The sequence below is a fragment of the Paenibacillus sp. FSL H8-0457 genome (genome assembly GCF_038051935.1).
Lineage (GTDB): Bacteria > Bacillota > Bacilli > Paenibacillales > Paenibacillaceae > Paenibacillus_AQ > Paenibacillus_AQ lautus_A.
On sequence record NZ_CP150293.1, the window covers coordinates 2,965,933 to 3,081,275 of the forward strand.

Sequence of the window (115,343 nt, forward strand, 5' to 3'; positions counted from 1 at the left end):
AGGATACCTTTGCAGCTGACGATCGCATCTATGAGCTTTCCGATTGGCGCGATCCCTTCGTGTTCTGGAATGAAGAGGAAGGCCAATATTGGATGCTGCTTTCGGCGATGGCGAAAGGGCCGACCAATCGAAAAGGGTGCACCGCGCTGCTGTCATCCAAGGATCTGAAAGCCTGGGAGTACCGTGAACCTTTGTACGCGCCGAATCTGCACGTGGGGGCTCACGAATGCCCCGATTTGTTCCGAATCGGGGATTGGTGGTATTTGATTTATTCCTCTTACACGGGAAGATTTGCGACATTTTACCGGATGAGCCGCAGCCTGAATGGCCCTTGGATTACCCCAAAGGAGGATACTTTTGACGGGAGGGCCTTCTATGCGGCCAAATCCGTGGCTGACGGACAGAAACGTTACCTGTTCGGGTGGAATCCAACGAAGAATGACGATTTATTCGGCTGGAATCCTCCGAAGTCCCAGGGCAAGGATTACGACACTTGGGACTGGGGCGGGAATTTGGTTGTACATGAAATCATACAGCGTCCGGATGGCACCCTCGGCGTCAAAGTGCCAGATACGGTCGATGCTGCATTTAAAGAACTGATGCCCGTGCGCTTTAACCGTGTTGAGGGAGCGTGGCTCGATTCGGATTGCTCGCTCTCCTGCGAGTCGCCGTATGGGTTTGCTGGCTGCACGACCCGGGAGGATCTCCCAGATCAGTGCAAAATATCCGCGAGTGTTTCATTCTCCGGACAAACACAAGGACTTGGGTTCATGCTCCGAACAGAAGACACCCTGGATGCGGCCTATTATATTACATTTGAACCGCAACGAAACCGCCTTACTTTCCGGGGATATATTATGCAGTCGGAAGAGGGCGGAAAGACATTCCCTTATGAGGTAGAGCTGGAGCGTCCGATTGAGCTTATTCCCGAACGTCCTTACGAAATCAAAGTGTTTATAGACGGCTCGATTTGTGAGATTTACGTGGATGAGAACATAGCGATGAGTGCCAGAATGTACGATATCCAGCATGGGAAGCTCGGTTTGTTTGTCAGTCAGGGCAGTGCTCAATTCAGCGATGTGCGAATCGAGGGTAGAGGATAAAGGGAAAACAAAAAAAAGCATAAGTCTAAGTAAAGATAATGTGATCATCTCAATCACCTCACATTCCATTCCTTGGCTAAGAAAAAAGCCTAAACCGTATACACTTTGTACCAGCTTGAGGGCTCAGAAATCAAGAAAGTTTACAATACTGTAAGCGCGGTTACGTGTAAGGTATTTGGGGAAATCGTTACTTTCCAGCTTAGAAAGCAAGAGGGCAAGCTGCAGGTTCGGCTTGCCTTCTAACTAAGCAAAGATACATGACTCGGGGCGGGGTGAGTTCTCGTGAAGATGAAAGTGGATGACATTATCCGTGGGATTCCAGAGCTAGAGCACAAAATTCTGGGCTTTGAAAATCTTGGCGGAGGCTTGTGCAACGAAACTTATAGGGTGCAAACCAAGCATAAAGCCTATGTTCTTCGCATCAATAGCAGGCAAAATGAATATTTAAATCTGACACGGCGCTCAGAAATCGAAGTGATGAAGAAGGCGCATCGGGAAGGATTTTCCCCTCAAGTCATTGCCGATGATCATCCTGAACATTATGTGGTCACGGAGTTTATCGATGGTCGAATGCTAGAGAAAGATGACCTGGCAGACGAGAACATCAAAACCATGATTATGAATCGCCTCAAAGTTATACATGGCATGGAAAGTCAGGGTCGAAAATGTACGCCTTACGACTTGATTCATGGCTATTTGAGGGGGGCGGATTCGTTTCAAGTCAAGCGCCCGTATGGCTTAAATCGACTATTGGACCGCATAGAAAAAATCGCGCATCAACGGAGTAATGATAAAACTTATAACAATAGGTTCTGTCACAATGACTCTTTCCTGTGCAACATGATCTATACGGGCGACCAGTTGCAGATCATCGATTGGGAGCTTTCGGGAATTGGAGACGTGTTCTTCGAATTGACGCTTATTCCGTTTACCAACCAGTTCAGCGAAGCAGAAGAACGGGAGTGGTTGAGGCTATATTTCGGGCATTTCGAAGAAGATACATTCCACATTTTTCAAGATATGAAATATGTATCGATGGTTCGCGAGGTAGCGTGGGGATTATTCTACAGCGGCCTTACGGAGGACAACAAACATCATGATTTCGATTACTACAAATTTGCCGAGTACTGCATGGAACGAATTGAGCAAGGAATTTATCAGTTGTAGGGTCCTCGTAAGTCAGGCCGATTACGTGGAATGCGGCGTCTTATGTGGGCACGTCAAGCTATATCAAGATTGTCGATAGTGCAGCGGAAGACTTCGGGCATCTCAATGTGGATGATGTGAACGTTCCGACATTGAAGTAGTGAAATTAATAGGAGCACATTCGCGCAGCATGCGGACGTGTATAAAATACCATGAAAGCGTGACTTCATACAACTTCAAGAATCGTCTGGATGAAGTGGAAAGCGTGCAGTGGACTTATGTGTTCCCTTTTCCAGCACGGTGAATGGTTGGATTCTAGAAGGTAAAAGTAGAAAATAATCGGGCAGGGGCCCATTTGCCCTTGCCCGATATTTTGCTTGGTCTATTCCCATAGCATGTTCGAGATCAGCTGGTTCGCCGAACCATCAGTTCTGTCGGAAATACTTCTTCGACAGGTTCGATGCGCTGACCGTCAGACTCGATCGATTTGATCATCAGTTTGGCAGCGGTCTCGGCTAAATCGTTGATGGGATGCCGTATGGTCGATAAGCTAAGCAGTTCGGAGACGGTTGGCATGTCGTCGACGCCCAACACGGCGAGTTTATCCGGAATGGAAATGTTCAAATCTTTGCACGCTTTTAAGGCTCCGATGGCGGATATGTCATTTAAGCAAAACAACGCTTGCGGCAGCTGGTTGTTTTGGACCAAGTTAACTACGGTATCGTATCCGAAAGTTTCCGTCATATCCCCTGTAATAACCGTCGTTAGTTTGCCGTTCTGCCGCAAAGCCTCGCTGGCTCCGTTCAGCCGATCGTCGAATCCGGGAACGTGACCGTGCGGATAAGTCAATATGACCAAATTCTGATAGCCTCGGGATAATAAGTGATTCACGCCGGTCTGACCGCTTAGGTAGTCGTCGACGCGGAGCATATGCGCGCCGTAAGATAAATTGTGGCGTCCGATTGTAATGACCGGTACGTTAAGGTTCATTAACCGGGGCATGAATTTTTCCGTATCCATGGTCGCTTTGACGATGATTCCATCGACCATCTGGATATTCATGAAGATTTCTTCAAAGTCCAGCAAGATAATCTTATATCCCAACGCTTTTAATTGATGTTTGATGACTTGGGCAAAATGCAGGAAATATAAGTCTTCAAAATAACCGTCGTCCGTACTGTCTGATAAAACGAGTCCAATTGTGTGCATTCTGCCAGTGATGAGACTTTTGGCAACAGGGTTCACTTGGTAACCTAGCTTGGTTATCGAGAGACTGATTTTTTCTTTCGTCTCCGAGCCCATTTTCTGAAAGTTTCCGTTCAGGAAATGGGAAACCGTTGCGGGAGAAACACCTGCATCTTTTGCGACTTGAACTAAAGTAACCCTTTTATTAGCCATTTCTATACCTCTACTTATATGATTGCGATTTTATCGTCGGTTAGCGCGGACGTCTTTCCAGAACACCTGGTAGTGTAGGAAACGCTTGATGCGGTTCGGTCTGATACCAATAGCAAACGGAGCTCACGTCGTCACTTCTTTCAAATAAGGCCTTCCCGTCATGTCCGATCTGTTGGACGGTGACACGTAAATCCTCTTCAAACAAAATGGGGTCAAGAATATGCCAACGATAGAAGCCGCGCATCGGGCAAGCAGCTCCATCGTAAATATGCGATCTCGTATTGTCTGTTACTTGGAAGTGCGGGAAACCCATAAAGGGAGTGGAGTAGGTTTGTTCATGCACCGGATTACCGTTATCGTATTTCACGAAGCCCCATGCACCACCGAAGTAATCCTCCGCACCCGTCCCGCAGATGGTAGGCCATTCTTGGTCGCCGTCGAGATAAAATTTCACTTCCCCTTCACCATACCAGTAACGCGATAAGGAAGTCCAGGCCATGTAAGTGCCGACATACTTCCCTCTTCCTTTAATTCCATCAATAATTGTATAATCCTGCCCGAGCTGGGTTGGATTTTCTCTGCGAAATTGGGCATGGAAATATTCCGTATCCTCCGGGAGTTCGTCGACAAGCACATAATCAAACTGGTAGAAAAACGCCTCGATCTCTTGGGGATGTTCATTCGTTATAGTTACTCTGGCGGCTTTTTTGAAAGGCATCGCGAAGTAACTGTTCATGCCACCAACCGGATTCACGACAATCGGCAAAGAATTGACGATTGCTCTGGCGCCGAAGCCGTTGCAAAAGAAATCGCCCAGCGGAACTTCCACAGAGGGGGTTTCTTCATTGTCCCAATACATCCGCAATACCAAGTCACGCAATACAAACCAACCGGTCTCGGTTTGGTCCGTCACGGTCATCCAGATGTGTTGGATGATGCCGGTGCCTTCAATGTCGACGAGTGTGGCGGTTTCGCCTTTGGCTAACGAGATAAAAGCCTTACCTTTGCGAGCAACGCCAAGCGGGCCGGCTGCTTTTCCTCCTTGGCCTTTTAAGCCATGCGGATTTTCCGCTGTAATCGCTCTGCTTTTTCCTTTCATTCTACCAAAAAGTTGATTCATCGATTGCATGGTTAATCTCTCCTTATTCGTTATCCTTTAACAGCACCGTCGGAAACGCCAGCCATTACATATCTATTCAGTAACAAGTAGGTGACGATGATCGGGATGATACTGATGCAGATGGCCGCAAACGTCTGTCCCCAATCCGTTGCTCCGAAAGCACCGATGAACTCTTGAAGGCCGACGGCAATGGTTTTATATTGTTTGTCGTTCGTAAACGTGTTAGAAAAAATAAAATCGTTCCAAATGAAAATGAAATTGATGGAAGCAACCGTGATTGTGGTGTTGATCGTCAGTGGAGAAATGACTTTCAAGAAGACCTGATAAATGTTACATCCGTCGATGACGGCAGCTTCAATCAATTCATTGGGTACATATCGGTAAAAGCTGGTGAAGATCAAAATCGATAGAGGCAGGGCAAATCCGACCTGGGGAAGGATCAGTGCCAGATACGAGTTCAGCAGACCAGATTCTTTGTACATAATAAAAAGCGGGATTAAGGTAACCTGAATCGGAATCATGATTCCGATCGTAAAGAATAGCAGCAACTTTGAATTCAGCCTTGACTGCATTTTAACGAGAGCAAAGCCAGCCGTTGCACTTAAGAAGACGATGAGCAGCAGGCAACTGAACGTAACGATGGCCGTGTTTTTGATATAGAGCAGCAGGCTGCTATCTCGAAATACAGCGGCATAGTTGTCGAATGACCATAACGTCGGAAGCGAAAACGGTTTTGTCGTTAATTCGATGCTCGATTTGAAGCTGGACAACATCAGCCAGACCACCGGGTAGATTTGGACGACCAGGATTGCTATAACGATAAAGTACAATAGGAAGGATAAAGCTTTTTTTCTGGATAGCATGTTATGCTTCTCCTTTCCTGGAATTGAATATAGCTCGGATAATGAGTACAGCCAGTAGGCTTTCGATGACGATAAATACGGCGATCGCACTTCCGTAGCCATATTGAATACTAGTGAACGCTTTTTTGTACATATAAGTCGTAACCAACTCAGTTGTTGACCCTTGTACACCGATGATATAAGGGATATCGAATCCTCTTAGCGCCCCGGTGGTGCACATAATGAGGGCTAAACTGAGCACATGCTTGATGCTCGGTAATTTGATATGGCGGATCAACTGCCATCCGTTTACGCCGTCAATCGTTGCGGCTTCCTCTATTTCTTTCGGGATCGCGATGAGAGCCGCATAGAAAATAACCATGTACATCCCGGTAAAACGCCATCCTTCAGGAATGGAGACTGCGATCAATGCGGTGTGCGGATCCGATAACCACGCGCTTTGCAAATGACCTAATCCGATCCATTCTAGAAACATGTTGAGTAGGCCTAGTGGCTGTAGTGAATAAAAGTTACGAAACATCTGAGCGATGGCAACCGTGACCACAACTGCCGGCAAGTAATACAAGGTTCTAAATAGGCTGGCTCCTTTTTTGACGTACGAGAGTAATAGGGCAAAAAACAGCCCGATAAATACCTGCATGAGTACGACGATTGCAACATAGACCAAGTTATTCTTAACGGCATTCCAGAAATAGGGGTCTTGAAACATTTTAATATAGTTGCCTAGTCCGATATAACTGGCGTCCTTGATTCCGTTCCAATCCTGAAATCCGTAATTCAGTGATTGAATGATCGGAACAAATACAGTTACTAAATAAAACAGCAAAGCAGGCGCGATGAAAATTAACCATGCCTTCTTATCCTTGAGCACATTCATGTGAATCTCCCCATTTGTTTTTATTGAGAGGTATCCACCCGAGTCAATGATGGCCCGGGTGGATGACAGTACGTTTAGAGCAAAGATTAGTTGCTGGCGTTTTGGGCAATAGCGTCGTCAATCTGTTTGGCAAAGTCTTCCGGCGTCATTGTTCCCATTGCCAGCTTGATGATCAAATCACTCATGACAGAGTTGGTATCGGCGTCCAGCAAGGTATCCCATGGTTTGGCGAACTCCGAACCGTAATGATCCATATCCTTTTTGATTCGAAGGAATAGCTCGGAGTACTTGGACTCATCTTCAATCGTGAATTTAAGCGGAGACATCTGCTGCTTAGCAACGTAGACATCGCTGTAGTTTTTTAAGACATAGCTTAGGAAATCCTTAGTTGTTTCGTCGAAATTGTTGGTCGTGGCGGCCAGTCCGATCCCGCTGTTTCCGAAAAATTCGTTATCCGGTGTCTTGGCATCGTTGATGGTCGGTAGATAGAAATAATCCACTTGGCCTTTGAGTTGTTCCGGCAGATTTTCGTCTACGAAGGATGGGATTTCCCAAGTACCCATACGATACATGGCCGCTTCGCCGTTAAGGAACATATTCTTGGCCGTCGTATAATCTGTCGAGGCAAATCCTTTCTGGAAATACTGTCCGATCTCGGATACAAAATTTGCCGCTTGCATGCCGACGTCGTCGGCCATTTTAGCTTTACCTTGGCTCAGATTCCGTGCAAATTCATTTCCTGTGGTACGGAAAGGGATCATAGCTGCATAGCGCAGTACAGGCCAGACGTCAACACCATCCACCGCAATCGGAGTAATGCCCTTGTCCTTTAGCGCCTTGCTGATGGTAAGCATGTCATCGATCGTTTTCGGAACCGTTAGATTATTTTCCTCAAATATCTTCTTATTGTACCAGGTCATTTCCAGATGATACTCCAGAGGGAGAAGGTACAGGCTGCCATCGGGCAGCTCCTGATATTTCAGTGCAGGTTCGTAGAACTGATCATACAAACCTTGCTCTTCCAGGAATTGCTTCATGTCAACGAGCATTCCGGCATCCGCCAGTTCCTGGGCGTACGGATCGGCGTCCGTATCGATAAAATCAGGCAGTTCCCCAGAAGCAACTAGCGTTCTTAATTTGGTTAGGTAGGAAGGTCTGTCAGCGGTCACTTGAATATCCAGTTTGAATTCGGGATGATCCTCCGAATAGCGGTCCGCCAGTTCTCGAACCGTTTGTATGATTGCTCCGTTTTCCGGCCGGGCCGTTAACCACGTAATCGTATTATCTCCCTTAGTTCCAGCACTACTGTTTTCCGAGCCGCCGCAACCTGCGAGAGCGGTTGCAACTAATGAAAAGATTGCGATAAGCGAGAGAACCTTAGACATTTTTCTCTTTTTTGTCGTCATGTGAATACCCCTTCATTTTTTATTTTTCCAATTAAAGTCTCCTTAAAGGAGACTTTAATTGTTTTGAAACAGGTTATTATAGTGATCCTGTCTTGAGCTTGACCTTATTGACTTTAACGGAGCCCTCGTTAGCAAAAAAACCGAGGTGGCCAGTTTTGAAGTTATAGACACGCGTGGTCATCGCGATCTTGTCGTTGACATACAGACATAAGATATCATCTTCCAAAATCACTTTAACCGTGATCTTGTTATGTTCAGAGAACGAAAACGGCCTTTCCAGCTCGATCATCTGAGGTTTGTCGCCGGCAATTTGCCATTGAAAGAATCCAGGTTCGGTTCTAGGCCACATATCGAAAGCGATGCGGTTGTGAAACGGATCGAATTTAATGAAATATCCGGTATCGAGAACTTTGTCGGTTCGCAGCGCGATCCCAAAGTCCTTTGTATCTTTCCAATCCGTAAATGCTGCTTCGACTAGAACCTGGGAAGGCACTTCATTAAATACACGGTAAGCCAATCCATCGGGAGACTCCAGTTCGAATCCGCTTTCATCGTTGTGGCGGCAATTTTTCTCTGATTCTGGAATGACGTCTGCTTCCGTATTAAAATGCTCATAAACCGATTGAGGCATCCGAACAAGTAGATCACCGTCATTATTTTGATAAATCTCATGCACGACAAGTGTTCCAGCCCATTCCCAATCCCCAAAATCACTTGCTCCCTGCTTGGAAGGAACCCAGCCGAAAGCATATCTTTGCTGGCCATCCGAGGCCGTCTTCGCCGCGTAAAAGCCTCTGCCGTCAAAGGTGTCAAGAATCGGTGAAGAGTATACGCCTTCGATACTTTTGCTTTTTTTGTAATGTGTCACGAACTTTTCGCTAAACGTCGAGTAGACCAGGTAGTGCCAGTCTCCCATTTTGAAATAATCCGGGCATTCCATGGTGATGTATTTGTCCGGACTGTAAAACGGTTCCCGATAACGCCAGCTCTTAAGATCATCGGAAGTAAGAAGGGCAACGCACCCACCTCTTCTTTCGGAGGAATTCATTTGCCTTGAGGTGACGAGCATCCAGTACTCTTGCCGTTCTTCGTTGAAAAACACAAATGGATCACGCCAATCGAATTGCTCATAAATGACTCCATCTCCATAAAGCTTAAAATCTTCATCTTTCGTCCAATGGATTCCATCGGTACCGGTAGCCTTCAACACGACCTGTAAGGGCTTTCCGTCAACGCAAAATTCAGGGTTGGGATTATGACCGGTGTAGAAAAGGTGATAGTTACCGTTTCGATCCTTAATCACTGAACCGGTATATGCGTTACGGTCCGGCTCGGTTTCGCTACCGTTTGGCAAAGCTACGCCATAATCTTCAAAATCCAAGCCGTTTTTGGTGGTGATCAGGTTCCATGTCGTATGATTCCCATAATCTCCACCAACTCTTTGATCATGGAGATAGTAGAGCTTGTACTCTCCATGGTCATAGAACGGGATCACATCTCCGACCCATCCGTCTTTCGGTTTGTAAAATACTTTTTTCATCTCGTCATCTCCATTTAGTAAAACGTTTTACAAAAACATATTAACACAATTATTATAGTTGTCAACGGTTACAATAGCTTTGTGATATAGGGTTATAAAAAATATTACCAGATATTGAAAACTAAATAGTAAAACGTTTGCCAAACGTGTAGAATGATATCGAAACCATTTACAATTCAGGAGGAACAAACATGAGGATTGGTGCAATTGAAGCGGGAGGAACGAAATTCATTTGCGGGATTGGCAATGAGAAAGGAGAAATTTTGGACCGGATCAGTTTTCCAACGGATATACCCGAACCGACACTTGAGCAAGTAGTAGCGTACTTTAGAGACAAAGACATTGAGGCAATTGGAGTGGGTTCCTTCGGACCGATTGACCTGGATCGTTCCAGTCTCACTTATGGGCAAGTTACCACGACCCCCAAGCCGGGATGGAGCGGGTTTGACTTCGTGGGGTTTATGAAACGAAATTTCCCTGTTCCGATCGGTTTCGATACCGACGTGAATGCTGCGGTGTTCGGTGAGGCAATGTGGGGAGCCGCCAAGGGATTGGATAGCTGTGTATACTATACGATTGGGACGGGTGTTGGTGTAGGTGTGTTTGCGGAAGGCAATCTGATTCATGGTCTTGTCCATCCGGAGGGTGGACATGTATTGACCCGTCGGCATCCAGAGGATCCATTCAAAGGCTTCTGTCCTTATCATGGCGATTGCCTGGAAGGCATGGCCAGCGGACCTGCGATTGAGAAACGCTGGGGATTGAAGGGAAGCGAGCTGCCTGAAGACCATCTGGCTTGGGAGATGGAAGGATTTTATTTGGCTCAGGCCATTTCGGGGGTAATTCTGTTGCTGTCGCCTAAAAAAGTGATTCTCGGCGGGGGGGTTATGCATCAGAAACAGCTTTATCCGCTCATTCGTAAGAAAGTGGCTAAATTTTTAAACGGATATGTTGCATCCCCAGCTATTCTTGACGATCTGGAGAATTATATCGTTTCACCAGGCTTGGGTGATAATGCCGGATTGTGCGGTGCTCTTGCACTAGGTATTGAAGCTAGTAGCAGGAAAGCAGGAATTCATTATGGCGGGGTTAAAGTTTGACGACTGACATTGCATCAATAATATGTACAGGGGGCTTTCAATAATAGAATTTTTGGAGACCCCTATTTTATTCACAATGAGATAAAGCTGGTGGTTCTTTAATGGACTCTGGCCATGGAAGGGGGAATAATGATGTATCACGTGCTTATAGTAGACGATGAGCCGCGTCATCGCCGTGGTATTGCTGAAATGATCAAAACGCTCCGACCGGACTATCGTTTATTTATGGCCAAGGATGGGGCAGAAGCTCTGCGTATTGCTATAGCCAATCGGATTGATATAACATTTACGGATATTCGTATGCCAAATATGGACGGTTTTGCGTTGATCGAGCAATTAGTGGAACGTAGCGAATCGATGAAAATCGTAATTCTGAGCGTGTATGGGCATTTTGATTATGCCAGGAAGGCGCTCAAGTTTGGCGCGTTCGATTATTTACTTAAACCATTAGAATCGAGAGATATGTCGGATATGCTGAACAAACTAGACACCGCGATTGAAAAAGAGCGGATGCGCCTTCAAGACGGAGCGAATCTTCAGGAAAAACTGAATTCAACTATCCCCGTCTACGAGCAGCACTTGCTCAGTCGCTGGGTACGGTCGGTGGCGAATGAAGACGAGCTTCGGGAAATCGAAGGGTTGGTCCCGCAGGGCCAGGTCGGTTTTGTCATCGTCGCCAAGCTTTCCAAGTCCGAGATCGATGAGAAATATCATGGCGAGGAATTCACGGAAGTCAAAGCAAGCCTCAAGGACTGGATGGGTCAGGTCGCCGAATCGATCGGTCCGACCCTATCCTTTTACCTGGACGGAGACGAGCCTATGCTTATCTCCGTCATTACGCCTGCACATTCCTTGGAGTGGCTGATGAAGAGGGAGGCTGAGCGGTTAACCGAATTTATCGACCGGGTTCGCCTGGAATTCGGACTTACCTTGTCGATAGGCGTAGGCGACGGCGTAGTCGATCTCTACCGGGAAGCGCCGCGCTCCTTCAAGCAAGCCTTGCATGCGCTGGACTATACCTTTTATTGCGGCAGCGGGAAAGTTGTCGTTAATGATGGAATCGCTTACAACCCGTACAAGCCGTCATTGGAATTAGTTCCCGCCGATACCGGAATCGCAGCCGCCGTGGCGAACAGGGAACGGGAGAAGGCGATAGAGTCTTTGAGCTTGTTGATCCGGCAGCTGTTGGATGGCGACTATCCTTCTCCTTCCCACTTGAAGCACAGCATTTTGTATGTGCTGGTGAACCTGGTCAAAGCAAACGAAGCGTCTATACGGAGCGAGGAAGCCAACAATTTCGCTTCCGAGATGGAATTTCAGATTCCCGCTTGCGCGACGCTTGATGAAGTCGAGGAGAAAGCAGGCCATTATTTGAACCGGATCATCGACAGCATCGAGAACCGGAGAAACAACAAAAACGAGCGGATCATTGCGATGTGCAAAGCGTATCTCGCGGAGCATTACATGGAGGATCTTTCGCTGGAGCTTGTCGCGAAACGGTTCTTTTTCAGCCCTGCCTACTTCAGCAGTTTTTTCAGGTCGCATACTTCGATGACGTTTACCGAATATTTACTGAAGCTCAGGATGGATAAAGCCAAGCAAATGCTGGAGGGCGGGAACCGGAAAATTTCGGAGATTGCCTTAAGCGTGGGATTCAGGGATGCGGGTTATTTTACCCGGATTTTCAAGCGGGAGACCGGCCTTTCGCCGGAGGAATTTCGCAAGAAAGACCTGCTGTAGGTGACGCCATGAGACTGAAAAACAAGCTGATTTTATCTTATATCATCTTGATCACGCTGCCCCTTGTCACCTTAGGGACGGGATCCTTCTATGCCAGTAAAAATATGATGCTTAAGCTGGCACGGGATAACGTGACGGAAATCGTGCAAAAAAACAACCAAATCATCGACGAACGGTTGAAAATCATTCAGGACAACAGTCTTTCCCTGATGGTTGAATGCGACCTATTTCAAATTTTCGACGGTGCCGCCCCTGCTCAAAGCAAACTGTTGGCGACAAATAAACAGGTTACGGAAATTTTAAACCGTTACTTCTCGCAATCCCGGGATCTGTATTCGGTGGAGCTCGTGACCCGGGCATTCGTTTACGGAAGCAAAGCGCGCAATACGTATCCGCCGGATCATTTTTACGACTCCGAACTGTACCGTCAGGCCTCCGAACAGAAGGGGCGTTTGGCTTGGGTGCCGACTTATGATTATAGCCTGATGCATCAATTGCCGGATTTGGCCGGTGCCGATATCGAATACCGTTATTTATTTTCCGCCGTTCGGCAAATGAATCATTCCTGCGTCCGCAATGACGCGATCGTGCGGGCTAGAGCAGGTTCGGAAAAACCCGTTCTTGTCATGAACTTCCGGGACGGCCTCTATGCCGATCTTTTCCGGAACAGCATCCCGATCGAAGGTTCGGTATTTTTGGTGGCCGGCGCAGACGGCACGATCATTTCCCATGCGAATGCGGAATTCGTCGGCCGGAAACCGTCTTTCCCCTGGCTGGCCGAAGTGCAAAACCGCGGTAGCGGAGCATCCTTCGTTATGGTGGACGGAAAACGGACGATCGCCTGTTACACGACATCCGCGATCACGGGCTGGACGTCGGTTGTGTTGATTCCCCCTGGCGCGTTGACCAAAGATATCGGACAAACGATCACCTTTTTTATCCTTACCCTGGGCGCCTCGCTGCTGCTGCTTTCCCTATTTTTCGCCTACCTGATTTCCATGCGGATTACCTCGCCGGTCAGAAAATTGCTGCTCGCTATCAAACGTGTCGGAGGCGGCGACTTCAACGCCAAAATCAAGGTGGAAGGGAAGGACGAGCTGGGGCATGTGCTGATGAAGTTCAACAGCATGAACGAGAAGGTGAGGCAGCTGATCGAAGAAAATTATGTGGCCAAACTCAGGGAACGCGAAACGGAAATTCTGGCGCTGGGCATCCAGCTTAATCCCCATTTTCTTTACAATACGCTGAATATCATCAACTGGATGGCTGTTTACGGCGAGAAGGAGCAGGTCAGCCGAATGTTGGTCAGCTTGTCTCGCATGCTGCATTATACGACGGACAACCGCAAAGATTCGATGCCACTCTCCGAGGACATGGGTTGGCTGCAGGATTACATCGTCATCATGTCCAACCGGTTTGAGCATCGTTTCCGGGTTGATTTCGACATCGAGCCGGAACTGATGAAAGCCCGGGTACCCAAGCTTTTTCTTCAACCCCTGGTAGAGAATGCGATCATCCATGGCTTCAGGGATATGGAAAGCGGCGGACTGATTACGATCTACGGGCGCAGTTTGGGGGACGATATCGAGTTTTGTGTGGAAGACAACGGTTGTGGGTTCGAGCCGGAACGCCTAAAGGAGGCGCTGGGGGAAAACGCCTCCCACATCGGTATCCATAACGTCGACAAGCGGATCAAGCTGCTTTACGGCGACCGTTACGGTATCGGTATTGAATCTGTTCCGGAGCTCGGTACGCGAGTCAAACTGGTGATCCCCCACCATAAAGCCGTAAGGAAAGCGGATTGAGCGAAAAATCGTACAGGAAACGAAAAATCGTCCCATAGGCTTTCACGCGCGGCGATTTTACAATGAAAACAAGCGGCTGCAGCGCTTACATTTAAAAACGGGGGGGAGCATTACATGACAAAAAGAACGGGGAAATGGAAGGTTGCATTTATTTTCCTAACGATCATGGCGCTGTTTGTAACCGCTTGCGGAACGGGAGGCGGGGGCTCGCAAACGAACGCGGGTCAAAACGGCGGCGAAAACGTTGGAACCGACAATGGAGAAAAAGTAACGCTGAAATTCACGTTCTGGGGCAGCCCGGAGGAAAAGAAAGCGGTGGAATCGGCGATTAAAGCTTTCGAGGAGAAGAATCCGAACATCACCATAGACCCGGTGCACATTCCGGGCACGGATTTTCTGCAGAAGCTGAATGCCATGATCGCTGGCAACGAAGCGCCGGACATCAGTTATTCGGCCGCCTGGAAATTGAACATGGGCGAAGAAGGACTGATCTATAACTTCTTCGATTTGATGAAAGACGATCCGAGCATCAAGAAAGAGGATTATCTGGAGTATGCCTGGTGGAACTGGGAGCAGGACAAAAGCGCGGGTCCGTATCAGGCTTCCGTTGTCCCCTCCTTAATGTACAATGCGGACATGTTCCAAGAAGGGGGAGTGGCGCTGCCGCCTACGAAGGCGGAGGAAGCGTGGACCTGGGAGCAATTCGTGGACGCGGCCAAGAAGCTGACGCTGGACCGTAACGGCAAACATCCGGACGATCCGGGATTCGATCCGAAGAACATCAAGCAATACGGCGTTAAACTCAACCTCGGCTGGTCGTCCTATATGCCGATGGTCCTCTCAAACGGCGGGGATTATCTGTCGGCGGACGGCAAGGAATTCGGGCTGTCCAAACCGGAAGCGACCGAGGCATTGCAAAGAATAGCCGATCTGATTAATGTGCACCATGTCTCGCCGTCGCCGGTCCAGGCTAGCAGCATTCCCGCTCCGGCTACCGCCTTGCAGTCCAAAAAAGTGGCGATGATCATCGACGGCAGCTGGAATCACCTTGATTTGAGCAAAACCAACATCAACTGGGGCGTCGGCGTACTTCCGGTCATCAAGGATTACAAAACGTTTTTCCTCGGCGGGTCATTGATTATTTTCAAAAGTTCGAAGCACCCGAAGGAAACATGGGAGTTCTCCAAATTCCTCACCGATCCGCAGAACGTGCTCGATTTGCACCAAGGTTTGTGGATGCCGCAGCTCAATAAATGGTACGAGGATCCGGAATTGATCGATGAGTGGGCTAATGAGGAGTTGCCCGGAAGACCGGCCGGCTTCCAGGATGCCGTGATGCGCTCAACCTATGAACATGCAGAGCCGTCACCGGAAAACAACGTCAAAAACTTTGTTGAAATCGACGCTGCGGTAGCCGCGGCTTTGGACCAGGTGTGGCTCGGCGAGAAAACGGCCGAACAGGCTATGAAAGAAGTAGAAACGAAAGTGAAGCCGCTAATACAGGGTACCTATTTGAAATAACGAGCGTTTGTCCGAAGGCGGCGCCGCGACACCGCTTGAAGCGGAACCGTCTTCGGCAGCGTTTCGACGAAGGGAAACTTGCTTATGGAGGCCATCTCTTCCCATACCGGGAACCGTATGCGAAAAAAACGCCGCACACTAAGAGAGCTTTACGGTTGGCTGTTTGCTTTGCCGGCTATTCTGGGCTTGCTGATCTTTACGCTCGGCCCGATGATGTACAGCCTGTACATGAGCTTCACCAATTACACCGGGTCGAATACGCCGAGCTTCATCGGGCTCGATAACTATAAGCGAATATTCGGCGGCGAAGACCAATATTTTTACAAGTCGCTGTCCGTTACTTTTTATTTCGTCATCCTTAGCGTACCGACCGGCATCGTCTATTCCTTTTTGCTGGCGATTCTCCTGAATCAGAATGTCAAAGGGAAGTCGATCTTCCGAACGGTTTTTTATCTGCCATCGATCGTGCCGATCATCGCCATTTCATTTATTTGGCTGTGGCTGCTCAATCCCGATCTCGGCCTTGCCAACGAGCTGCTCCGCTCCCTGGGCCTTCCTGGAAGCCAGTGGATTTTCGGAGAGAAATCGGTCGTTCCTTCCCTGGCTTTAATGAATCTGTGGACGACGGGCGGAACGATGATTATTTTTCTGGCGGGCTTGCAGGATATTCCCCGTTCGCTGTACGAAGCGATTGAGATGGACGGCGGATCGCGGCTCAATAAACTGCGGCATATTACGATTCCGATGATGACGCCGACAATCTTCTTCAACCTGATCATGGGCATCATCAACGGTTTTCAGGTGTTCTCGCAGGCTTATGTCATGACGAACGGCGGCCCTAATAACGCCAGCTTGTTTTATGTATTTTATTTGTACAGGGAAGCCTTTCAGTTCTCGCGAATGGGGAGCGCCAGCGCGATTGCCTGGGTGCTGTTCGCGATCATTATGGTGTTGACGTACGTGGTGTTCAGAACATCGAATAAATGGGTTTACTATGAGGGGGATGGCGCGCGATGAAAGCCAAGGCTTGGTTTGAAAAAGGACTGATTTACCTGGTGCTTGCGGCCGGGGGAATCTTTAGCCTGCTGCCGCTGGTTTGGCTCATCCGCAGTTCCTTGATGAATATGGGGCAAATTTTCGAGCTGCCGCCCGTGTGGATTCCTTCGCCCGTCCAATTATCCAATTACAGTGAAGCGCTGACCATTCTCCCTTTCGGCCAATATTTCATGAATACTGCGATCATCGTTGTCTTTTCGGTGCTGGGCGTCATCGTGACCAGTTCGATCAGTGCCTACAGCTTCGCCCGAATGAAATGGAGAGGCAGGAACATGGTGTTCGGCTTGCTGCTGTCCAGCATGATGCTGCCGTACGCGGTTACGCTGATCCCGACGTTTATCGGCTGGAGCAAAGTGGGCTTAACCAATTCCTTTATCCCGCTCATTGCGCCGGCCTGGTTTGGGGGAGGCGCGTTCAACATCTTCCTGCTGCGGCAGTTTTATCTCAGCATCCCCCGGGATCTGGATGAGGCGGCTTACGTGGACGGCGCCGGACACTTAAGAATCTTCCGGTCGATCATCCTTCCGCTGACCAAACCCGCGCTGATCGTTGTCGGTTTGTTTTCCTTTTTGGCCGCGTGGAACGATTTTCTCGGACCGCTCGTTTATTTGAACGACGAAACCAAATATACGCTTGCCCTTGGTTTGCAGCAGTTCAAAGGCATGTATTCGGCCGAATGGCATTTGATGATGGCAGCGGCCACCGTGGTGCTGCTTCCGGCCATTATCGTATTTTTCATCGGGCAGCGTTATTTTATCGAAGGCATTACATTAACGGGCATTAAAGCTTGATTTCGAATGCGAGGGAGGAGCTGAGTTAGCATGAACCAGTTATATTTGCGTAAAGAAGGAACGTCCCGTCGGCAATCCAGCTGGGATCAAACCGGAGGCAACCGTGACTTTATCGCGATCGAAGCGGGCCAAACCGCGGATATTGCGAAAATTGCCGGGTCGGGCGTGATCCAGCATATCTGGATGACCATCGCGGCCAGGAACAAATACGCGTTCCGCAAAGTGTTGATCCGCATGTTTTGGGATGACGAACGGGAACCCAGCGTGGACTCACCGGTCGGCGACTTTTTCGGCGTCGGGCATGGCGTTGCCAGCCATTATGTCTCCATGCCGCTTAACATGATTACGACCCAGGGCTTGATCGAAGACAAGGCCGCCATGAACTGTTTTTTCGAAATGCCGTTCCGCCAAGGGGCCCGCATCGAAATCGTCAATGAGTGTGAAGACGAAATCGTTTTGTACTATTACGTGGACTATGTGGAAAAAGCGGTACCGGATGACAGCTTTTACTTCCACGCTTCCTGGCGCAGGGAGAATCCGACCAAGGGGCTTGTGGACCTCTCTTTGCTGAAAGTGGAGCAGGACAAGCAGGATAAGGCCAATTATGCCGACCAGAAGGTGTATGAGCTAAAAAATCTGACCGGCGACGATAATTACGTCCTGCTCGATGCAGTGGGCGAAGGCCATTATGTGGGCTGCAACCTGAGCATTGACCACTTGAATCCGATGCCGGGTTTTAGTTGGCCGGGCGAAGGGGACGACATGTTCTTCATCGATGGCGAACCATGGCCACCCCGCCTGCACGGGACGGGGACGGAAGATTATTTCTGCGCCGCCTGGGGATATCCGGCTGGGAAATATGATGCGCCCTACCACGGCTTGTCACTGTACGCCCCGATCCGGGAAAACGGCGATGCGTGGAAAGAGAGCCATACCATCTCGTTTAACGATTATTCCGGGAAAATGACACAATACCGGTTTCATATCGTCGATCCCATCATCTTTAGAAAGTCGATCCGCTTCAGCATCGAGCACGGGCACGGAAATAGCCAATCGAACGACTACTCGTCGGTCGCATACTGGTATCAGCGCGAGCCGCATAAGGCTTTTCCGCAGATGCTGCCCGTCTCGCAGCGCTTGCCGATTCCGGAGAAGGAAAGTGCAAGGCTGTTCTACCGGACGTTCTAAAATAAATGCAGCGGCAAGCCGGAGGATTCCGGACTTGCCGCTGTTTTTTCGCTAGGGTCAAATCGCTTTCCTTCATTATTCGGAGTGTCACCGCTGGTCGGGATTAACGAATCCACCGCCGTGCCGATGGGTGCCATCCTGTTCGTCACCTCCGTGCTGGGTGCGGGTTCGTTCTTCAAACTGACGAAAACGCAGGGGACGGCAGCGGATGATTGATACAGACCATGGGAGAGAGGGCGATAAGCGACCTCTCTTTTTTAAGTTTGAACATGCTGTGAATATGCAAAATATTCCTTGCATGACATTCCCATCTCTGTGACAAAATGTACGAAGGTGGTGAATGGAAATGCGGATACAAAAAATCTTATTCGGCATGCTGTCTCTTGTATTGATCACGGTAATGGGATGCCAGCACCGACAACCTGCCGAGCAGGATTTGCTGCGGGTAAAATCCGAACAAGGAGCGACGCATAAGAAAGTCATATTCTTGATGATCGACTCCCTAATGGCTCAGGCCATCGATAAGGGCATATCCCAAAAGCAGCTGCCCACCTTTCAAACCTTGATTGAACATGGGCAATACTACAAGGATCTGGTCAGCTCTTTTCCTACGATGTCCGTTACGATCGACAGCACGATGTTAACGGGAGCCTATCCGAACGTACATGGCGTTCCGGGTCTGTTATGGTATTCGACCGACGATAAAAAATTGATCAATTATGGCACCGGACCGATGGAAATCTTAAGGCAGGGGATCAATCCGGTCCTGAACGATGCGTTAATCCATCTGAACGGGGAGCATTTACATGCGGATTCGCGTACGATCTACGAAGATTTAGCCCGCAGGGGCTTGAAATCGGGGTCGATCAACGGCTTGGTATATCGCGGAACGACCGAGCATACGCTGACGATCCCGGATTGGATACAGGGGCCGACGTCGCTGCAGAAAAAAATAAAAGTTAAAGGCCCGGATTTTTTAACCTTGGGAGCTCTGTCCAATCCCTTCGACGGTAACGAGAAATTGCCTGACGATCTCACCGAACGGATGGGGATGAACAATAAGTTCGCGATAGGGGCCGTAAACCATCTGATCCAAGCTGATAAGCTGCCGGATTTTTTGTATGTATATTTGCCTGACTTGGACCAGAAGCTTCATAAAAAGGGGCCGTCGGAGCTCGAAGGCGTCAAAAAGGTGGATCAGCAGCTTCAATCCTTACTGCAGTCGTTCGGATCGCCGGAAAAAGCGTTCGAAGAGGCTATATTCGTCATCGCCGGGGATAGCGGCATGACGCAGCTTCTTCCACGTGAGCAGCGTTCGGAGATTGATTTGCCTGCTATGCTGAAAGGCATCCGCATATTAAAGCCGGGTGAGGATCTCAAGGATGAAACCGAGATTGCGCTGGCGGTGAATGAAACGATGGCTTACGTATATAAGTTCAAGCCGGATCGTACGTTGCGAAGCTTGGCCGAAATCATAAGCAAGGATGACCGCATTGATTTTGTTGCATGGAAAGAAGACGAATGGATTCACGCCATGCAGGGATCCACGTATAAGGAGCTCCAATATAAAGAGAAGGGCAGCCTGATCGACCGTTATAAACAAGCTTGGACCGTGAAGTTGGATGCCGAAGTGCTGGACCTTCAATTGAACGCCAAGACTCGCACTTTGGACTACGGGCAATATCCGGATGTGCTGGCGAGATTGTCAGGGGCGCTGAACTCCCATAAAGGGCAATTCTTGGTGGTCACGGCTAAACCGGGATACGAATTGGCGGACCGAAGCTCTCCGACCCATGAAGGGGGCGGGGGCCACGGATCGATTCGCCACATGGAATCGCTTGTTCCGCTGATCATTGTCGGAACAAACGAGAAGCCTCCGCATTTACGTATGGTTGACTTGAAAGCCTATTTGCTTGATTTGCTGGCGAATCACAATCAAAAGGCAAAATAGTGCTGCCGATGAACCTTGTGCTAGGCACCCTGTTCCAATTTTTTTGGAAAAGGGTGCCTTTTTAATAGCGATTTTTTTGGCCTTTGCCGTTATAATATGATGTAATTCTTGCCCAGAAAAAGAGAAGGAGTTGGACTAATATGTCATCAAACCGCTTGATTCATTCCGTTATTTTTTCGCTTAAGCACGAGAAAGGCTCGGAGGAGGAGCATCGTTTCCTGGAGGACGGACGAGCTGCCCTCAGCACGATTCCAACGGTCCAGGAGTTTAGGGTATTCAAGCAAATCAGTCCCAAAAATACATACGATTTCGGCTTCTCCATGAAGTTTGCGAGCGAAGCCGATTATGAAGCCTACAATGTGCATCCTCAGCATGTTGATTTTGTCGAGAATCGCTGGGAGAAGGAAGTCGAGCAGTTTCTGGAGATCGATTACAGCGAGATATAGAAGAGGCCCATAAATAGTGGCGCCATAAATCATGTTAGGGGGAGAAAACATTGACTAGAGCAGGGGAAAGGTCGGAGCTTCAAATAACGCCGCGGCCGGCGCTAGGACGTCTGAAGCCTTACACGGCGGGTAAACCCATCTGGGAAGTGCAGCAAGAATACGGACTGGATCGCGTCATTAAGCTGGCTTCCAATGAAAATTCGCTCGGTCCTTCGCCAAAAGCATTGCAAGCCATTCAGAATCAGCTGCCTGACCTGCACCGTTATCCCGATGAACGCTCGGCCGTTCTTGCGCAAGCGCTTGGCCGACACCTGGGATTGGCAGCGAATCAATTCATCGTGACGAACGGCGGAGATGAGCTGATCATGCTGATTTCACGGGCGTATCTGGAGCCTGGCGACGAGATTGTGGTGCCCGATCCGACATTTAGCGAATACGAATTTGGCGCATTTCTCATGTCGGGCACGGTCATTAAGGTGCCGCTGCGCGAGCCATATGCTTTCTCTGCTGAAGATATGCTGGCCGTCATTACGGAACGTACCAAAATCGTTTATCTGTGCACGCCGAATAATCCTACAGGCACCTACATGCCAGAGACCGAAATGAGAAAGCTGCTCGACAGCCTTCCGGATCGTGTGCTGGTTGTCATTGATACCGCATACCGCCATTATGCCACGGCCTCCGATTATTCGGACGGCATCGGCTTCATCAAGTCGGGATATCCGGTCATCACCCTCAACACCTTCTCTAAAATTTACGGGCTTGCGGGCATTCGGGTCGGGTACGGCGCTGCTTCCGAAGGGATCATCCGCACGCTGCTGCAGGTTAAGGAGCCCTTTAACGTGAATGCATTGGCACAGGCAGCGGCAGCGGCTGCGCTCGGGGATGAAGAACATGTCGATGCATCCCGCCGGATGAATGAACAAGGGAGGCACCAAATCTATGAGGGCCTGAGCCGATTATCGATTCCTTATGTCGAGAGCATGAGCAATTTCATTCTGGCAGAGCTTGGCGAACATGCAGACAACATATACCATCAGCTGCTGGAACGGGGGATCATCGTACGGTCAGCCAAAGGGTGGGGGCTTCCGCGTCATATTCGGATTTCGGTAGGAACCGCGGAAGAAAATCAAGGTTTGCTGGACGCTCTACGCGAGATCCTGGTCCATTCAACATAAACCGATGAAGAAGGATACATGTAGCATAACCGTGGAGGCAAGGATCACATCAAAAATCTTACAGCAACCAGCTCATCCAAAACAAAAAAAGGGCCGCAGGCGCGGCTCTTTTTGTTTTGAGTTCCATCTGTTTTTGATCCATTTTTCCGGGACCTACAGGTTTTTAAGATTGCCGCGATTCTCAATGACGGTCGTAACGCTCAGCTTGAAATCCAGATCGGGATAATACGTCGTTCTCCAATCCTGCAGTTGTTCGCGGGTCAGGTGGTTTCTGAAATGTTGTCCCAGGGCCAGTATATCCGCTTGTTCTTTTTGCGTTTGCTTAAACATCTGATTCAGCCTGGTGGTGAGCAGTTCTTCCAGCTTCCCGTTGATCTGCTCTTCCGTCGGGTGTCCCCTGGAATCCAGGATGGTGACTTTCAGCCTGAGATGGCTTCGAAGGTAAGGTCTTCCATCCTTCATCCAGCTGCGATGAGTCAGCCTGTTGCTAATGATTTGAACGGTGGCGCTATTCATAACCTCGACCTTCCCGAATGCGCTTTTTCCGTAAAAGGCATTGGCAACAAGGGTTTCGTCAGGCCCGATTCGACCTGTCATCCTGCCATTCTTGATGATGGCTGAGCCTACGCATTCGATACTGGTGGATCTGCCTGAACGGATGATCGGGACGATCACGTCGTGCGTATAGGAATGAATGCTTCGAAACATTTGCCATATGCGCGTGTCTGCCAACTGGGGGTTCCATCCGGCGTTTTTTTCAAAAAAATCATATACGATGCTGCCGCTGTGCTCCGATTTCTCCTGCATCTTTGAAAAGAATTGATCCAGCTCTTCATCGCAAATTGCTAGAAGCGTTTTGGATGAAATGTCCCTGGACCGATTAAACGCGGAAATAATATCTTCCATGCCCTTGCTTGCAAAGTTCTTATCCACGATGACGATTTTCAAATGAAGCAGATCCACTTGAGTCTCCATGTTCATGCTCATATGATCGATGATTTCATTGATGGTGTTGCCCGTATCCGAAACGATATTGACGGTACTGGTTTCATTTGTGACCGGAATGTCCAGAAACACCTTGTATTGATTCTCCTCGGTTAACGAAATGCCCATGATCACCGGAAGCGAGCGATGGTTAATGTCTTTGTTATCCCAGCAGCCTGCAAGCAAGGGGACCAGGGCAGCCAGCATGAGAAAGCACTTCAAAGGATGGCCGATGTTGACCGGGTTGTCCATTTCAGGTTACCTCCGTTGCACGGTTTGCTTTGTGCTTCTGCCGCCATCCGATAAGGAACGTGATCAGCGGAAGCACCAGGAAAATATACATTCGCAAAGGAATAATCCACACCTGTAGATTCTTGAGGGAATTCCAGTTGGGGATGGCCAAGGATATGGCAAACAGACCAGCGGTCAAAGCAATCAACAGATAGACGCTGGGGACGTTCGGGACGGCCTTCTGGGCTAGCGTCGCAAGAACCCATAAGGTAACTCCCAAGTACAGCAGCGCAAATGCCATCAGACTTAACAAGAAGAAAATCGTGATCCGATCAAACAACAGCCAGGTGATATTCACGGTGTCTATGGTCATCAGCATAGGAAATTGGTATAACTCGGCGGTGGATTGACCAAAGGTCAGAAGCGGCAAATAGACCGATAAGAAGAACATGGGCAGCAGCAGAAGGCAGCCCAGCATCATTTTCTTGAGACTGATATGTATGGAAGGCGGCAGCAATCCCAGGAAAAAGGAGCCGCCTGCGTAAACGAATAAACTGACCAGAAAATCGGGCTTGGCGATGAAATGCAAGGATTGCTCGCGGTCAATGAGCGGCAGCAAGTAGTACCAATCCACATTTTGAAAGCCTAGGCAGAGAACAAACAAAATGGGGAACATGAACAAAACAACCAACAGGACGCTGGTTCGCGCCATGCTGGGCATTCCTTGCCACGCCATGAGTAAACCAATGGCAATCAATAGCAGCTGGACCGCCCACAGCGGCGTGCTCGATAAAAAGACCAAGGTTAACATCTCTGAATAGGCCCTTAGTGTTACGATGATAGCGATACCGAAATAAAAGAAAGCAGGAAGCAATAAAATCCACGCGAGATATTTGCCGGTGCTGCGGAACATATCCACGACGTTCCTCTGTGCGGCCCATTTCAGACCTTTAATGTACATATAAAGGGCAGCCGCATGCAGCGCATAGCTGATCGAGATTCCGATCCAGTGCCCCATGTCCATGCCGGAGAACATATCGGAGGGATAGAGAAAAAAAATAAGCCCCATATGACAAACCACGTACAGGATGGTTGCTTGATAACCGTTCTTATCCATTTCGCTCATCCTTCTGATTCAATGTAGGTAAAGACAGGTAGGGAATCCCCATACTTTTCTGATGACCCATATACGCACAGATGACAACGATTCCAGCAAGCAATCCCAGCATGCCGTAGATGGCGGACAGTATGATCAGCATATACTTGAACACTCGCACGGATACGGAGTTTTGGAATCCCACCACCGTAGAAGAAGCAATGGTTGTACCCGCCAGCACAATAATCAACAGGTTGCTGACGAGTTTGGCGGATACGGCAGCTTGGCCAAGTATGATACCGCCTACCATCGTAATGGTAGGACCCACGCTTTTAGGCAGACGGACGCTAGCTTCCAGGATAAGCTCCAGAACGATAAGGAGCAGCAGCGTCTCGACAAAGGCGGGATAAGGGACTTCTTGCCGGCTATTAGCTATCGAGAGGGCCAGTTGAAGCCGAAGAACCTCGGGATTGACGGATACCAGAGCAACATAGAGTCCGGGAATTATCGTCGCGATCAAGACGCCGACGACTCTCAAGATTCGGATCAGGTACATGAAGGGGAGGGGGGAATTATGATCGTCCTTCATGCAGAACATATCCATGACAAGGCTGGGGATAATGATTGCGAACGGATAACGGTCAAGCATTAACACGGCCTTGCCCTGCTGAAGGGAGTGGGCTGCGTTCTGCGGAAGTTCCGTCATGTTGAAGTTGGTTACGAGCGACCACGTGTTTACGCCCAGCATCTTTTCGAGCTGCTGGATATGATGAACATCCTGATCCATTTCCGCTTTGATTTTTGCTTGAATGGATTGTAATAAACGTGGTTTGATCTTGTCTTTCTGATAAATTAACAATAAGGATTTGGGATGACTCTTCCCGACGGTGTACGTTTCCACCTGCAAGGAGGATCCGGTGCAATGTTTTCGAAGAATGCCGATGTTCGTATTGATATCTTCCAGAAAGGCGCTGCTGGAGCCGTAAAGTGTATTCTCGGTTTCGGGAGATGTGACGGATCGGGTGACAGTTTTCGATATCGGAAGAACGGCGCTGCAGGCTCCGGACGCGGGTTCCAGAATGATCAGGTGGCCCTTCATGATGTCGGGTACAACCACTTCCAATTTCGGTTCAACAAGCTCGCCCACGATTTTAAGCAGATCAGCGGGCGCCAGGGCAATTTCGGTTAGATTCGAGGTTTGGGTTTGAAGCGATGCGATGCTCTGGGGAATATCCACTAATGAATCCAACCCGATCACCTGGACACGATATTGCAGCAATCGAATTTCAACATTGAAATAATCGGCATTCGCTTTGAAATATTCAGCCAGGCTTTCATTGAGGTTCATATCTGCATCCGCTCCCCGCCATACTTAATGTTAGATATCATTTCCATTGCAGCCCCTGCTTTATGCATGAAAAGTACGGCCGGCTGATGTCACAATCGCATTGCCTTATTTGTCTATATGTTGGAATAGACGAAAAAGGAGAGAAATTGAATGGAAAAAATGCTCATTATTAATGCTCATCCGAAGGTGGAAGCAGCCGCCTCTGTCAGTTTACAGGTGCTTCAGCATTTTGTAGGGGCGTACACGAAATGGAATCCAGCAGGGATAATCGAACAGGTGGATTTATACCGCGATCCTATACCTGCGATTGACTACAGGGTTCTTGAGGCATGGAGCAAACAGGGAAGAGAGGAGCCGCTTAACGAAGAGGAGCAGCAGATCACGGATCGGATGTCCGTCATCCTGAAGCAGTTTAAGGATGCAAGGAAGTATGTCATAGCCATGCCATTGCACAATTTCAACGTTCCGTCCAAGCTTAAGGATTATATCGACAACATCCTCATCGCGCGGGAGACATTTCGGTACACGGAGAACGGTTCGGAAGGCTTGCTAACCGATGGCCGCCGTTTGCTGGTCATTCAGGCAAGTGACGCCATCTACACGAATAATGACTGGTATGCCGAGGTGGAATATTCACATAAGTACCTTAAATCCATGTTTAATTTCATGGGGATCATGGATTATCAGATCATCCGGGCACAAGGGAATGCCATTCTGGATCGAAGTCAAATTCTGGAGAAGGCTTTTCAGGAAGCCGAAACAGCTGCGAAGGCCTTGGCTATGGCGGAGACTTCAAATAAAGAGCCTATGCGAAGTGGATTAGCGGAATAGGAATGTATCATGAACAAGGCTGCCTGATGGCAGCCTTTTTTATAAGTATCCGTGATCCTCTAAATAAGCATGCAGGAGCATAATTCCTTCACGGATCTCGCCAGGCTCAAGATGGCCGTAACCAAACAGCAGCTTGTTGGTGTGGAGACCTTTTTGAATGCTGTGATAATCCAGCGGCGTGATGCGTATTCGATCTTGCCTGATCCTCTGCCTGAAAGCCTCGTCAAAGACAGCCCCGGGAAACTCTACAGCAAGATGCAAACCGGCTGCATCTCCCCAAGAACGCCACTCATCTCCAAAGTGTTCATGTAATGAAGACAAGAGGACCTGCCTGCGTTCGCCGTAGATCTTACGCATTTTCCCGATATGCCTGTCAAATTTCCGGGTATGTAAAAATTCGGCCAAAGCAGCCTGTTCAAAAGGGGGATTCTGCACATCGGTATGGGTACGTAACCGGCCCCAGCTTTGTTGAAGCTGACGGGGAACCACCGCGTAACCGATGCGAAGCGCAGGGAATAGAACCTTGCTGAATGTGCCGACATAGACCACCCTATCGGGATCCATGGCATATAAAGGCGAGACGGAATCCCCGTAATATCTGAACTCGCTGTCATAATCGTCCTCAATGATATAGCTGTCGTTCTTTCTGGCGTAACGAATAAGGGCAGCGCGCCGATCGGCCGGCAGGATACCGCCAAGCGGAAATTGGTGGGAGGGGGTGACATACACGGGACCACTTGATTTGCCGCCCAGCAGATCTGTTTGCATGCCGCATTCGTCCACGGGAACTGGATGTATGCGATACCCTTTATTGATAAACGTCTGCAGCATCTCGATATTGCAAGGATCTTCAAACCATATCTCCTGACGGTCCCGAAAGAGCAAATCGGCAAGGATGCTGAGCGCATGCGTCGCGCCTGCCGTTATGTATATATCCTGGGCATCCACGCTGAGTCCTTTGCTGCGATATAGCCATAAAGCGATTTCATTGCGCAGCGCCGGCAGGCCCTGGGGACCCGTATAACCCAGCAGGGCGGAGCTCATGCCGCCAAGGGTTTTCGATGAAATCTGCTGCCATGCGTACCGCGGGAATAACCTCAGTTCAGGTTGGCCCGTGCGAAAATCCGCTGCAAAGTCAGGAGGACCTTTTTTCTGCGACCGTGGTGCGGCGTCAGTCGGAGGATCCAGCACGATGCCTTGGGCGACGCGCGTCTGCGCTCCTTGCCTGCTGACCACATAGCCCTCGACGTTCAGCATGTCCAGAGCTTCGTTGACCGTGGCACGAGATACGTTCAGATCCCTGGCCAATTGACGGGAAGAGGGGACGGCTTCTCCTGACGGCAGGTTTCCTTGAACGATCTTATCCCTTATGGCCAAATAAATTTGGCGTTTGAGCGAAACTTCGCTATTCCGATCTACTTTGATTCCCCACATGTTGGCTGGACCTCCAACTGGTATGCTTATATTTGTGTTCAACTGGCTATTTCATCATACCAGTTAATTTCCTATGATTATAGCATAGATTAGCGGCCATCGATTGGAGATTTCAAGGGGATGTGATCATGTTGGAACGATGGAAAGGGATGCTTTATTTAATGGGGGCTTTCACGCTGGCAGGAACCTCTGTCATCACGGCGTGGCAGTTGAACGGAAAGTTAGGAACTTTTACCATAACGGCGGCCAGCTTATTGCTGGCTCTGTTATGCATGCTTCCTCTTTGCATGATGGATTTGAGGAGAACGGTTGGCAGGCTTTCATGGGGTGAATGGGGGTATCTGTTTTTTCAGGCGCTCTTGGGTATGTTTCTGTTCCGGATGCTTCTACTGCATGGCCTTCTTCATACTAGCACGGCAGAAGCCGGAATACTCACGGGGACTACGCCCGCTTTTACCGTGATGTTGGCATTCATGCTCCTGAAGGAATCGGTTAGCGGCAGCAAGCTGGCAGGCATTCTCAGCACGGTAGGAGGCATCCTCGTATTACAAGGAATGCTCACGCCCGGCCTTTCTTTCAAGGTGCAGCACATATACGGGAACTTGCTGGTGCTCTGCGCGGCTCTAAGCGAATCCGGCTTTAACCTGCTATCACGTATCGGTTCGGTGAAGCAAACGGCTTCCCCAAACCATGCCATGCATCCTGTTGTCCAAACGACGCTCGTCTCGGCGATCGCCTTCCTATTATGCTTGATTCCCGCAGGTTTCGAGGATCCTGTCAATTCTTTGGCCGCCATCGGGTTACGAGAATGGCTGGCACTGATATGGTATGGTCCGATCGTGACGGCCGTGGCGTTCATCATGTGGTATGCCGGCATCAAGCGCTGCCATGTTTCAACAGCTGCCGCTTTTTCCGGCTTGATGCCTTTCACGGCTCTATTGTTATCTGTCATCGTACTAAAAGAACCCGCAGGATGGGAGCAATGGGGAGGAGGGATCCTGGTCGTTCTCGGTATGTTCCTCATTGGCAGGCAGCAGGCCAAAAGCCCTTCTTCGGCCAAACCGCTTCAAGGAAAAGTTTGAAAGGATAAAATTGGGTTATAGATTATACATGTGGTCGCTATCGTTGCGGATGCAGGGCCGGTACTTGTCATGCTCTGGCTTATTGGCGAATTGGCGAACTGGACACTGGAATTCCCGGTGATTCTACTCATCGTGGCGTTAGCGGGAATCTTTGAATATTTCTTCCACATCTGGCTCCTGCGTGATCATCAGCCCGTCAAGAAGCAGCAGGCTTAGCAATGATCCGATAATTTGCAAAAAAACAGTGAAAGCACTCTGAGCTTTATCAGCTCAGAGTGCTTTTGTGTCTAAACGCTATTTTTACTCGGGTCTCTTGATTTGAAGTGGTGGCGGAATAAGCCAGCCTTTTTCCTTATTCATCTGAAGGATTCGCACACCCTGCGCCGTCTTGGCGAGATGATATTTAGCGAATAATGCACCGATATCCTCCCGGATCGATTGTCCCATGATTTGGCTGCATGATACCAGTCCGAGTGAGGTATCCGCTGCGATTTTGGCCGCGATTTCCGGATCCGTGAATCTTGCGCCAGCCGGAATATCCTCAAGTTTGACAGAGGGTCTTTCGGGAAGCCCCGGTGCAGGCGGGATTCCGTTGTCGGTAAGCAGCTCATCGCATTCTTTAATCTCGAGTTTCGCCTGATCCAGCAGATCATGAAGAATTTTTTTAAGGTCTTTATCTCCCGCGTGATTCAAATAAGCCTCGTAGCAGGATACCATGCCTTTTGCCAGCATCGAAGCTGACCATACGCTAAATATTTCCCCATAATGCATGGGCTCATTTTTAGGATTACCGCTTAAAATTCCCAATCTTATTCGCTCCTTTAATATTTATCCAAACAGAGTCATTATGTACAGGAGATTATTTTTTCATTCTTTTCTAAAAAACAAAACGGGAGTCTCGGGCGTTTGCAGGAAATCATTGTATCGGGTGCAGGCGCATGGAACAAGAGAGGCCAACGCAAACTGGATGCGTGACAATATAGAAGAAGCGGAGGATATCCACATGTATTTTTACAAAGAGGATCTGATTAACCTTATCGTTCCGGATAAACCAGATCCCGCAGCTGCCAAAGTCCTGCAAGAAACGTTAGGCGGCCGGTTCGGCGAAATGCGGACGATGATGCAGTTTTTCTTTCAGAGCAGCAATTTTCGAGGAAAGGCAACGCAGTACCGAGACTTGATCCGCGGCGTTTTTTTGGAAGAAATCAGCCATGTCGAATTGGTTCAACATACAATCAACCAGCTGCTTACCGGTGCTGGAGCAGAAGGAGCGGGTAATTCCGGCACGGATGCGGCCCCGCTGAATGAAGCGATCCAACATGCCAATCCGCATCATTTTATTATGGGAGCCCAAAGTTCTTTGCCTGTGGACGCCGCCGGAAATCCGTGGACGGGAAACTACGTGTACGATCACGGCAATCTGGTAGGTAATTTGCTCGATAATGTCGTACTCGAATCTACGGGAGTGCTTCAAAAAACACGGATTTATGAGATGAGCACGAACAAGGCCTTCCGCGAAACGTTGGCTTTCCTCATCGTGCGGGATAATGCACATCAAAATGCTTTTGCGAAAGCTTTGGAGACGCTTGGCGTGGAATGGGGTAAAATATTTCCTGTACCGAATTATGACATCCATAAATACCCGGAATGTCAGAAATACGTTGATATGGGCTTCCACAATGCTCAGTTCAATTTCAGGCTGGATGACACACGCATCGGCGAAATATTTAGCGGTCAAACACCTAGCAGAAACGGCGGGGAATTACAAGTGGTTCAACCGCCGGAGGGTTTTCCGTTACCTGAGATGCCGGAGCTGGCCAACGAGCATGCACCCGGTTTATACGATTTGAAGCAGTAAGTCTGCATCCGTTCGGATATGCAGGTTATTGAACAAAAAGAGGCAGTCATCGGGCTGCTTCTTTTTTGCGTAGTTCTGATGCGTCTGAAGTCATGAGAGTTATTGTCTTTTTGTGATTATGACCTACCTAGGTTTATATAAAAAATAATTATAATCATACGGTTTATATATAAGAGTTTGTCGAGGATGATACCCTTGAGTACAAGGAGGGATTTGGATTGAGTTTATTTCCTGTCACTTACTCGCTTCTGTCTAAACAAGCGGTAGGGTTACATATCCAACACCATTATGAGATCGGTTCCGTTGTGAAAATTCAGTATTTCTTGCGGGGGATGAACGATACGTACGCAGTAGAAACAGATGTTGATAAGTATATCTTCCGTATCTATAGGGCTGATCGAAGAAGACGGCCTGACATCGAGTTTGAATTGGATTTGCTGCGGTTTCTCAGTGCGAACGGGATCAGCGTGTCAGAGCCCATTCCGGGAAAAGACGGCGCGTACCTTAGCGGGTTTAACGTCATGGAGGGAACCCGGTACGGGGTTCTATTTCAATATGCGGAAGGGCAAGAGATGCCGATTCACGCCGCAGCGGACAGTTACCGGTTCGGTGAATCCATCGGCTATATGCATAAGGCGGCGGATCAATTTGAAAGTCGGTTTGCAAGGGAACGGCTGGATATGGAGTTTCTTATAGATCAGCCTTTATCCATCATCAGATCCTATATGGAGCATCGGTTAACCGATTGTAACTACCTTAGTGACATGGCAACGGAACTTAAGAAACGAATCTCGGAACTCGAAGTTCAAGGTTTAGATTGGGGCGTTTGCCATGGAGATTTGCACGGCAATACGAATGCTGCATGGACACAGGACGGAAAGCTGACCCATTATGATTTTGATTTATGCGGTTACGGCTGGAGAGCTTACGATATTGCGGAGTTTAGGCTGGCCAGAGAAATACATAGCAGACATGACCCGGAGGAAGTGGAAAGATTATGGGACGCTTTTCTGAGAGGGTATTGTAGCGTCAGATCTCTCAGCGAAAATGATCTTGCTGCTGTCCCAGTATTTGTTGCCATTCGGCAGCTTTGGCTCTTTGGTCTATGTTTTCGTGATTCGGAATTTGAGGGCATTGCCGACTTTGATGAAGGTTTTATAAATAGCAAAATGCAGTATTTCAAGAGTTTGGAATATGTCTAGGATGGAGGAAACTATATGAAAGTTACCGTGGAGTTAACCGATGCTTCCACCAAATTTATGATTAACAATCTATATCCGCTATATTTGCACGATCTATCGGAGATATGGGGCTGGAAGCCGAATCGATACGGCGTCTTTGAGGATAACGATACTAGAACCTTATATGATCAGAATCAAGTGTTTGATATATGGTGGGAGAAGCCCTCGGTTTTGTTTCCCTATCTGATTCGAGTGGAAGGTATCCCGGCAGGGTTCGCCCTCGTAGCAACCCCGCCATACACTTTTGGCAGTGAATTTTACATGAATGAGTTTTTTGTTATGAAACCCTTCCGGGGCAAACATGTTGCTGAGAATGCTGCATCGCAAGTGTTCGGTAAGCATGCCGGCAGCTGGGAGGTCCAGACGAATGCCACCGATCGCAATAAGCGGGCGCAGGCATTCTGGAGAAAGACGATGCACAACTATGTTTCGCCCTCTTGCGTGCAGGAATTTGTTGCAACGAGGGACGACAATGAGATGCTAATCTTTCAGTTTGTATCATTGCGGGAGTAAAGTCTGACACACATATATGTTTTCTAAACAAAAGAATGATCGACATGGCGGAAAAACAATTCATACTTGAGGTATGAGTTGTTTTTTTATTTATGTTTCGGGTGTCCCTTTTTTGGAAGAAGAGGGGTTATATAAACGTAAAATAAGATTTTCACGGAGGTGCGTCTTCGAATTGGATTCGATCGAGGAGTACGTGAGACGCGTTAAGGCTGGTGAGGTGGATTGTTTCGAGCCTATCGTCGAAGCGTACAAAAAACAGATTTACATATACTGCTGCCGCATGCTCGGCTGCAAGCAGGATGCGCAGGATGCCGTCCAGGATATCTTCATCAAAGCGTTTACCAAGCTTAATACCTATGAAGCCAAGGTTTCATTCTCATCATGGTTATACAAGATTGCATACCACCATTGTCTCAATATTCTTCGTAAGCGACGGGTTCGCATGCGAGTAAGCCGGCTGGTCAAACCGGCAGGTTATGCCGATAGCGTGGAAGAGACGCTGGAGCGCAAATGGTTTAGCGAACCGCTGGAATATGCCATGACCAAGCTCTCGGTAGAGGAGCGTAATCTGCTCGTGTTGAGGGTTTTTGAAGATAAACCATTTACGGAGATTGCGCAGATTCTGGATAAGAATCTAAGCGCGGTTAAGAAAAAATATGCTCGGATGAAACTTAAAGTCATCCAACTGATCCAGGAGAAGGAGGGGACGGGGTTATGCGAGATTCGGGACAGCCGGAGCAAGATCGAATTCTGAGAAGCATGGAATTGCACACTGTGGATGAAGAAGTAGACGTGACCCCCGCCATCATGCAAAAGGTGCGTCTAATTCACCGGAAGAAACACGGAAGAAATGACGGCAATCGGAAGAAAACCTTAATGATTGCAATGCTTACTGCGATTTTGATTCTTTCGTCGCTTAGTGTTTACGCAAGTCATTACTTGATACAGATCAAGAACAAGGAAGGTGAAGTCATTCTGTCGACCATCAAGCCATGGAAATATTCCGAATCGGAATATAACGCCGAACGTGTAAAAGAGACGGAAGAAGAGCTGAGAAAGAGGTTAAAGCCGGGAGAACAGGCGGTATTTTATATCAAGGACCTGCATATGACGCCACTCATCAAAGAACAACCACTGAAATATTTTTATATGTTGACTAAGCATTCGAATTATCAGGAACTCGCAAAAGAAATCGAGGAAAAAAACGCTCCAGTGCTTCTAGAGCCAGATTATGTACCGGAAGGGTATCGATTTGATTATGGACAGATTCAAATTAGGAACGAGCCCGTATGGGGTACACCGGAGTATGAAACTCTTCTGAATGAACTCAAAGAGCAGGCGGAGCAGTCGGATGAAGAACAGGGACTGTTCTATAAGATTGTTCCTTGGTTCCAGATTGCATCTACAGGAATGGAATATCGTAAAGGCGAAAATCGGATCAAGATGGTAGCTTTTGCACGAGAGAAGGGCTCCAAGGCCGGGGTGCCCACAAACCAAGCCGTAAAAATAAAGGTGAAAGGGAAAGAAATGATTTTGTCAGCCAGTCCATCCAGCCCTTCACGCAGTTTGACTTGGTTAAGCGACAGCGAAGAGGTACTGTATATTATTACGGATGACCCAAAGGATCCGTTGTCCAAGGATGAGTTTGCGAAGATTGCGGCAGGGCTTATTCCGTAAAGGTATCCGATTTTTTACAAAATGTCCCTTTTGATGACGGCGAGGTGTTATATGAGATGTTAATAAAACTCAAAAGGCTTTGCCGCCGAAAGGAGCACGAATGGTAACATGATAAAAAACAAGATGAAAGTCGCATTATTTCTCGCAGCCACGATGATGGTCGGATCCGTCAACGCATACGCAGCCAGTACCGAAAGCGTATCGATATCGAAGACGATGTCTGCCAAACCGGAGAAGGGAATCGTTTCATATGACGATCAAATCACGGACTTGGTCAACAGACTTAAGCCAGGTCAGATGATTGCCTACTATGCTGCCGATCAGGAATATAACCGGGCAGATCAAATCTTCTTCACATCCAAAGGCTTTGCTTTCACCAAGTATACGGACTATCTGGCGAAATCGAAGGCAATGAAAGCACCGGCCCTGACCAAGCCTGCAGCCTTGCCGAAAGGGTACACTTTCAAGAACGCGGTTGTATACTTAAAGAGTCCTGAAAGAACGTCGAGCCTGTACAAGAAGCTGGACCAGGAATTGAAGGGGAAGGCCGCGAAAGGCGAGAAGTTCGTGTATTCCGACATCATAAAAGCGAATGAAGCGTCCGCTGCGATTCTAAACTATGAGAAAGGCAAAGTAAAGCTTCAAGTCGTAGCGAGTGATATCGTTCCCGAACAGCCAATAGGCGGAACGCCCGTACCGCAGGACAAACCCAACGAATCCAAGGAGACCATTGTCATTAACGGTGTCGAATGTGTCTACACCGCCGACTTGAAGGGAAGGGATCACCTGGATTGGGTAGATGAGGAGCAACAGATTCGTTACAGCATTTGGGCCGAAGACGTCAAGTCTGATATTCTTCGCTATGCTAAGAATATGCTTGCTCAAACATAGAGGCTTTGCCATAAAATCCAGGTCGATGCAAAAATCCATGTTTTTATTTTTGCTCTAACGTCTAAGCTCTTTCATATAACGAGCATAGGATATTGTGTTCCGAAAATAAAGGAGGTTAGAACCATGGGTGAAGTTGCCGGTTACAATGGCGGAGGATACGGATCGGTTGGAGCGGTGCTGGTTCTCTTTATTCTCTTGGTCATCATCTTGTCTGCTTTCGGATTTGGAGTTTAATAGGGTATGAAAAAAACCCGCACCGTTTGCCCGGTGTGGGTTACTTCCGTTCATTGCTATGCATGCCTCCCCATAGGCGAGACCGCATCGCCTTTCGGGGTGGATTCTATAAGCAGGGACAACCATTTGCTATATAACTCCCACGGTTTCCCTGAGTCCAGCAATGCTTTGCAAGTATAAATCCCTTCCTCGACCGACCTGACTTTGTCCGCCAATTGTAGACGTACCGCACCATTCAGCAGCACCTGGTAGATAAATGCGAGGTCCCCTTTGCCTAGCAGAACCTCCGCCGTAGCGTCAGCTTGTTCGGAAGGAGTCCAGCTGATCTCTGGAACCGGCACATCTAGCCCGTACGCTTCGGGATCGATGATCTGGAGACTGGCTTTACCGTTCTCGATCCGGTATGTCCGCGTGGGCCGGTGAATGAATAGTTCATCCGAGCCTTCACTGCCTTGAATAATGATCGCTTTGCGGTAATCGAGTTTCATGATCAGTCGGCTTAACCGGTCAAAGACCGTATTATGGTAAACACCAAAGGTTAAATATGGGGAATGAGAATAATCGACAAACTTTTCCGCCGTGTTGAGCACGGTCCGCATCCCCAGTTCCTCGCGAATCGGGCGAAGTTGCTTAAGCGGAGGGCACCATTCTTCCGCATCTACATATAATACGCCCGTCCGTTTGGCCGCCCGGATGCATGAGTCTTTGGCCAATGCCGGTCCGGTTATTCCTTTCGCCGCGAGTATATCCGACAAGGTAATCCCCCACTTTGGCGGGAGGGATGCAGTCCCGTGCAGCGTAACAGGGAGATCGGCAGCCGCGAGGACAAAAGCAGTGGCTAGCGTCGAGAAAAAAGATGACTTTCTGCCGTCATAAGGACCTGCGCAGTCGATACCCGCATGTAAAAACGAACGGTCCGCATATTCACGACTGACCTTCACGAATGCTTCCAATTCTTCCACGCTTTCCATCTTGATGCGTTCAGCGATGAAAAAGGCGCCGATCTGCGCAGGAGTAGCCTGTGCACCTAGAATCGATGCTGCAGCCTGAAGGGCTTCCTCGTAAGTCAGGTCCCGAGCGCCGCGTTTGCCGCGGCCGACTTCTTTCAATAAGTGGATCATGATTTTTTGGCACCTCCTGAACCGGTCTCTTGCAGCAATTGATACAGCTTAACGATCGAGGTGGCGACGTCCACCATTCTTTTTCTTTCATTCATCGCCTGTTTGCGCAGGACATCGTAAGCTTCGGATTCCGAAATTTGTTTCATTTCGCATAAAATGCCTTTGGCCATATCAATCCATTTTCGTTCTTCAATGCGGGCTAGGAGCTGCGTTTTTTCGTCATGCCACTGTTGACGTTCGTAAAAATGCTTTGAACTAAAATGAAGCGTCCAATGCAGCTCGTGCTCCTTCATGGAGGGGAATAAAAGTCCATCAATTGTAACATCATCTTCACATGCTTCGAGAGATTGCGAAGCGGCATGATCGCTGCACCACCACAGAACCGGCACGCGCTTTTGTTGTTCAAGGGTGCTGCACCATGGCTTGATCGAGGAAACCGGAAGATGGAGAACCGTTCCGTCAGCCTCCATGATTCCGGCCAACGCTTGCTTCTCATTGCGAGCAAGGTGGATCTTATAGCCGTATGAACGAAGGATAAATTCCGGAAGAAGCGCCTTGGCAGCTGTGTCACTTCGCTCTGAAGCAGGGACCGGATGGTGGATAACCAGCAATGAACGCATGGATTGACGCTCCCTTCATAAATGAAATCCTGTCAGAGGTTAAGCTTTAGCACAAAACAGAAACTATGTTAATTTATATAACATAAATCACAAGTAGATGTCGATAATTAATTAATTTTCTTAATTTCGTGTCAAATATATTGACAGAACTCAAATGCGTAGTGTATATTTCCCTCAAGAACTTTATACTTCCCGGATACAACGTTGTATCCCATTAGCGGCAAAGAAGCCTGTTTTCGTTCCCGGTAAGAGTGTGCCAACTCTACTGGATCGAATGCAGGCTATTTTGGTTTTTTAAGATTTGTTGATGGATGAGTATATCGAAGGTGTTAGACGGAGGGAGAGCGAACCATGACAAAAAAGAAGTTAGTGATGATCGGGAATGGCATGGCAGGAGTACGTGCTATCGAGCATTTAATCAAGCTTGCGCCCGAAGCGTATGAGATTACGATATTCGGGGCGGAGCCTCATCCGAACTACAATCGGATCATGCTGTCATCCGTCCTCGCAGGCGGAACCGATCTGAAGGAAATCATTATTAATGACTGGGATTGGTACAAGGAGAACCGGATCCAATTGCATGCAGGACATACGGTGAACCGGATCGACACGCTGCATCGCAAAGTATTCTCCGAGCAAGGAGCTGTCGCTCCATATGATGCTTTGATTATTGCGACCGGCTCCAATCCGTTTATGCTGCCTTTGCCGGGTGCCGACAAGGAAGGCGTGATCGCCTTTAGGGACATCCAGGATTGCGAAACGATGGTGAAGACGTCGCAGCAATATAAGAAAGCGGTGGTCATCGGGGGAGGCCTCTTGGGCCTGGAGGCCGCTCGAGGTCTTCTGCATCTGGGCATGGATGTATCCGTGGTTCACCTGAATCCCTATTTAATGGAACGGCAATTGGACGAGACGGCAGCCAAAATGCTGCAGCGTGAACTCGAAACACAAGGAATGACCTTTTTGCTGAATAAAAATTCGGAATCGATCTCGGGTCGGAAGCGGGTGAGGGCGCTCCATTTTACGGACGGGAGCAGCGTCGAGACCGATCTGATCGTGATGGCCGTCGGGATCAAGCCAAACGTCTCTTTGGCACAGTCCTCCGGGATCGAGGTTAATCGCGGGATCGTCGTTAACGACTATATGGCGACGAACGTCCCCGGCGTCTATGCGGTGGGCGAATGCGCCGAGCATCGGGGCATTGCTTATGGTCTTGTAGCCCCGCTGTACGAACAAGGAGCGGTACTCGCCAAGCATCTGGCAGGTGTGGAGACGAGTGGATATGCCGGTTCCGTCACGTCAACGAAATTAAAGGTATCCGGCGTGGATGTATTCTCCGCAGGTCATTTTGCAGACCCGGAAGGAGCCAGATCCATGCGATATCAAGATGAGGTCGAAGGGGTATACAAAAAAATCGTCGTCCGCGAAGACCGGCTCATCGGGGCTGTTATGTTCGGCGATACGGGGGATGGACCGAAGCTGTTTTCGCTCATGAAGAGCGGGGAATCCATCAAGGGCAGAGAGAAAGAGCTTCTGTTAGGCTTCGCGCCTAATGCAGGCGTTGTATCACCGGAGCAGCGGCTGGCTCAGCTGGCGGATGATGAGATCATTTGCGGCTGTAACGGCGTATCGAAAGATGCGATCAAAGATGCCATTCTTACGAAGAACTGCAATACCGTCGCATCCGTTAAAGCTTGTACTAAAGCTTCGGGATCCTGCGGCGGCTGCAAACCTCTTGTCGAGGGACTCGTTCAATTATACGCCGGGGATGCTGCCGGGGAGCCGGTAAAAGAAGGGATATGCGGATGTACTTCGCTGGGGAGAGATGAAATTATCACCGAGATCACCCGTCTTGGACTGGGTACCGTGAAAGAAGTGATGAATGTGCTGGGATGGGACAATCCGGAGGGGTGCTCCAAGTGCCGTCCATCGCTGAACTACTATCTCGGCATGCTGTTTCCGGAATCCTACGTGGACGAGAAGGAATCCCGTTTCACGAACGAGCGGTACCATGCCAACATTCAGAAGGATGGCACGTATTCCGTGGTGCCTCGGATATACGGTGGGGTGACGTCGCCTTCGGAGCTAAAGAAAATCGCCGAGATTGCAGAAAAATTCGATGTGCCGATGGTCAAGATTACGGGCGGACAGCGGATCGATCTACTCGGCGTCAAGAAGGAGGATCTGCCGAGGATGTGGGAGGAGCTGGATATGCCTTCCGGTTATGCTTACGGTAAAGCCCTCCGTACGGTTAAAACTTGCGTAGGGTCCACGTTTTGCAGATTCGGCACGCAGGACTCCATAGGTATGGGCGTGCGTTTGGAGAAAGAATTTGAGCGGCTGAGCACCCCGGCCAAAGTGAAACTGGCGGTTTCCGGATGTCCTCGGAACTGCGCGGAAGCCACCATTAAGGATTTTGGCGTTGTGGCAATTGATGGCGGCTGGGAATTGCACGTCGGCGGCAATGGAGGCGTTCATGTCCGGGCCACGGAATTGTTATGCGTCGTAAAGACCGAAGACGAGGTAGTCGAATGGGCCGGAGCCTTTATCCAATATTACCGCGAAAACGCACAATGGAATGAACGGACGTCGGTTTGGATCGAGCGAGTTGGCCTGGACCATGTGAAAAAAGCATTGGAGAAGAAAGAGGACCGCGCCGCTCTTGTTTCCAGAATAAAGCTGGCTTTAAGCAAGCAAAAGGATCCGTGGAAGGAGATTACGTCAGACAGCGGGCTTCGTAAAAATTTCGTGCCTTTGCCTGACGCCGAAGCTGTGACGAAATAGGGGGAGAACCAATATGGCGAAACTGCATGTAGGATATGTGAACGAAATCGATCCTAAGGGATCAAGAACCATTGAAATCGGGGGAACGGAAATTGCGCTGTTCCGCTTGTCGGACGGGAATATTCTGGCCGTCGAAAACAAGTGCCCGCATAAAGGAGGCAAGCTTTCGGAAGGTATGGTGTGCGGGAAGCAAGTGCACTGTCCACTGCATGATTGGAAAATCGATCTGTGCAGCGGACAGGTTCAAGAGCCGGACACGGGTCATGTAAACACTTTTCAGATAGAAGTGGATCCGGCAAGCGGCGCGATTTACTTGCTGGATCGTACAGCTTAACGCATTGTTAGTCATATTCCGCTGTTATGTTTGAGGCTGTCTTAAATGTTAAGGATTGATTTCATTAGAAGGAGTAGACCGACATGGATTATGTGAAACCGGATCAGGAGATGCATGACATGATCGAGGCTGAGGCCGCGAAGGCGCGGCTGAAGACTTCGCAGATGCTTATTCGCGGCATACTGTCCGGCGCTATCCTGGCATGCGCCACCACGCTAGCATTTACAGCTTCGACTCAAACGAATATCCCGATGGCGGGCGCGCTCCTATTTCCGGTTGGCTTTGTCATCATTGTAGTGCTGGGCTTAGAGTTGGTCACCGGAAGCTTTGCACTCTTACCGTTAGCCGTCCTGCAGAAGAAGGCGTGGCTCTGGAATCAAATCCCCGTGCTTATAGGTAACTTTATCGGCGGATCGTTATTTACCGGGGAGATGCTGTACTTTGCCCGATATGGATTCGGCAAGAGACGCGGGGTTGCGCGGATGACGACCGGCTATTCAGGCCGCAGAATAATGGAGGCGACGGCAGTTTCCGTCGAGAACAGACGATGAGGCCGGGCATGGTGTATATCGTCGGCGCAGGTCCGGGAGACCCGGAGCTGATCACACTGAAAGCCCTCCGGCGTATCCAGGAAGCGGACGTCATCATGTACGATCGGCTGGTGAACGATGAGCTGTTGAGTTACGCGAAGAAGGATGCTTTGCTTGTATACTGCGGCAAGGCACCCGGACGCCATTCTCTTCCGCAGGAAAGGATCAACGAGAACATGGTGGCCTTTGCCCTTGATGGTCATCATGTCGTCAGACTCAAGGGAGGCGACCCGCTGATTTTCGGTCGAGGGGGAGAGGAAGCATGCGAATTGGCTGCACGCGGCATTCCCTTCGAATTCGTACCAGGCGTTACCTCGGCGGTGGGCGCTTCCTCGTCCGCAGGAATTCCACTGACTCACCGCGGAGCCAGTACCTCGGTTGCTTTTGTCAGCGGAACGAGCTGCCATGGTAATGAGCAGAGCGTGAGGTGGGACTTGCTGGCGCACAGCGTGGATACGCTTGTGGTGTACATGGGTGTCAGCAGAATGGACGGCATCTGTAAAGAGATGATCGCTCATGGCAAGCAGCCGTGGACTCCCGCTGCCATCGTCGAGCAGGGAACCAGGGCGGAAGAGAGAATCTTCACGGGTACGCTCGGAACCATCTACAGGATTTCTCATCGGATGAACGTGAAAAATCCGGCCCTGCTGATCATTGGAGAAGTGGTGCGGGTCAGAGAGCAGCTCCTGAAACTGGCGGCGGAGGCGCAGGAGAAGACCGGTTAACCCTTGTGCAGATATGAGGAAATGTATGCACAGCCTACAATTACGCTAGTGCGATACGAAGATACTTTTAACCATGGAGTGAACCCTTCTTGATTTGGGGTTCACTTTATTTTGCTGTGGAACATGTTAGCGGGGATGGGAAGGCATACAATAATACGGACCTGGCATTCGAGAATAGCCGATTCTATGCCGTCGTGAGAGGAAAACGCTTACACAGCAAAGAATATCATGTTAACGCCATCTGTAACGATCAAGCTGGAGTGAAGTTGAAATTACTTGTTTTAGAAAAGGGAAAGAACGGGGGAGACGCATGAAATATGACGTCATCGTGGTAGGAGCCGGCTTATCGGGTCTCGTAGCTACCGCCGAAATGGCCGAGGCCGGCAAGTGGGTGCTGCTGCTTGACCAGGAACCGGAAAGCTCTATTGGCGGGCAGGCATGGTGGTCTTTTGGCGGTTTATTCCTTGTCGATTCGCCTGAGCAGAGAAGACTGGGGATCCGGGACTCCCGTGAACTGGCATGGCAGGATTGGCTGGGAGCCGCTGGTTTCGATCGGGAGGAGGACGAGGATCTGTGGGGGCGAAAATGGGCCGAGGCCTATGTCGACTTTGCCGCCGGCGAGAAGCGGGCATGGCTGCATTCGTTAGGAATTCGGTTCTTCCCAGTCGTTGGCTGGGCGGAACGCGGCGGATATCTCGCCGAGGGCCACGGCAATTCCGTGCCGCGTTTTCACATTGTGTGGGGAACAGGGCCAGGTGTCGTACAACCATTTGAGTCCAGGGTCAGAGACGCCATCCGTTCCGGCGTAGTTGATTATCGTCCGCGTCACCAAGTCGATGAGCTGATTACGCGCGAGAATGCCGTCACTGGAGTAAGGGGTTCGGTACTTGCACCGAGTTCGGCCCGCCGGGGCGAAGAAAGCTCCCGCGAGGTCGTTGGCGACTATGAATATTATGCGGAGGCTGTGGTTGTCTCCAGCGGAGGCATCGGCGCCAACCACGAGCTGATCAGGCAGCATTGGCCGTCCCGGTTAGGCGAGCCTCCACGAGCGATGCTCTCCGGCGTTCCCGCGCATGTGGACGGACGGATGCTGGGAATAACGGAGCAAGCCGGCGGGCGGGTCGTCAATCGAGACCGGATGTGGCACTACACGGAAGGGATTAAGAACTGGGACCCGGTATGGTCCAAGCACGGCATCCGGATACTGCCGGGTCCATCGTCAGTATGGCTTGATGCCAAAGGGCAACGGCTTCCTGCTCCGAATTTCCCGGGTTTCGATACGCTGGGAACCCTGAAAGCCATTCAGGATACGGGCTTTGACTATTCCTGGTTTCTTCTGACCAGAAAGGTCATTGAGAAGGAATTTGCCCTGTCCGGCTCGGAACAAAACCCGGATTTGACCGGCAAGAGCATCCGTAAAGTGCTGGGAAGAGCAGGCTCGGGCATTCCTGGCCCTGTGCAGGCATTTCTGGATCACGGCGAGGATTTTGTTGTCGCCGATTCACTGCCCGAGCTTGTGGACGGCATGAATAAGCTTGCAGGCAGCGACCTGGTCAAGCTGGACGATTTGAAGCGTCAGCTTGCCGCCAGAGACCGCGAGATGGACCAGGCTTTTACCAAGGATCTGCAGATTACGGCGCTCCGGGGAGCAAGGAATTATATAGGCGATCGCTTGGTGCGCGTAGCCAAGCCGCATAAATTTCTTGATCCGGCCCATGGTCCATTGATTGCGGTGCGCCTGCATATTCTTAGCCGGAAAACACTGGGCGGGCTTCAAACGGATCTATCGGGGAGGGTGCTGAGTGGATCCGGCGAACCGGTTCCCGGGCTCTACGCGGTTGGGGAAGCGGCCGGCTTTGGTGGTGGGGGCGTTCATGGTTACCGTGCATTGGAGGGAACGTTTTTGGGTGGCTGCCTGTTTACGGGAAGGCAGGCGGGGCGGTGCATTGCACAACTGTAAAGTTCAGGAGGTCGTCCATCCTTGGAAAATTGTGCAAGAGGCCCCTTATCGTTGTCATCCTCTTCCCAGCCATAATAATGAAACAGCCTCCCATCGAAGTCGAAAGGAGGCCGTTTTCAGTTATGGCTTAAGGAAGGATGTTGCCGGCCGCGCGGTAAATGGCGTACCATTCCTCGCGAGTCAGCGTGACCTCGCCTGCTTTGATGCAGTCTTTCAAACGGTTGATATTCATCGTTCCGATGATGGGCTGCATATGTGCAGGATGGCGAAGAAGCCAAGCAATGGCAATCGTCGTATTGGTGACGTTATATTTCTCAGCGATTTCATCGATCTTCTGGTTAAGCTCAGGGAACTTGTCGCTTCCAAGGAATACGCCTTCGAAGAACCCGTATTGGAAAGGCGACCAAGGCTGAATCGTAATGTCGTGCAGTCTGCAGAAATCCAGAACGCTGCCATCGCGGTTAACCGCGGCGTCGTTCTCCATATTCACGTTGATTCCGCTTTGAATCATGGTGGTATTCGTGATGCTAAGCTGCAGCTGGTTGGCTACGAGCGGCTGCTTCACTGCTTTTTTCAAGAGCTGGATCTGCATCGGATTCTGGTTGGATACGCCGAAATGACGCACTTTCCCGGAGCTTTCGAGCTGATCGAATGCTTCAGCCACCTCTTCAGGCTCAACCAAAGCATCCGGACGGTGGAGCAGGAGAACGTCGAGATATTCGGTACGAAGTCTTTTGAGGATGCCGTCGACGGAATTCAAGATATGCTCTTTGGAGAAATCGAACATGCCCTGACGGATACCGCATTTGGATTGAAGAATGATTTTCTCCCGGACTTCCGCATTCATATGTATCGCATCTGCAAAAATCTCCTCGCAAGCTCCGCCGCCATAGATGTCGGCATGGTCGAAGAAGTTGGCTCCTTCCTCCAGTGCGGATTGCACGAAACGTTCGGCTTCGGCTTTTTCCAGCGAATTTATGCGCATGCAACCAACGGCTACAACAGGTACTTCCAGTGAACTGCTTCCTAGTTTCATCGTTTTCATGATTGCGGTCCTCCCATTCAAAATAGGTTAATTGTACGGCCGCCGCGCTATAATGCAGGGGCAGCCGAGAACGTGTAAGCGAACGACTAGATGAATAGGTTCATGCTGACAGTCTCTAATGTATTGTGACATGCAGACGGCGCAATGTACAAGCTTTAATTTTCTCTCCCATGCAGCAATGTGGGTTCTGGATCCCACATGCGATTTCGGAAGCGTCCTTGGATTCACCGCATCCTAATGTAGGGCCTTTGCTTTTCGAATGACGATCCGGCTGTGAGGAAGAGAAGGCATCTCATGAAAGCTGAAGCTTACGTCCTGTACGGGCACTTCATAACTCATCCGGTTAGCCAGAAAGTCCAGACTCTCCTTCATGATTTCAAGCGTAATCCATTCCCCGGCACAGCGGTGTCCCGTATGATGATCTCCGCCGCCTTGAGGGATGAAGTTAAAGGGACTTCCGTTCCAATGTTCGAAGCGATCCGGCTTGAACAGCTCCGGCTGATCCCATAGGCCGGGATGATGGTTCGTTCCGTATAAATGGTCTCTTCCGATTTGAACAATTTCACACCGCTGTTCTCAACTATCATAATCCAAGCCAAAAGTTGAAACCGGGCTGCTCCCTTGCAGGATTCCCTTGCGTTGACGAGAATTCATTAGGTAATAATTCAAAAAGATGAACCCAGGAGGTTAAGAAAATGGCTGCAGAAGTAACCAGGGTGTACAAAGAACAGATCCCGTCAGCGCGCTTGATCGGCAAACGGTATACGGACGAGCATCGAAATGCGGCAGGAAGCTTCGCGGACCAGTGGGAAGAATGGTTCGCCAATGGCTGGTTCGAAAAGATCGAGCAGCTTGGTTGTTTGCCGGAATCGGAGGGTGCTACTTATGGTCTTATGCGAATGAACGGGATTCAGTTTGAATATTGGATCGGTATGCTTTTTCCGAAGCATATCGAAGTGCCGGAAGGATTTGACCATGCGGATCTGGAAGAAGGCGCTGCGGGGATATGTTGGTTATATGGCAAGGATAACGGGGAGCTATTCGGTATGGAGCCTCATAAACGATGCATGGCGAAAATCGCCGAACAAGGCTGGAGCTTGGACGAGAACCCGTGGTTCTTTGAACGTTATCATCCAGTCCGTTTCATGACGCCGGATGAGCAGGGGAATGTCATCTTGGATTATGGCGTTTATTTGAAATGAGACGTTCGATTCGCTAGGGATGAATGAGAGCCGCTCCAATGGAGTGGCTCTTAACCGTTCTTCTGATTCAGTTAAACAAACTACACGCCATATTCGAGCCCGCTGTTTCTGTGGAAATGCTCGAGTCGCCGGTTCATTCACTGCGATATACGGAACATTTAGATTCATGCAGGACTTAGCCTCTACTTACGAATTTCTTTGCATTGTCTACGTTCAGCTTTTTAACATGTTGAGTTAATAGATTCTTGTCACTGACGATCCAGGTGTGATTGGTGGAGTTGCGTCTTCGATTCGCTAAGAAATGATACGGACTTCCCGAGTATATTCTATAGTTACGAGCTATACAATCAGCACAAAATTTGACGCACTCGCTGCGATTTTGATTCGGGAACGCTACTTGATCGAATACATGCCGTTTAACCAGCAAGGTCGCCCCTTGAACAAGGGGAACCCATTGATTGGCCATGTTAGGGTAACGGTGCAGAAGAGCTTTTTGCCCGGCAAGCTGCATAAAGTGCGCTCTCTTTCCTACAATATCAGCGCGAGTCTTGATCATGAGACGGACGCTTTCGTTCAAATAATCAGGTGCGTAATAGTCATCATCGTCAAATTTAGCAATGAGGCCGTGTTGGGAGACCTTTACACCATAATTAAGGCAGCTGCCGAGTGATAATCGTTCCGGTTTGCTATATATTCTGACGTTGCGATATGACTTGGCTGCCATTTGATATTCCGGTAGCTTGAGACTGCCATGATTTAAGATGACGATTAACTCTTTGTTCCTGTAATTCTGTCTGGCGTAATTCTCCAACAGATTGTGCAGGCATTCCGGTCTTTTGGTGCAGGTGATGATCGATACGGCAGGCTGTGATGGGGATGATGACCGGTGCGTCATGCTCGACTGCCTCCGGTCGTCCGCTGTACGAATTTTTTGAAATCTCGCACATTCGGAACTTTAGGGTGCTTGGCCATGAGTTCCTGATCGCTAATGATCCATGTATGACCGGATGAATTTTTCCGCCGCACTGCCGTAAAATGATACTTGTTGCCGGAATAGACTTTGAAGCCCTTGCTTTTACTTCTTGTGCAAAAAAGATCGTCTTCACCGACGTTTTGATTCGGAAAGCGTACTTTGTTAAAGACGTTCTTCTTAAATATGAGCGTAGCCCCCGGCAGCATGGTTACGGTTCGATTTTCATCGTTGGGAAACCGTAGAATTAGAGTTTTGGAGCCTTGTAAATACATATAATGTGCACGTTTCCCTATAATATCGGCGTTCGATCTTCTTAACGACTTCAGGCTGTCCGACAAATAGTGGGGGGCGTAATAGTCGTCATCATCGAATTTGGCAACGATGCCGTATTTCGTTTTGCTTACGGCGTAATTTAGGCACGCACCCAAAGTGACATGCTCCGGCATGCGGTAGATTTGTATGTTTCGATGCTTGTTGGCTAATTGCTGGTAAGGAGAGAGGGCGATTGTACTATCGTTGACAACGATAATGAGCTCTTTCTTGGCATGGGATTGTCTAGCGAAATTATGGAACAAGTTTTTAATATAATTAGGGCGATTCGTACAGGTAATAATGGATACGCCTTGCGTTTTGGATGAATTGTTGAAGCTTGCTGCCATTCCATCACTCTCCTTATCTATGAGGATAATTTCTATATCACAATAGAGTATGTAAAGTATAAATAGAGGTAACGGCATTACGACTCGACCAACTTTTAAAATTTTTATAGCAGGAGGGCATTGTATTACAGATCTTGTTTGTCTATAATGGATGTCATAAGTCCATAATATGATTTGTCCTTGGCATTCTTCCTTAGGCAAAGAGGAAATAAACAAGAAGTCATGTCTTATTGCGTTTATATTATGGACATTAAAGATCCAGAAGGGTGATGGTATGCATGACGGAGCAATTGCATGATGTCGTTATTATCGGCGGAGGTCCGGCAGGATTGAATGCTGCGCTGGTATTGGGAAGAGCGAGGAAAGACGTGGTGTTGATTGACGAAGGAAAGCCGCGAAACAGGGTTACGCGGGAAACCCACGGTTTTCTTACGAGAGACGGCACAAGCCCATCGGAGTTTCGCCGCATAGCAAGAGAACAGATTACCGCCTATCCCTCCGTCCGCTTCGTAGAGAATACAGCTGCCGCCGCAGAGGGAGTCGACGGTGATTTCCGGATTACCACGGGAGAGGGAACGATATACCGGAGTAAAAAGCTGCTGTTCGCCGTTGGGAAGAAGGACAGCCCGCTGGATATTAACGGATTAGCTGATGTATACGGAAAGAGTGCCTTCGTCTGCCCATACTGCGATGGATGGGAATTGAGGGATCAACCGCTCGTCGTCATTGCCAAGGGGGCGGGGGCGCTGCATTTTGCCAAAGTGATCGCAGGGTGGAGCGACCGGTATACCATTTGTACGAACGGACCGGATGAACTGACGGATGAACAACGGCAGGAATTAAAGGATCATGACGTCCCTCTATTCAACTCCCCGATTCATCGCATTGAATCGAACGAGGGGATGGTGCGGCAAGTCGTATTGGAGGATGGAGCGGTCATTCCGTGCACGGGCATCTTTTTCGCGCCGAAGCTGGTCCCTGGTTCTGAATTGCCTGCGGCTGTAGGCTGCGATATCAATGAAGGTGGAAGTGTGGTCATTGATGCCTTCGGTAAAACGAGCGTGCCGGGCATCTACAGCGCCGGTGATGCAGCCACCGAGATGTATCAGGCCATTGCGGCCGCTTCGATGGGAGCCATGGCAGCGGCCTCCATCAACGGCGAGCTGCTTAACGAACGATGGAATCGTTAATCCGTGAGTATACGAGAGGCAGGCTTTGGTTAGCATCCAAGCCTGTTTTTTCGTTCCTAGGGGATTTTTTAATTCTAAATCATTCTTACACTCCGGATTGGGGTCATTTATCGGCTATGATGAAATTATCAAGTACAAGGAAGGGTGTTTACGATGAGAACAACAATGGAGTTTATCATGAATCAAGTTTGGAGGGATATGAATAATTAACCCTCCGGCATATTGGAGGAGAGCGAATTGAATTCTCGGACCAAGAAATTTTTATCCTATTATAAACCGTACCTGGGGTTATTATTTGCAGATTTGGCATGTGCTTTTGTTGTCTCGGCCATTACGCTGACGCTTCCGCTCTGTATACGATACATCACCATCAACGTGCTGGAAGGGAATTCTCAAAGCCCGCTGATTCAAATCTATGCGGTGGGTGCCGTCATGCTGGCCATGGTCATTATCCATACTCTGTGCGATATGTTCATTTCATACAAAGGACATATGATGGGGGCTTATATGGAAAGTGACATGAGACGGGAGCTGTTTGACCATTTTCAGAAGCTGTCCTTTGGATTCTACGATGAGCACAAAACCGGGCAGCTAATGACACGGACCACCAATGACATTCTGTCGCTGACCGAATTGTATCACCATGGTCCCGAAGATATCGTCATTTCCGTTCTGAAGTTCCTGGGTGCATTCATCATCTTAATGTATATCGACGTGAAGCTTACCCTGATCGTTTTTCTCTTTCTCCCGATTATGGCCGCGTTTGCTTTTTACTATAATAAGAAGATGAACGCGGCGTTGCGGGTAAGCAAGGACCGGATCGAGGATATCAACGCACAGGTAGAGGATTCTCTTTCGGGTATCCGCGTGGTGAAGTCTTTTACGAACGAGCATATAGAGAAGGGGAAATTCGCCTATGCCAACAAGCGGTTCATTGACAGCAGAAGGGAAGGGTATAAGAGCGAAACGTACTTTCACGAAGGGCTGGTCGGTTTTACCCAACTTATTACGATTACCGTTATTGTGTTCGGCGGAGCCGCAATCGTGGATACCTCGCTGGAACTGGCGGATTTGCTGACCTTTTTCTTATGCATCGGCATTCTGATCGAACCGATCCAGCGCATGGTTAACTTCGCCAGACTGTACCAGGAAGGCATTACGGGATTTGACAGGTTCATGGAGATCCTGGAGGTAGAACCCGATATCGAGGATGCCGATCGTGCCGAGACGATCACGCAGGTTCAGGGGAACATCGAGTTTCAGAATGTCAGCTTCAGATACAAGGACCGCTATGGATTCGTGCTGAACCAGGTATCGCTGAACATCAAGCCTGGCGAGTATGTTGCTCTGGTTGGTCCCTCAGGCGTAGGCAAGACCACGTTGTGTTCGCTGATTCCGCGTTTTTATGAAGTAAGTGAAGGACGCATACTGCTGGATGGGAGCGATATCCGGGAGATTACGCAGCACTCTTTAAGAAAAAATATCGGGATCGTGCAGCAGGATGTATATTTGTTTGCAGGCTCCGTCTTCGATAACATCCGGTATGGCAACATGGAGGCCAGCGAGGATGAGATCATCGCAGCAGCCAAAAGAGCGAATGCCCATGATTTCATCATGGCACTGCCGGACGGTTATGAAACGGATATCGGCCAGCGCGGCGTCAAGCTCTCCGGAGGACAGAAGCAGCGGCTCAGCATTGCGCGTGTGTTCCTGAAGAACCCGCCGATTCTCATATTTGACGAAGCGACCAGCTCCCTGGACAATGAAAGCGAGAGAGCGGTCCAAGATTCGCTGGAACGGTTAAGCGATAATCGAACAACGCTTGTCATCGCTCATCGGTTGACAACGGTACGGAATGCGCAGCGAATCGTCGTATTGTCCGAAGACGGGATCCAAGAACAGGGCACGCATGAAGAATTGCTTGCCCGTCAAGGCGCTTACGCGAATTTATATCGTATGCAATTGACAATATAAGCATGAAGAAAGGCGATTTGTGAACGGTTGAAGCACCGTCAGCAAATCGCCTTGTCTTGTTTGATGAATCATGTTATGAAGTTGCCTCATGCGTGGTATACATTGCACGCGGGAGGGGATTTAGCCTTGCAGCGTTTTGCCCGGCTGTTGTTCTTCCACTTCCTTGATGGCATTGTCTTCATCCTGCACTTTCTCTTTCGAAGAGCTAAACCATCCGATCACGGCAATCAGCACGAGAACGATGTAGAAGGAAGCCTTCCAGATCGAGCTCTCAGGGAAGTGATGGTCGATCAGGGCTACATCAGGGTGTGCAAGGGTAATCACTGCAAGCTTGACGCCTACCCAACCAACAATCAGAAATGCCGCCACTTCCAGTCCGGGACGCTGCTGCAGCAATTTTACGAAGTAGGATGCCGCGAAGCGCATGATGATCAAACCAATGAATCCGCCCAGGAAGATGACGATGAATTGACCTCCATCCAGGCCGCCGATGTTCGCCAATCCGCTTGGCGGCAATGCGACAGCCAACGCTACGGCTGCAAGTATCGAGTCTACGGCAAAGGCGATGTCCGCCACTTCGACTTTGAAGACGGTCATCCAGAAGCCGGATTGCTTCTTGGGCTTGTCCGCTTTCGGTTTTGCGTCTTCCGTCGGTTTCTTGCCTTTAATAAAGTGTTTCAACGTGTGATTGATCGAAATGTAAAGAAGATAGAGTGCGCCGATGGCTTGTACCTGCCATACATCCACCAGGAACGAGATTAAGAACAGCGATCCGATCCGGAACACAAAGGCTCCGAGCAGCCCGTAGAATAACGCCTTTTTGCGCTGGTTCTCCGGTAAATGTTTGACCATGATGGCAAGGACCAGCGCATTATCCGCCGCCAGCAATCCTTCCAGTGCGATGAGCACTAACAACACCCATCCATACTCCAATAAAAGCTCCATGCCATTTCCTCCTTGTAGTATTATTGAAGGCACAAAAAAGACCTCCACCGGCAGGTGAAGGCCTTTTGAAATCAAAAAGAGACCTTCACCACAGAGTGTGTGGTAAAGGTCTCGCAAACAACGTATCGTTGCCAACAAAGCCGGGGACATTTCCCGTAATGACGACTTTGCTGTGACAGCTACTCCCCTTTAATCACGTTCCTGCATAACTGATATCGCCCTCAGTTAAGCCGTGATATAAAGATATAAATTTTTTGGAGATAAGTCAAGCTTTTTTACTTGAATTCAGCAGAATAGGACTCCAACGCAACGGGTCTGTTTTTCATGGCCGACCGTTTCCTGAAGTTCACATCAACGCTGGATAGAACAACGCTAAGAAGGACAAGCGCAGCTCCTGCATACTGGTTGGAATCCATGACCTCGTTGGCAAACCAGTATCCGAACAGCGCAGCGAATACAGGTTCCAGCGAAAATACGAGACCCGTTCGGGTGGCGGTTGTATGCTTCTGGGCGATCGTCTGGAAGATGAACCCCAATCCGCTGCATACGACACTGAGGACCAGGACAGCCGTCCATGAGTCGGTGGAGCTTGGCCATGCCGGTGTTTCCAAGAGAAGTGACGAGAGGAACGCATACAATCCGGTAAATCCCAGCTGCAGGATGCCGAGGCTTAACGCGTCGACCTTCTGCGCAGCCGTGCTGACAATATTGATATGAAGCGCATAACATAATGCCGCCGCTATGCAGAACAGGTCCCCGATCTTAAATGCAAAGGGGAGCTGGATAGTCAGCAGCGCGATGCCCGTTAAGGCCAGCAAAATACTGACGATCCGTTTCTTCTCTATTTTTTTCTTAAAGAGGAACGTATGTATTAATGGGACAAACACCACCGTTAAGCTGATCAGAAACCCGGCATTGGATGCTGTCGTTGTTTTCAAGCCAAAGGTCAAGGCCGTGAACATGATAAACAAAATAAAGCCCAGGAGCATGGCGTAACGGATCGTCTTCAGGTTAGCCCGGCGCAAGCGCGGGAAAAAAATCGCTCCTGCAAGCATAAAGGCCAATCCAAATCGTAGGGCTATCAAATTGAACGCTCCCAGCGAATCCAGTCCCATTTTCATAAAAAGATAGGACGAGCCCCAGCACATGGTGATAAACAAAATCATAAGATCGGCCTTCAGCGGTTTCAAGTTCTTCTTCCTCCTTCAAGTGATTGAACAGAATCAGTATACTCACGTACAATAGACAAGTAAAACGAATGTTCTTAATAATAAACATGAGTAAAATTCATGTATAAAATAATGCCGGAGGATTCCCCATGAGTATGAATAAATTCAAAGTTCTATTAAAGGTCGTCGAGCTCGGAAGCTTGACCAAAGCCGCCGAAGTGATGGGATTTACGCAGTCCGGCGTCAGCCATATGATCAACAGCCTGGAAGATGAGTTCGGCTTCTCGCTGCTGATTCGAAACCGTTCAGGCGCGAAGCTGACGACCAATGGCGAGGAGATCGTGAAGACGATGCGGGAGATATTGAAATGGAACGAGCATTTGGAGCAGCAGGTGGCTTCCATTCATGGAATCGAGCTGGGAACCATTCACATCGGTACCTTCACCAGCGTCGGCGTTCACTGGCTGCCTGGGATTATCCAGGATTTCCAGCGGGATTATCCCCATATCGAGATTCGTTTGGTCGAAGGAGATTATCGGGAAATTGAGGATTGGATCGCGGAGGGCAAGATTGATTGCGGCTTTCTGTCACTTCCGACGTGGGATATTTTCGATGCGATTCCTCTGCATCAAGATCCGATGCTCGTACTGCTGCCAGTGGAACATCCGCTTAGCTCCGAGGACTCCATTGCCTTAGCCCAAATTGAGAATGAACCTTTTATTATGCCCAGCAAAGGCTCCGATTACGATGTGAACCGGGTGCTGGAGAAAGCCCTGACCAAGCCGGATATCAAATATACGCTTGGAGACGATTATGCCATTATGGCCATGGTGGAGAAGGGCCTGGGCATCAGCATTCTTCCCGAACTTGTGCTGCGGGGGCAGCGGCGGAATATACGGCAAATCGAATTGAAGGAGAAGAGCTTCAGATCGCTCGGCATTGCGGTAAGCTCCTTGCGGGAAGTATCTCCGGCAACGAAACGATTCTTGGATTACGTTAAAAGTTACCCGAAGCTGTAGCCGCCCGTAACGACACAGAATTATGCCCTTTTCAGAGCATCCGGACTCTATTAGCGGCAGGGTCTAATTCATGCGCATTCTCCACATCAAATAAATCGTGTCACAAAATCCCTTGTTCGGATTGTTATATAGGTAAACAAAGAAGGAGGTGAGCTCGCTTGCAGCCAACCATCCCCGGGGAAGCGGAAGGAAAAAGAAAGGCCATTGAAGAGGTTATCGAACAAGTCAAAGCAGGAGACAAACATGCATATCAAGCGATCATCGTCCAGTTTGAACGGCAGATGTACACCTACTGCTACTATATTCTGAAGAACCATGCGGAGACAGAAGATGCCGTGCAAGAGATCTTTATCCGTGCTTATGAGCATCTTCATCTGTATAAGAGACAAGTATCCTTCTCTGCCTGGTTGTATAAAATGGCCTATCATCATCTGATCAATATTAAGAGAAAGCAGAATCGTTTTCTTAACCTGATCGAGCATTGCAAGGAACAGCAGCCGGTTATGCAAATATCTCAACATGAGCCGGTTGTGTACGAGCTGTTAACCTACCTTACAGCAGAAGAACGCCATATATTGCTGCTCAAGGCCGTAGAACAGTATACCTTCGAGGAAATCAGCGGCATCATGGGACTCAAATCGGCGACGATCAGGAAAAAGTATGAACGCTTGCGTCATAAGTTAATGGACCGAATAAGCCAAAAAGGAGAGGTGGCACGTGGGACAATTGCCGGAACAAACGGAATACGCTGAGATGAATGCACTCGAACAAAGGATTCGCGAATCGTCTTTACCGATGAGAAGTATGAGTGATCAAATCATGAACCGAATTGGAGAGCGTGAAATGACAAGATTATCAACCAAACCTAAACCGAATGTTATTAAAAGAGCGATACTCGTTGCGTCCGCAGCAGCTGTGCTGGGAGGAACCGTGATCGGTTCGGGGTTTGTATCGCCGGTAATGGCAGCAACCCTGAAGCAAATTCCAGTGCTCGGTGTGCTATACGAAGGAACCAGCGAAGATGCAGTGAAAGCCGCCATAGAGCAAGGAATCCTATCCGAACCTAACTTGAGCTTAACTCACGATGGCGTGACGTTGAAGGTAGCTGACCTCCTATATGATGGAACCCGGTTGTCCTTTATCCTGGAGCGCGAGGGAGTGGATTTACCGGGTACAGCTTCTCCGTATATTAGCGAAGATGCTACGTTAATCGGTAATCAGGATAGTGAGTATGTTAAGTCGAGGAAAGTAGCTAAGGAAGATCAGGAAAAAGGCTATATCGAAATGCCGCGAATTCTGGTAGACGGACAAGAAGTGGCGATGGGCGAGGGGACCTTTGGAGATTATCCGCAACAGGACAATGCCTATATCGTTGAGCTTGCCAAGGGTCTGAAATTACCCGATCAATTCGAGCTGACCATTCAGGCCAACGTAACTCAAGTGAACGAAACCTTCGAATTCAAGATCCCTGTAAATGTCGCTAATCCATCGATTGTCGTGAAGCCGGACCAGGCCACGAAATCGGATGGGCCATTCAGTTATACCGTCAAGCAATTGGATATTTCACCGGTATCGACCCGCCTGGTTCTGGACAGTAAAGGCGAGGTGCCGGCTTCTGTAGAGCAAACAGGCGATTACAGCGCCAGCATGGTATATTACGAGCTAGTGGATGATCAAGGAAATGTCCTGAGTCCAAGAAAATTCGAATATTTCCATAGCGAACCCCAAACCGAATATCATATCGACCAATTGTACAGTCCTCTGAACGGAACGCCGAAATCCATTACGATAAAGCCGTTTACGCTGACCGTCAATCCAAAGGATTGGAGTGTTATAGGACAAGATCAGGATAGCGTAGGAGATAAAACCTATCTGAAGGATCTGGAAATGACCATTCCGGTCAAGCCGTAAACCACAAGCACGAACAGGATTGGCCCGCCATACATGGCGGGCCTCTTCCTTATGCTCCTCGAATATTAGGTTTCGGCTCGAAAGCTTTTGCCTACTGACGGGCCGAGCCCATAATAGTGCCGGAAATTGTAGATGAGCGGACTCCATTTGCCGGGGTCAATGTGTTGTTCATTCATAATGATGCTGCGATGGGCATGCACCTGAACAGCCTGTGTTTCGACAATGGCAAAAAAGGGCGAGTCGTCAGGCAGCCGAATGTGGTTCACCTTGGCTTCAATCTGGATCGGGCATTCCATTATACGAGACGGCCTGACGGTGACGGAATCCGCAGGCGTTAATCCGCTATGCGCATATTTATCTTTTTCATATGTGAATCCGCTCTTCAGCTTATAGTCCGGAACGGGGTGTTTCCCTGTCAACGGGGCTAATCGTTCGACATTCTCCCACAAGGAAGGGTCCGGAATATTGATGACGCATTCAGGATGCCGTTCCAGGTTCTCAATCGCCTTGCCCCCGAGCCCGATGCCAAGAATAATATGTTCTCCCAGCGCCCATGATGAGGAGATGGGGCTGATATTGACGGTGCCATCTTCATTCAGGGTGTTGAGCAAAATAACCGGGGTTCCATAGTATAGGATTTTTGGTTGAATTAGTTCGGTGTCGATCATTTGAGCGGTTTTTTTCATAAAACGTTCCTCCTATTAACTTTCTATCCTAAATCATTGTAAAATAGAAAATGTTCGATGCTCATCGAAATATGGATTACATCAGGAGGGATGGAGATGAATGCGAGTCCGAACATAGCACAGGTAGCCTCACTCGTAAGCGATGCATCGAGAGCGGCCATCATGACCGTCTTATTGGATGGGCGTTACCACCCGGCAGGAGAGCTGGCGTACATGGCAAATATCAAACCGCAAACGGCCAGCTTTCATTTATCCAAAATGGTTGCGGCGAATCTGGTGGCCGTCGAAAAACAGGGAAGGCACCGTTATTATGGAATCGAGAACCAGGAGGTTGCCCGGATCATGGAGACCCTTCTATCGATTACGCCTCCCGTTGAAATCAGATCATTCAACCAAGCTTTGGAGCACAAAGCCATACGCCATGCAAGGACTTGCTACGATCATCTTGCGGGGAGTTTGGGAATACAATTGACGGATTCGCTTCTAAATGCAGGGATTTTATCCGAAGTGGATCATCAATTTACGGTTACCGAAAAAGGAGAAGGCTTCTTCAGGGCGTTTCAAATCGATCTGGAACGCGTGAAGAGAAAACGCCGCTCCTTCACGCACCGATGCTTGGACTGGAGTGAAAGACGTCATCACCTTGCCGGGGCGCTGGGCCATGCGCTGTTGGAAAGACTATTGGAATTAGGATGGGTACAAAGGATGCCAAAAACCAGGGCCATTAAAATCACGCCCGAGGGCAAGAAAGGACTAAACGAAACGTTTCTTATTGATATCGAATAGGCGCAGGTTTTCGGTATGAAGCGTGGATGCCAGAAAAAAAGGACTGCCGCAGCCTCATCGGAAGATGAAGCGGCGGCAGTCCTATTTATTAGAGATTAGCGCAGCGTCTTCAAAGCACCGCTCCAAGCAAGCACTTGGTCAAGCATGCCATTCAGGTTGACAAGATGGAGATCAGCCGGTTTGAACACAGAGCCGTTCTCAAAATCAGTGAATAACGAGAGGGCAGGATGTACGCGAACGTCCGCTACGGACAGCTCGCCCAGGATTCCGCGCAGATGCTCGGCAGCGCGTGCGCCGCCAACAGAACCGTAACTCACGATGCCTGCAGCTTTATTGTTCCATGCCTCGCGGGCATAATCGAGTGCGTTCTTCAATGAGCCGGAAATACTGTGGTTGTACTCCTGAACGATGAATACAAAGCCGTCCAAACTTGCAAGTTTGGTATTCCAAGCCGTTGCTTGTTCAGTCGCGTCGGCTTCACCCAAAAGCGGAAGCTTGTAATCCGCGATATCTACGATTTCGTAGTTTGCATCTCCGCGCTCGTCAGCGATACGTTTAACCCATTCACCTACTTGCGGACTTAAACGACCTTGACGGGTACTGCCTAAAATAATACCGATATTCAATTTGGACACTGTTCTTACCTCCCGATTATTCTGAATATATTGTGATCATGGTGTGCTTGTTATTTTGCATGAGCTAATCATAATCTTAGTGGGTTATCTTTGTCAAGTAGCTTACTAAAAGTTTGTGTAAAATATTCTAAGTTTTTTTGTATTCATGCACGGATGGATATTCACCTGAAATCGGACGGTGTTTTGTACCGCATAGGCAGCTGTGATGTTATACTGGTCATGTGCTTGGAACCCACTTTTTCGTGCCGGGATAACACGCGTCATTCAGCAATTAACGTACATATGAAGATTGGAGAGGTGAAGCAAGAATGGAACTTAGACAATTAAGAACGGATGAATTTGACATCAGCACGAAATTATCCGAATATGCCTTTCAATATACGCTGACGCCGGAGCAGCGAGAGTCCAATCAGAAGCATTTTAAACCAGAGCGATTCTGGGGGATTTTTGACGGGGAAGAGCTGCAGGCGAAACTGACCATCATTCCGCTGCAGGTCTATTTGCAGGGGAACACTTTCGCGATGGGCGGCATTGCGGGCGTGGCAACATGGCCGGAGAACCGCAGACAGGGACATGTCTCGACGCTGCTTAAGCATGCATTGCAAGAGATGAAGGGCAAGGGACAGACCCTTTCCTTCCTGCATCCGTTCTCGATCCCGTTTTATCGCAAGTTTGGCTGGGAATTGTTCGCGGAATATCATAAGTACGTCATTCCGGTGTCCAAATTTCCGCGTAAAGTGGAGGTGCCGGGCCGCGTTGTAAGAGATGTAAACGACATTGCTGTACTGGATGGCATGTATCAGGCCTATGTCAGCCGGTATAACGGTACCCTTGTGCGCGAAGAGGCATGGTGGACAAGATTCGTCCTGCAGGGAGACAATCACAGCGTTGTTTATTATTCTGCCGAGGGCAAACCGACGGGTTATGCGTTATATGAGCTAAAAGACAAAGAACTGGTGTGCGACGAATTTGTTTTCCTGAATGAAGAAGCCCGAAGCGGACTCTGGACTTTTTTTGCAAACCATGATTCCAGGATCGAGCAGGTGACCATGACGATGGTGCCAACGGATGACCAGCTGCCCTATATGCTGCCGGATCCCCGCGTTACCCGGGAAACGGTTCCTTACTTCATGGCCCGTATCGTGGATTTACAATCCTTCGTGGAGCAGTATGCTTTTGAAGCGACGCAGGAAGCTGTCCTGACCATCGAGGTGGAGGATTCCGCAGCGCCTTGGAATGCAGGCCTGTGGAGGCTATCGGTGAATGGAGAGGGGAAAGCGGAGCTGTCGGAGCTCCCATCCGATCGAGGGGAGCAGGCGGATCTGTCTACCGACATTCAGACACTGTCGGCCTTGTTTACCGGATATAAAAGACCGCAGGCACTGTATTCCATCCACCGCCTGACCGGAGATGCTAAGGCTGCAGCACTGCTGGAAACGATGATTCCTGCAGGCCAAACCTACCTCATGGATTTCTTTTGAGAAAGGGATACGCTTGGTGCTCCGGAAGAATATCGTCGAATTCGCTTTGTCGTTAGAATATACGAAACACAAAAAAGCCTGGGAATCAGGCTTTTTTTTGCGTTGCGATCATCTAAGGGTATAAATTCAATCCTGAACCTCTTTTTTGGAGAAAACATAGAGCTTTCCGTCATCCCCATACTCCGCGTATGCGATATCTTCCAAGGATTCAAAACCTTGCTCCCGCGCTTTCGATTGAATCTCATTGTGTTCGATGTGTTTGCCCAGCATGGATTCCTCGAGCAGCCTTCCCTTGTCGACAACCGTTACCGTAAAGGGATCCGGCTTGGCTTCGATGCCAAGATCCTGGGCCGTCGGCGGCTCGTATTCGGGTTTGCGCATGACGGATAGCGAGCCGTCCGTTTCCAGAATGGCGTATTTGACTTCGGTTAATGAGAAAATATTTTGCCGTCTGAGCATGGACAGCAGCTGTTTATATTCCATGTCGTATTTATCGAGCAGCTTCTGGTTGAGCTTTCCGTTATCGATCAGAAGAACCGCCCGCCCTTCCGTTAAATAGCCGAACTTGACAAAGTGGGTGGTTGCCTTCTCGAAGAGGAAAGACATGGTTGTCCATAACGCTAGAGCGAATAACAAATGGGACAATTTTACTTTATCATCATAGAGGCTTGCCCCAACGATTTCACTCAGGATTAAGGAGGATAGGAAGTCAAGCGGTGTAAGCTGACTGATGGTTTTGCGCCCAGTAACAAAAGTGATGATCCATAGCCCGAAAAAGCTGATGATCAGTTTGACTCCTAAATCGATAAACATATCCATGGACAACCCTCCTTCGGAAGCAGTGTAATATGGTAAGTTATTAAACGTTTTCGCTTCACGCAGAAACAAGGGAGATTTATCCGGTTAGGGTATTCATTGACGCAATGAACAATATTCAATAATCGATCTTTATGAATGAGAGCTGCTGGTTAACAAGCGGCTTTTTTGTTTTCAGTTATGGATTCATTCGTGAATTTGACAATTTCTCAATAGACGCTTGAAAGTGACGCGGCGTCATCTTGTAAGATATAATTCGTCAACGAAAATCACGGAGAATGTCATACATGTCGACAAGGGAGTTGAGAGAATTGAAAAAGGGAGATATCATTATTTACGCTTGCGTCATCATCGGGGCCGGGATCGGTTTAACGCTAGACCATGCTTTTCCGGGTGTTCTGGTCGGTTTGGGTATTGGATATTTGGTCAAAATGACCCTGAAGGACGAGGAACCGTAAACATGGAAAAGATGCTGACATAGGATACATGAGGGAAGGATTTGTTATCCAAATTAACATCAAACTATCTTTGAAATTAGGTTTGACAATTAGAAAAAACTGACTTATAGTACTTTACTATCAGCAACGATCAAAGACATGATTCCTGAAACAACCTGTCCAGAGAGAGAAGCGATTGGTGAAAGCTTCTTCCGCGCTTGTTCCTTGAATTACCCCTTTGTAGCTGTGTTTTTGAACCCAGATCGGTTGTACGACAATCGAAATGGAACTAGAAAACACCGAATCATCCCCGTTAGCGGATGTCTGAATGAGGATCCGACAAAGCGCGCGGCAGTACGAGCGTTTGCCATTATCGGATCAAATTAGGGTGGAACCACGAGCTGAACGCACTCGTCCCTTAGGGATCGAGTGCTTTTTTGCGTTCAATCTAAATTTGATGGAGGGATCACCATGTCAATTGTAGTAACGCTGCAGGACGGAAGCAAGAAGGAGTATCCCGCACAAACGACGATGATCCAAATCGCGGAATCCATCCATTCAGGACTGAAGAAAAATGCAGTTGCAGCCAAAGTGGATGGCAAACTTGTGGATTTGAATCAAGAGCTTCGTGAAGATGCGGAAGTAAGCATCATTACACTGGATTCCGAGGACGGATTGTACGTATATCGGCACAGTACGGCCCATCTGATGGCTCAGGCCGTGAAACGGCTATACGGCAGTGAATCTGTTCATCTTGGGGTGGGACCGGTCATTGAGGATGGTTTTTATTACGATATGGATCTGGGGCATTCCATTACGGCCGATGACTTGATTACCATCGAACGAGAAATGCAGAAGATCGTTCAGGAAGACCTGCCGATCCTTCGCAAGGAAGTGGGGCGTAAGGAAGCTGAACGCATATTCCAAGATGATCCGTATAAAATGGAGCTTATTCGTGAACTACCGGAGGACGAGGTTATTTCGGTATATGAGCAGGGCGAGTTCGTTGACTTATGCAGAGGGCCGCATCTTCCATCCACGGGCAGAATCAAAGCGTTCAAATTAATGAGTGTGGCGGGTGCTTATTGGCGGGGGGACTCCGACAATAAAATGCTGCAGCGAATCTACGGAACGGCGTTTCCCAAGAAGTCGCAGCTAGATGAACATTTATTGCTGCTAGAAGAAGCCAAGAAACGGGATCATCGGAAGCTGGGAAAAGAGCTTGGCCTCTTTATGTTCTCGGAAGAAGCGCCCGGCATGCCCTTCTTTTTGCCGAACGGGATGATCATTCGCAATGAGCTGGAGCAATTCGCAAGAGGGCTTCAATTCCATCGCGATTACGATGAAGTGCGGACTCCGCTGATGATGAACAAGCGCCTGTGGGAAATGTCCGGTCACTGGGATCACTACAAAGACAATATGTATTTTACGCAAGTAGACGAGACGGAGTATGCGCTGAAGCCGATGAACTGTCCAGGGCATATGTTGGTCTACAAAAACTCGCTGCACTCCTACAGAGAGCTGCCCATTCGCATATCCGAATTCGGTCAGGTTCACCGCCATGAGTTCTCAGGCGCTCTTAACGGCATGATGCGGGTGCGCACGTTTTGTCAAGATGATGCGCATATTTTTGTAAGGCCCGATCAGATCCAGGAAGAAATCAAACAGGTTATCGATTTTATCAGCCGAGTGTATCAAGTCTTTGGCTTTGAATATACAATCGAGTTATCGACAAGACCGGAGGATTCCATGGGCTCCGAGGAACTATGGGAGCAAGCGGAGTCTTCGCTGCAGCAGGTACTGGATCAATTGGGACTGCCGTACCGGATTAATGAAGGGGATGGAGCGTTTTACGGACCCAAAATCGACTTTCATATCCTCGATTCCTTAAAGCGAAGCTGGCAGTGCGGCACCATCCAACTGGATTTCCAGTTCCCTGAAAAGTTCGATCTGTCCTATATTGGGGAAGATAATCAGAAGCATCGGCCGGTTGTCATTCACCGGGCGGTGTTTGGATCCATCGAACGTTTTATCGGGATCCTTACGGAGCATTATGGCGGGGCTTTTCCGATGTGGCTTGCTCCCGTACAAGTGATGATCATTCCGGTGTCAGATCACTATATCGATTATTCCTTGAAGGTGAAGAAGCGTCTGGAGAATGCCGGCATCCGGGTGAATGTCGATGTCCGAAATGAAAAGCTGGGTTATAAAATCCGTGAAGCGGGACTGTTGAAAACGCCTTACACGCTTGTCCTTGGCGAGAAGGAAATGAACTCCGATCACGTATCGGTTCGTAAACGGGGCGAGGGCGAGCTTGGCGAGATCGCGATAGATCAAGTCATTGAACGGCTTCGGAACGAGATAGAGGCAAAAGAATATTAATTCTTCGTTATGGCTGCGGCTTTCCGCATAGGGAGCGGGATGATCTTCGTCACCGTGTGCGACCCCAAATCATGGTATGATTTGGATGTGCCTGTTAAGCGGTACATGTTAATGATGAAGGAGAGAGTACCGTTGCAAACGTACCCGAGCAAAGAGGCTTTCATCGCTGAAATTCAACGAACGTATAAGCTGTTTGACCAAGAATTTGATGATGTCCCGGAGGATAAAAAGAATCATCGCATTGGCGAAGTCGACAGAACGCCGCAAGAAATGATCGCCTATCAGCTTGGTTGGCTGTCTCTCGTCATGAGCTGGGAGCGGGATGAACGAGCCGGCATCGAAGTTACGACGCCGGACCCTGACTATAAATGGAATCAATTGGGGGCGCTGTATCAGCGTTTCTACCAAGCGTATGACGGCTATTCTTTGGAAGAATTGCGTTTTATGCTGAAGCAGAGGACGGATGAATGGTGCGAATGGATCAACCGGTTGACCGAGGAAGAGTTGTTTCGTCCGGGCGTTCGAAAATGGACGATAACCAGCGCCAACTGGCCGATGTGGAAATGGCTGCACATCAATTCCGTCGCCCCTTTCAAAAGCTTCAGAACCAAGATCAGAAAGTGGAAAAAGTTCGTAGCGTAACGCTTTACCGCTTCAAGGGCAAAATGGACGATCCGAGGTAAACCTCGGATCATTTTTTTGGTTGGATTAAAGCAGAATGGGAAGGCTTGTTCCTTTTTTACCGCCTTACGGCTGCAAAAGTCAAAATAATGCACATCAAGGCAAAAATCGGCTCTACTAGAACCGGGCGACTCTCCTTATCATGAATCGTAATCAGGATCGATTTGAAGGGAGCAAGGTGTTATGTGGAGCAATGCGATTCAAGATGCCGTAGAGAAAATCCGGAAGAACATGGATGCCTTCGGGGCAAGATTTCCCCACGTCAGCAGGGACGGAGCTTATTTGCTGAATGACAATGACGACTGGACGAACGGCTTCTGGAGCGGCCTGCTCTGGCTGTGTTATGAATACACAGGCGACGAGGCCTTTAGATTGGGAGCAAAACGAACAGTGGAAGATTTTCGCCGCCGCTTTGCAGAAAAGAAGGTGCTTGATCATCACGATATCGGGTTCCTATATTCCTTGTCCTCGAAAGCGGAATGGATCGTCGAGAAGGACGAGACTGCCCGCCAGTTGACGCTTCAGGCTGCGGATCTGCTGCTGAAACGCTGGCGTCCAAGCGGAGGATATATTCAAGCCTGGGGTCCGGAAGGAGACGAACAGGAAGGCGGCCGCATCATTATCGATTGCTTGATGAATCTGCCGCTGCTGTTCTGGGCGGGACAGCAAACCGGAAAGTCCCAATATCGGGAAATTGCAATCATGCAGGCGGAGAAGACAAGGCGCTATCTCGTACGGGGAGACGACAGCTCATACCATACCTTTTTCTTCGATCCCCATACGGGGGAGCCGATCGGCGGTGCCACGCATCAAGGCTATACGAACGGTTCGACCTGGACGCGGGGACAAGCATGGGGGGTATATGGCTTCGCGCTGGCTTATCGATACACCGGAAATCATGCATACCTGGATACCTCCAAACGAATGGCCAGATATTTCCTAGAGCATTTACCGGAGGATCATGTCGCCCTTTGGGACTTTAACGTTCCCGTAACCGCAGAGACTTACCGCGACAGCTCGGCTTCCGCCATCGTGGCAGCGGGCTTGCTGGAACTGATTGGACATTTGGAGGAGGGGGATCCCGAAAGAGCCGGATTTGAACAAGGATTGAAGGATTCCATGACCTCGCTGGTCCGCCACTATTCCACGATCGGCCAAGAAGCGGAGGGTCTGCTGCAGCATGGCTCTTATCATGTGCGCGGCGGCTTGTCCCCGGATGATTTCATGATCTGGGGAGATTATTTTTACCTGGAAGCGTTAATTCGGCTGGAGACCGGCAGCAAGGGGTACTGGTATGAACGCTGATGCCATGGAAGCTTCGGCGAATGCTGTATTGGAGATTTTGAACCTGAAGGATCCCGCTATGGGTTCGATGCTGGATGCAGACGATCAAGGTCATCGGCACGATTTACTGTGTAAACTGCATCAATACTTCACCTGCCGGAGGACACCCGGATGGTGGATGAGCGGCGAGGATAAGCAGTATATCACCGATTACGTGAAGCAATATTGCGCAGATGAACTGGAAACCGTGATGAAGACGGCGGAAGAAGTGGTACAGCAGACGTTCCTGTTCCGTTTTCCGTGGGATATGGAACGGAGCCAAATTCCCGTTACATTTGAGGGAAGCGTGAATTGGTCCCATATTCCCGATCAAGACGCGGAGTGGGCTTACATGCTGAATCGCCACCGCTATTGGGTGGCGTTGGGACAAGCGTATGCAATGACAGGCGACGAGAAGTATGCGGAAGCGTTTTGCCGCCAGCTCGAAGACTGGATCGATCGGAATCCTGTCCCCGAAGAGCCGACGACGGATACGCTGACATGGCGACCAATCGAAGCTGGTCTGCGCAGCGCGAACTGGATCAAGGCACTTCGATACATGATCGGCAGTCCATCCCTGACTCCGCTGCTGCTCGGTAAAGCCCTGATTTCGCTTCACGAGCACGGGGAGTATCTGGCTGCTTCCTTCACCAGCTGGAAGCATATCAGCAACTGGGGTGTTCTGGAAACGTGCGGTTTATACCATATCGCACTGTACTTCCCCGAGTTTAAGAGCTCGGCACGATGGCGGGAACTAGGGGAAGAGAGACTGAAGGAGACGGCCCGGCTTCAGATCATGGTAGACGGCATTCACTGGGAGCAGTCGCCAACGTACCATCATGAGGTGCTGGCTTGTTATCTGGACTGCGTTCACCTCGCCAATCTCAACGGGTTGGAGCTTGACGGCCTATTCCGGCATAAGGTACGCGAGATGGCCGAAGCCTCCCTGTACTGGGCAAAGCCGAACCACAGGCAGCCGATGCTGGGAGACAGCGACGACAGCGATATCCGTTCCATTCTGACCTACGCCGCGTGGTTATTTGAGGATCCCGTTTTGCGCTTTGGCGGATATGCTCTGCCGGATTACGACCATGCCTGGCTGTTCGGCATGTCGGGCATCCGGGATTACGAAGCGATGGTGCCCGCGGAGCCGCCATCCCTAAGCCGAGCTTTTCCCCATTCCGGCCATTATACGATGCGAACGGGCTGGGGCGAAGATGCGCTGTACCTTTATTTTCACTGCGGTCCGCTCGGGGGTGGCCATGGTCACGCCGATATGCTGCACATGGATCTCCATGCGTACGGCCGGGATCTGCTCACCGATCTCGGAAGGTATAACTATAGCGACCATACACCGCTGAGAAAAGCTTTAAAGGAGAGTTCAGCCCATAATACTACGGTCGTCGACGGGATCGGGTTTACCGGGGTCAAGGATACCTGGTCTTTCGACCGGATTGCCGGGCCACTGGGCTGCAGATGGATCAGCAAGCCGGAGTTCGATTATGTCGAGGGGGCGCATGACGGCTATCTCTATGGGAGTGATCCGTTGTATCCGCGCAGAAGGATCATACTTATCAAGCCTTATTTTTGGCTGCTGATCGACAGCGTGGCTTGCCTTGAGCAGCATACCTTTACTCAGCATTTTCATTTTCCGCACCCGTCAGGAGAAGTCCGGATGGAAGGGGAGTCTTTGATTTGCCGCACAACCACCCTTGGGGAGGCGAATCTGTCCATTATCCCCGTAACTGCAGACGGCCTGCGTGGGGAAGTCGGCGAAGGCATGATTTCCCGCGAATATAACCTGCTGGAACTGAATGCGAATGCGGCTTACTCCCGAACCGGGAAAGGATGCATCAGCATCATGCAGGTGCTGTATCCTCATCGTCCAGGCGATACGGCCTTGCCGCGAGTCCGTAAAGTGCCTGTATATCGCCATACGGGCGAACGGGTTCATGACGGGCAAGCGGAAGCATGCGGGATTCAGCTGCCGGGTATGGAAGAAGAGTTTATTCTCGTTGTTAGTCACCGTGCGCCGTCCGGTCATTATGACTCTTATGTGGTGGAGGGCATGCAGATCTTCGGAGAGGTTGTGCTGATGACCCTTCAAGGCAGAAATAAGCAAGCAACTGTCATCATTTAATGAATGCCGCCAGCACAAAGGACTGATAGAATAAAGAGGACTAGAGCATAAGAAAGGCGCAGAGAAAAATGTTCAAATTCACCTTCTACAAACGCATTCAGCTGTCTTTCCTTTTGCTGATCTTTATTCCGCTGATCGCGGTTTCTATCATTTCGTTTGTGCTGATCCGAAATACGATGGAAGAGAAGCTGCAGCTCAGCAACGAGAATGTCCTGAACGTCATGACCGATGAGCTGAGCAAGACGATTGACGATGTCACGTTTGCCTCCCATTTTATCGTGAACGATACGAATGTTCGCAATATCCTGAAGTCATTTGCAGACACCAAACGGCTGGCTACTTATCAGGATTATGTGCATTTCAGACAAATACAGGACGTGTTCTCCCTGATCAATTCGAAGCCGCTGAATAATAACGTTCGTATGTACCTGGTCAACCGTCAGCACTTCGTCATCTCTTCCGGCACGGAGGATTTGACCGCAATCAACGGAAGCCTCGACAAGCTGATGGAGCGCGTCGATCTCAGTAAACCTGAAACCCTGCAATGGCTTGGGATGGCCGGCGGCGACTCGGCAGGAAACGGAAAAAGCTATTATATAGCCAGGGTCATCTATGACAGCCGCGAGAAGAGGCAAGTGTCCGTATTGCTCAGCGGCATTTCCGATACGTACTTCAACAAGCTGCTGGGTACGATCGACTTTGGCAAGGTGGCGCTCTTTGACGCTAACGGGGAATACATCGCAGGCCATACCGGGCTGATTCGGCATCATACGGAAACCAAGGGCAGCGTCCGAACGGATAGAACCATATTGAAATCGAACTGGAAGCTGGCTTACGAGGCCTCGGAGAAAGAGTGGTCGGGGCAGATCTCCAGGACTTTTTATACCGGTCTTGCCGGTGTTCTTCTGCTGTTTCTGGTGTTCTCCGGGATGTCCATCCTAATGGCCAAGAGGCTCCACAGTCCGATTCACAAGCTGCAGCGGGTGGTACGCCAGTTCGGGATGGGAAACCTGGATGTCAGACTGGAGGTCAAGGGCAAAGATGATATCGCCGAATTGGGGCAGACCCTGAATACGATGCTCGATCAATTGCAGCGGCTGATTCACGATATCGAACAGGAGCAGGAACAGAAACGGGTGATGGAGCTCGAAGCCTTGTTTATGCAAATCCGCCCCCATTTTTTGATCAACACGCTGAATTCGATCAAATGCAGCCTGATCTTGACGAAGGATACGCTTCATAGCGGCATTATCGATTCCCTGATGAGTTTGCTCCGAGCTTATCTCAAGGTTAATGAGCCGGCCACTTTACGCGAGGAATGCAAGCTGCTGGGCCATTATGTCGACATTATGAAAATCCGCAACGAAATCCCGCTTCGTTTAGAGGTCGACCTGGAACCGGAAACCGAGGGGCTTATTTTGCCCAAACTCATTTTGCAGCCTATCGTTGAGAATGCCATCGTCCACGGGCTTGTCGACCATCAGACTCCACGCATTGAGATCCGTTCCCGAAGCAGCCTGGACGGGATTAGGATTGAGATTACAAACAACGGTACAGGGGCCGATGAAGAACTGCTCCAATGCCTTAACCGCAGGCTGGGTAAACCAAGCGAAGAGCAGGACGGAGCCTATGAGAGAGTTGGTCTGATGAACGTGGTCCAAAGACTCCGATTGACCTTCGGACCGGAAGCGAGTTTGACGCTCGCCAACCTTCCGGATGGCGGAATGTCTGTTACGCTGTACTTGCCCTTAAGTCATCATCATGGGTTTTTGCCGGAGGGAGAGGAAGAATGATGTATAGAGTAATGCTTATCGACGATGACGTTCCCATGCTCAAGGTATTGCAGCAGATGATTGACTGGGAGGCAAACAATCTGCAGATTGCCGGCAGTACGTATTCCAGCGCGAAAGCGCTGCTTATGTTTGAGGATGTGAGGCCGGACATCGTCATTACGGATATCGGGCTGCCGCAAAAAAACGGCATGGAGCTGGCAGAACATTTTATTCGCATGAAGCCGGAGGTTCGGATTATCTTCCTGACCTGCCATGAAGATTTTCATTATGCCCAGCAAGCCGTAAAACTGCAAGCAGACGACTATTTGATCAAAGACCAGCTGACGGCCGAGCAGCTGGAAGAGAGCCTTGGCAAATCCATGCATTTATTAAAAACGCGGGCCGGTCTGATTCATCGCGAGGCGGCGAGTTACAACAGCCAGCTCTTTCGGCAGGATTTGCTGCAAAGGGTAATCAATGGCTCGCCTTCCGAGTCCACTTTGGCTTATGCGGGGCAGATCGGCATCTCCTGGACGTATCCGTGGTTTATGCTGGGACTGGTCAGCATTCGGCTCTCCAGCTTTGATCAGCGTTTCAGAAAAACGGAGCTGCCGCTGATTTTATACGCAGTCTATAATATCGCGATGGAATTGTCGGAATCGTTTGAAGGGATTACGCCGTTCATGGAACAGGGGAACATTGTGATTCTGCATAACTTCAGGGTGAATCTCGCACGGAATGCCAGTTTGCATCTGCACAATTATTTGCAGCAGCTGCGATATCAATGCGTCCACTTTCTCAAAATTCAACCGAACGTTATCGCGGTAACGGACAAAATGGAATTAAACTCGATCGGCTCCATCTATCAGGAAATCCTGCACGGCAGGTGCGAATTTTACGAAAATACCGATTATACGATAACCGAGGTTTCTCAAATCCGATCAAGGTGGTTCCAATCCGCGCCTCAAGGGTTTCTTGACGGCTACGTATCCGAGCTGGAACGGAAACTCATCAAGCAGGACCTAGAAGGTATACGTTGCACGCTTCAGAAGATCGCCGGTACAGCAAAAGAACTGTCTATTGATCCAGGAGACTTTGCCAGGGATTTGTCTTCCATGCTTCGCGGCATCGAATTGATGATGTCCAGTCTCAAATTCGATGAGGATCTATTCGCCTATCTTGCTTTAGCCCGCACCTTGGATGATATGATGGAACTGGTGGAGAGAAAGCTGACCCAAATGACGGGAACCCGGCAAGCGGGGGCGGGAAACCACGCTCATGAGCCGAAGCTGCAGGTGATCCAGCAGTATATCGATCAGCATCTTGACGATAACATCACGTCGATCGACATGGCACGCTATCTGTTTTTGAATCCGAGCTATTTTTCGCGATATTTCAAACGGATGACGGGACTGACCTTTACGGATTACGTGCATCAGTACAAAATGAAGATGGCCACCAAAATGCTCAGAATGTCCGGACAAAATCTGGAGTCGTTGGCCATGGGTTTAGGTTATTCGGACCGGACGTATTTTTCAAAAGTGTTTAAAAAATACGTGGGAACCACGCCGAGCGAATACAAAGCGAAGTACACCGCGCGTAAATAAGAGGACCGATAACATTCTATTACTTATACCGAAGCATGCCGCCCGGCAAGGGCGGCTTTTTATGATTTTAGGATGTAGGAGTTTTCAGCAAAGCGCAAGGCATAAATGTATCTGGAATAAGCATCGAAGCATAGGCTCCACTTTGTGGGGCATTTTGTTTTGGGGTCCCCGGAAAGTATCTGGAATCAGCATCGAAGCGTAGGCTCCACTTTGTGGGGCTTTTTATTTTTTGGGGTCCCCGCAAAGTATGTGGAATAACCATCGAAGCATAGGCTCCACTTTGTGGGGCTATTTATAGGTCAAAATCTTGCACATGGCTGGTCATAATCCCTCCTTCTTGCCGATGGCGGATGTATTACTATAATGACAACTTACAAATTGTCGAGGTGATGCTGCATGGAGGCTGTACAACAACCAGTGCCCAAGAGCCGGCGGAAGTTTTGGACTCCCAAGCGGAAAGAGGCTTTGATCGGGTGGCTGTTTTTGGCCCCGGAAATCGTCGGGATGCTGCTATTAAACGTATTTGCCCTTGGGTTTTCTTTGTATTTGAGTTTATCCGATTGGGATATGCTGTCGGGAGTCCAGGGCATCGAATTTACCGGACTGGATAACTACATCAAGATGTTTAATGATCCGACCATCATTCAAGCGATCAAGAACAATTTGATCTATATGGTGCTTACGGTGCCGATCCCGATTGCGATCGCGCTGGTGCTTTCGGTCTTGATCCACAACAGCGTGTTTTTCAAGAGTTATTTTAAAGTCGCGTTCTTTATTCCTTACATCTCTTCAATCATTGCGGTTGCTGCCGTGTGGAGCGCATTATTCCACCCCTCGCTGGGACCGATCAACCAGTTTCTGATGGAGATCGGGATCAGCAGTCCGCCGAAATGGCTGGTCGATCCGAAAACGTCGCTCTTGGCGATTTCGATTATCAGTTCCTGGGCGGGGTTGGGCTACACGATCATTATCTATATGGCCGGGCTCACGAACATTTCGAATGAAATTTACGAAGCCGCGGATATCGACGGCGCCGGTGCGATGAAAAAGTTTTTTGCGATCACGGTTCCGATGCTTCGTCCAACGACCTTCTTCCTGTTGATCACGATGTTGATCGGCTCGTTTAAAGTGTTCGACATCATTGCCTTTCTAACGGAAGGCGGCCCGAACAATTCTTCTACCGTGCTTGTATTCCGCATCTATGAGGAAGGCTTTAAATACTACAACATGGGATACGCTTCGGCCATTTCCTGGCTGCTGTTCGCGATTATCGGCCTGATTACCGCGCTCACCTGGAAAATGAGAAATGAAGAATAAGGAGGGAGAGGAATGTATATGCAGCTGCTTCGAAAAAACATGTCCAAAGTGGTAACCACCGTTATCATGGGGGCTTTGTCCATCGTGTTTCTCGTTCCGCTCATCTGGATGATTTCCGCGGCTTTCAAATATGAGAAGGATGTTATGCGTTTTCCAATTCAGTGGATATCCGAGAAGGTGAATTTGGCCTATAATTTCAAGATGGTCTGGATGGGAAGAGTCCCCTTCTATGATTTCTATTTCAATTCTTTTAAAATAGCGATTATTACGACCTTAATCACGCTGATCATCTCATCCATGGCAGCCTATGCGCTGACGAAGATCCGATTCAAAGGACGGAATCTCGTCTTTATGGCCTTGCTCTCGTTCATGATCATTCCGGATCAGGCAACGCTGATTCCGCGATTTCTGCTGATTCGCTGGTTTGGTCTTTACAATACGCATGCGGCCATCATCTTCATGAGCATGTTCTCGATCTACTTCACGTTCCTGCTGCGCCAATTTATGATCGGGATCAGCGATGAATATTTGGAAGCGGCCAGAATTGACGGAGCGGGCCATCTGCGGACATTTGCTTCCATTATGGTGCCGCTGTGCAAGCCTGTGCTGGCGACGGTTGCGATCATTAAATTCATTTGGACCTGGAACGATTACCAGAATCCATTGATCTTCTTGCTGGACAAGGACTTATACACCATTCCGCTGGGGATGACGCTGTTCCGCGATGACTATACCAACAACTATGCCATTATGATGATGGCGGCGGTATCGGCGATCATTCCGCTGGTCATTGTGTTCATCGCTTTGCAGAAGCAGGTCATAAACGGCATTGCTTTAGGCGGGGTTAAAGGCTGATACGAAGTATAACGTCAACAATCAGAAGTTACCGGAAAGTCAAAAATGTAATCCTAGAACCTCAAAATTGTGCACTTGGTCGGCCAAGCCACTGCCTATAATGAACATGAAAGCGCATCAACTAATTTATCTGTGCAGGGGGAAGTAAGATGAAGAAAAAAAGCAAACACAGATTATCCGTCATTCTTAGCACGATTCTGGCGAGCACCCTGGTATTAAGCGGCTGCGGGAATTCCGGGTCGGAAACGGGCGCCGGCAGCAACGGTGGAAGCGGTCAGACGGACAAGCAGGTTACCGTCAAGTATTACAACTGGGATAACGAAGCACAACAGGCAGGTACGGACGCCATGCTCCAGGAATTTATGGATCAGAATCCGAATATCAAGGTTGAACACGTGGTTCTGGTTCCGGGGGATTCCGTGGAGATGCTGAAAAAACTTGATTTCCTGATCTCTTCCGGCGAAGCGATCGACGTAATACAATTCCCGAGCTTGGGCGGAGTTCTCGAACGGGCGACGCGCGGAGCCCTTGCTCCCCTGAACGAGTTCTATGAGCAGGAAAGCCTGGTTCCGGAAGACGAGTATTTTGTAAATGCCAAGGTAGACGACAAGTATTATGGCATGCAGTACACCAAGAGCATGAACTATGTGATGCTCAACAAGGATGCTCTGGATGAAGCGGGACTTGAGGTTCCGAAATTCGGCTGGACGTGGGATGATTACCGGGAATATTCCAAGAAGCTGACCAAGGGCGAAGGCGTTGACAAGCGTTACGGGTCTTACTTCCATACGTGGGAGCTTTATATGAACGCTCCGGCGCAAACCATGATGAAAGATCCGTTCGTATATGAGGACGGAACGACCATTCTATCCGACCCGACTTACAAATACTTCTTCCAGCTTCGCAAAGATATGGAGGAGACGGATAAGTCGGCCAAGCCTTACAGTGACGTGCTTGCCGCGAAGCTGAACTACCGTACTGAATTTTTTAATGAAGAAGCCGCTATGATTCTTACAGGCAACTTCACGATCGCGGACCCGGGCAATACCGAGCAATATCCGCATGATTTCAAAACAGCCTTCGCTCCGGTGCCTGTGCCGCCTGCTGGCTGGGAGCCTAAAGAGTATGAAGGTAAATATTTCACCAGCGGCAGTATGCTGGCGATGGGCGCCAATTCCGCCAACAAGGAAGCTTCCTTTAAGCTTATGAGATTCATGACCACAGCCGATTCGGACAACAGACTTGAGTTTTCTGGCTACAAGAAGGCGAATAATGAAGAATTGCTGACGAAGCTGGTTGCAGGTAAAGAGGATAAGTACGATATGGACTCCTTGAAATATACGCTGTTCAGCGATGAGATCCAGTATCTGGATGCAGCCAAAGTCATGATGACGGCTACCTCGGAATTGACCAAGATCATTGATGACGGATTTGCGAAATTCATGCTCAGCAACGAGCCGATTGATGAGGTTCAACAATGGATGGTTGATGAGGCTACAAAAATTATTAACGAAAAAGGCGTTGTTAAATAATCGGTCCGGATGGAATCCAAAAAGGTTGATGCTTAGCTATTGATTGGAAGGGCTGTCTTCAGTAATCATTCATCTGAGGCAGCCCTTATTCTGTTGAGATACTCAAAAATAGGAGCAGAGCGATGATCAACGAAACGAGAAAGCTTGTGGAACGACGGCCTGCGCAGGCCTGGACGGAGGCTTTTCCCGTCGGCAACGGGAGACTCGGAGCGATGGTATTTGGCGGTGTGTCCACCGAGCGGATCGGTTTGAATGAAGATTCGGTATGGTACGGCGGACCGAAGCAGCATGACAATCCAGAAGCGATAGAAAAGCTGGATGATATCCGATCACTTCTTCGCTGTGGGGAACTGAGAGAGGCGGAACAGCTGGCGCTTACCCATTTTACGAATGCTCCGCCATACTTTGGACCTTACCAGCCGCTCGGAGATCTGCTGCTTCAGTTCAAGTCCGGCACGTCCGAAGTGAATCATTACAGGCGGGAGCTGAATCTGAGGACGGGCGTTGCTTCCGTAAGCTGGGAAGAGAACGGCATTCTCTATGAACGGGAAGTCTTTGCTAGTGCTGTTCATCAAGTGCTTGTCGTTCGTATTTCCGCATCGGAACCTGCAGCGATTCATTTATCAGCCCGGTTAAGCAGGCGGCCCTTCGATGGAAACATTAATCGGGAAAATGAACGTACATTGGCGATGGAGGGCATATGTGGGCCGGATGGTGTTACATACGCGACAGTGCTTCAAGCCCATACGATCGGCGGCAAGTGTCACACGGTTGGCAATTACCTCGATATCCAGTCTGCCGATGCCGTTACCTTGCTGCTCGCCGCTCAGACATCGTTTCGCTGTGACGATCCGTACCGGGAGGCGCTGCGACAAGCGGAATCCGCTGTTTTGCTTCCATATGCCTCTTTGCTGGAAGAGCATATAACTGATCATTGCGCTTTATTGGAGCGAGTAAGTCTGGAAATCGAAGCGGCCGATACATGGAAAGCTCCGGTATCGGAGGAGAGTGCTTCCGAGGCAGAAGCTGCAGCTGTGGATAGACCTACTTCGGAGAGATTACAGCTTTATCGGCAAGGGGGGAATGATCCTGGGCTTGAGGCATTGTTCTATCAATATGGACGTTACTTGATGATGGCAAGCTCGAGACCGGGAAGTTTACCTGCCAATTTGCAGGGAATCTGGAATGAAAGCTTCACGCCCCCTTGGGAGAGTGATTATCATCTGAACATTAATTTGCAGATGAACTATTGGATTGCCGAGACAGGCAATTTGCCGGAATGCCACGAGCCATTGTTCGATTTTATCGATCGTTTGGTCATCAACGGGCGGAAGACCGCGGCATCTCTGTACGGGGCGAGGGGCTTTACCGCGCACGCTTCATCGAATCTGTGGGCAGAAAGCGGCTTGTTTGGAGCATGGACACCCGCTATTTTCTGGCCGATGGGCGGGGCTTGGCTGGCCCTGCATTTATGGGAGCATTACCGCTATAATCTGTCAGAGTCTTTCCTGAGTGAACGGGCTTATCCAGTACTGAAGGAGGCCTCCTTGTTCTTTCTTGATTTTCTTGTTTTTGATGAGAACGGCAGTCTGGTGACTTCGCCTTCGCTCTCACCGGAGAACAGTTATATTAACGAGAAAGGACAGATCGGTTCCTTATCCTCCGGTCCTTCGATGGACTCGCAAATGATATATGCATTATTAACCGCTTGTATTGAAGCAGCGGAGATTCTGGGGCTGGATGAGGAATGGAGCAGACAATGGATGGATACGCGGGCGAAGCTTCCTCAGCCCCAAATCGGCCGATACGGACAGGTCATGGAATGGGCTGTTGATTATGAAGAGTTTGAGCCGGGCCATCGTCATATCTCACATTTATTCGCTCTGCATCCCGGAGAACAGATTATTCCTCATCGAATGCCCGAGCTGGGAGAGGCTGCCAGGGTAACGTTGGAACGGCGCCTGAAGTATGGGGGAGGACATACCGGCTGGAGCCAAGCGTGGATCGCGAATTTTTGGACTCGACTTGGCGAGGGAGAGAAAGCGCATGACAGTCTTCGCGAACTGCTGGCCAAGGCCGTACATCCGAATTTGTTCGGTGACCACCCCCCTTTTCAAATCGATGCCAATTTCGGCGGAGCAGCCGCGATCCAGGAGATGCTGCTGCAATCCCATGGCGGCGAAATTCGTTTGCTTCCCGCTCTGCCGTCCTCATGGGCAAGTGGTTCGGTGAAGGGACTTCGTGCTAGAGGCGGTTATACAGTGAATATCTGGTGGAAGGAAGGCAAGCTTGAAGCGGCTGAGATATATTCTGGGCATTTTCGGGATTGTGTTTTATTTAGCGGGTACCCGCTTGTAATTCTTGATTCCACTAATGTTCCTGTACCAATAACATGCTTAAGATCCGCCTCGGGTTATCAATATACGTTTGCGGCAGAGAAGGAAGAGACCTATCAGATTGTATTAAGAAGATAATGAACCGTGTCATTGCTGTGTTGAAACCAAGTTTCATATTGCAGCATAACTCACGTGAGGGAGTGAAAAGAGATGAATCATGATTTGAAGCAACATGCGGATAATCTTGTTGCTTTGCCGACTCCAGAGCAGCTAGCCTGGCAGGACCTGGAGCTCGGGATGTTCTGTCATTTCGGTATCAATACGTTCTGCAACCAGGAATGGGGGGAAGGCAAGGATGCTCCGTCTTTGTTTAATCCGGACCGACTGGATGCCAAACAGTGGGTCCGATCCGCGAAGGAAGCCGGATTCCGTTATTTCATATTGACGGCCAAGCACCATGACGGCTTTTGCCTGTGGCCGACAGCGACGACGGACTACTCCGTAGCCTCGAGTCCGTGGAGGGAAGGTCGGGGCGATGTCGTTAAAGAATGCGCGGATACATGCCGGGAAGAGGGCATCGGCTTCGGTATTTATGTATCCCCTTGGGACAGGCACGAGCCGAGTTATGGCGACCCGCAACAGTATGATGACTTTTACTGCAGGCAATTGGAGGAACTCTTATCGGGCTATGGCCCGTTAGTGGAAATTTGGTTTGATGGCGCGGGGTCGGAAGGCCGCGAATATGACTGGCCTCGAATCATGGAACTGGTCAAACGATATCAGCCCCGTGCCATGATCTTTAACATGGGGGCTCCTACGATTCGTTGGGTCGGCAATGAGGACGGCGTGGCGCCGTATCCTTGCTGGAACACTGCCGATTCTTCGCGGGGCAGCATGTTCAGTGAGGAATCGCTGAAATGGCTGCCGGAGACGCCGGGCTGGGTGCCCGCGGAATGCGATGTTCCGATTCGAAAAGACCGCTGGTTCTGGCATCCGGACGAAGAACACTTGCTGTTGTCCGTAGATCAGTTAATGGACATCTACTATCGATCGGTCGGACATGGGGCGACCTTGCTGCTCAACGTCGCGCCTGACCATCATGGCCTGCTTCCGGAAGCCGATGTACGACGTCTTCTGGAATTCGGCAGAGAGATCAAGTCTCGATTTAGTCATGCCCTGGCTGAAAGCTCGGGATCGGGCGAGGTCGTTGAATTGTCTCTTCCTAGCGCATGCGTGATCGATCATGTTGTTGTTATGGAGGACATTGCTTACGGGGAACGGGTAAGTCAATATGTGCTGGACGCCTTCGTCGATGGAGAGTGGCTTGAGCTTACACGCGGCAGCGCGATCGGACACAAGAAAATCGATGCCTTCGCTCCGGTATCTGCCGTGAAGGTGCGTTTACGGGTCCTGAAATCGGCGGCAAGCCCGAGAATCAAAAACATGGCGGTTTATCATTGCGGGCAATAAGCCTTGGATTTTTACATGAGGTGGAGGGAAGCTGAATGGGAATGCTGACATGGGAGAACGGACAATACTTGTTGGACGGACAGCCGTACCGGATCATATCGGGAGCGATTCACTATTTTCGTGTCGTCCCTGAATATTGGGAGGACAGGCTATTAAAATTAAAGGCCTGCGGCTTTAATACCGTTGAAACTTATATCGCATGGAATGTGCACGAACCCCAGGAGGGGGAATTTAACTTTAGCGGTATGGCAGACGTCGCATCGTTTATCGAAATGGCCGGGAAACTGGGCCTGCACGTCATCGTCAGACCCAGCCCGTTCATCTGTGCGGAATGGGAATTTGGTGGGTTGCCGGGCTGGCTGCTTGGTTATGGAGAAATACGGCTTCGCTGCAGCGACCCGCTCTATTTGAGCAAAGTGGATCATTATTACGATGAGCTGATCCCCCAATTGGTTCCGCTGCTATCCACGCACGGGGGGCCGATTCTGGCTGTTCAGGTTGAAAATGAATACGGCAGTTACGGCAACGATCACGCTTATCTGGAGTATTTACGCGAAGGACTGGTGCGGCGCGGCGTCGACGTGCTTCTCTTTACTTCCGACGGGCCAACCGACGAAATGCTGCTCGGTGGGACGCTTAGCGATGTGCACGCAACTGTGAATTTTGGTTCCCGGGTTGAAGAATCCTTCCGCAAATACCGGGAATATCGTGCGGAAGAGCCGCTGATGGTGATGGAGTTTTGGAACGGCTGGTTTGATCACTGGATGGAGGACCATCACGTGCGGGATGCCGCGGATGTCGCCGGCGTACTGGATGAAATGCTGGAGATGGGCTCCTCGATGAATATGTACATGTTCCACGGGGGAACCAATTTCGGCTTTTACAGTGGAGCGAATCACATCCAGGCCTATGAGCCTACGACGACAAGCTACGACTATGATGCCCCTTTGACGGAATGGGGGGATAAAACGGAGAAATACGAGGCGGTCCGGAGGGTGCTCAGCAAGCATGGGTTTGCGCCGGGGTGTGCCTTCCCTGAGCCCGTTCCAAAAGCAGCCTACGGAAAGGTTGCCATGTCTGAAATGGCCGGCCTGTTTACGGAAACCAATCTCCAGCAATTGTCAGAGCCGATAAAAAGCGTGTGCATTCAGCCGATGGAAAAATGCGGACAGTCCTATGGTTTTATAATGTACAGCACATTTATCCAGGGACCGCGGCACGGTCAGCAGCTGCATATTCAGGAGGTTCGTGATCGCGCCCAGGTATTCCTGGACGGTCGCCCGCTTGGGGTCGTCGAACGCTGGAATTCAAAACCGCTGGATATTACCGTACCCGCAGACGGAGCGAGGCTGGATATTCTCGTCGAGAATATGGGCCGGATCAATTATGGGCCGCTGATTCGCGATCCCAAGGGAATCACGGAAGGCGTGAGAATCGATAACCAGTTCCTGTACGACTGGACGATCCGGACCCTGCCGCTCGAGCCGGAGAAAATGTCATCGCTCACGTATACGCCGGTTACGCAGGAAGGGCAGGCGCGGCAAGAAGAACCGTCCATGCCGGAGAGGGGCGACGCGGGTCTGCCAGGGTTTTACCGTGGATGCTTCGAGGTGGAAGAGATCGGAGATACGTTTCTTCGCTTTGATGGTTGGACGAAGGGCGTCGCCTGGATCAATGGCTTTAATCTCGGCCGGTACTGGAAGGCGGGACCGCAGAAGGCACTATATATTCCCGGACCTTTACTGCGCAAAGGGGAAAACGAGTTGGTTCTTTTTGAACTGCACGGCCGTCCCGAATGCTGCGAAGCAGAACTGTCAGATCAACCGGACCTTGGACAGACCGCGGCAGTGGACGAAGCTGTGCTTAATTTCGTTCAAGAGGGAGAAGACAAGTAGCTCATAGCGACAGGATAATTTCAGTTCATCGTGTTAAAAAAGCCGGCCAGAGAGAATCTCTGGCCGGCTTTTTTTGTTAGATGTGCCCTGGAAGAGGAGGCCAATGTCAGAAATGTATACCGCTTTTATGTCAAAATGCTTAAAAAGCATAATATATCCAACTCCGGGAACAGTAGAGGAAAAGATAACTGAAGGTGACTTGAATTCCTTGTAGGGCAAAGCTGGCCGTGTAGGCACGAGGAGTCGTTTCCATGATGATGAAGAACTTAACGCCGGGCGAAGCCCCGCAAGAAAATTTGCCGGCATCCCTGACGCTATTTATTGACGATATGAAGAACCGCTTCGGTCAAAGCGGAGATATTATTTACCGCGAGCTTCAACTAGGCGCCATACCCTCGGTCATGGTCTATATTGAGGGGATGGGAGATCCCCGTTATCTAATCGAAGCGATTCATGCCGATATGCCGCTGTTCATGAATCTCCCCGACCAGCGTCCGGAAGAACGCATGAAAATGCTGCAGGAACTGACGATCACGATGGGAAAAGTGGGAGAAGCCCGGACCTTTCAAGAGGTTGAAAAGAAATTGCTCTCCGGCAATACGATCATCTTCATGGATGGAACCGCCACCTCCCTGTATGTGGGAACGGAAACGCTGAAACAGCGGGGAGTGGAGGAAGCCAGCTCGCAATCCGTGGTAAGAGGTCCGAGGGAAGGCTTTACCGAGTCGCTTCGAGAGAATACGGCTTTGGTCCGGCGGAGAATTCAAAGCCCTAAACTGCGCTTGGAAGAGAGAACGGTCGGCGAGCACACAAATACGCAGCTGGCCGTGATGTACATGGAAGGATTATGCGATGTCGATGTACTGAACGAGCTGCGCAGAAGACTGGATGGAATCAAGCTGGACAGCGTCCTGGAGAGCAATTACATCGAGGAGATGATTCAGGATCATCGCTACAGTCCTTTTCCTACGGTATATAATTCAGAACGGCCCGACGTCATTGCATCTGCTGTATTGGAAGGGCGCATTGCTGTTTTCTTAGAAGGAACGCCCTTTGTTCTGGTGGTTCCCGCCCTGTTCGTCCAGCTGTTTCAATCAAGCGAGGATTATTACCAGCGGTGGGATTTTGCCAGCTTGGTTCGACTGCTTCGATACTTGTGCTTCGGAATAGCGCTCCTTACTCCCTCCCTGTATATTGCGATTACCACGTTCCATCAGGAAATGCTGCCGACCAACCTGTTGACCAGCTTAATCGGACAGCGGGAAGGGGTTCCCTTCCCTGCATTCATCGAAGCCCTGATCATGGAGATTACGTTCGAGATTCTGCGCGAGGCGGGCATTCGGCTGCCTAAATCGATCGGCCAATCCGTCTCCATCGTAGGCACGCTGGTCATCGGGCAAGCCGCCGTGGAAGCGGGTCTCGTATCGGCCGCGATGGTGATCGTTGTGTCCATGACGGCGATTGCGAATTTTGCCCTGCCGGCTTTCAATATCGGAATCTCGGTTCGGATCTTGCGATTCGGGCTCATGGGAATCGCTGCGTCATTCGGATTGTACGGGATGATTATCGGCATGATCATCATAGGTCTTCACCTATGCAGCCTTCAGTCCATGGGGGTTCCGTATATGACCTCTTTCGCCCCCATAAGATGGCGGAGCCAGAAAGATGCCTTGTTGCGATTATCCCGTCACAGCATGAAAAAATACTTGACCAAATCCAAGACATAAGCCTTCAAATAACGAGGACTTGCATTCGAAGTCTCTATTTCATGCAGAGGGGACTGGTTATCGTGTTGGAAAGAAAAATACTACTTTCAGTCCTGCTCGTATTATGCTTGACCTTCACCCCTGGATGCTGGAGCAGAAAAGAACTGAATGAGCTGGCCGTCGTCATGGCGCTTGGCATCGACACCCATGAGAATGGGTATGCCATTACTGCTCAGGTGCTTAATTCGGCCGAGGCCGGCTCCAAAAAAGGCGGATCGATGGGCAGTCTTCCTGCCGTGACCTATAAGTCCGTCGGCAAAACCATACCCGACGCCCTGCAGCGCATGTTGAGCATGGCCCCCCGGATGCCGTATCTGTCCCACGTTCGCGTGTTGGTATTCGGTGAGGATCTGGCCAGGTCAGGGCTCAGCGATGTCCTCGATTATATCTCCCGGAATCATCAGCTTCGAACGGATTTCTTTATGCTCGTCGCCAAGAATGGAAAAGCTGCGGAGATTCTGGAGGTCGTTACGCCATTCGAATATGTTCCGGCGAATTCGCTCTATACCTCCATTCTTATCTCGGAAAAAAAATGGGCGGCGACGGGGAAAGTCACTTTGCAGCAGTTCGTGACGGAGCTAAAGCGCAGCGGGTCAGACCCGGTATTATCCGGAGTCCAATTAAGCGGCAGTTTAGCTGAAGGCCAGTCCATGGAGAACGTGAAGCAAATCAATCCTTCCACGCTTCTACAGCATACGGGGCTAGGCGTATTCAAGGGGGATCGGTTGGTCGGATGGCTGGGGGAACCTCCCAGCAAGGCCGTCAATTATGTCCTGAATAGAGTCGACACCACGACGGGATTCATTGCATGTCCGGACGATGGTATTGTCGGATTCGCCGTGAACCGGGCGGACACAACGCTGGACGTTAAGCTCAATGCGGATGGAACCCCCGCTTTTTCCGCCGAATTGGAGATCGAGGCCGACGTGAATGCCGTTCAATGCGCGATTGATATCAGTCAACCTGCCGTCATCGACGAATTGGAGAAGGACATCGAGGATAAATATAATGCTAATATTCGGAAGCACATCGGGCTGGTCCAGCAGCGTTATGGAGCCGACGTTTTTGGATTCGGCGAGGTTCTGCACCGAAAATATCCGGACGTTTGGAAAAAATACCGGGATCATTGGGGCGAAAGCTTTAAAACGATGAGTATCCGGGTGGACACCGATGTAGCGATCCGCCGGGTCGGATCCATCATACAACCCTTAAACCAAAAGGTGGATGAGCCGTGAATTGGCATTGGTTATTCATATTCTTTCTAGCCGTCGTTCTCGTTACGGAAACCCGTCATCTTCTGAAGCTGCGCTCCATCCGGGACATCATCGTATTCTATGCGGTATGGGGAGTAACCTTGCTGGCTTTGATCGGAGATATGATGGAGGTGCCTTATTTAAGGCCGCTGGACTGGATCGGCGCCTTGGTGCAGCCCCTGAGCGGATTGATCTCATAATGAGGAAGGGTTTGGTAATACGTGATCAAATACAAGGATATCGCACCGCGGCAATTTTATATACTGGCATTCGGTTTGACCATCGGTACCTCGATCCTGGTTACGCCTTCCGGATTAGCGCATACCGCCCGGGAAGATGCGTGGATGGCCTCTCTCTTCAGTTTGCTCATTAATCTCCTCATGGTCGTGCTGTATATAGCCATTGCGCGTCTCTATCCCGGCCAATCGATCTTCGAGATCCACGAAAAGGTGCTAGGGAAGCTGCTGGGCAAACTCTTCTCGCTGATCTATTTGTTTTATTTTTTGATTCTTACAGGTACTTTGCTTGGCAACCTGGGCTTTTTTCTGAGCAGTGAAATGATGCCGGAGACCCCGATCGAGGCTATTCAAATCTTGTTCTTAATAGCGGCCGTCATGTGCGCCAGAATGGGCATCATTCTGTTGGCCCGCGTCGGTGAATTGATGTTTCCGTGGATCGTATTTCTGTTTATGGTCCTTGTCCTCTCGCTTATGCCCCAAATCGATTGGAACCATATCAAGCCGATGCTGGAGGAAGGCTGGATGCCCGTGGCTAAGGCCGGATTCCATTCATCCATGTTCCAGGAGCTGATTGTGTTAATGGTATTCCTACCCTTGGTCAAAGGAGAGAAGGAAGGGGAGAGGGCATTGATGCGGGGAGCCGCTTCAGGCGGGCTCGTCCTTAGCATTACCGTCCTGCTCAGCGTGCTAATTTTGGGGATTGAACAGACGGAGAACAGCACGTTTCCGGCATATGCACTTGCGAAGACGATTAACTTAGGAAACTTCTTTCAACGTGTCGAAGGCATATTGATTACGCTGTGGATCCTGACTTTTTTTATCAAGATTTCTCTGCTGTATCTTTCGATTCTTCAAGGCATGAAAACCGTGTTCGGTCTGAAGGACCAGAATTCGTTAATTTATCCGCTGTCCGTGCTGTTTGTCGTCGTGGCCTGGAATACATACATCAACACCGTTTATGTCGCCGATATCATTGAGAACGTGTGGTCAAGCTATGCGCTCCTCCACTTGATCGTGATTCCCATTGTCCTCTATCTGGTCGGGATAACGCGAACGAAAATCCTCAGCTTGAAATGAAACCAGCATGGTATGGAAAAAGCCCGAAAGCCGGGGCTTTTTTGTTTATTATCTGCATGGACCTGATTTTTTTTGAAAATGACTTGAAAGTGACGTTGCGTCATCTTGTATAGTGGAGTTATCGGAGAACTTAAGAAAGCAGGTGATGAAATCGATTCCCATTCAAGAATTGTCCAAACAGACGGGCATTACGGTAAGAACGCTTCGCTATTATGATCAGATCGGCCTGCTGATTCCGGCAGCCAAGACTCCGGGTAAACACCGGATATACAGCGAGGAGGAGCTAAAGAAGCTGCAGCAAATTCAGTTTCTGAAAAAGCTGGGCTTCAGTTTGCAGGAAATTTCGGATATGATTTCGAACCCGGAATGGAACTGGTCATCCAGTTTGATGAATCAGTTGGACTTCGTGAAGAATGAACAAAACAAGCTGAACCAAATGGAATCAGCGCTCCGCGCCGTCCTGCATAGCATTGCCGTGGAAGGGGAGACAAGCTGGGATGTGATTCAGAAGCTGATCCATCTCTCAGGAAGAGACCCCTCATTAAAGCATGCGTTCCGACAACAAATGTTTGAGAGGCGCGAAGAAGAGCTGCTGGACCTCCTCCCGAATATGAACAGCACAGATCCGGATTCGCTAGAATGGATCGCTCTGCTGGGACAGCTTAAAAAGCGTATGGAGAACGGACCCGGTTCTCCTGAAGTACAGAGGATCATCAAACGCATGGATGAAAAACGCCGGGAGCATTTTGAAGGCGAAGACCCCTTCGTGGATAAATTGTGGGAGATCCGCAAATCTCCTTCGCAATCCGAGCAGATGGGCTTGTACCCCATTGAGGAAGAGCTTCTTCAGTTTATGGAGCTGGCATTTGATATCTATGCTACAGGAGTGGAAGAAAAACTAGACGAAGAGGGGGAGACATCATGACAACGGAACTGCTGCTCTCCGTAGGTGCGTTGTCGCTCCTGGATACCTTGAGCCCCGCCACGCTCGGCGTAACGGTCTATTTGCTGTTGACGGAGCGGGATCGGTTGATCACCCGATTATGGGTCTATTTGTTCACGGTGGCAGGCTTTTATTTCTTGGTTGGTGCCGCACTGATGCTGGGTTGTATGCTGTTCTTCAGAGCGTAACAGGCATTTTTCAGAATCGAACGGTAAGCTGGGTTATGGCTGTTACCGGCGGCGTTTTGTTTGCAGCCAGTTTTTTTGTCCCGACGAAAAAGACGACGGAACCGCGACGTCCAAGCTCCAAAAGCCTCGGGGCGATGATCGGGCTAGGTTTCACCACGTCCCTGCTGGAGGTGGCAACGGCACTGCCCTATTTTGCGGCGATCGGTCTCATGACATCGGCCCAACTAACACCGGTTGAATGGGTACCCCTCCTGGCTGCGTATAATGTGATCATGGTGCTTCCTCCGCTCCTATTGCTCGGTGCACACCTTGCATTTGGCCGCATGATGCAGCGTCCGCTTGAGAAGCTGCGGCTGAAAATCGCCCAGAGCTCCGGATCGGTGCTTTCGTGGGTTTTGTGCATTGCGGGACTGATTTTGGTGCTGAACAGCATAGACAACCTATAATGTTCGCCTCTCGTTCTTTTCGTTCCCGGCTACTGAAACCGAGGAGCCTGCTATGTATTCATATGAATCTCGTTATGATATATTTATCGCAGGGTTCATCGACCGTCAGACACCTCGGTTAATGGTTTGCTGAAGATGTGCTTTGATCAGCAACACAGCTCGAAACATGATAGGGGGTTATCCATTGAGCACACGGATTTTAGAACGGTTAAGAGAAGAGACGGCACCGCAGCATGAACAAATCGAACAGAATCCTTACGCGAAAGCTGCATTCGACCAGACCCTGACGATTGATCAATATCGATCGTATTTAGCGAAGTTTTACGGATTCATTAAACCGGCCGAAACGAAGGTTATGGCAGAGGATGCCGTGAACGATATGGGATTAGATATGTCGATTCGGATGAAGTCGAAACATTTGGAAGAAGATCTGATGCATCTGGGTATGACTCAGGATGAAATAAATGAGCTTCCGCTGTGCAGCCGGCTGCCCGAGCTGGGCACGCCTGCGCAAATATGGGGGTATCTCTATGTGATGGAGGGGTCCACGCTCGGTGGCCAAGTCATCACGAAACAACTGATGAAGTTCTTGCCCGTGAGTCCCGAGTCGGGCATTCGCTATTTCCACGCATACGGTCAAGAGACCAAGCCAAGATGGACCGAATTCCGGGAAGCGCTGCTGTCGAGCGGCTTGAAGGATTCCGATGAAATCATCGATTCGGCGAAGGAAACGTTCCGTTTGCTGGATGCTTGGATCCGAGATTCGGCATAGACATCACAGTCATCTTATTTCAAATAATAGAATCGCATGGAAGACCGTCATGAGAAACCGCGTAATAACGCGGTTTTTTGTGTTGGTTCTTTTCAGATCATTCATATGACAAGCGCTTGATCGGCAAGAAGGAAGGAGGGTCTTCATTCATCATCTCAGCTCTCTCGCTATAGCCGCAGGCTATAACTAGATATAGCTTATTTGAGTTACACTATACCGGGCGATACGTGATATCTTTCTTGTAACAATTTGTATAGGAGTGTTACTTAGATGGCAAAAAGCAGTGTACTGGGATATCCGCGTATTGGCGCTGATCGGGAATGGAAGAAAGCTTTAGAAGCGTTCTGGGCGGGCAAGCTCGAAGAATCGGAGTTTCACAAGCAGCTGCGGGAGATTCGGTTGAATCATTTGCGCAAGCAGCAAGAGAGCGGCATTGATCTGATCGCCGTCAATGATTTTAGTTATTACGATCATATCCTGGACACGGCCACCATGTTCGGCATCGTACCCAAGCGGTTCCCATATGAAGGCGGCATTGTTCCATTGTCTGTATACTATGGGATTGCACGCGGCACGAAGGATGCTACAGCAAGTGAAATGACCAAGTGGTTTAACACCAATTATCACTACATCGTGCCGGAATTGGACGGAGCTGTTCCGGTTCTTACCGAGAATAGGCCGCTTGCAGCCTATCGGGAGGCCAAAGAGAAGCTCGGCATTGAAGGCAAGCCGATCATTGTCGGTCCGCTCACCTTCTTGAAGTTGTCCAAAGGCTACCAAGCCTCGGAAACGGATGCCTGGCTTGATAAATTGCTGCCTCTGTACGTTCAGATCCTTCGGGAGCTCGCACACGAAGGCGTTCAATGGGTACAGATCGACGAGCCGATCCTGGTTACGAAATTAAGCGAAGCCGATCTGGAGCGATTAAACACCATCTATGAAACGTTTGCGGCTTCGGCACCCGGACTAAACATCATGCTGCAAACCTACTTCGAATCGGTGGAAAACTACCAGGACATCATCCAGCTGCCGGTTAGCGGCATCGGCCTTGACCTCGTGCACGGATACAAAGGCAATCTGCAAGCCATCCAACAATCCGGATTTCCGGCGAACAAAGTTTTGGGTGCGGGGATCATTGACGGACGCGGAATCTGGAAGGCCTCGCTTCGCGAGAAGCTGTCGCAATTGGAGGAGCTGACGAAATATGTGGCCGCCGAGCGCTTGATCGTGCAGTCTTCGTGCAGCTTGCTTCATGTACCGGTGACGGTAAGCAAGGAAACGAAATTGCAGCCTGAACTAAAGGACGCTCTCGCTTTTGCAGACGAGAAGCTGATTGAATTGGATCTGCTGACCAAAGCCATCTCCACGGGAGCTGCCCGGATCGCCAATGAACTGGAACATAACGACCTTGCGCTTCAGGCGCTTAAGCAGTCGGAAGAGCGTAATCGGCTCGACGTTCAGCGAGCTGTAGCCGAGGTTAGCGCTCAGAATCCGGCTCGCAGTCTTCCATTCGAGGAGCGTCATGTCGCCCAACAGAACAAGTGGAAGCTGCCTATATTCCCGACGACGACCATCGGCAGCTTCCCGCAGTCAGCCGAGGTGCGCAAGGCTCGCCAGGCTTGGCGCAAGGGGGACTGGAATAACGAGCAGTACGAGCAATTCATTCACGAGCAGATCGATAGTTGGATCAAGCTTCAGGAAGAGATCGGTCTGGATGTGCTTGTGCACGGCGAGTTTGAAAGAACGGATATGGTGGAGTTTTTCGGAGAGAAGCTTGGAGGATTTGCCTTCACCCAGTTTGGATGGGTGCAGTCCTACGGCTCCCGCTGCGTGAAGCCTCCTGTTATTTTCGGCGATGTGGCATTCGAGCAGCCGATGACGGTAGAAGAAACGAAATATGCGCAGTCGAAGACGAGCCGTCCCGTGAAAGGAATGCTGACCGGGCCGATCACGATCATGAACTGGTCGTTCGTACGCGAGGACATCTCAAGGGAACAGATTGCGTATCAATTGGCTTATGCCCTCAGACAGGAAGTTGAGGCGCTCGAGCAAGCCGGCATCGGGATGATTCAGGTTGACGAGCCCGCAGTTCGCGAAGGGCTGCCGCTGAAGGAAGAAGATCAAGCCGAGTATCTCGCATGGGCAGTAAAAGCCTTCCGCATGACGACCTGCACGGTGCAGCCGACCACGCAAATTCACACGCATATGTGTTATTGCGAGTTCCATGACATGATCGATTCGATCGAGGCGATGGATGCCGACGTCATCTCGATCGAAACCTCGCGCAGCCATGGCGAGCTGATCCATAGTTTCGAGGTGAATACGTATAAACTGGGGATTGGGCTCGGGGTATACGATATCCACAGTCCGCGGGTGCCTCGCGTGGAAGAGATGACCAGCATGATCGAACGGGCACTGCGCGTATTGGATCCGAAGCTGTTCTGGATCAATCCGGACTGCGGTCTTAAGACGCGCGGCAAGGAAGAAACGGTTGCCTCCCTTCGTAACATGGTTCAAGCCACGGAGATCGCCCGTTCGTCCTACTCGCTGAACGTGTAGCAGCCGCAGATCCAACCCTTCGGCGGTTCGATCGAGGTCGATATGACTTTGGACGTTTCGGGTGATTGCTCGTCGCACTGGCTTAATGGTTTTAACAGGATATGAATTTCGGGAAAGCCGCACCTTGTGCGGCTTTTTTGTGCTGTAGTCGCGGCAGATTGAACGATAGGCGTTCGGTCTGCCGCTTTTTTCATGAATTCCGGAGGACATTCATGTCCATTTAGAGATTCGGCATTCTTTTGTAAAGAGGATTGACAGATCAAACCAAAAGATGTTAAATTATCCGGCAACTAAACCTAGGCTGATGGGGTTTATATTATGAGAGTGCCGTGCCATTAACGTGCATAAGTGGAGGGGGATATGAAAAAAGTGAATGAGATCGCCCGTAACCTAAAGGGAATCAAGGCGGTATCGCAATGAGTGACAGGTCATGGCGTATTTTTTTTGCAATCGTGGCGTTGATCATATTGTCGGGAGCGGTCTTTTCATTAGTTCAATCCAGAACGACCTACAAGGAGTTGATGGGCGATCAGATCCATGACATACAGAAGATAGATCATATAACCATTGAGAAAAGGGGCAGTTCGTACGGGGAGAATCGAATAAAAATTACCGATCCGGCAACCATCGAGCGCATCATGAATAGCTTCTCCGACGCGAAGTTATGGAGGACCGACAATTACCCAAGGGGGACGGAGTACTGGATCTGGATTAATGTCGAATACAAGCCCTTTCAAATACATTATACGGAACCGGATATCATCCGAATCTCTCCGAATAGAGGCATACATAAGAAATATACTTGGAGTTACAGGATCACCAATGGCTATGACAAGTCGATCATTGAAGATCTCTTTAAGGAAGAATAACAGGGGACTTCAGACTAGGGCAATTTTGTAATCATGGCAGAATAAAATTCATGAAAAGATGAGGAACCGGACGATGAAGCTAACCGAACAAAATTTGAGCAAAATGCAGGATATCATCAAGGAGCATCAATTCGAACATGCCGAAGAGTATTTAATCGAGCATACGCGGCAAGGCGTACGATTATCCAAAAAGAAGCTGGAGGACTATGCCGAGTCAAACAACTCGCGCTTTGGCGGTGACCCGGATCTTCCCGAAGAGGTGGAGTGGCCCCTCAATTCGAAGGGAACACCGATGACGTTTCTGGCACAGCTGCAGTTGAAGGATGTGGCAGTCCAGGACGCCACTAGCTCGCTGCCGACAAGCGGAATGCTGTATTTCTTCGTTGGCGTGGATGAACCCGCCTATAACATTGAGCACCGAGTGCTCTATCTTCCCGAGGGTCAGAGTTCGGGAGCGGTTCGACGACGCGCTCCCGAGGAAACCGCGTTAGATGAGGTGTTCACCGGCTACCGTGTGGAGGCCCGAGCCACGTTGGAGCCGCCTAATTACGGTTATGTGGATGATGAGCTCATCGAAGATGACGAGCATGATTATGAATCATATGAGGAGCTGTGCTTTCAATTGACGGGCCTGGATTCCGGCGACATCGGGACCATCTTTGGCTACCCTTCTACCCAGCACGGCGACTGCGAGTTTGAGGCTGCGCTCATGCTGTTAACCGGCTCGGAGTACAATTACTCTATGGATGCGGCCATGCAACAGATCACCAAGTATTGCGGCGGCAGCGCGGAACGCGCGCAGCAGGAAATTCAGGATACGGTGCTGCTGCTGGCTGTCGATTCGGACGACGATGTCGGTTTTTGCTGGTGGGATGCGGGGGAACTGCAATTTTTCATTCGAAAGGAAGATCTGCTGGCCAACCATTTCGAGCGTACGTATTGTTCCCTGTACTCAAGCTGATCGTCAATCAAACGTGTTAGTGCGATTATAAGGCGCAGCAATGGTAGAGGACCAGGAATTCAGCAGGTACATATGGAGGTTATGGAACCATGAAGGAGAAGGTTTTGAAGGCATACGGCAAGCTGGCTGGGGACTACGAACGGCATGTGGATTCGCAGAGCGGGCACAATGCCTTTTACGAGAGGCCGGCCATGCTCGGGATGCTGCCGAAGAACATGGAGCGGATGACCGTATTGGATGCCGGATGTGCCGCCGGGTGGTATACGGAGCAGTTGATTCAACGGGGGGCTAGGGTAACGGCGATCGATCTGAGCCCGTCGATGATTGAAGCCTGCAAAAGGCGAGTGGGCAGTGAAGCGACCATCGCTGCATGCGATCTGACTGAGGCCCTGCCATTTGCAGATGAAGCTTTTGATTACATCGTAAGTTCATTGACGCTTCATTACATTGAGGAGTGGCTGCCAACCTTTCGCGAATTTCAGCGGGTGCTGAAACCCGGAGGCAGCTTGATTTTCTCCGTGCATCATCCCTTTATGGATTTTAAGCATTTTGACCGGCAAGACTACTTTGCACGAGAGTTATTGACGGAGATTTGGAACAAACCGGAGTCCGGTCCCGTCGAGGTCGCTTTCTATCGAAGACCGATGCAAGAAATCATCAACGTGACTTCCTCCTGTTTCAGCATCGAAGAGATTGTCGAGCCGCAGCCGAGCTTAGAGCATAAAGACAAGCCGGAGGCGGAGGCCTGGATGGCAAAATGGTATGATCGATTAATGACGAATCCTCATTTCTTGATCGTGAAAGCCCGAAAATCAAAATAGCAAAAGGAACCGCGAACCTGCGGTTCCTTTTTGCTATTCATCCCGCATGGAGGAGCGTCGGGCAAGAGGACCGAAGTCAGCGGTACCTTTCACGAGAGCGCATCGTTTGCAACAGCGGGTATCAAGCTTCCAACAGATGGAACATTGTTCCGATAGGTGTACTATGGTACGATCGGAATAAGATTCGATCGGTGATCATGGCCGACTCATCACACGCAGATTTGGAGCCTACATAATGGGAACACCCTACTCCGCTCTTATTACGCTGATCGTCACGGCAGGCGTATTGAACATTATCATGGGTCTTTACGTGCTGTCAGGACGCTCGAAGCTTGCAACGGTAAAAACCTTCTTCATCTTCAGCATGCTGGCCGCGATTTATACATTCGGTGCTGCACTCGAATTGTCCAGCCGTTCGCTTCAAGAGATTCAGTTCTGGATCAAGTTTGAATATCTAGGGATGCCGTTCTTGCCGCCCCTTAATTTATTGATCATTCTGACTTATTTGGGCATGGAACGATATTTGAGACCCGGCCTGCTGATTTCAATGTTTGTCATACCGGTCGTAACCCTGCTGCTTGTTATGACCAACGAACTACATCATCTATATTATCGGGATATTCTATTACGGCCGGACGTTTCTGCTTTGAAGGTGGATATCGTAGCCGGACCCTGGTATATCATTCAGGGCGCCTACACTTTCGCCTGCTTGATAGGCGGGGTCGTACTGCTGCTTTGCAGCTGGCGCAAGATGCCATCCTACCGCTTTCAGCTGGGCACGATGCTGGTTGGTCTTGTCCTGCCCCTTATCGGCGATTTTCTCTATCTTGGCGGACTCACGCCCGATGGTATGGACCCGATCCCCGTCATCATGACGTTGACCTCGGCCCTTTATCTCTGGGCATTGACATCCAAGGGTTTGTTTCATGTGGCGCCGATAGCGAGGGATAATCTCTTTTCGAGCATGCGGGAGGGCGTCCTCGTATTGGATCTGGACAACCGTTTGGTTGACTTCAATCCGGCTGCGGCAACCATGATGCCGGAGCTGAGCCCTTCGGCCATTGGAGAACCGTTACATGAGATGTGGCAGCTTCACACCGCAGAGCCCATTTTCGGTATGGGGGAACGGGAAGGTCCGGATAAGGGAGAAGCCGACATTGAAGAGATTCGCTGGCAATTAGGTAACCATTCGCTTCATTATCAGATCAGGTCTTCTACCGTTCGCAACCAGAGAGGGCGAGAGGCCGGACGATTAATCGTCCTGATCGACGTAACTGATAAGGCGCGTCTTCAGGAAGAGCTGCGGCAGATGGCCTACTACGATGGTTTGACTCGAATCTATAACCGCTCGCACTTTATGAAACTCAGTTACGCCCTTCTGAATCAGGCGGTTCGGAATCGTGAGCCGCTCGCTTTCCTGCTGTTCGATATCGACCATTTCAAACGGATCAACGATGTTTACGGCCACGATATTGGCGACCAAGCCCTGCAGCACATCGTCGAATTAACGCGGAAGACACTGCGGGCCGAGGACCTGTTCGCCCGTTATGGCGGCGAAGAGTTCGCCGTTGCCATGCCCGGTCACTCGACTTCGGAGGCAACAGCAGCTGCGGAGCGGATCCGTGCCAAGCTTCTCGCGCAGCCGATGACTACGCCGCAAGGACCGCTGATGATTACAGCCAGCTTCGGCGTTGCCGCGGTGAAGACAAGCTCACATAACGGCACAGTCGATGCGGAAGCAGAAGAAGCTTGGTGGGATACTGAATTGAAGAAGGTATTGAAGCAGGCGGATCGCTCGCTATACGAAGCCAAACGCTCCGGTCGTAACACGATTCGGGTGTCGGATGAGGAGTAGTAATACCAGCATAGACTCAGGCTAAATGGAACCTTCATATGAAAAACAGCGGAATCTATGTGTATAATAGCTATTGGTTGTATAATGAATGCAATGCGATATATCACATCTAAGGGAGAGAATCATATGTTATGGAATGAAATCACGACACTGGAAGAATGGGACCACATTCTGAGAAAATCCTCCGAACGCGGTCAAGTCATTTTGAAGCACAGCACGACATGCCCGGTTAGCGCCAACGCTTTGGCAGAGTTTGAATCTTATTTGAAAAAGACGCCAAACGGCGATGTGGATTACACCTTGGTCAAAGTCATCGAATCCCGTCCGGTTTCCAATAAAATCGCCGAGGATTTGAACGTGAAGCATGAATCGCCGCAAATCATCTACGTCAAGGACCAAGCGAAGTACTGGACGGCTTCCCATTGGGCGGTAACAACCGAGCACATCACAGCCGTTCTGGACTGAACAACAGCCTGCATGTCGACGGAAAGCAAGGTGTTCATCATGAAAGATCTGGAAGAACTGACATCGATCGAGGCGATCGAACGATTTATTGAAGATCACACCTTCAGTTTTGTATATGTATCCCGGGAAGATTGCAGCGTATGCCATGCGATATTACCCAAACTTAGAGAACTGTTAACGCAGTTCCCGCGTATCTCGCTGGGCCGTATTCAGGCCGAAGCGGTAGGGGAAATCGCTTCGAGATTTTTGATATTCACCGCACCAGCGCTCCTCCTATTCGTAGAGGGCAAAGAGCTTGTGAGGGAAGATCGATTCGTACAGTTCGGGGAGTTAGAGCGAAAATTAAATCAAATCATGAATTTCGTTAACTAGGCCTCTTTTTCATGCAATGAATGCATTAGGCGATATTCCAAAGTCTTTTGACTTACCGGAATGTCGCTTTTTTTGCGTTTGTTTTGTGATGCTTCTCCACGCGATCCCTACGGATGAAAGTTCGAATAATTGTCGAAAACCGGGGCTTATTTGCACTCGGATATTACTAAAGTATTAAATATCGACATGGAATAGCCGATCTATTAATAGTACAAAAGATGTAAGGTTATGGAACCATGTAGAGCAAATGCATCGTTGTTCCCCCGTTTCGCATAACAAGACGGTTTCGAGAAACACCCCTTTACCAGAATCATGACGGAGGAAGAAATGCGCTTCTTTACATCTGAACAATTTTGAAAACGGTCATGTATTACGAAAAATCCCTGAAATTTTCATTGTATCCAGGAAAGTAGGTGATGCGAAAAGTGAGTTAAAAGGGATCCCTGTTATATATGAAAATACATATGAGTTATCAAAGGAGAGACACCGAGTGAGTAAGACAAAAACGTTCTCTAAAGGTATGCGTTTCAAAAATCTTAGCATTGTTACAAGAAACATGATATGGACAAGTCTCTATATCATGATCACGGGCGCCATCGTCATTGGTGCAAGCTTTTATATCCAGGACAACGTGCTGACCAAGCAGCTGCAATCCGATTCGGGGAAAATCATGGATACTTTGATCAAGTCCGTATCCGTTCAAGATGCTGAAGCGGTTAAAGGTTCCACCGACCGGAATTCGGACATCCAGAAGAAGCTAACCGGCACGTTTGATGAGCTGTCCGTTACGTATCCTAACATCGCGCAAGGATATATTTTTGGACCTGAGCTGGAGGACGGCAACAAGACCTCGATTATCGCTATGCCTACGGCGGTGCTCGACATGTTTGCCGAAGAGAATTTGAATCTGGGCGACCTATATGAACAGCCGAAAATTCATGCCGACGCGGTCCGTGAAATGATGAAAACGAAAAAAATCGTTTATACCAAAGCGTATACAGACAATTACGGGACGTGGATCACCGTGCTGCATCCCTTCCAGAATTCGAACGGAGAAATTTTCGCTTACATGGGCATCGACGTGGATGCCAGTTTGATCGCCTCCGGGAAGCAGGAACTGCTTACCAACACGCTTTTTGCGCTGTTGATCACCCTGCTGATCGTATTGGCCCTGCAGTACTTCACGATTAGACGCACATTCGCCCCGATTCAGGCTTTAATGGGAGCGCTGGACAAACTGAGCAAAGGCGATTTCACGGTTCAGTTAAAAGCAGGCGATGATGAACTCGGGCAGGTCAATGCCAAGTTCAATACGACGGTGAATCATATCAATGAGCTTGTTACCACGATCAAATCGGTGTCGGAGCAATCCGCTGAGCAGTCCAAGTTCCTCTTCTCGGCCGTGGAAATCAACAATAACAATTCTTCGGCGATTACCAAGAACATGGAGGAAATGTCCGATCGGGTCGCTGTCCAGAGCACTTCCATTACGGAAAGCGTGGTGTCGCTTGAGGAGATCTCATCCGGCGTATCGACGATTGCCGGCAATACATCGGATTTATCCGAAATATCCATCCAGATGAAGGCGCAGTCGGAACGAGGGAACCACAATGTGGAGCAGGTGATCGAGCAGATGAATTCGATTGATCATTCGGTCAAAAATTCGGTGCATATCATCGAAAAGCTGCAGAACCGCTCCCATGAGATCGGACAGATCGTACAGGTTATTACCGAGATCGCTTCTCAGACGAATTTGTTATCGCTCAATGCAGGAATCGAGGCGGCCAGAGCGGGCGAAGAGGGCCGAGGTTTTGCCGTCGTTGCCAGCGAAGTGAAGAAGCTCTCGGAGGAATCGAGAAAATCGGCAGACCAAATCATTGAATTGGTTCGTTACATCCAGGATGAGACGGCATCCGCGGTAGAAGCCATCAGCGAAGGCGAACACAACGTCGCCAAGGGGATGGAAGTTGTCAAAGAAACCGGTGAGCTGTTCAAAGGCATGCTGGTGGCCACGGATACGGTTACCAGCCAAATTCAAGAGGTGTCTGCAGCAACCCAGCAGATGGTGGCCGAGACCGAACAGATCACCGCTGCGATTAAACAACTGGCTGAGCTCGCAGAGAAGAACTCGACCGTGTCGGGAGAGATCCGGATCAGTGCCCAGGAGCAGCAGGCTTCCTTCGCCAAAATCTTCGAATCTGCCGAGCAGATCAATCAGGTGTCCGCCGAACTGGAGGCTCTCGTAAACAGACTGCGAGTGTAATGACGCCGGAATAGAAAAAGCATAGAAAAAGATGGAGCTGAAACCTTTGAATACTACGTTGATGATCGAACAAGGCAAAGAATATTGGTTGAATGAACTGCAGCTACCTTTACCGGGATTCTATCTGTACACCGACGGTCCAGCGCATCTTCAGCATCAAGATTTCGATCGCATGGCGATTCCCCTTCGTATCGAAACCGGTAAAATCCAGCGGTTCCGCGAAGCGTATAACATCAAGTCATGGATGCTGACAAGCTATGCGGTGTTTCTGTACCGCATGACGCACGATTCGGATTTGCTGATCGGCGTGAACAATGAGAAGGGCAATTTGCTTCCGCTAAGAGTGAGCATAAGCGAAAATGATTCATTTGCTCGTTTGTATGAGCAAATTTCGGCCAAGATGGAGCAGATTGAAGCAAGCATCCTTTCCCTTTCTGACATCGAAGGTTTTATCGGTCAGCCGCTCCATCTGCGGACGATTTACGGCCGGAACGGCAACGGCTATGCCTACGGTGAAAGCGGGCTGAACTGGGTGGTTCAGGAGGAGGAAAGGGATCAATGGACACTTTATGTTTCCTATGCCCAGCCATTGTTCAAAGAAGAAACGATTGAAAAATTCAGCAGGCACTTCGAGCTGCTTGCGGCAGCCGCTCTTGAGCATCAGGAGATGCCGGTTAGCCGTCTGCCTATGCTGACGGAAGAGGACCGGAATGCCTATGCAACCCTTAACGACACGAAGATGGAGCTTCCGGAAGATCCGACGCTTGTGGCGATGTTCGCTGCGGTTGTGGAGAAATATCCGAAGCGAATTGCATTATCTTCCGGCCAGGAGCAGATCACGTACGAACAGCTTGACAGGCAGTCGAACCAAATTTCCCATATGCTCATAGCCAAGGGGCTGCGCAAAGGCCAGTTCGTTTCGATATTTATGAAGAGGGGCCTCGATACGATTATCAGCATGCTCGGCGTCCTCAAAGCCGGGGGAGCCTATATCCCGCTGGATCCTTCCCATCCGGATGAACGAAATGCCTATATTATCGAGGATACGGCATCAAACATCATTCTGACGCATCCGGATTTCACGGCGAAACTGAATGGACTATTGGCCCAAGTCCAAACCAAACCGGAATATTTTTGTCTCGATGACCATGTCGATTCCTATCCGGCAGAAGCTTGCGGCGTGGGCGTGACGGGCGATGATCTGGCTTACATCATTTATACGTCCGGTTCTACAGGCAAACCGAAGGGCGCATTGATCGCCCATCAAGGCGTCGTGAATCTGGCACTCGCCAATCGGGAGAATTTGCAGATGAGCGAACAGGATATTATTCTTCAATATTCCACATTCAGCTTTGATGCTTCCGTTTACGATATATTCGGCTCACTGGCTTGCGGCTCGCGTCTGCATCTCCTATCGGATGAGCAGCGCTTCTCCATAGACGCCTTTACGGAAGCGGTGGCAGACACCAACGCAACGCGCGTCGCGATATTGCCTACGGTATTCTTCAATCAATTGGCAGCGTATTTGCCAATGGAGGACACACACAAATACCGTAACATCAAAACGATCGTGGTCGGCGGGGAAGCTTTGGCGGGAGAAACCGTTCGCATGTTCCGGAAGAAGCTTCCGATTCCAATCGTGAACCTTTACGGCCCTACCGAAACGACCGTCGTAGCAACAGGGCATGTCGTGGATTATCCGATTTCGGAGGATCTGGCCACCGTGTATATCGGCACGCCTTTTGCCAACTATGAATTGTATATCGTAAACGAACATGATGAATTATGTCCGACTTGCGTAACGGGGGAATTGCTCATCTGCTCGGTAGGCGTAGCCAAGGGATATTTGAATCAGCCCGAGAAGACCAGGGAAGCCTTCATTCCGGATCCGATAATGCCCGAATCAGGCAAACAGTACTACCGTTCGGGCGACTTGGTGCGGCTGCTGCCGAACGGGCAGGTGGAATACCGGGGAAGAAAAGATTCACAGGTGAAAATCAGAGGCTTCCGGATTGAGATCGGGGAGATCGAGGACAATCTGGCAAAGCATGATTGCGTGAAGGATATCGCGGTCATTCCGAGAACGGATGAGGACGGAAGCAAAATGCTGGCGGCATTCTACACGTCCCATGATGGACAGGCCGTCCCCGCCAAGGAATTGGTACAATTCTTAAGCCGGAAAGTGCCGAGTTACATGGTTCCTAAATACATCTGTTTCGTGGAAGAAATGCCGTTGTCCCCGACGGGTAAAATAGACCGCAAGAAGCTGGCTATATACGACCTGTCGATGGAGGCGGAAGAGGATAACTCCCGATACGAAGCCCCGGTTAACGATACCCAACGGGATATCGGCGCAGCCTGGGAAAAAGCGCTGGGACAAACCAAAATCGGTATCCACGACGATTTCTTCGATATTGGCGGCTATTCGCTGAAAATCCTGGAGATTCTGGTCCTCCTTAAGCCTCGATATCCGCAGTTGAAGATCAATGATTTCTTTGTATTTCCAACCATAGCGAAACTAGCGGAGAGAGTTGCGGAATTAAGCAGCCAGGATTTCCTGGTCGATCCATTGGAGGAACGGGATCTGCCGATTCAGGATTTGGCGGAGTATCCGATTTCTTTTCCTATCAATCATGCTTCGGAACAAGCGGTGTATACCCAGCAGCATATTTTGCTAACCGGCGCAACGGGGTATTTGGGATCTCATTTGCTGCACGAACTGCTGTATCAATCCACCGCAACCGTATATTGCCTGGTTCGGCCGTCAAAGCTGATGGAGCCGTATATCCGCCTGGAGCAGGTCATGACCGGATATTTCGGCGAAGACATAAAGTCTCGAATGGACAAGCGGGTGATCGCGATTCAGGGCGACTTGGAGCAGGAGTCTCTGGGGCTTGGGGCAGAAGACCTCGCCCTGATTGAAGCGCGCATCGATTCCATCATCCATTGCGGAGCTGAGGTGAAGCATTTCGGGGATGCCGACTATTTTGCCCGAGTTAATGTTGAGAGCACGGACAGACTACTAGCTTTGGCCCAAAAGAAACCTAATACCCGTTTCCATTTTATATCTACGCTTGGCATTCCGGAGGACCTGGCGCTGGGCGGCCAATGGAAGGCGATCGTTGCCGGAGCGGGCTACGAGGAGTCTTCCATTGAGAATGTCTATACGAACAGCAAGCTGGAAGCCGAGAAGCTGGTCATCAAAGCCGGTAAGGAACGAGGCATTCCGGCAGCGGTATACCGGGTCGGCAATTTGTCCTGTCACTCCGAGAACGGAATATTTCAGAAGAACATAGACAACAACGCGTTTTATCGCATGCTGAAAGCGATGGTGCTGTTGAAGAAAGCGCCTAACGTGAAGTGGCAAGTGGATATTACGCCGATTAACTATGCGGGGGAAGCGATTACTGCGCTGCTGCTTCAGCAAGAGACCGTCGGTCGAGTATTCCATATTTGCAATCCGGTTGCCATTCCTTACGAGGACATGGTGGAGCATTTTAAAGATTATGGATATGACATTGCCTTGATGGACTGGAAGGAATACGAGGCATGGTTATTGGATCCGCAGCAGCCGAAGAACAAGGAAGGCCTGGAGCTGGCCATGGCACAGTTTGAAGGCGACGGGGCGAAGAATTCCGTTTACCGGTATACTTGTCCGCAAACTTCGGAGTTCCTCCGCAACACGGGCGTGAAATGCGCTTTGCCGGACAAGCCGTTTTTTGAAAAGATGATGGATTATGCCGCTGGCATCGGATATTTCGTGAAGCCTGAGTAATGATATTCAGGTTAGCAAGCAAGAAACCGCGAATGCTTTCGCGGTTTTTTTGTAATTTTTTGTGCGTATGGTACGGCAAGTCGGCAAAGATGTTTTTAGGGCTCGATTATGGTACGATCATACTGAATTAAGTCCATAATCACCAAATGAGGTGGCCCATGAATAACGAACAATGGAAGCAGGCAGAAACCGCGCTGGCTTGCATGGAAGTGATCAAGAATGGCACCAACGACCCGGTAACGATTGAAGGCGAATCGGATGACCTGCGCTGTGTCGGAATCGGTACGGATGCTGCGGTATTCGTCTATGAACCTATGCCGGCATATGCATATAAATTGTATGCTGTGGAGGCGCTGCCCAAGAAGGAAGCGGAGATCAAGGTCTATCAAGAGCTGATGGGCAGTCCTTATTTTCCTGTATTTTATGGAACAGGCGAGCGTTATGTGGCGATCAGCCATGAATCCGGATTAACCTTGTACGATTGCTTGCTCTATGGTGTGCCCGTTCCTAGGCAGGTCATAGAGGATGTCGAAGCAGCACGCTCCTTCGTGCGTAGCAAGGGCTTGAACCCGCGGGACATTCATTTGAAGAATGTACTGCTGCAGGACGGCAGAGGGAAAGTGCTCGATGTATCCGAGTATGTTCAGGATGGCAACGACAAACGATGGGAGCATCTCGTGTGGGCTTACGACAATGTATATCCGCTGCTTGAGGGTAAGAAGCTGCCGCTCTGGGTATTGGAAGCCGTGAAGAACGGATATTACCGTCTTGATCCATCCAGCGTGAACATGCAGGAGTTCGCGGATCGGATCGGCAGATTGTTTTTCAGAAAATAGCAGTTGGATTCATACGAAGATGGCAGGAGGGTTTGACCGAAGAGAGGCGGACACTTCCTTATGTTATGTTGTCGTTATTATATTTGAGAAAAATGCTGCGAATCAATCCCCCTTAAGCATATGCTCTTGCTTCAGGGGGATTTTTACTTAGAACATACTCCAATCCATCTCCCGGGACAAGGTTTGCAGGAGATGCACGCCGGCATAACTGTTCCCTTTATCATTCAGTGCCGGGCCTACCACGCCGATGCCGTAACGTCCCGGTACTAATGTTAATATGCCTCCTGAAACGCCGCTTTTGGCCGGCAATCCTACCTGAATGGCAAATTCGCCCGACGCGTTGTACATCCCGCATGTCGTCATGAACGTCTTGGCGATTTGAACATACCTGCGAGGAATGAGCGTTTTGCCGGTTAGCGGATCCAAACCGCTGCAGGCCAGGACCAAGCCCATCCGGGCTAAATCGGCACAATCCACAACAATGGAGCAGTGCCTGAAGTATACCTCCAACACCTCTTCAACATCTCCGCTGAGAACCCCGTTTTCTTTCAAAAAGAACGCTATGGAACGATTTAAATTTCCGGTATCCGATTCCGAGCGGTAAACTCCCATATCATAATCCAAGTCGACGTTCCCGGATAGCTCTTTAAGAAACTGAAGAATTCTGCTTGACTTCTCGTAGGGGCTGCTTCCGTTAATCAAGGAAGAAACGGTAATCGCGCCTGCATTAATCATCGGATTGAAGGGAATGCCGGGCCGAACCAGCTCCAGCTTCAGCATGGAATTGAAGTTGTCTCCGGTCGGCTCCATGCCAACCTTGCCAAAAACGGTTTCCTCTCCATTGTCCATCAGTGCCAAGATCAGCGTGAAAACTTTGGAGATGCTTTGCATCGTAAAACGAAGCCCGCAGTCCCCGGCTGTGACGGATTCTCCCTGAGCGCTTAGAAGGGTAATGCCCAAGGCATCATGTGGAGCTTTGGACAGTTCGGGAATGTAAGAGGCGACTTTACCTCTGTCTGAGCATGGCGAGCTTGCTTTCAGCCAATCCGGCAGCCGCTGCCGGATGGCTTCAAGGTCGGGAGATGTCATCGTTTATACCCCTCCATGGATACATATTGATGAGTCCGAGTCGTTACTGCTGTTTTGTTAAGCTTTATGTAAGGTTCGTATAATAATCGTGTAAGGTTCGGCTAGAAATCCATCTTGAGTTTCGCATCCGCAAAAATTCACAAATTACTTTTTATATTTCGCCTCGATGATTAGTAGTATCGTCAATTACTTCACATTTGTTTCAGTGAAATACGATAGGCGATACAGTCCGCCGCGGAGGGATCAACAAAAAACAGTTCGGACACAAATCAGACTGATGTTATTATATGAAAACTTTCTGATGGGCATGCTTGTTTCACTGCTAGCCGGTATTGCGACGTTGGCCAAGGTATGATAGCTGAGAGCATAGAGACAGAGGCTATCCTTTTCAGATAGGGATCGAGTTGGTCGTTATGCGGACGATGGCCAAAGTTTCCCACGGCTCGTCAAATCCCTCACGGCCGGGAATAACCCGGAGTAATCATAGCGCAAGCTGGATACACTACCGTAAAAAAGAGTGTATCATTATGAAACTGCTTGTTAAGTTATTGGTGCATGGGGTTATGATTACGGCACTGTTGGTTTCCCTAACCGATGCTTCTTTCATCGGGGCTGTATCAACATCAGTGGGGATCGCCATCATTGCTTACTTGGTAGGGGATTTATATATTCTGCCTCGCACCAGCAATATGATCGCCACGATAGCGGATGCCGGCTTGGTATTTGTCATGCTGTGGATCATCGGCGCCGTTGCGAACTGGACCATTGATTTCTCGGAGATTCTGCTGCTAGCAGTACTTGCGGGGGCATTTGAGTATTTCTTTCATAGCTGGATCAGGGGCGAGCATCTTCTTAACAAAAAACAGCGAGCCTCGTAACTGCGCATTGCGTAATGAATCACGGACTTGCGCTTCTATAAGCAATATCACTTTAGCCTGAGTAATCAGGCTTTTTTTATTCTCTGAGTCTGGACCAGCTGCCGTGGCATTGTGACAAATATTATTTCTTAATCAGAGAAGAGGGAATAGATTCGATGTAGGCGACCTTCGAATCTTAAAGAGAATTGAGGCTGTTAGGAGATGGTCAATATCAAAGGGAAGCGATCCCATGCCTTGATTGGCCTTCAAGCATTCTTGGCGATCGGCGCGTTGGCAGGGGGAACGATGCTTATAACGGATCCTGGTGGTGAACTCATTGGGATGCCCAGCTCATTATTGCAGGACTCTTTCTTTCCTGATTATTTAATTCCAGGCATTCTTTTATTCTGCGTGTTTGGCATCCTGCCTCTGATCACGGCTTCCGGACTGATTCTAAAGTGGGAGTGGGACGCAGCTCAAAGATTCAATATTTTCAAAGAAAAGCATTGGTCCTGGACCTTTTCTTTATATTCGGGTTTTGAGTTAATCATCTGGATTATGGTTCAGGTGTATATCCTGGATTCCGTTTCCTTCATACATCTGGTATATGCCATGCTTGGTTTGATGATCCAGATGGCCACGATACTACCATCCATACAAGCAAAATATACGATGCAATGAAGAGAGTAAGTCACACCGGCTGAAACGTCAATGAAATAACCCCATCGCTCCTCTATGAGCAATGGGGTTATGTTCTTTCTCTTACATTTTACGGCTTCGCGCTTTTCCAATACGCATAAGCATGCACGACGCTGCCGGTAAAGGAAGGCGAATCCTTTAATAAAGCAGGCAGCTTGGCAAGCTCTTCCTCCATATAGGCGGCACCTTCTTCGTGGAAGGTGATATGATCGCCTTCATGACTGGCTTTGATCTCTACCGATATCTTGATGGGCTTGCCCAGCTCATCGGCAAATGCAATCTCTTCCTTGGAAACCCCGACGATGCCGTTGGATCCCTCCGCTACATCCCGGAAGGCCATGAGGGAAACATGGTCCATACGATTGATCATCCACTTGCTGAGCGACATGTCTTCGCCGGTGACTTTATATTTATCCAGCCACACGGCCATATCCATGCTGGCTTCCAATGAAGAATCCTTTTTCAATTCCGTAACGAATGCATCCAGATTCGCGGTCCATTCTGAAATAACCTGCTGCGAATCCTCTTTCCATGCCGGCAGCACGTAGGGCTCAATGTCCAGGTGAATGCCGTGGAAACGCTCATCGCCTTCAACGGCGCGATTGTAGCTCTTCACATAATTGACGAGCCGCATCATTCTCGGCCGGTTCTCCTCAAGGGCCCATATCGGATGCCCGCCCATGGCATGAACCTCGATTCCTGCCGCAGCCGCTTGTTTAACAAACGACGAGTACGAGCTGTACGGCTGTTCCAGATCAAGGCGTACATATAGCCAGTTCAATTTCTTCTCTTTGGCAAAATCAAGAATTTCCTGACTGTTTTGAACGACTTCATGGGCTTCCCATATATAAGTGCCTCTTACCATAGGATCCCTCGTCACCGGATCCGCATCCGGCACGCGATCGCCTTCACCGGGTTCTGGATCTGGATTCGGCTCCGGGGCCGGTGATGGGGAAACGGGATCCGTGCTTCCAGGGGGGACGATCTCATCAGCAGACATGCTTTGCCAGTTGCGAATATCGTGGATTGCGACACCGGCAAAGGATGGGTAAGAACCGAGCGCACTGGAGAGATGATCCAATTTTTGATTCAACTTGTCCTTCCCGTGTCCATAAAAGGTGGTATAAGACTCGCCTGGCATCTCCTTGGTATTAACTCCGATCAGGATCTGTTTCCCAAGCCTGTCGGCAAGCTCAAGCTCAGCCCGCGTCAAGTCCAGGATCCCATGCTCGGATTCCACTTCATTCCGGTAAGCCATGACGGTAACATGGTCAAACGCACCGATCAGCCATTCATTAAGTCCGGTTCCATCCGCCAAGGCGTATTGGTCAAACCAGAAAGGAATATCGATCCCGAGCTCGAGTCCCTTTCCGGAAGCTAGGCTCAGGAACGCCTTAAGATTTTGTTCCCAGGTGGTAATGATTTGGTCCTGTTCAGTTTGCCACTTGGCAAGCACATACGGTTCTACATCCAGATGAATCCCGTCGAATCGAGCACCTGCCGCAACCTTGCCGTTATAGTCAATTACCCAATCAGCGAGACCAAGCATGTCATCGAGATGTTCGGTGAGCGCCCATCTAGGGTCTCCGCCCAAGGCATGGACCGCGATTTGGTCCTCATGCGCACGCTCTATAAACGCCTCGTATATCTCCGACGACAGCTGACGATCGATCTGCAAGTAGATCAGATTAATGCCTTCTTCGCGGGAAAAATCAAGCAGCTCTTCGCCGCCATCCCGTATCAGGTCCGTCTGCCATATCCAAGTCGCTTTTTTTGAATTATTTTCGCCGTAAGCCGGGGTATGCAGCCCCACCAGAAGCATAACAACCAAGAGACTAGCAAGCTTCTGGTAACCTTTCACTTTCATGTTTTCCCTCCGTTTCTCTGCGAGAACTCCACGTATTCTCTGTTTAGTAAACGGGGTTATTATAGCATTGATAGTTCAAAAAAAGATGAGCCCAAGTTCTTACGGGACATTATAGACACCAATCAATCGAACGGGTGATCGGTATAAAAGGAACTAGATACAAAATGGAATAATATAACTAAATGACATAAATTATATGAATATGAACAAGAATAAGGCTAACAGCTCAGGAAGAAAGTTGCGTTTTTGGCGCTTGGTTGGTCCAGTGTCACTGTTTTGGGAAAGGTCAGCATTATATTTAATAGCTGCGATCCAGAATGGGAGAGCTATGTCATCATGACTAGTAATTTAAGACAGTGGGCAAGCATAAGCGATTTCAGCACCCGAACACAATCGGTCATCAGGATACCGCAAGCAGCAGCGAACCGTATAAAGGCGGGAGTTCACGTCCATCCTAGAACTAAAATGTGAAGGTGGGCGTTAACATGATTAATTTGGAATCGCGACTGGAGAATATGGAGGATCGTTTCGTAAACATCGATACTTATCTATGCAAACACGATTTTACGTTAGCCAGCAATTGGGATTACAAGCATGGCTATTTGGATAGGAGATTGGATCAGGAGCGGATGGTGTGGCTTCGCATTCCCTTTCACGTAACCAAGGGCAGCTTGGATGGCGAATGCGGCGGATGCCATGCAACGATCAAGCTTGGCCGACCATTTGTCTTCAGGCATATATATAATAAGGGGACCGATAAGCATGCGAGACCACGTTTATTGGGAGCTCTCTTCGATCAATTCCAGTCGCCGATCGACCCTGACGCCTCGGTGGACGATATGTGGGTTGAACAAGCGAGAAAAGTCTTGGACGAGGTGGAGACGGGGTATTTGCATTAACATTAAGATATCCTAAGAGATTCGGGACGCTTGGTCTCTTTTGGCACATCTGCAATATAATGAAGCAAGGGCTCTGATGCATGCTGCATGCGAAGGGCTCTTTTTTTTTGTCCAGTGCAAGAATATACATAAATTAAAGATCATCCTTTGAAAACCTTAGAATTTTTTTGAAGAAGGCTCAAATGATAAAGCATCCTGATATAGTAAGATTGACTGAATTTGCGGTCCTCATTGATTAATAAATAGACGAAGAAGGTGATATCACCCATGAATAAAAGAGCTTTATTTAATGATGGATGGACGTTTGCAAAAAGCGGTTTGGACGTTGAAGATTCGGAGAATCTACAATTTCAGCCTGTTGATCTTCCTCATGATTGGCTCATACATAACACGGAGGAGTTATACGAGAACAGCATTGGCTGGTACCGGAAGGAATGGTTGCGGAATAATGACGGCGGTCAGGTCTTCCTCTGTTTTGACGGTGTGTACATGGATTCTTCCGTCTATGTCAATGGTCGTCCTATGGGCGAATGGAAGTATGGCTATTCTTCATTTGAACACGAGATAACGGAGGCGCTCCGGGACGGTGAGAATGTCATCGTCGTAAAGGTTGTGCATCAAAGCCCGAACAGCCGATGGTACTCCGGGGCAGGCATTTATCGGAATGTATGGTTAAAGACAAGGGAATCCAACCACATCGTCACGGACGGCGTTTATATAGCGACTAAGCATCAGGAAGATGGATGGCTGGTTGAAGTCGAGACGGAAATGAAGGTCGTGGATGATGTGCTGATCAAGCATGTGATTTTGAAGGATGGGCAGATCATCGCCGAGACTTCTGACCGGGTCGACGCCAATCACACGTGCAGCAGTGCAGGCAGCATCCTAAATACGCAAACATTAGCTGTCAAGGATCCGCTGCTCTGGAGTCCGGAAGAACCTAACTTGTATCAATTGGTGACCGAAATGAAGCTGAGCGGAACCAAGCGTTCCGCAGTTTCGCAGTATGCAATCTTGGAAGCCGTCACTCATAACGTGGGATTCCGACACATTCGGCTGGATCCTCATCAAGGGTTCCTGCTGAACGGCAGCAAATTCAAATTGAACGGCGTATGCGAGCATCATGATCTCGGCGCTTTGGGAGCAGCCTTTAACAAAACCGCATTGGCGAGAAGGTTTAAAATTCTGAAAGAAATGGGGGTTAACGCGATTCGCACCGCCCATAATATGCCGGCTAAGGAGCTGATGGAGCTGGCGGATGAAATGGGGCTGCTGATTGTATCGGAAGCCTTCGATATGTGGGAGCGGCCGAAAACGCCTTATGATTATGCCAGGTTTTTTCGGGAATGGGTTCAGCGTGACGTGAAGAGCTGGGTCAAACGGGACCGCAACCATCCGAGCCTTATCATGTGGAGCATCGGGAATGAGATATATGATACTCATGCGGACGAGAGGGGCCAGGACATCACAAGAATGCTGATGGATGAGGTTTATACATACGATCCTAAGCAAAATGCAAAGGTTACCATTGGATCGAATTATATGCCTTGGGAGAACGCGCAGCAATGTGCCGATATTGTGAAGGTAGCAGGATATAACTATGCCGAGAAATATTACGAGAACCATCACCGGGAACATCCGGATTGGATCATATATGGCAGTGAGACCGCGTCCGTCGTACAAAGCAGAGGCATCTACCATTTCCCGTTCGAAAAATCCATTCTGGCCGATGATGACGAGCAGTGTTCCTCCCTCGGTAACAGCTCGACTAGCTGGGGAGCGAAATCGGCGGAGGCATGCATCCTGGCTGAACGGGATACGCCCTTCTCGCTCGGTCAATTCATATGGACAGGGTTCGATTATATTGGTGAGCCTACGCCGTACCATACTAAAAACTCCTATTTCGGACAGATTGATACGGCAACCTTTAAAAAGGACTCCTATTATATCTATCAAGCCGCTTGGACGGATTACAAAACGAAGCCCATGGTGCATCTGCTGCCCTATTGGGATTTCAATGACGGTCAGATGATAGATGTTCGCATCTGCTCCAATGCGCCAAAAGTAGAATTACGACTCAATGGGGAAACCGTGGGTACGCATGACATTGACCATGCACGAGGAAGAGAGCTGGTTGGGTGGTGGAAGATTCCTTACGTCAAAGGCGAATTGAAAGCGATAGCTTATGACGAAACAGGCCGTATCGTAGCCACGGATGTAAAACGATCGTTTGGCAATGCCAAGCGGATCGTCCTGCGTCCGGATAAAGAAGAGCTGAGGGCCGATGGAACAGATCTCATCTTCGTTGAGATCACCATGGAAGATGAGGATGGGTACTCCGTCGAGAATGCCAATAACCGGGTGGAGGTCCATGTCACGGGGGCGGGACGGCTGCTGGGTCTCGATAATGGGGACAGCACGGATTACGATCCGTACAAAGGCCTAAGCAGAAGACTGTTCAGCGGCAAGCTGATGGCGATCATCGGTGCGACATTGGAGCCCGGCGGAATCGGGATCGAGGTGTCCTCCACAGGCATGGAGCGTCAATCCCTTCATTTGACTTCCATACCCGTACAGGATGATGTGACGCAAGGAGTATCCGCAAGCATGAGGAATGAGGAGGGACCATGCCTGACAGGAAACAGGGACGAGATTCCGCTTCGCAAGATTGAGCTGATCAGCGAAAAGGGTCAGGTCTTTGATCCGGCGAATCGACAAATGACAGTGCGGGCCATATTGCATCCACTGGCAGCTTCTTATCAGGAAGTCGAATGGGCCGTCGTAAACGATGCCGGCATCGAATCCAATATTGCGAGCGTCGAGGCCAATGGCCATGCTGCCATCGTAACAGCCCTTGGCGACGGGGAATTTCGATTAAGATGTACGAGCCGGAACGGGACAGGTAAAACCCGGCTCATCTCCCAGCTTGAATTTAAGGTCGACGGTTTGGGTGCAGCATACAAGGATCCATACTCTTTCATATCTGCTGGATTATATGATTACAGTCAAGGTGAAGTCGGGAACGGAAACGAAAGAGGCGTAGCCACGAGCAGAGACGGCGAGACGCAGGTCGGGTTCCGGGACATCGATTTTGGCCCCCATGGCTCCGATACGATTACGATTCCGATATTTGCTCTTTCAAGCGAAGCGTACGCTTTGCAAATCTGGGAGGGCATGCCTGGCGAAGAGGGCAGCTCCCTGCTGGCCGATTGCATTTATCAGAAGGAGTCCAAATGGAACGTGTATCAGGAAGAAACCTACCGATTGTCCAAGAAGCTGCGCGGCATTACGTCGATTTGCTTTGTCCTTCGCCAGAAGGTGCACATCAAAGGGTTTTATTTTCAACCGGGGAATCGAGCCTTTGAGCCCAACTTTGCCGCCGATTGCGACCGGATTTACGGGGATACCTTTACGGTGTTGGACAACAGGTTTGTTCAAGGGATAGGAAATAACGTCTCCCTCGAGTTTGACGAGATGGATTTTTTAGCCGACGGTGCATCGAAACTGGTGGTGTACGGCAGATCCGCCTTAGATAAAAATACGATTCATATTCGGTTTGCGCATTCGGATGGCGAAAGCAACCGGCTGGTCGAATTTAGGCAAGCCTACGAATATGAAGAGCAGGTATTCGATCTGGAGCCCGTGGCCGGCAAACAGAAGGTGACGTTCATCTTCCTGCCGGGAAGCCAATTTGATTTTGGCTGGTTCCGATTTGTGCGAACAGATTCATAATTTGCGAGATAAACCAAGCTGCCGACCGACTCGGCAGCTTGGTTTCGTTATGAAGGATGTAATGGATTTCCGAACAGGCGCGTAGGAATTTAATTAACCCTGCGGTATAATTTGAAATGACATCATATTTGGATTGAAGGGACCGTGATAGACATGAAGCAAACCCATAAACCGAGGAGCAAAAGATGGATCAGGCCATTCGTTTGGATATTGTCCATCTTAGCCATCATTATCATCGTGGGTCTTGCCATACTGGATTCACTTACTTACGAGCCGCTGGATGAAGCGAAAGCGGTATTTCAAAGCGACACGAGGGTAGCGGTTGAACGCATCCAAGACGGCTATCGCTTCGAGCCCGTAAACGGGCAGATGATTCAGCCCGACATTATTTTTTATCCGGGCGGATTGGTGGAGCCCGAAAGTTACGCGCCTTTTGCCAAGAGAATGGCAGAGAAAGGGCATCGCGTGTATGTTGCCTCCATGCCGCTGAATCTCGCCATATTCGGACAGAACAAGGCGGATTCCTTCATAGCGGAGCATCCAGACAACCGATATGTCATCGGCGGACATTCCTTAGGCGGCGTTTTTGCCGCGAGATATGCCAAGGAACATGCGGATGTCATTGAAGGGGTCTATTTCATGGCCTCATACGCTGACGATGGGGGCAATCTGAACGGATTAAACCTGTCCGCGCTTCAGATCACCGGTACGCAGGACGGCGTTCTTGATCGAACGAAATGGGAGGCTGCCCAAAAGAATCTACCGGACGCTACCACCTATGTAGAGATTGAGGGCGGAAATCACGGGCAATTCGGAGCTTACGGTATGCAAAAAGGAGACCATGAACCCGCCATCACCGAGGCCGAGCAGCTGGACGAAGTGTCGGAGGCCATGGGGCGTTGGCTTCAGTCTATGGATGATTCCCTGTAACTGTAACTGAAATGTAACCCGATTGAAACTTCTGCGTATAAAGGTTATAAACATGGATGCATGTTTAACATTTAAAGAAGTTGAGGGATTCCATCATATGAATGTGGCATATACAGATTACGCCGATACGGGATATCGGCAGGCTGAGCAGAAGGCTGCTCAGTATTTTGCATCGCTCCATGTACAGGTAAAGGATAAGAGTTATGTGCCTATCCTGACAGAAGACATTCTAATATGGAAAAGAAAGCATGTTCAACGTCAATCATGGCTGTCCTCTATATTGCCGGCGAAGAAAAAGCCGGATAACCGGGATTATCATAGATACATCGGATGGCTCAACTATACAGGCGAATTGGATGATTATTTGGATCGAAGCATTTCCTATATTTATATGAGGGATCTGGGCATGGCGCTGGATTCCCCTGATACGAAAGAGAGAATACGACGCGTTGTTGCGAATACCCGAAAACTTCTGGTTCGCTCAAACGGAGCAAAAGAGGGAGACACGCCGGATTTTATGAGTCTGGCGGGATTGTACCGTTGGGCGCAGAAGGAAGGCATTGAAACAGCCGTGATTTGGGTCATCAACAAACTGAAGCATGTAGCCTCCCATATCCCGGACAAGATGGATGCAGAGCAAGCCCAGCGCAAATTAATCAAAATTATCGTCGGGGTTGTCATGCATGTTATGGAAGATTTGAATGGCGAAACATCGCCAGCTGAACGCTCAGCGCGTCTTGACGATGCGATCCGGCTGGGTTATTCCTACGGATTAACCTATCCTTTCATAGACGATCTGCTCGATTCAGGGGTCTTGAACGCCCAGGAGAAGGAACAGTACTCCCACATGATACGGCAGGCCCTGCTTACCGGGAAAGTACCGGAACTTGGCCAGTGGAGCGGTAAAAACATGGAGCTCGTTCATTTCGTGCATCAGGAGCTCCGGGATGCATTCGAGTATATTCAAGGGCGGCAGCGCCCGGAAACGCAGCAAACTTTTTTCGAGCAGTCCAACGTGTTTTTTCATTCCCAGCATATTGACCGCATCAAGGACCTTGCGAATCCCGATTATACCAATGAAGAATTATATCTGCCGATCATCCTGAAATCCTCTTCCTCGCGATTGATTGTCCGTTCTGTTATAAGCGCTGCGGCGGATGGAGGCTTCGAGGACCGAACGTTCTATTATGGGATTTACAACCAGTTGGCCGATGATTTTGCCGATATGTTTCAAGACTTGAATGACGGGGCGGTAACACCTTACACTTACTATCTAAAATATCGCGGACAACGCCAGGACCTCATCAATCCTTTTGAATTATACTGGGCGGTGATTTCCCACCTGATTCATAACGTGTACCATTCGGACGCCAAGACGCGAGAGGTGATGCTCGACCGGGCCATCAATGGACTGAAGCGCTGCAAAGAACGCGTCGGCACCGAGAAATACAATGAAATTATGGATATTTTCGCTTCCGGGAACCCGGAATTCAATCGTCTTATCCAGCACATGGTTTCCAAAGCCGATCAGGTGGATTTCCTTGATAAATTGCTGCGTGATCAGATGGTTACCGTACTTAGAAACGAGCGGAAAGAGAAGGATTATTTTATCGATACGTTTAAATCCGTTCGAGATGAGATTAACCAACATTTGCAAATCGACAAGACTCCCGGCATACCGCCGATGAAAGAGTCGCTGATCGATGCGGCCAATTATTCGCTCGAAGGGGATGGCAAGCGCCTGAGACCCATACTGACTTGGGTAATGGCCGTGAAGGAATATGGACTGCAGGCAACAGCCATCGTGCCGCTGCTGAGATCGCTTGAATACATGCACACCGCTTCCTTGATATTCGATGATTTGCCTTCCCAGGATAACGCCTCTACTCGTAGAGGGCGGCCGACCTTGCATCAGGTTCACGATAGCGCCACGGCGGAAATTACCGGGTTGTTCCTGATACAGAAGGCGATCGAAGAGCAGTCCTCCCTGGAAGGGTTTGACCCGAAAACGGTGTTGAAGCTGATACGCTATTCGTCCCAGCGAGCGGGAGATATGTGTTCCGGCCAGGCGATGGATTTGAATTCAAAAGGGAAGGCCTTGTCGTTGGAGCAGTTGAATACGGTTTGTTACTACAAGACGGGGATCGCGTTCGAGGCATCGCTGGTTATGCCCGCCATTCTGGCTCAGGTGAAGGAAACGGAAATCGCAATCCTGAAGAAATTTGCTTACCACGCAGGCATTGCTTTTCAGATTCAGGATGATTTGCTGGATGTGCAGGGAAACGTGGAACAGCTTGGCAAACCCGGGGGACAGGATGCGGAGAACAATACCTCGACCTTCGTGAGCATTCTGGGGCAGGAAGGGGCCAGCCGGGAAATGTGGGATCATTATTGCCAGGCGATGGAGGCGCTGCAGGAAATGCCGCGCAATACGGCGTTTCTCAAGCATCTATTGAACTATATGGTTAATCGTGAACGTTAAGATGATCCCGTAAATTGTCGGTATTCTAATCGAAGGCAAGCGATTGCTCCGGCTGGAGTCGTCAATCGTTCTACTCCCATGGCAGCTGCATATATTTTCTGAGAATAAAGCTGCCAGAGGAGGCAAGGCCAATGAGTGATCCATTGTATGAGCACCGGTTTTGGCTGCAGATTCTTGGGGACCACTGCCGGTTTATTTTTACTGCGCTGTCGCCTAAGGAAAAAGCGGACATTGCTACCGCAGAATCCTTAATGACCAGATTTGATAGGCTCCTCAGTGAATCTCGTCGACCGGATGCATCCGCATTCATCGCTAAACTGAACGAAGAAGCCCTTCATGCTTCGCAAGAATTGCGCGAATTTAAGTTGAATTTATTAGAACGGCAGCTTGCAGGCACCATAGATTTTCTCCTGACCCCGTCCTTCGTCAACCACATGGTGAATGAATTGGAGGAATACCTGCGAATTTTGCAGGCCTTGCAAGAGGGGAAGGGAGTGCCGCTGTTCCATCCTTTGCATTACGATATGGTCTGGCTGCAGGATGCCTTTGGTCATGCGGCAAGTCTGGCCGCTGATCTGGATTTTGCCGAAAAGCCGTTGATTGCCAAAAGCATGGCGTTCCAGAAAGATTTTGAAGGGTTTTATCTGAAGGCTGTTGAAATGACAGGGTACCTGCGGACCCGCCTGAAGGATTTTCCCGCCCTGCGCAAATTTCATGCCGATGTAAACCTGGAAATGAGAGTGTTCATGCACTTTCTGTCGGAACTCGAGGAGCTTGAGCTGCGCGGGGAAGTGCTGGACCGGATCAATCCGCTGATGCCGGATCATATGTATCGGGAAGAATGCTATTATCTGTCCAAGCTGGCTGCTCTGGGCGAAGTACAGAGCCCGAACTGCGATCCGACGAAGCCGAGAGTCACAGGTTGATGGATGAAGGATGGGCTCTTTCTCGAGTTAAAAAAGGCATTCTTCACTTTCTTCTCATGGGGCTAAACATTCACTGGAAGAAGAGCCCCGTCGCACTTATGGCGATCTACGGGAGCAGCATCTCCAAGCAAGCCGACCAAGTTAACAATTTGAATGGAAAGCAGTTCTCTTGCTGTCAATGAAGAGACTGCTTTTTTGATTTTGCCATGACGAGATCGAGTTTTTGATAAAAAAGTACAGTTCGCCTTCGCTGAAATTTGGTATGATGTCTTCATAGGAAGCTACAATCATAAGTGAGAGAAGGACAAGAAATGCAGACCGGTGAAATCGTTCAACGCGCCATTGATTTTGTCGAAGATCATCTCACGGAACCGCTGGCAC

The 115,343-nt window shown here is 49.5% G+C and carries 96 protein-coding genes and 3 pseudogenes (2 of these 99 only partly in view); 74 read left to right on the forward strand and 25 right to left on the reverse strand.

What is annotated here, in order from left to right:
- Nucleotides 1-1,103, forward strand: partial view of a glycoside hydrolase family 32 protein gene (locus tag MHI43_RS13305; protein ID WP_015734849.1) — the 3' portion only. It extends 322 nt beyond the left edge of the window; only the last 1,103 of its 1,425 coding nucleotides appear in the window; the start codon falls outside the window, past its left edge; the stop codon is at nucleotides 1,101-1,103.
- A 288-nt stretch (nucleotides 1,104-1,391) separates the two neighbouring features.
- The gene (locus MHI43_RS13310) at nucleotides 1,392-2,270 is read left to right on the forward strand and encodes a phosphotransferase (RefSeq protein ID WP_235201823.1); all 879 of its coding nucleotides are present in this window, start codon (nucleotides 1,392-1,394) and stop codon (nucleotides 2,268-2,270) included.
- Nucleotides 2,271-2,654: 384 nt separating this feature from the next.
- On the opposite strand, the gene MHI43_RS13315 is transcribed toward MHI43_RS13310, so the two are convergent.
- The 6 genes from MHI43_RS13315 to MHI43_RS13340 all read right to left on the reverse strand — a co-directional run bounded on the left by MHI43_RS13315 (nucleotide 2,655) and on the right by MHI43_RS13340 (nucleotide 9,453).
- Nucleotides 2,655-3,647, reverse strand: a complete 993-nt coding sequence (locus MHI43_RS13315; protein WP_015734851.1) for a LacI family DNA-binding transcriptional regulator — start codon at nucleotides 3,645-3,647, stop codon at nucleotides 2,655-2,657.
- Nucleotides 3,648-3,687: 40 nt separating this feature from the next.
- Nucleotides 3,688-4,776, reverse strand: a complete 1,089-nt coding sequence (locus tag MHI43_RS13320) for a glycoside hydrolase family 172 protein (protein WP_051425371.1) — start codon at nucleotides 4,774-4,776, stop codon at nucleotides 3,688-3,690.
- Nucleotides 4,777-4,796: 20 nt separating this feature from the next.
- Nucleotides 4,797-5,630 carry a carbohydrate ABC transporter permease gene (locus tag MHI43_RS13325; protein ID WP_036663510.1) on the reverse strand — a complete coding sequence of 278 codons (834 nt, stop codon included), beginning with the start codon at nucleotides 5,628-5,630 and terminating at the stop codon, nucleotides 4,797-4,799.
- 1 nt (nucleotide 5,631) lies between these two features.
- Nucleotides 5,632-6,507: a sugar ABC transporter permease gene (locus tag MHI43_RS13330; RefSeq protein WP_036663507.1), complete on the reverse strand. Its 876-nt coding sequence runs from the start codon at nucleotides 6,505-6,507 to the stop codon at nucleotides 5,632-5,634.
- 86 nt (nucleotides 6,508-6,593) lie between these two features.
- Nucleotides 6,594-7,913, reverse strand: coding sequence for an extracellular solute-binding protein (locus tag MHI43_RS13335; RefSeq protein ID WP_051425370.1), 1,320 nt, complete (start codon nucleotides 7,911-7,913; stop codon nucleotides 6,594-6,596).
- A gap of 76 nt (nucleotides 7,914-7,989) precedes the next feature.
- The gene (locus tag MHI43_RS13340; protein WP_036663506.1) at nucleotides 7,990-9,453 is read right to left on the reverse strand and encodes a glycoside hydrolase family 32 protein; all 1,464 of its coding nucleotides are present in this window, start codon (nucleotides 9,451-9,453) and stop codon (nucleotides 7,990-7,992) included.
- Nucleotides 9,454-9,644: 191 nt separating this feature from the next.
- On the opposite strand from MHI43_RS13340, the gene MHI43_RS13345 reads away from it, so the two are divergent.
- The 11 genes and pseudogenes from MHI43_RS13345 to hisC all read left to right on the forward strand — a co-directional run bounded on the left by MHI43_RS13345 (nucleotide 9,645) and on the right by hisC (nucleotide 22,229).
- Nucleotides 9,645-10,553, forward strand: coding sequence for an ROK family protein (locus MHI43_RS13345; RefSeq protein WP_036663503.1), 909 nt, complete (start codon nucleotides 9,645-9,647; stop codon nucleotides 10,551-10,553).
- Nucleotides 10,554-10,685: 132 nt separating this feature from the next.
- A complete protein-coding gene (locus MHI43_RS13350; RefSeq protein ID WP_036663501.1) occupies nucleotides 10,686-12,293 on the forward strand; it encodes a response regulator in 1,608 nt (535 codons plus the stop codon).
- Between the two features lie 8 nt (nucleotides 12,294-12,301).
- Nucleotides 12,302-14,098 carry a sensor histidine kinase gene (locus MHI43_RS13355; protein WP_036663498.1) on the forward strand — a complete coding sequence of 599 codons (1,797 nt, stop codon included), beginning with the start codon at nucleotides 12,302-12,304 and terminating at the stop codon, nucleotides 14,096-14,098.
- Nucleotides 14,099-14,212: 114 nt separating this feature from the next.
- Nucleotides 14,213-15,619: a sugar ABC transporter substrate-binding protein gene (locus MHI43_RS13360; RefSeq protein WP_036663497.1), complete on the forward strand. Its 1,407-nt coding sequence runs from the start codon at nucleotides 14,213-14,215 to the stop codon at nucleotides 15,617-15,619.
- A gap of 84 nt (nucleotides 15,620-15,703) precedes the next feature.
- On the forward strand, nucleotides 15,704-16,636 hold the full coding sequence (locus tag MHI43_RS13365) for a sugar ABC transporter permease (RefSeq protein WP_036663496.1): 933 nt from the start codon (nucleotides 15,704-15,706) through the stop codon (nucleotides 16,634-16,636).
- Nucleotides 16,633-17,466 carry a carbohydrate ABC transporter permease gene (locus tag MHI43_RS13370; RefSeq protein WP_036663493.1) on the forward strand — a complete coding sequence of 278 codons (834 nt, stop codon included), beginning with the start codon at nucleotides 16,633-16,635 and terminating at the stop codon, nucleotides 17,464-17,466. Before MHI43_RS13365 ends, MHI43_RS13370 begins: the two co-directional genes overlap by 4 nt.
- A 30-nt stretch (nucleotides 17,467-17,496) precedes the next feature.
- On the forward strand, nucleotides 17,497-18,654 hold the full coding sequence (locus tag MHI43_RS13375) for a glycoside hydrolase family 172 protein (RefSeq protein WP_015734863.1): 1,158 nt from the start codon (nucleotides 17,497-17,499) through the stop codon (nucleotides 18,652-18,654).
- Between the two features lie 84 nt (nucleotides 18,655-18,738).
- A pseudogene (locus MHI43_RS13380) lies at nucleotides 18,739-18,870 on the forward strand (MFS transporter); the annotation flags it as partial.
- Nucleotides 18,871-19,000: 130 nt separating this feature from the next.
- Complete coding sequence (locus MHI43_RS13385) at nucleotides 19,001-20,605, forward strand: alkaline phosphatase family protein (protein WP_036663491.1); 1,605 nt, start codon at nucleotides 19,001-19,003, stop codon at nucleotides 20,603-20,605.
- 140 nt (nucleotides 20,606-20,745) lie between these two features.
- Entirely contained in the window at nucleotides 20,746-21,051 is a 306-nt protein-coding gene (locus tag MHI43_RS13390) for a Dabb family protein (protein ID WP_036663489.1), read from the forward strand.
- 50 nt (nucleotides 21,052-21,101) lie between these two features.
- Nucleotides 21,102-22,229 (forward strand): histidinol-phosphate transaminase, encoded by a 1,128-nt coding sequence (gene hisC, locus MHI43_RS13395; RefSeq protein ID WP_051425369.1) that lies wholly within the window; start codon nucleotides 21,102-21,104, stop codon nucleotides 22,227-22,229.
- 153 nt (nucleotides 22,230-22,382) lie between these two features.
- Here the strand turns inward: hisC and MHI43_RS13400 are convergent, their stop codons facing one another.
- Genes MHI43_RS13400 through MHI43_RS13410 form a run of 3 tightly spaced genes read right to left on the reverse strand, consistent with a single transcriptional unit; the run spans nucleotide 22,383 to nucleotide 25,888 of the window.
- Nucleotides 22,383-23,465 carry a Ger(x)C family spore germination protein gene (locus tag MHI43_RS13400; RefSeq protein ID WP_036663487.1) on the reverse strand — a complete coding sequence of 361 codons (1,083 nt, stop codon included), beginning with the start codon at nucleotides 23,463-23,465 and terminating at the stop codon, nucleotides 22,383-22,385.
- A 1-nt stretch (nucleotide 23,466) separates the two neighbouring features.
- On the reverse strand, nucleotides 23,467-24,561 hold the full coding sequence (locus MHI43_RS13405; protein ID WP_036663485.1) for a GerAB/ArcD/ProY family transporter: 1,095 nt from the start codon (nucleotides 24,559-24,561) through the stop codon (nucleotides 23,467-23,469).
- Entirely contained in the window at nucleotides 24,554-25,888 is a 1,335-nt protein-coding gene (locus MHI43_RS13410) for a spore germination protein (protein ID WP_036663483.1), read from the reverse strand. Before MHI43_RS13410 ends, MHI43_RS13405 begins: the two co-directional genes overlap by 8 nt.
- Before the next feature lie 150 nt (nucleotides 25,889-26,038).
- Between MHI43_RS13410 and MHI43_RS13415 the strand changes: the two genes are divergently transcribed.
- Nucleotides 26,039-26,719, forward strand: coding sequence for an NAD(P)H-dependent oxidoreductase (locus MHI43_RS13415; protein ID WP_036663482.1), 681 nt, complete (start codon nucleotides 26,039-26,041; stop codon nucleotides 26,717-26,719).
- A 39-nt stretch (nucleotides 26,720-26,758) separates the two neighbouring features.
- Here the strand turns inward: MHI43_RS13415 and MHI43_RS13420 are convergent, their stop codons facing one another.
- Nucleotides 26,759-28,153 carry a PLP-dependent aminotransferase family protein gene (locus MHI43_RS13420; RefSeq protein ID WP_036663480.1) on the reverse strand — a complete coding sequence of 465 codons (1,395 nt, stop codon included), beginning with the start codon at nucleotides 28,151-28,153 and terminating at the stop codon, nucleotides 26,759-26,761.
- 128 nt (nucleotides 28,154-28,281) lie between these two features.
- On the opposite strand from MHI43_RS13420, the gene MHI43_RS13425 reads away from it, so the two are divergent.
- Both MHI43_RS13425 and MHI43_RS13430 read left to right on the forward strand, forming a co-directional pair.
- The gene (locus tag MHI43_RS13425) at nucleotides 28,282-29,235 is read left to right on the forward strand and encodes a DMT family transporter (protein WP_235201811.1); all 954 of its coding nucleotides are present in this window, start codon (nucleotides 28,282-28,284) and stop codon (nucleotides 29,233-29,235) included.
- A 30-nt stretch (nucleotides 29,236-29,265) separates the two neighbouring features.
- Nucleotides 29,266-29,451 (forward strand): DUF2512 family protein, encoded by a 186-nt coding sequence (locus MHI43_RS13430; RefSeq protein ID WP_049788689.1) that lies wholly within the window; start codon nucleotides 29,266-29,268, stop codon nucleotides 29,449-29,451.
- 84 nt (nucleotides 29,452-29,535) lie between these two features.
- On the opposite strand, the gene MHI43_RS13435 is transcribed toward MHI43_RS13430, so the two are convergent.
- Nucleotides 29,536-30,042 carry a DUF3231 family protein gene (locus tag MHI43_RS13435; protein ID WP_015734872.1) on the reverse strand — a complete coding sequence of 169 codons (507 nt, stop codon included), beginning with the start codon at nucleotides 30,040-30,042 and terminating at the stop codon, nucleotides 29,536-29,538.
- A 196-nt stretch (nucleotides 30,043-30,238) separates the two neighbouring features.
- On the opposite strand from MHI43_RS13435, the gene MHI43_RS13440 reads away from it, so the two are divergent.
- From MHI43_RS13440 to MHI43_RS13470, 7 genes are all read left to right on the forward strand, one after another.
- On the forward strand, nucleotides 30,239-31,093 hold the full coding sequence (locus MHI43_RS13440; protein WP_036663478.1) for a manganese catalase family protein: 855 nt from the start codon (nucleotides 30,239-30,241) through the stop codon (nucleotides 31,091-31,093).
- 218 nt (nucleotides 31,094-31,311) lie between these two features.
- A complete protein-coding gene (locus tag MHI43_RS13445) occupies nucleotides 31,312-32,295 on the forward strand; it encodes a phosphotransferase (RefSeq protein WP_036663477.1) in 984 nt (327 codons plus the stop codon).
- Nucleotides 32,296-32,310: 15 nt separating this feature from the next.
- Entirely contained in the window at nucleotides 32,311-32,847 is a 537-nt protein-coding gene (locus tag MHI43_RS13450; RefSeq protein WP_036663475.1) for a GNAT family N-acetyltransferase, read from the forward strand.
- Between the two features lie 172 nt (nucleotides 32,848-33,019).
- On the forward strand, nucleotides 33,020-33,601 hold the full coding sequence (locus MHI43_RS13455; RefSeq protein ID WP_036663473.1) for a sigma-70 family RNA polymerase sigma factor: 582 nt from the start codon (nucleotides 33,020-33,022) through the stop codon (nucleotides 33,599-33,601).
- A complete protein-coding gene (locus tag MHI43_RS13460) occupies nucleotides 33,562-34,524 on the forward strand; it encodes a hypothetical protein (protein ID WP_235201810.1) in 963 nt (320 codons plus the stop codon). Before MHI43_RS13455 ends, MHI43_RS13460 begins: the two co-directional genes overlap by 40 nt.
- A gap of 123 nt (nucleotides 34,525-34,647) precedes the next feature.
- Nucleotides 34,648-35,415: a hypothetical protein gene (locus tag MHI43_RS13465; protein WP_341283268.1), complete on the forward strand. Its 768-nt coding sequence runs from the start codon at nucleotides 34,648-34,650 to the stop codon at nucleotides 35,413-35,415.
- Between the two features lie 123 nt (nucleotides 35,416-35,538).
- Nucleotides 35,539-35,649: a sporulation protein YjcZ gene (locus MHI43_RS13470; RefSeq protein WP_200868618.1), complete on the forward strand. Its 111-nt coding sequence runs from the start codon at nucleotides 35,539-35,541 to the stop codon at nucleotides 35,647-35,649.
- A 56-nt stretch (nucleotides 35,650-35,705) separates the two neighbouring features.
- On the opposite strand, the gene MHI43_RS13475 is transcribed toward MHI43_RS13470, so the two are convergent.
- Nucleotides 35,706-36,770 (reverse strand): anthranilate phosphoribosyltransferase, encoded by a 1,065-nt coding sequence (locus MHI43_RS13475; protein ID WP_015734880.1) that lies wholly within the window; start codon nucleotides 36,768-36,770, stop codon nucleotides 35,706-35,708.
- The gene (locus tag MHI43_RS13480; protein ID WP_015734881.1) at nucleotides 36,767-37,390 is read right to left on the reverse strand and encodes an ANTAR domain-containing protein; all 624 of its coding nucleotides are present in this window, start codon (nucleotides 37,388-37,390) and stop codon (nucleotides 36,767-36,769) included. The genes MHI43_RS13475 and MHI43_RS13480 overlap by 4 nt, the downstream gene beginning before the upstream one ends.
- A gap of 351 nt (nucleotides 37,391-37,741) precedes the next feature.
- On the opposite strand from MHI43_RS13480, the gene nirB reads away from it, so the two are divergent.
- The 5 genes from nirB (at nucleotide 37,742) to MHI43_RS13505 (ending at nucleotide 43,783) form a co-directional block, all read left to right on the forward strand.
- Nucleotides 37,742-40,174, forward strand: a complete 2,433-nt coding sequence (nirB, locus tag MHI43_RS13485) for a nitrite reductase large subunit NirB (RefSeq protein WP_036663470.1) — start codon at nucleotides 37,742-37,744, stop codon at nucleotides 40,172-40,174.
- A 13-nt stretch (nucleotides 40,175-40,187) separates the two neighbouring features.
- A complete protein-coding gene (nirD, locus tag MHI43_RS13490; protein WP_036663469.1) occupies nucleotides 40,188-40,508 on the forward strand; it encodes a nitrite reductase small subunit NirD in 321 nt (106 codons plus the stop codon).
- A gap of 83 nt (nucleotides 40,509-40,591) precedes the next feature.
- Nucleotides 40,592-41,059 carry a formate/nitrite transporter family protein gene (locus tag MHI43_RS13495; protein WP_015734884.1) on the forward strand — a complete coding sequence of 156 codons (468 nt, stop codon included), beginning with the start codon at nucleotides 40,592-40,594 and terminating at the stop codon, nucleotides 41,057-41,059.
- 8 nt (nucleotides 41,060-41,067) lie between these two features.
- On the forward strand, nucleotides 41,068-41,823 hold the full coding sequence (gene cobA, locus MHI43_RS13500) for a uroporphyrinogen-III C-methyltransferase (protein WP_015734885.1): 756 nt from the start codon (nucleotides 41,068-41,070) through the stop codon (nucleotides 41,821-41,823).
- A gap of 310 nt (nucleotides 41,824-42,133) precedes the next feature.
- Nucleotides 42,134-43,783 carry an FAD-binding dehydrogenase gene (locus MHI43_RS13505; RefSeq protein WP_036663466.1) on the forward strand — a complete coding sequence of 550 codons (1,650 nt, stop codon included), beginning with the start codon at nucleotides 42,134-42,136 and terminating at the stop codon, nucleotides 43,781-43,783.
- Between the two features lie 127 nt (nucleotides 43,784-43,910).
- Here the strand turns inward: MHI43_RS13505 and MHI43_RS13510 are convergent, their stop codons facing one another.
- Together MHI43_RS13510 and MHI43_RS13515 are read right to left on the reverse strand one after the other, a co-directional pair.
- Entirely contained in the window at nucleotides 43,911-44,828 is a 918-nt protein-coding gene (locus MHI43_RS13510) for an aldo/keto reductase family oxidoreductase (RefSeq protein ID WP_036663464.1), read from the reverse strand.
- Nucleotides 44,829-45,062: 234 nt separating this feature from the next.
- A pseudogene (locus MHI43_RS13515) lies at nucleotides 45,063-45,365 on the reverse strand (cytochrome P450); the annotation flags it as partial.
- A gap of 158 nt (nucleotides 45,366-45,523) precedes the next feature.
- Here MHI43_RS13515 and MHI43_RS13520 point away from each other — a divergent pair.
- Complete coding sequence (locus tag MHI43_RS13520; RefSeq protein WP_036663460.1) at nucleotides 45,524-46,030, forward strand: hypothetical protein; 507 nt, start codon at nucleotides 45,524-45,526, stop codon at nucleotides 46,028-46,030.
- Between the two features lie 175 nt (nucleotides 46,031-46,205).
- On the opposite strand, the gene MHI43_RS13525 is transcribed toward MHI43_RS13520, so the two are convergent.
- Both MHI43_RS13525 and MHI43_RS13530 read right to left on the reverse strand, forming a co-directional pair.
- Entirely contained in the window at nucleotides 46,206-46,925 is a 720-nt protein-coding gene (locus MHI43_RS13525; protein ID WP_036663458.1) for a glycosyltransferase, read from the reverse strand.
- A complete protein-coding gene (locus tag MHI43_RS13530) occupies nucleotides 46,922-47,662 on the reverse strand; it encodes a glycosyltransferase family 2 protein (RefSeq protein ID WP_036663457.1) in 741 nt (246 codons plus the stop codon). The genes MHI43_RS13525 and MHI43_RS13530 overlap by 4 nt, the downstream gene beginning before the upstream one ends.
- 278 nt (nucleotides 47,663-47,940) lie before the next feature.
- On the opposite strand from MHI43_RS13530, the gene MHI43_RS13535 reads away from it, so the two are divergent.
- The gene (locus MHI43_RS13535; RefSeq protein ID WP_015734891.1) at nucleotides 47,941-48,852 is read left to right on the forward strand and encodes an NAD(P)/FAD-dependent oxidoreductase; all 912 of its coding nucleotides are present in this window, start codon (nucleotides 47,941-47,943) and stop codon (nucleotides 48,850-48,852) included.
- 237 nt (nucleotides 48,853-49,089) lie between these two features.
- Nucleotides 49,090-50,826: an ABC transporter ATP-binding protein gene (locus tag MHI43_RS13540; RefSeq protein WP_036663455.1), complete on the forward strand. Its 1,737-nt coding sequence runs from the start codon at nucleotides 49,090-49,092 to the stop codon at nucleotides 50,824-50,826.
- A 120-nt stretch (nucleotides 50,827-50,946) separates the two neighbouring features.
- Here the strand turns inward: MHI43_RS13540 and MHI43_RS13545 are convergent, their stop codons facing one another.
- On the reverse strand, nucleotides 50,947-51,771 hold the full coding sequence (locus MHI43_RS13545) for a TerC family protein (RefSeq protein ID WP_015734893.1): 825 nt from the start codon (nucleotides 51,769-51,771) through the stop codon (nucleotides 50,947-50,949).
- A gap of 275 nt (nucleotides 51,772-52,046) precedes the next feature.
- Nucleotides 52,047-52,961, reverse strand: coding sequence for a DMT family transporter (locus MHI43_RS13550; protein WP_036663454.1), 915 nt, complete (start codon nucleotides 52,959-52,961; stop codon nucleotides 52,047-52,049).
- 128 nt (nucleotides 52,962-53,089) lie between these two features.
- Between MHI43_RS13550 and MHI43_RS13555 the strand changes: the two genes are divergently transcribed.
- From MHI43_RS13555 to MHI43_RS13565, 3 genes are all read left to right on the forward strand, one after another.
- Entirely contained in the window at nucleotides 53,090-53,959 is an 870-nt protein-coding gene (locus MHI43_RS13555) for a LysR family transcriptional regulator (protein WP_036663452.1), read from the forward strand.
- A gap of 158 nt (nucleotides 53,960-54,117) precedes the next feature.
- The gene (locus tag MHI43_RS13560; protein WP_015734896.1) at nucleotides 54,118-54,711 is read left to right on the forward strand and encodes an RNA polymerase sigma factor; all 594 of its coding nucleotides are present in this window, start codon (nucleotides 54,118-54,120) and stop codon (nucleotides 54,709-54,711) included.
- Nucleotides 54,677-55,870, forward strand: a complete 1,194-nt coding sequence (locus MHI43_RS13565; protein WP_036663451.1) for a DUF4179 domain-containing protein — start codon at nucleotides 54,677-54,679, stop codon at nucleotides 55,868-55,870. The genes MHI43_RS13560 and MHI43_RS13565 overlap by 35 nt, the downstream gene beginning before the upstream one ends.
- A gap of 65 nt (nucleotides 55,871-55,935) precedes the next feature.
- Here the strand turns inward: MHI43_RS13565 and MHI43_RS13570 are convergent, their stop codons facing one another.
- Nucleotides 55,936-56,556 carry a flavin reductase family protein gene (locus MHI43_RS13570; RefSeq protein ID WP_036663449.1) on the reverse strand — a complete coding sequence of 207 codons (621 nt, stop codon included), beginning with the start codon at nucleotides 56,554-56,556 and terminating at the stop codon, nucleotides 55,936-55,938.
- A gap of 96 nt (nucleotides 56,557-56,652) precedes the next feature.
- On the opposite strand from MHI43_RS13570, the gene MHI43_RS13575 reads away from it, so the two are divergent.
- Nucleotides 56,653-57,342, forward strand: coding sequence for a helix-turn-helix transcriptional regulator (locus MHI43_RS13575; RefSeq protein WP_015734899.1), 690 nt, complete (start codon nucleotides 56,653-56,655; stop codon nucleotides 57,340-57,342).
- Between the two features lie 95 nt (nucleotides 57,343-57,437).
- Here the strand turns inward: MHI43_RS13575 and MHI43_RS13580 are convergent, their stop codons facing one another.
- On the reverse strand, nucleotides 57,438-57,977 hold the full coding sequence (locus MHI43_RS13580) for an NADPH-dependent FMN reductase (RefSeq protein ID WP_009593544.1): 540 nt from the start codon (nucleotides 57,975-57,977) through the stop codon (nucleotides 57,438-57,440).
- Nucleotides 57,978-58,285: 308 nt separating this feature from the next.
- Between MHI43_RS13580 and MHI43_RS13585 the strand changes: the two genes are divergently transcribed.
- Nucleotides 58,286-59,458 carry a GNAT family N-acetyltransferase gene (locus MHI43_RS13585; RefSeq protein WP_036663447.1) on the forward strand — a complete coding sequence of 391 codons (1,173 nt, stop codon included), beginning with the start codon at nucleotides 58,286-58,288 and terminating at the stop codon, nucleotides 59,456-59,458.
- Nucleotides 59,459-59,584: 126 nt separating this feature from the next.
- Here MHI43_RS13585 and MHI43_RS13590 read toward each other — a convergent pair whose 3' ends face one another.
- Nucleotides 59,585-60,277 (reverse strand): DUF421 domain-containing protein, encoded by a 693-nt coding sequence (locus tag MHI43_RS13590; protein ID WP_036663446.1) that lies wholly within the window; start codon nucleotides 60,275-60,277, stop codon nucleotides 59,585-59,587.
- A gap of 299 nt (nucleotides 60,278-60,576) precedes the next feature.
- Here MHI43_RS13590 and MHI43_RS13595 point away from each other — a divergent pair, with 299 nt between their 5' ends.
- The 21 genes and pseudogenes from MHI43_RS13595 to metE all read left to right on the forward strand — a co-directional run bounded on the left by MHI43_RS13595 (nucleotide 60,577) and on the right by metE (nucleotide 89,264).
- The gene (locus tag MHI43_RS13595; RefSeq protein ID WP_341283289.1) at nucleotides 60,577-60,732 is read left to right on the forward strand and encodes a hypothetical protein; all 156 of its coding nucleotides are present in this window, start codon (nucleotides 60,577-60,579) and stop codon (nucleotides 60,730-60,732) included.
- A gap of 450 nt (nucleotides 60,733-61,182) precedes the next feature.
- Nucleotides 61,183-63,093, forward strand: a complete 1,911-nt coding sequence (thrS, locus tag MHI43_RS13600) for a threonine--tRNA ligase (protein WP_036663444.1) — start codon at nucleotides 61,183-61,185, stop codon at nucleotides 63,091-63,093.
- A 132-nt stretch (nucleotides 63,094-63,225) separates the two neighbouring features.
- Complete coding sequence (locus MHI43_RS13605) at nucleotides 63,226-63,735, forward strand: ClbS/DfsB family four-helix bundle protein (RefSeq protein ID WP_036663443.1); 510 nt, start codon at nucleotides 63,226-63,228, stop codon at nucleotides 63,733-63,735.
- Between the two features lie 222 nt (nucleotides 63,736-63,957).
- Nucleotides 63,958-65,079 carry a glycoside hydrolase family 88 protein gene (locus tag MHI43_RS13610; RefSeq protein ID WP_036663442.1) on the forward strand — a complete coding sequence of 374 codons (1,122 nt, stop codon included), beginning with the start codon at nucleotides 63,958-63,960 and terminating at the stop codon, nucleotides 65,077-65,079.
- Nucleotides 65,069-67,237: an alginate lyase family protein gene (locus MHI43_RS13615; RefSeq protein ID WP_036663441.1), complete on the forward strand. Its 2,169-nt coding sequence runs from the start codon at nucleotides 65,069-65,071 to the stop codon at nucleotides 67,235-67,237. The genes MHI43_RS13610 and MHI43_RS13615 overlap by 11 nt, the downstream gene beginning before the upstream one ends.
- Before the next feature lie 68 nt (nucleotides 67,238-67,305).
- Nucleotides 67,306-69,030, forward strand: a complete 1,725-nt coding sequence (locus MHI43_RS13620) for a histidine kinase (RefSeq protein WP_036663440.1) — start codon at nucleotides 67,306-67,308, stop codon at nucleotides 69,028-69,030.
- An 11-nt stretch (nucleotides 69,031-69,041) separates the two neighbouring features.
- Nucleotides 69,042-70,616: a helix-turn-helix domain-containing protein gene (locus MHI43_RS13625; RefSeq protein ID WP_341283269.1), complete on the forward strand. Its 1,575-nt coding sequence runs from the start codon at nucleotides 69,042-69,044 to the stop codon at nucleotides 70,614-70,616.
- Between the two features lie 396 nt (nucleotides 70,617-71,012).
- Complete coding sequence (locus MHI43_RS13630) at nucleotides 71,013-71,933, forward strand: sugar ABC transporter permease (RefSeq protein WP_036663439.1); 921 nt, start codon at nucleotides 71,013-71,015, stop codon at nucleotides 71,931-71,933.
- A 12-nt stretch (nucleotides 71,934-71,945) separates the two neighbouring features.
- Entirely contained in the window at nucleotides 71,946-72,788 is an 843-nt protein-coding gene (locus MHI43_RS13635) for a carbohydrate ABC transporter permease (RefSeq protein WP_081746320.1), read from the forward strand.
- Nucleotides 72,789-72,937: 149 nt separating this feature from the next.
- On the forward strand, nucleotides 72,938-74,320 hold the full coding sequence (locus tag MHI43_RS13640) for an extracellular solute-binding protein (RefSeq protein WP_036663437.1): 1,383 nt from the start codon (nucleotides 72,938-72,940) through the stop codon (nucleotides 74,318-74,320).
- 122 nt (nucleotides 74,321-74,442) lie between these two features.
- Complete coding sequence (locus MHI43_RS13645) at nucleotides 74,443-76,794, forward strand: glycoside hydrolase family 95 protein (RefSeq protein ID WP_036663435.1); 2,352 nt, start codon at nucleotides 74,443-74,445, stop codon at nucleotides 76,792-76,794.
- Between the two features lie 72 nt (nucleotides 76,795-76,866).
- Nucleotides 76,867-78,126, forward strand: a complete 1,260-nt coding sequence (locus MHI43_RS13650; protein WP_036663434.1) for an alpha-L-fucosidase — start codon at nucleotides 76,867-76,869, stop codon at nucleotides 78,124-78,126.
- A 35-nt stretch (nucleotides 78,127-78,161) separates the two neighbouring features.
- On the forward strand, nucleotides 78,162-80,021 hold the full coding sequence (locus MHI43_RS13655; RefSeq protein ID WP_036663433.1) for a beta-galactosidase family protein: 1,860 nt from the start codon (nucleotides 78,162-78,164) through the stop codon (nucleotides 80,019-80,021).
- A gap of 251 nt (nucleotides 80,022-80,272) precedes the next feature.
- On the forward strand, nucleotides 80,273-81,748 hold the full coding sequence (locus tag MHI43_RS13660; RefSeq protein ID WP_015734914.1) for a spore germination protein: 1,476 nt from the start codon (nucleotides 80,273-80,275) through the stop codon (nucleotides 81,746-81,748).
- A gap of 62 nt (nucleotides 81,749-81,810) precedes the next feature.
- A complete protein-coding gene (locus tag MHI43_RS13665; protein WP_144374229.1) occupies nucleotides 81,811-83,022 on the forward strand; it encodes a Ger(x)C family spore germination protein in 1,212 nt (403 codons plus the stop codon).
- Nucleotides 83,019-83,240, forward strand: coding sequence for a hypothetical protein (locus tag MHI43_RS13670; protein WP_015734916.1), 222 nt, complete (start codon nucleotides 83,019-83,021; stop codon nucleotides 83,238-83,240). Before MHI43_RS13665 ends, MHI43_RS13670 begins: the two co-directional genes overlap by 4 nt.
- Nucleotides 83,241-83,261: 21 nt before the next feature.
- The gene (locus MHI43_RS13675; protein ID WP_036663430.1) at nucleotides 83,262-84,356 is read left to right on the forward strand and encodes an endospore germination permease; all 1,095 of its coding nucleotides are present in this window, start codon (nucleotides 83,262-83,264) and stop codon (nucleotides 84,354-84,356) included.
- A gap of 145 nt (nucleotides 84,357-84,501) precedes the next feature.
- A complete protein-coding gene (locus MHI43_RS13680) occupies nucleotides 84,502-85,281 on the forward strand; it encodes a MerR family transcriptional regulator (protein ID WP_036663427.1) in 780 nt (259 codons plus the stop codon).
- Nucleotides 85,278-85,933 (forward strand): annotated as a pseudogene (locus MHI43_RS13685) (GAP family protein). The gene MHI43_RS13680 and the pseudogene MHI43_RS13685 overlap by 4 nt, the downstream one beginning before the upstream one ends.
- Nucleotides 85,934-86,117: 184 nt before the next feature.
- Nucleotides 86,118-86,705: a biliverdin-producing heme oxygenase gene (locus MHI43_RS13690; protein ID WP_036663425.1), complete on the forward strand. Its 588-nt coding sequence runs from the start codon at nucleotides 86,118-86,120 to the stop codon at nucleotides 86,703-86,705.
- A 270-nt stretch (nucleotides 86,706-86,975) separates the two neighbouring features.
- A complete protein-coding gene (gene metE / locus MHI43_RS13695; RefSeq protein WP_036663423.1) occupies nucleotides 86,976-89,264 on the forward strand; it encodes a 5-methyltetrahydropteroyltriglutamate--homocysteine S-methyltransferase in 2,289 nt (762 codons plus the stop codon).
- Here the strand turns inward: metE and MHI43_RS13700 are convergent.
- Nucleotides 89,246-89,458, reverse strand: a complete 213-nt coding sequence (locus MHI43_RS13700) for a hypothetical protein (RefSeq protein ID WP_341283270.1) — start codon at nucleotides 89,456-89,458, stop codon at nucleotides 89,246-89,248. The genes metE and MHI43_RS13700 overlap by 19 nt on opposite strands.
- 222 nt (nucleotides 89,459-89,680) lie before the next feature.
- Between MHI43_RS13700 and MHI43_RS13705 the strand changes: the two genes are divergently transcribed.
- From MHI43_RS13705 to MHI43_RS13745, 9 genes are all read left to right on the forward strand, one after another.
- Nucleotides 89,681-90,133, forward strand: a complete 453-nt coding sequence (locus MHI43_RS13705; protein ID WP_015734922.1) for a hypothetical protein — start codon at nucleotides 89,681-89,683, stop codon at nucleotides 90,131-90,133.
- 73 nt (nucleotides 90,134-90,206) lie between these two features.
- Nucleotides 90,207-91,094, forward strand: coding sequence for a YwqG family protein (locus MHI43_RS13710; RefSeq protein WP_036663421.1), 888 nt, complete (start codon nucleotides 90,207-90,209; stop codon nucleotides 91,092-91,094).
- 89 nt (nucleotides 91,095-91,183) lie between these two features.
- A complete protein-coding gene (locus MHI43_RS13715; protein ID WP_015734924.1) occupies nucleotides 91,184-91,915 on the forward strand; it encodes a class I SAM-dependent methyltransferase in 732 nt (243 codons plus the stop codon).
- 235 nt (nucleotides 91,916-92,150) lie between these two features.
- Nucleotides 92,151-93,770 (forward strand): histidine kinase N-terminal 7TM domain-containing protein, encoded by a 1,620-nt coding sequence (locus MHI43_RS13720; RefSeq protein ID WP_036663419.1) that lies wholly within the window; start codon nucleotides 92,151-92,153, stop codon nucleotides 93,768-93,770.
- A 126-nt stretch (nucleotides 93,771-93,896) separates the two neighbouring features.
- A complete protein-coding gene (gene ytxJ / locus MHI43_RS13725; protein ID WP_036663418.1) occupies nucleotides 93,897-94,235 on the forward strand; it encodes a bacillithiol system redox-active protein YtxJ in 339 nt (112 codons plus the stop codon).
- A 39-nt stretch (nucleotides 94,236-94,274) separates the two neighbouring features.
- Nucleotides 94,275-94,607, forward strand: a complete 333-nt coding sequence (locus MHI43_RS13730; RefSeq protein ID WP_036663416.1) for a thioredoxin family protein — start codon at nucleotides 94,275-94,277, stop codon at nucleotides 94,605-94,607.
- Between the two features lie 490 nt (nucleotides 94,608-95,097).
- A complete protein-coding gene (locus tag MHI43_RS13735; RefSeq protein WP_036663412.1) occupies nucleotides 95,098-96,870 on the forward strand; it encodes a HAMP domain-containing methyl-accepting chemotaxis protein in 1,773 nt (590 codons plus the stop codon).
- 31 nt (nucleotides 96,871-96,901) lie between these two features.
- Nucleotides 96,902-100,645 carry a non-ribosomal peptide synthetase gene (locus MHI43_RS13740; protein WP_051425367.1) on the forward strand — a complete coding sequence of 1,248 codons (3,744 nt, stop codon included), beginning with the start codon at nucleotides 96,902-96,904 and terminating at the stop codon, nucleotides 100,643-100,645.
- 158 nt (nucleotides 100,646-100,803) lie between these two features.
- Nucleotides 100,804-101,481 (forward strand): serine/threonine protein kinase, encoded by a 678-nt coding sequence (locus MHI43_RS13745; RefSeq protein ID WP_015734929.1) that lies wholly within the window; start codon nucleotides 100,804-100,806, stop codon nucleotides 101,479-101,481.
- A 147-nt stretch (nucleotides 101,482-101,628) separates the two neighbouring features.
- On the opposite strand, the gene glsA is transcribed toward MHI43_RS13745, so the two are convergent.
- Nucleotides 101,629-102,570, reverse strand: a complete 942-nt coding sequence (gene glsA, locus MHI43_RS13750; RefSeq protein WP_036663410.1) for a glutaminase A — start codon at nucleotides 102,568-102,570, stop codon at nucleotides 101,629-101,631.
- A 527-nt stretch (nucleotides 102,571-103,097) separates the two neighbouring features.
- On the opposite strand from glsA, the gene MHI43_RS13755 reads away from it, so the two are divergent.
- Both MHI43_RS13755 and MHI43_RS13760 read left to right on the forward strand, forming a co-directional pair.
- Nucleotides 103,098-103,448: a DUF2512 family protein gene (locus MHI43_RS13755; RefSeq protein WP_036663408.1), complete on the forward strand. Its 351-nt coding sequence runs from the start codon at nucleotides 103,098-103,100 to the stop codon at nucleotides 103,446-103,448.
- Nucleotides 103,449-103,649: 201 nt separating this feature from the next.
- Entirely contained in the window at nucleotides 103,650-104,108 is a 459-nt protein-coding gene (locus MHI43_RS13760) for a hypothetical protein (protein WP_036663407.1), read from the forward strand.
- An 88-nt stretch (nucleotides 104,109-104,196) separates the two neighbouring features.
- Here the strand turns inward: MHI43_RS13760 and MHI43_RS13765 are convergent, their stop codons facing one another.
- On the reverse strand, nucleotides 104,197-105,993 hold the full coding sequence (locus MHI43_RS13765) for a hypothetical protein (protein WP_015734933.1): 1,797 nt from the start codon (nucleotides 105,991-105,993) through the stop codon (nucleotides 104,197-104,199).
- Nucleotides 105,994-106,478: 485 nt separating this feature from the next.
- Here MHI43_RS13765 and MHI43_RS13770 point away from each other — a divergent pair, with 485 nt between their 5' ends.
- The 6 genes from MHI43_RS13770 to MHI43_RS13795 all read left to right on the forward strand — a co-directional run.
- Nucleotides 106,479-106,892, forward strand: coding sequence for a YugN-like family protein (locus MHI43_RS13770; protein WP_009592953.1), 414 nt, complete (start codon nucleotides 106,479-106,481; stop codon nucleotides 106,890-106,892).
- A 267-nt stretch (nucleotides 106,893-107,159) separates the two neighbouring features.
- Complete coding sequence (locus MHI43_RS13775) at nucleotides 107,160-110,624, forward strand: glycoside hydrolase family 2 TIM barrel-domain containing protein (RefSeq protein WP_036663405.1); 3,465 nt, start codon at nucleotides 107,160-107,162, stop codon at nucleotides 110,622-110,624.
- A gap of 153 nt (nucleotides 110,625-110,777) precedes the next feature.
- Nucleotides 110,778-111,554, forward strand: a complete 777-nt coding sequence (locus MHI43_RS13780; RefSeq protein WP_015734935.1) for an alpha/beta hydrolase — start codon at nucleotides 110,778-110,780, stop codon at nucleotides 111,552-111,554.
- A gap of 97 nt (nucleotides 111,555-111,651) precedes the next feature.
- A complete protein-coding gene (locus tag MHI43_RS13785) occupies nucleotides 111,652-114,036 on the forward strand; it encodes a polyprenyl synthetase family protein (RefSeq protein ID WP_015734936.1) in 2,385 nt (794 codons plus the stop codon).
- Between the two features lie 131 nt (nucleotides 114,037-114,167).
- Nucleotides 114,168-114,962, forward strand: coding sequence for a DUF2935 domain-containing protein (locus MHI43_RS13790; protein ID WP_015734937.1), 795 nt, complete (start codon nucleotides 114,168-114,170; stop codon nucleotides 114,960-114,962).
- A gap of 293 nt (nucleotides 114,963-115,255) precedes the next feature.
- Nucleotides 115,256-115,343, forward strand: partial view of a GyrI-like domain-containing protein gene (locus tag MHI43_RS13795; protein WP_235201808.1) — the 5' end (the start) only. 1,274 nt of this gene lie beyond the right edge of the window; 88 of the gene's 1,362 nt are visible here — the first part of the coding sequence; the start codon lies at nucleotides 115,256-115,258; its stop codon lies beyond the right edge, outside the window.

Coding starts and splice junctions, on each gene's coding strand:
- MHI43_RS13480 (WP_015734881.1), bottom strand. CDS start 37,390: ATGCGTTCATTGCTGGTTATCCACCATCCGGTCCCTGCTTCAGAGCGA.
- MHI43_RS13460 (WP_235201810.1), top strand. CDS start 33,562: ATGCGAGATTCGGGACAGCCGGAGCAAGATCGAATTCTGAGAAGCATG.
- MHI43_RS13610 (WP_036663442.1), top strand. CDS start 63,958: ATGTGGAGCAATGCGATTCAAGATGCCGTAGAGAAAATCCGGAAGAAC.
- MHI43_RS13780 (WP_015734935.1), top strand. CDS start 110,778: ATGAAGCAAACCCATAAACCGAGGAGCAAAAGATGGATCAGGCCATTC.
- MHI43_RS13680 (WP_036663427.1), top strand. CDS start 84,502: ATGAAATCGATTCCCATTCAAGAATTGTCCAAACAGACGGGCATTACG.
- MHI43_RS13710 (WP_036663421.1), top strand. CDS start 90,207: ATGAAGCTAACCGAACAAAATTTGAGCAAAATGCAGGATATCATCAAG.
- MHI43_RS13465 (WP_341283268.1), top strand. CDS start 34,648: ATGAAAGTCGCATTATTTCTCGCAGCCACGATGATGGTCGGATCCGTC.
- MHI43_RS13620 (WP_036663440.1), top strand. CDS start 67,306: ATGTTCAAATTCACCTTCTACAAACGCATTCAGCTGTCTTTCCTTTTG.
- MHI43_RS13495 (WP_015734884.1), top strand. CDS start 40,592: ATGGATTATGTGAAACCGGATCAGGAGATGCATGACATGATCGAGGCT.
- MHI43_RS13740 (WP_051425367.1), top strand. CDS start 96,902: ATGGAGCTGAAACCTTTGAATACTACGTTGATGATCGAACAAGGCAAA.
- cobA (WP_015734885.1), top strand. CDS start 41,068: ATGGTGTATATCGTCGGCGCAGGTCCGGGAGACCCGGAGCTGATCACA.
- MHI43_RS13635 (WP_081746320.1), top strand. CDS start 71,946: ATGTATATGCAGCTGCTTCGAAAAAACATGTCCAAAGTGGTAACCACC.
- MHI43_RS13420 (WP_036663480.1), bottom strand. CDS start 28,153: ATGTGGGGAATCAAAGTAGATCGGAATAGCGAAGTTTCGCTCAAACGC.
- MHI43_RS13385 (WP_036663491.1), top strand. CDS start 19,001: ATGCGGATACAAAAAATCTTATTCGGCATGCTGTCTCTTGTATTGATC.
- MHI43_RS13625 (WP_341283269.1), top strand. CDS start 69,042: ATGCTTATCGACGATGACGTTCCCATGCTCAAGGTATTGCAGCAGATG.
- MHI43_RS13365 (WP_036663496.1), top strand. CDS start 15,704: ATGGAGGCCATCTCTTCCCATACCGGGAACCGTATGCGAAAAAAACGC.
- MHI43_RS13450 (WP_036663475.1), top strand. CDS start 32,311: ATGAAAGTTACCGTGGAGTTAACCGATGCTTCCACCAAATTTATGATT.
- MHI43_RS13615 (WP_036663441.1), top strand. CDS start 65,069: ATGAACGCTGATGCCATGGAAGCTTCGGCGAATGCTGTATTGGAGATT.
- MHI43_RS13415 (WP_036663482.1), top strand. CDS start 26,039: ATGGAAAAAATGCTCATTATTAATGCTCATCCGAAGGTGGAAGCAGCC.
- MHI43_RS13400 (WP_036663487.1), bottom strand. CDS start 23,465: ATGGACAACCCGGTCAACATCGGCCATCCTTTGAAGTGCTTTCTCATG.
- MHI43_RS13340 (WP_036663506.1), bottom strand. CDS start 9,453: ATGAAAAAAGTATTTTACAAACCGAAAGACGGATGGGTCGGAGATGTG.
- MHI43_RS13320 (WP_051425371.1), bottom strand. CDS start 4,776: ATGCAATCGATGAATCAACTTTTTGGTAGAATGAAAGGAAAAAGCAGA.
- MHI43_RS13765 (WP_015734933.1), bottom strand. CDS start 105,993: ATGAAAGTGAAAGGTTACCAGAAGCTTGCTAGTCTCTTGGTTGTTATG.
- MHI43_RS13310 (WP_235201823.1), top strand. CDS start 1,392: ATGAAAGTGGATGACATTATCCGTGGGATTCCAGAGCTAGAGCACAAA.
- MHI43_RS13325 (WP_036663510.1), bottom strand. CDS start 5,630: ATGCTATCCAGAAAAAAAGCTTTATCCTTCCTATTGTACTTTATCGTT.
- ytxJ (WP_036663418.1), top strand. CDS start 93,897: ATGTTATGGAATGAAATCACGACACTGGAAGAATGGGACCACATTCTG.
- MHI43_RS13755 (WP_036663408.1), top strand. CDS start 103,098: ATGAAACTGCTTGTTAAGTTATTGGTGCATGGGGTTATGATTACGGCA.
- MHI43_RS13705 (WP_015734922.1), top strand. CDS start 89,681: ATGAGTGACAGGTCATGGCGTATTTTTTTTGCAATCGTGGCGTTGATC.
- MHI43_RS13770 (WP_009592953.1), top strand. CDS start 106,479: ATGATTAATTTGGAATCGCGACTGGAGAATATGGAGGATCGTTTCGTA.
- MHI43_RS13700 (WP_341283270.1), bottom strand. CDS start 89,458: ATGAAAAAAGCGGCAGACCGAACGCCTATCGTTCAATCTGCCGCGACT.
- MHI43_RS13585 (WP_036663447.1), top strand. CDS start 58,286: ATGGAACTTAGACAATTAAGAACGGATGAATTTGACATCAGCACGAAA.
- MHI43_RS13335 (WP_051425370.1), bottom strand. CDS start 7,913: ATGACGACAAAAAAGAGAAAAATGTCTAAGGTTCTCTCGCTTATCGCA.
- MHI43_RS13545 (WP_015734893.1), bottom strand. CDS start 51,771: ATGGAGCTTTTATTGGAGTATGGATGGGTGTTGTTAGTGCTCATCGCA.
- MHI43_RS13660 (WP_015734914.1), top strand. CDS start 80,273: ATGATGATGAAGAACTTAACGCCGGGCGAAGCCCCGCAAGAAAATTTG.
- MHI43_RS13650 (WP_036663434.1), top strand. CDS start 76,867: ATGAATCATGATTTGAAGCAACATGCGGATAATCTTGTTGCTTTGCCG.
- MHI43_RS13410 (WP_036663483.1), bottom strand. CDS start 25,888: ATGAACCTCAATGAAAGCCTGGCTGAATATTTCAAAGCGAATGCCGAT.
- MHI43_RS13525 (WP_036663458.1), bottom strand. CDS start 46,925: ATGACGCACCGGTCATCATCCCCATCACAGCCTGCCGTATCGATCATC.
- MHI43_RS13760 (WP_036663407.1), top strand. CDS start 103,650: ATGGTCAATATCAAAGGGAAGCGATCCCATGCCTTGATTGGCCTTCAA.
- MHI43_RS13520 (WP_036663460.1), top strand. CDS start 45,524: ATGGCTGCAGAAGTAACCAGGGTGTACAAAGAACAGATCCCGTCAGCG.
- MHI43_RS13730 (WP_036663416.1), top strand. CDS start 94,275: ATGAAAGATCTGGAAGAACTGACATCGATCGAGGCGATCGAACGATTT.
- MHI43_RS13375 (WP_015734863.1), top strand. CDS start 17,497: ATGAACCAGTTATATTTGCGTAAAGAAGGAACGTCCCGTCGGCAATCC.
- MHI43_RS13640 (WP_036663437.1), top strand. CDS start 72,938: ATGAAGAAAAAAAGCAAACACAGATTATCCGTCATTCTTAGCACGATT.
- MHI43_RS13745 (WP_015734929.1), top strand. CDS start 100,804: ATGAATAACGAACAATGGAAGCAGGCAGAAACCGCGCTGGCTTGCATG.
- MHI43_RS13405 (WP_036663485.1), bottom strand. CDS start 24,561: ATGGATAAGAACGGTTATCAAGCAACCATCCTGTACGTGGTTTGTCAT.
- metE (WP_036663423.1), top strand. CDS start 86,976: ATGGCAAAAAGCAGTGTACTGGGATATCCGCGTATTGGCGCTGATCGG.
- MHI43_RS13630 (WP_036663439.1), top strand. CDS start 71,013: ATGGAGGCTGTACAACAACCAGTGCCCAAGAGCCGGCGGAAGTTTTGG.
- glsA (WP_036663410.1), bottom strand. CDS start 102,570: ATGACATCTCCCGACCTTGAAGCCATCCGGCAGCGGCTGCCGGATTGG.
- MHI43_RS13575 (WP_015734899.1), top strand. CDS start 56,653: ATGAATGCGAGTCCGAACATAGCACAGGTAGCCTCACTCGTAAGCGAT.
- thrS (WP_036663444.1), top strand. CDS start 61,183: ATGTCAATTGTAGTAACGCTGCAGGACGGAAGCAAGAAGGAGTATCCC.
- MHI43_RS13535 (WP_015734891.1), top strand. CDS start 47,941: ATGACGGAGCAATTGCATGATGTCGTTATTATCGGCGGAGGTCCGGCA.
- MHI43_RS13475 (WP_015734880.1), bottom strand. CDS start 36,770: ATGATCCACTTATTGAAAGAAGTCGGCCGCGGCAAACGCGGCGCTCGG.
- MHI43_RS13655 (WP_036663433.1), top strand. CDS start 78,162: ATGGGAATGCTGACATGGGAGAACGGACAATACTTGTTGGACGGACAG.
- MHI43_RS13790 (WP_015734937.1), top strand. CDS start 114,168: ATGAGTGATCCATTGTATGAGCACCGGTTTTGGCTGCAGATTCTTGGG.
- MHI43_RS13425 (WP_235201811.1), top strand. CDS start 28,282: ATGTTGGAACGATGGAAAGGGATGCTTTATTTAATGGGGGCTTTCACG.
- MHI43_RS13355 (WP_036663498.1), top strand. CDS start 12,302: ATGAGACTGAAAAACAAGCTGATTTTATCTTATATCATCTTGATCACG.
- nirD (WP_036663469.1), top strand. CDS start 40,188: ATGGCGAAACTGCATGTAGGATATGTGAACGAAATCGATCCTAAGGGA.
- MHI43_RS13785 (WP_015734936.1), top strand. CDS start 111,652: ATGAATGTGGCATATACAGATTACGCCGATACGGGATATCGGCAGGCT.
- MHI43_RS13775 (WP_036663405.1), top strand. CDS start 107,160: ATGAATAAAAGAGCTTTATTTAATGATGGATGGACGTTTGCAAAAAGC.
- MHI43_RS13645 (WP_036663435.1), top strand. CDS start 74,443: ATGATCAACGAAACGAGAAAGCTTGTGGAACGACGGCCTGCGCAGGCC.
- MHI43_RS13720 (WP_036663419.1), top strand. CDS start 92,151: ATGGGAACACCCTACTCCGCTCTTATTACGCTGATCGTCACGGCAGGC.
- MHI43_RS13370 (WP_036663493.1), top strand. CDS start 16,633: ATGAAAGCCAAGGCTTGGTTTGAAAAAGGACTGATTTACCTGGTGCTT.
- MHI43_RS13440 (WP_036663478.1), top strand. CDS start 30,239: ATGTATTTTTACAAAGAGGATCTGATTAACCTTATCGTTCCGGATAAA.
- MHI43_RS13570 (WP_036663449.1), bottom strand. CDS start 56,556: ATGAAAAAAACCGCTCAAATGATCGACACCGAACTAATTCAACCAAAA.
- MHI43_RS13590 (WP_036663446.1), bottom strand. CDS start 60,277: ATGGATATGTTTATCGATTTAGGAGTCAAACTGATCATCAGCTTTTTC.
- MHI43_RS13360 (WP_036663497.1), top strand. CDS start 14,213: ATGACAAAAAGAACGGGGAAATGGAAGGTTGCATTTATTTTCCTAACG.
- nirB (WP_036663470.1), top strand. CDS start 37,742: ATGACAAAAAAGAAGTTAGTGATGATCGGGAATGGCATGGCAGGAGTA.
- MHI43_RS13470 (WP_200868618.1), top strand. CDS start 35,539: ATGGGTGAAGTTGCCGGTTACAATGGCGGAGGATACGGATCGGTTGGA.
- MHI43_RS13350 (WP_036663501.1), top strand. CDS start 10,686: ATGTATCACGTGCTTATAGTAGACGATGAGCCGCGTCATCGCCGTGGT.
- MHI43_RS13315 (WP_015734851.1), bottom strand. CDS start 3,647: ATGGCTAATAAAAGGGTTACTTTAGTTCAAGTCGCAAAAGATGCAGGT.
- MHI43_RS13555 (WP_036663452.1), top strand. CDS start 53,090: ATGAGTATGAATAAATTCAAAGTTCTATTAAAGGTCGTCGAGCTCGGA.
- MHI43_RS13345 (WP_036663503.1), top strand. CDS start 9,645: ATGAGGATTGGTGCAATTGAAGCGGGAGGAACGAAATTCATTTGCGGG.
- MHI43_RS13505 (WP_036663466.1), top strand. CDS start 42,134: ATGAAATATGACGTCATCGTGGTAGGAGCCGGCTTATCGGGTCTCGTA.
- MHI43_RS13715 (WP_015734924.1), top strand. CDS start 91,184: ATGAAGGAGAAGGTTTTGAAGGCATACGGCAAGCTGGCTGGGGACTAC.
- MHI43_RS13530 (WP_036663457.1), bottom strand. CDS start 47,662: ATGGCAGCAAGCTTCAACAATTCATCCAAAACGCAAGGCGTATCCATT.
- MHI43_RS13510 (WP_036663464.1), bottom strand. CDS start 44,828: ATGAAAACGATGAAACTAGGAAGCAGTTCACTGGAAGTACCTGTTGTA.
- MHI43_RS13390 (WP_036663489.1), top strand. CDS start 20,746: ATGTCATCAAACCGCTTGATTCATTCCGTTATTTTTTCGCTTAAGCAC.
- MHI43_RS13330 (WP_036663507.1), bottom strand. CDS start 6,507: ATGAATGTGCTCAAGGATAAGAAGGCATGGTTAATTTTCATCGCGCCT.